Raw genomic sequence first — 104,207 nt, forward strand, 5'->3', positions numbered from 1 at the left:
TGGACGAAGCCACCTATAAGAACGTATGCGAGGAAGTTGAAATGCTTGACGGGGCCGGTGCGGATTACAGCCGGGCCGAGGTCCTTGCCGGCAAAATAACACCTGTTTTTTTCGGGAGCGCATCGAATAATTTCGGTGTGCAGCTCCTGCTTGACGGATTCATAGAGCAGTCTGCGCCACCCATGCCGCGCATGAGCCGGGGCTTGCCGGTCAAGCCCGAAAACAGCGCGTTCTCCGGTTTTGTTTTCAAGATTCACGCGAACATGGACCCGAACCACCGTGACCGGATAGTATTCATCCGGGTCGTATCGGGCCGTTTCACCCGTGATATGACGGTCACTCATGTGCCGAGCGGAAAGAAGCTGAGACTTTCAAATTCAAATAAGATATTCGGCCGCGACAGGGAAACCGTCGACGAGGCATATCCCGGCGATGTCATCGGGATTGCAGGGGCTAAAACCCTTTCCATAGGTGACACGCTAACCGAAGACCCCAACGTGCTCTTTAACGAGATTCCACGATTCCCTCCGGAGTGCTTCGCCTTTATCCACAATGAAATCCCGTCCAACTATAAGCGGTTCTATGACGGGTTGAATCAGCTGCTGGCCGAAGGGGTTGTGCATGCCTTCGAGCTGCCTGATGCCGCACAAAGGGTGCCTCTGCTGGCGGCTGTCGGACCCTTGCAGTTCGAAATCGTCAAGTACCGTCTGGAATCGGAATACGGTGCGCCTTCCCGCCTCGAAATTGCGGACTGGACTCTTGCCAGGTGGTTCAAGGATCCCGGAGTAAATACGGAAAAGCTGATGCTTCCCACAGGGGCGAAAATCGCAAGAGACAGGACCGGCCAGAACCTGATCCTTTTCCCGACCGAATGGAACCTGAGGTATTTTATCCAGAACAACAAAGACTGCGAGTTGAGCGAATATCCGGCAATGGCGCCTGAAGACTTATTGCAGCGCGTTGCCTGAAAGTAATTTGCCCGGATTATTTTAAAGGCTTTATGCCGAGAATTTTCCGGGCCTCTTCGGGTGTAGCCACTTCACGCCCGATTTCGCGTGCGAGACGCACCACCCTTTCGGCAAGCTGGGCATTGCTTTTTGCGAGCTCTCCTTTTTTATAATAGATATTGTCTTCAAGGCCGATCCTGACGTTTCCGCCCATAATCAATGACGCCACGTTCATTTCCATCTGAAAGCGCCCTATCCCCGAAACATTGAAAATAGAGCCTTCGGGCAGGAGGTCTATCATGGTCAGCAGGTTCTTTGTCGTTCCTGCATATCCGCCCATGCCGTCCACACCCATTACACAGTTGATGTAATAGGGCTTCTTGATGAGGTTTTTTCTGATGAGGTTTTCGACCTCACCGAACATGGACGGGTTGTAGACTTCCATTTCGGGCTTTATATCCAGTTCGATCATCTTTGCGGCGAATGCTTCAATTTCGCTCCTGAGGTTCGTGAACGGGCTTTCCTTTTTTTCCTTACCGACAAAGAACACGACGGTGCCCATATTGAGGGAAGCGGATTCGGGCCCGGCGTTAAGGCTTAGAACTCTTTCGTTTATCGGTATGCCCACGCCCCCTGTCGTATTCTGTATAATGACAGGGCATTTCGCCCTTATGCCCGCGTTGATCTCTTTGAAAATTTCAGCGTTTCCAATGCTTCGGCCTTGCTTATCCCTGGCATGCAGGTGAACGATTGAAACGCCTGCATTGTAACAGTCGTATGCGTCATTTATGATCTCGTCAGGCTGCTCCGGCAGGTTCGGGTTTGCCTCCTTGCCCTGCATCGCCCCTGTAAGCGCCGCTGTTATGATAAGTTTTTCCATTAGCTGCCTCCTGTCGTTTTTCCTGATCATTCAAGGCCTTTTATCTCCGATGTTTTTTCAGTATTTGTCAAGATGAAGTGATAAAAAAGGATATAGAGATGATGTTTTTTCACTGACCTTCAGGCGTTTCCTGACAGAATTGCATCAGCCGCCCTTATACCGTCCACTGCCGAGCTTACAATGCCTCCTGCATAGCCTGCACCTTCACCCACCGGATATAGACCTGGAATTGAAACAGACTGCATATCTTCGCCCCGCAGTATGCGAACAGGTGATGATGTTCTTGTCTCAACCCCTATAAACAGGGCCTCTTCGGTTATGTATCCTTTCATCTTTTTTTCGAAAATTCTCAATGCGAGCCTTATCTCTGAGACTATCCATCCCGGAAGATATGCATGGTCGGAAGGATTGAGGCCGGGCATGAAAGAGGATTCAGGGAGCGTGGAGTCTTTCCTGTCTGCCAGAAAAGAGGTGATACGCTGCGCAGGGGCATTGAAACCGCCACCGCCGGCCGAGAAGGCCCCCCTTTCAAGAAGACGCTGAAAATCGATGCCAGCAAGCGCATCACCCGGAATATCCTCAGGCATTATGGTTACCACTATGGCGGCATTAGAAAAACTGCCGCATCTTTTAGAGTAACTCATGCCGTTTATGCAGAGCATACCTCTTTCCGATGAAGAATTGATAACCTCTCCTCCCGGGCACATGCAGAAGGAATATGTTCCCCGGCCGGTTGATCTGTTGTTGAATGTGAGGACATATTCCGCTGCGGGAAGCACGCCTTTGTCCGCGAAAGTGCCGTACTGTATGCGGTTGATGAGGGCCGCCGGATGTTCAGCCCTGAGCCCAGCTGCAAAACCTTTTTTCTCCAGGATGACACCGGTATTCTTAAGCATTTCATATGTGTCGCGCGCGGAATGTCCGCAGGCAAGCACCACCGCGTCTGCCGTATATTCGTTGCCTGTTTGCGTAATAAGACCCGTTGCCCGGGATTCATGAAGAATAAGAGAGCATGCCTTTTCGAAAAATTTTATCTGCGAACCCGAACTGAGAATGCATTGCCTGATGTTTTTTATTATGTCTTTCAGCCTGTCCGTACCCAGGTGCGGCTTCTGTTCATAACGGATGCTTAAAGGGGCGCCCATTTCAATAAGCTTATCGAGCATCCAGTTGATTTCGGGCCTGCGTATCCGGGTCGTAAGTTTGCCGTCCGAATATGTCCCGGCTCCGCCTTCTCCAAAGAGGACATTGCTTTCCTCATTGAGAACCCCGCCTTTTTTCAGGAGCTCGATATCCGCCATGCGTTCTTCTACGGGTTTACCTCGCTCAATTACAGTGACCGCCGCGCCCCGTTCAATGAGTCTGAGCGCACAAAATAGCCCTGCAGGTCCTGCTCCTACAATAATTACGTTAAGAGGTTTCAATAAGTTTCCGGCTGGTAAATAAACAGGGACTTCCATGGCAGGGCTTGTTCCGGGCATCTTAAGCAAATTCCCGGCGGCATTATCCGGGACATCCGCTTCTATCCTGTACCGCCATACGATTGCGGCCTTGTCGCGGGCATCAAGCGATTTTCTGAGAACCTTGAACGGGGTGTTTACCGGCAGGCCGTAAAGGGCTGTGAGCTTTAAAGAAAGGTCTTCTTCTTTTTCAAATGGCGAAAGTTCGATGGAGTCAAAAACGAGTTTCATTCCTGATCCGGTATAAGCGCCTTTACATAAATGATTTTTCCGTCTCCTGGCGTGTAGTAATCCTTGAGGAAGGCCTCTTTTTTGTAGCCGCATCTCTTGTAGAACTTCTGAGTTGGCGCGTATTGGTCCCTTGCCGAGGTCTCGATATATATGCGTCTGCATCCCATTTTCGATGCGATTTGTTCAGTCTCATAGAGGAGGAATTCCCCGATGCCTTTTCTCTGAAAATCGGGATGCACTGCTATCCAGTAAAGGTCGAAGCTGCCAAAGGTGCAGGGTATCTCGCCGAAGCATGTATATCCTGCAACGCGGCCTGAAACATCTGCAAAAAGGAAGCTGTATCCGCTTTCCGCACCATATTTGAGTCTGTTAAGCGCAAGATCCACTCCGATCTCTATTTCTTCTCGATAAAAAAAGCCTGTAGCAGTGAGGATATCATGAATCGATACGATATCCTCTTTGCAGATAACCTGCCTGAAAACAGGCTTGGTCAGTAATCCAGACATTTAATGGCAGGCGGATGAAATTATCTGGCCGATTGTCTGGGCGTAACTCAGGCCTGTCTCCTGTGCTGCCGCAGCCAGTCCGCTCTCTGGCTGAAGGCATGGATTGGCGTTTATCTCAAGCACCCATGGCTTTCCAAAGATGTCCACCCTGAAATCAACCCTGGCATATCCTCTGAGGCTGAAGATCTTCCAGCATTTGAGAGACATCTTTTTGAGTGCCTCGACAAGCTCTTCCTCGCCTTCGAGATTGAAGCTCCTTTTTGTAAGATCATATTCAGGCGTGTCCTCGGCCCATTTAGCCTTATAGTCCATGATGTTGAGCATGCCTTCGGTGTATAAGAAATGCATCTCGGCAGGTGGCATAACCTTTATGCCCTCCGGTGTATCCATTATGGAGATATTGAATTCCCTTCCCTCTATGAACCTCTCGGCAAAGCAGGGTTTTTTAATCATTTCCGAACGCAGCCTGGTACGGTCCTCAAGGTCTTCCATGTTCACGGCGGTAATAACGGCCTCTGCGTCAAGACCCACGGAAGCGTCTTCAAAAACAGGTTTGATAATGTAGCGGTCCGGGAAAGGAAGCCGCATGAAAGGCCTTTCTCCAGGGGTTATCCATGGGGCCGTGCATACTCCCCTCGCCAGGAGCATCTTTTTTGTCAGCACCTTGTTTGTCGTTATCATGATTGATTCGGAAGAAGAACCGGTGAAAGGCACATCCCAGTACTCGAACATGGCGGGTGCCAGGTACGAAAGTCTGCATGAACCCAGGACGGATTCCACCAGATTGAAAATGCATAATGGATTGTCCTCTTTGATGATGCCCAGCATCTCGTCCGGCTTCATAAAAAATGGCCTTGTAACCGATTCCAGTCCCAGTTCGGAGATTGCCTTTGTAACCTCTTCCGCTGCCGAGAGAACTTCCTTTTCATCTTCCGGAGAATCATCCGTAACCGGGTTGTGGAAAATTGTAATTCTCTTTTTTTCGATCATACCGACATCCTCTTTTGAGCTGATTTCATTATTTCATCAATTATGGCTTCATAACTTATGGCATTGAGTCTTGCTATTATAGGGAGATCAGAATGTATGGGATTGAGCCCTGCAAGAGGGTTCACCTCCATAAAATTAAGTATCCCCTTGTCATCCATGCGCATATCTATCCTGCCTGCGTCCCGGCAGCCCAGGCTTTTCCAAACCGCCAGGGCCATCTCTGAACATGAGTCAAGAACTTCTTTCTCGGGGATGCAGTAGTCTATAATCTGCTCATAATTGCTTTTGTTGTAATAGGAATAAATCAACTCTTCTCTGGCGCCTTTCTTCAGAAGGACTTCCATTGCCCCGACACAGCGGGAATCTTCTCCGGTGCCTGTGATGCCAACTGTAAATTCCCTTCCGGGAAGGTATGTTTCGACAAGAAGAGGCTGCTTATAGGCGGCAAGCAGCCTGGGAACGGTGGCTTTCAAACCTTCGGGACTATCGATCTTGGAACTCCCGTCAATGCCCTTTCCAGTACCTTCACAAGCGGGTTTGATGAAAAGAGGGTAGGAAAGCTCGATGGCTTCGAGTCTCCGCTCGTCTTCGATGATTTCAAAATCCGCAGTCGCAATCCCGTGATTCCTGACGATTGATTTGGTGATACCTTTGTGCAGGCATAAAGAAAGCACCAGCGGATCGGAAAACGTATAAGGGATGCGGTATTCATCAAGCAGCGCCGGTACAAGGGACTCGCGGCCGGTTCCGTACATGCCTTCCGCGATATTGAATACCATGTCCCATGTTTTCCCTGAAGCAAGTTTCTTTATAAGCTGTTTTGAATTTCCAATGCGTTCGGTTTCATATCCCAGCGAGAGCAGGGATTTCTCAATGGCTTCTATGGTTTCTATACTGTCAAACTCGGCTGTTTCTTCTTTGGAAAAACCTTCTTTCAGGTAATCGTCTTTCAGGTCGTATGTCAGTCCGATCAGCATCAGCTGGATGGCCCTAGTTGTTGTCCGGGTATCTGATAAGGCGGCCTTCGTAGTTGCTTAACAGGAGGTCGCTGCCCACGTTTCCCAGACAGTGCTGAGGAAGAATGGCTATTTTCCCGCCGCCGCCCGGCGCATCGATGACATAATGCGGTACGGCGTATCCCGATGTGTGACCCCTCAGGCTTTCGATCATTTCAAGACCCTTTCCGACAGGAGTTCTGAAATGCGAAGAACCGAGTATGGGATCGCACTGATACAGATAATAAGGCCTCACCCGTATTTTAAGCAGGCCTGTAAAGAGCTTTTTGAGCGTCTCGGCATCGTCGTTGATGCCCTTGAGCAGTACGGTCTGGCTTCCCATGGGCACTCCGGCATCTGCAAGAAGTCCGCAGGCGGCGCTGGTTTCCGGGGTCAGTTCGTCCGGATGTGTGAAGTGTATGCTCATCCACAAAGGCTGATGTTTGCGCAGGATCCTTATAAGCCGGGATGTGATGCGGTATGGAAGCACGACAGGCACCTTCGTTCCGATGCGGATTATTTCAACATGAGGGATGGCCCTGATTCTGGAAATAAGATAATCAAGGTCGGCGCTGGGCAGGGTAAGCGGGTCTCCTCCCGAGAGCAGAACATCGCGCACCTGTTTTGTTGATTCGATATATTCTATTGCTTTTTCCCACTGCAGCCTGCTCACCCTGAATCTGTTGTTGCCGACCATGCGGGAGCGCGTGCAGTAGCGGCAGTATGTCGAACAGAAGCCGGTGGTCAGGAAAAGAACCCTGTCCGGATAGCGGTGAACGATCCCCGGAACCGGGCTCTGATGGTCTTCTCCAAGAGGGTCTTTTTCCTCTCCGATGCTTCTGATGAATTCATTGTCAACAGGTATTACTGAACGCCTGACAGGCTGTAGCGGGTTGAACTGGTCGATGAGGCTCATGTAATAAGGCGTGATCCTTACCGGCAGACATGTGTTGTCGGGTCTGTTAAGCGCCGCCTCTTCTTTGGGAGACAGTTTTATTAATCTCTGCAGATCGCTAGCTTTTAACAGACTGTTCTGAAGCTGCCATTTCCAGTTTGACCAGTCGGAAAGACTCACATGCGGATAAAATTCATGAAGGAATTCTCTAGTGGAATTGCTCGCGGGTATAAGGCCTGAAAAAGGCCTTTTAAAACCGGTAATCGATAAAACGGGCTCGGCCGCTGTCAGGGACGGAGGCTCTTCAGGTATTTCGGTTGCAAGGGGTGGGGGCTCTTCTGATGTTATCACCAGATCGGTTACCAAACTCGGTTTCGCCATTGTACATCCTCCTTACTCCGTTTTATCGGTGCCGCTTAAAAAAAACTTAATAAAAAAATACTGTAATATGCCCAAAAACTGCGTCAGCAGGCCGTTCCGAGTTGTATCTATACTTCGCATATAGAGAACAAAAAAATTATTTGTCAATGTTTTTATGAGAAAAAAATCATCTTATTTTTGTGCATAGATTGCGACTCTGGACGAAACCTGAAAATTGTGTGTAAATAGGCTATATTCAACAACCGGAGGAGATATGTTTTCAGATTACAAACCAGGCGAAATCGAGGAAAAATGGCAGGAGATATGGGAGAAAAAAGATCTGTTCAGCGTTCAACCTGACAGCAAAAAAACGAAATACTACCTGCTGGAAATGTTTCCTTATCCGTCCGGCCGCATACATATGGGGCATGTAAGAAACTACTCCATCGGAGATGTGGTTGCGCGCTTCAAACACATGACCGGATATAACGTTCTTCATCCCATGGGATGGGACGCATTCGGAATGCCTGCGGAGAATGCGGCCATAGCAAGCGGAGTTCATCCGAAGAAGTGGACTTATGAAAACATTGCAAACATGAAAAAGCAGCTTAAACGCATGGGATACAGCTATGACTGGAACCGTGAAGTGACTACCTGTGCGCCTGAATATTACAAATGGGAGCAGCTCTTTTTTGTTAAGATGTTCGAAAAAGGGCTTGTTTACAGAAAGCGGGGGTTTCTCAACTGGTGCGAAAAGTGCAATACCGTGCTCGCGAACGAACAGGTCGAAGACGGTGCATGCTGGAGATGCGCCACGCAGGTAATCCTTAAAGAGCATGATCAGTGGTTTTTCCGTATCACCAAATACGCGCAGGAACTGCTCGACAATATTGAAAAACTGAAAGAAGGCTGGCCCGAGCGCGTTCTCGTAATGCAGAAAAACTGGATAGGACGCAGCGTCGGTTCGATGATAAAATTCAAGATAGACGGCAGTGAAGAAGATATAGAAGTTTTCACTACAAGACCTGATACGCTTTTCGGTGCAACGTTCATGAGCATAGCACCCGAGCATCCTCTGGCAAAGAGCCTTTCAAAGGGAACTGCGCAGGAAAATGCGGTGAACGCCTTTATCGAGAAAACCCTCAAGGAAGACAAGATAACCCGCACCTCGGATTCATATGATAAGGAAGGCGTCTTTACAGGCGCATACTGCATCAATCCGGTTACCGGCTACAGGATGCCGGTTTATGTCGCCAACTTTGTTTTGTACGACTACGGTACGGGCGCTGTCATGGCGGTACCGTCTCATGACCAGCGCGACTTCGAATTTGCAAAAAAGTACGGACCGGAAATCATCGTCGTGATCCAGCCAGAAGGCGAAAAGCTGGATGCAGCAGAGATGACATGCGCCTATGAGGGGGAAGGAAGGCTCATAAATTCGGGCCGGTTCAACGGCATGAAAAACAAAGAGGCAATGGGCGCCATCAATTCATATCTCGAAGAACTTGGACGCGGCAATGCCACCATCAATTTCAAGCTCAGGGACTGGGGCATTTCCCGCCAGCGATACTGGGGTGCCCCGATACCGATCATCCATTGCGAAAAGTGCGGGATGGTGCCGGTCAACATCAGCGATCTTCCGGTAATTCTGCCTGAGAATGTCGATATAACAGGAGCCGGTGACTCGCCTATATCAAGGGTGCCTGAGTTTGTTAATGTATCGTGTCCCAAATGTGGCGGGCCTGCGAAAAGAGATACGGACACCCTGGACACGTTTGTCGAGTCAAGCTGGTACTTCATGCGCTATGCCGCAAAGGCATCCGGAGAGCAGCCCTTCGAGCCGGAAGAGCTTTCCTATTGGATGCCGGTCGACCAGTATATAGGAGGCATTGAGCATGCCATACTTCATCTGCTTTATTCACGCTTCTACACAATGGTGCTTAGAGACCTGGGATATACAAATTTGAGTGAACCGTTCGAAAAACTGCTTACGCAGGGAATGGTCATAAAGGACGGGGCAAAGATGTCCAAATCAAAGGGCAATGTAGTGGACCCCGAAGACATGATAAAAAAATACGGGGCTGATGCAACCAGGCTCTTCACCCTTTTTGCCGCGCCTCCGGAAAAGGATATGGACTGGAGCGACAAGGGCATCGAAGGCAGTTACCGCTTCCTTATGAGGCTGTGGAGGCTTGTGCAGGACGTCAAGGATATTCCGTCAGGTACGGGCACGATTCCGCATTCCATGGAAGAGATATGGCGCAAGACGCATCAGACCATCAGGAAAGTCACCGAGGATATAGACAAGCGATTCCGCTTCAATACGGCAATTGCAGCCATGATGGAGCTTATAAACGATATTTACAGGGTTCGTGAAACAGTGCCAGTGAATGAACAGTGGATTATCAGAAAGTCGACGGAATACCTGCTCATCCTGCTTTCACCTTTTGTCCCGCACATCGCCGATGAACTGTGGCAGGTCCTCGGTAACGATGGGGAACTGTACAACATGCCATGGCCGGAATATGATGAGGAATGGGCCAGGGAATCGGAACTCGTCATTGCCGTACAGATCAACGGAAAACTGAGGGGAACTGTAAACATACCGGCCGGTTCGGATCAGTCCGTCATTGAGGATGCCGCATATGCCGATCCGAAAATCGCCAAAAACATGGAAGGAATGCAGAAGGTAAAAGTAATTTATGTCAAGGATAAGATACTTAATATTATTGTTAAGCCTGGTTAGCATACTGGCAGCATGCGGATATTCCTTTGTCCTCAAAGGCGGGGGAAACCTGGGGCCTGTCAACCTTTATTCGTGCACCAACCAGACGCCCCTCAGAAGCGCCGGCATTATACTTGATGAACAAATGGAAAACGTCCTTGCCTCATACGGTCTTTATTCAACCGACAAGGACAAACCCAACCTCAAGTGTACAGTCCTCTCCGCCTCTACATCACAGATTACGGCAAACATGATCGGCACTTCCAATCTGTACAGGCTTACAGTGACGGTGAGGGCAGAGGTCTTTGACGACAAGGACAAGAAGATATGGCAGGGCGATTTTACCGATGATGGTGAATACAGCACCGGCGGCCAGGAAGAGGATGGACTCAATACGGCCTTCAACAAGATAGCCAACCGCATCGCACAGAACCTGTCCGCGGTAAAAATCTGATATGCCGGAACAGGGAAAGGTGTATCTCTTTACCGGGGAGGAGACCTTCCTCATGGAAGAAGCCATAAAAACCATGAGAAACTCTCTCGGTGAAGATGCCCTTATGAATTTCTATTCCTTCGCCCCGGATGACACAGGGGCCATAGACAAAGCCCTTGAACTTCTGAATACAATCCCCTTCTTTGATGACAGGCGCCTTGTAGTGATCAGAAACATTCACAAGTTTGATGCAAAGTCTTTTGAAAAAATTGCCAGATATGTGAACAATCCAAGCGACACCGCCACACTGGTGTTGACGATGGAAGGTCAGAAACCCTGGAAAGAAAAAGAAAAAAAACCATGGGAAGAAAAATACAAGGCGCTTTCCGAAAAGGCAAAAAAACAGGCATTCAATGAGATGAAAGAGGGCCAGATGATCTCCTGGATAACGGCAAGGGCAAAATCAATGGACAAGGAAATCGAGCCGGAAGCCGCCAATCTGTTGAGAGAGGCCCTGCTGTCCCAGTCGTGGCAGATAGCAACCGAACTGGAGAAGCTGTGTCTTTATGCGGGAAAAAGAACAAAGATCACCATGGAAGACGTCAAGACCCTTGTTTTAAAAACATATGACGATACGGTCTTCAAACTTTCAGACGCACTGTTTGACAGAAAGGCCGAGGTGCTTTTGAGAATCAGGGAAATCGAGGCCGCCGGGATCAATGAGCTTGAGGTGATCGCCTCATTGCAGAATCAGGCCATCGATCATTTTCAGGTGCTTTACGCCCCGTCCGCAAAGAGAAGGAACCTGCATTCGTTCGTCGAAGGTAAAATTGCAGCCCGCAGGAAACTATGGAAGGCCAGGGAGCTGAACGATCTTATTAACGCCTTTGCCGGTGTGGAGCGCGGGATCAAAACAGGCAGATGTCTGTCTGCTTTTTCCGAGATTACGGAAATAGCGGCGCGGTATATAAAGACAAACTGATAACAGATGATGATGTTAAGAATACTGTCTGGAAAAGTGGCGCTTAATACGGGGCCGACGAAAAACAGACAGGACGCTCCTTGAAAACGGGTTCTGTCCACTCAACAATGCGGTTGCGCTGAGAACGAGTCTATAATAAAAGATATTTGTTTATCTTTATTTAAAAAAGCAAAAAACAATTTCAGGAGGCATTATGCAATTTTCATTAAGCGATGAGCACAAGATGGTCCAGGATATGGCGAGGAAGTTCGTCGACAAAGAACTCAAGCCTATTGCCGCACAGCTCGACAAGGACCACAGGCATTCGGATGCCATTATTGCACAAATGGCCGAGATGGGCTTCATGGGTGTGGCGGCACCGTGCGAATACGGCGGGGCGGGCATGGATTATCTTGCTTATGCACTGATACTGATAGAAATATCCCGTGGATGCGCTAGCACGGGCGTCATCATGTCGGTCAACAATTCCCTTTACGGCTTTCCGGTTAAAACATTCGGCTCTGAAGAGCAGAAAGTAAAATTCCTCACCCCTGTTGCATCCGGGGCATCACACGGCTGCTACGGGCTTACCGAAGCAGGAGCCGGCTCGGATGCCGGATCTTTGAGGACGACAGCAGTACTTGACGGTGATTCATGGATAATAAACGGCGAGAAAAAATTCATAACAAACGGCAATATCGCAAAATATGCCGTTGTTGCCGCAATAACAGATAAGGATAAAGGTTCGAAAGGCATCAGCCAGTTCATTATCGATCTTGAAAACACACCGGGTTTTTCAGTTGGCAAGATTGAAGAAAAGATAGGCATAAGAGCCTCCGGCACTTCTGAACTGGTATTCGTCGATGCCAGGGTTCCGAAAGACGCCATAATGGGTGAGCGGGGACACGGCCTGAGACAGATGCTCATGACGCTAAACTCCGGCAGGATAGGCATCGCATCGCAGGCCTGCGGAATAGCAAAAGCCTGTCTGGAAGAGGCGGTGGAATATTCAAAGGAAAGGGTTCAGTTCGGTAAACCCATTTCCGAACTGCAGGCACTGCAGTTCAAGATGGCTGACATGGCGATGAGAATTGAAGCTTCCGAACTGCTGATAATGAAAGCGGCATGGCTCGAGAGCAACGACATGCCTTTCGAAAAGGAAGCCGCCATGGCGAAATGCTTCGCAGGCGACACGGCAATGGATGCTGCTATCGAAGGCGTGCAGATATTGGGCGGTTATGGCTATACGACAGAGTATCCGATGGAGCGCCACATGCGTGACGCCAAGATAACGCAGATATACGAGGGCACAAACGAGATCATGAGAGTGGTCATTGCAAGGAGCCTTCTCGGCAAACGCTGATAAACATTATCGTGCCAAGCTTTAACGATAAAGGCCTCAGGAAACAATCCTGCGGCCTTTTCTTTTTTCCGGAATATATTCGGTTCGGCTCCTGGCGCATATACTTAAGGGTATCCCGTCAGCTTTCCTTGACCTTGAAAGATTCGCCGTATTTCCTTTTGTAATATTCAAGTCTGTCTTCAATGTTCTGGCCTGATAATGCCGGTTCGCTTCTTACGGGTGCACTTTCCTTTTTTCGTTGTACAGGCTGTTTCCTGCTGGGTTCTTCCCGCGGGGATCCTTTTTTTGTACGGGGAGCAGATTTCTCTCTGGGTGCAGGTCTTCGGCTTTCGTTCTTAGCCGGTCTCCCGGGTTTTTTACCGGTTCTGCCATGCCCAGTCTTTGAGCCACGATACCTTGCTGACCGTGACGGCAGGATATAGTCCCTCACAATCAGATCGTCATCCGGCCAGATGACAGGAATCTTCATGCCTATAAGCTCTTCGATTGCTTCAAGGCTGTGGACGAAGCGGTCGCAGGCAATTGCTATGGCCTTACCTTCTTTTCCTACGCGGGCGGTCCGGCCTATCCTGTGAACATAATCCTCAGGGTCTTCAGGAAGGTCGTAATTGATGACCAGCGGCAGATCCGCAACATGCAGCCCCCGTGATGCGACGTTTGTCGCTACCAGAAATTTGAGATGTCCTTTTTTAAGGTTTTCAATGAGCCGTGACCTTTTTTTCTGCGGCAGATCGCCTATGATATATTCACTCGGGAAACCGTTTTCTTCAAGCCTTTCGGTTACCCTGACAGCCTCATCTTTTGTGTTGGTAAAAATTATTGCAGCCTTCGGATTTTCCTGTTTAAGGATTCCCAGGAGAAGACCGAATTTGTCTTCGGAGCTTACGTGATAGAGTTCCTGCGTTACCGAATCGACGGTCACTGTCTCGGGCGACATCTCGATCTCGATGGTTTCGTTCATGTGCTCCCACGATAGTTCCCTTGCGCGGTAGCCAAGGGTAGCGCTGAAAAGCATTGTCTGGCGTTTATTGGCAGGCGGCAGCTTTTTGAGAATTCTTCTTATGTCAGGCAGGAACCCCATATCGAAAAGCCTGTCCGCCTCGTCTATTACGCATATTGAATACTGCTTTAAGTCTATTTTCCTCTGGTTGATGAAATCGAGAAGCCTGCCCGGTGTTGCAACAATGATCCGGGCGCCTTCGCTGATGGCCTTTTCCTGAGGGTCATAGCTGCTTCCGCCATAGACGACGCAATTATTTATTCCCGTATGCCTTCCCAGGATGTCAGCCTCCCTGCCGATCTGTACTGCAAGTTCACGGGTTGGAGAGATGATCAATGCCTTTTTCTCTTTCAGCGAAGGATCGGTTAACAGCTTCTGATATATTGTGAGAAGAAAGGCGGCCGTCTTTCCGCTGCCGGTCTGTGACTGAACGCAAACATCCCTGCCCTGAAGAGAATCTTTAAGAGTGACCTCCTGAACCGGCAGACACTCTGTATATCCGGCATCAGAAATACCCTCGAGAAGTCTGGAATCAAGCTTGAAGTCTTCAAATTTCATAGTAAATCCGCCGAGTTCATTCTGCAATTCATGGTTTGCCTGTATAGTTTCATAAGCCCGCATATATCACTAAAGAAAAAATATTCCTATGCCGAATGAGATATAGTTAAAGCTGCTGCCGGATATTGAAGCAATCAGCCTGAAATTTCATCAACCTCTCATTGACTGTGTAATATTAATAATGATAATTTGTGACACTCAAATCCTTAACTTCAAGGAGCGCATATGCTTGAAATCAGGTTTCACGGAAGGGGCGGGCAAGGCGCTGTAACGTCGGCTGAACTGATTGCAATCGCCGCTGTCGGAAAAGGCAAATTCGCCCAGGCCTTCCCGAGTTTCGGTCCGGAACGCAGGGGAGCCCCGGTTGTTGCATTCAGCAGGGTCGACGACAAAAAGATACTCATCAGGGCCAAGATATACGAACCCGATGTAGTCGTAGTGCTGGACCCGGGACTTATTACACTGGTCAATCCGCTCGAGGGACTGAAGAAAAACGGCATCCTGATCGTGAACACGAGAAAATCACCGGATGAAATTCTCAATGTTTGCTCGGCGTCGTGCAGGGTGGCCACGGTCAATGCGGATCTGATAGCAAAGGAAGAGCTCGGCAGGGTGATCGTCAATACGACGATGCTCGGTGCGGTCATAAAGGCGACCGGATTCATGAAGATTGAAGATATTCGCGAACCCATACTGGACCGCTTCGGACCAAAGCTCGGGGAGAAAAACCTGAAGGCGCTTGAACGGGCGTACAACGAAGTCGTGATAAAGGAGTAGGCCATGGCAAAACCGATGGAAAAAATATCATGGCAGGAACTGGAAATCGGGGCGGCCGTATCCGAAGTGGGAAACGCCATGGAGTACAAGACCGGCTCCTGGCGGTCATTGAAGCCGGTCGTAAACGCTTCGCAGTGCATCAGATGCGGCGTGTGCTGGATATTCTGCCCGGATACGTCAATTGTAAGGGCGGCCGACGGACACTTCGAGGCCGATCTTGAATACTGCAAGGGATGCGGCATATGTGCGCATGAATGCCCGGTCGGCTGCATCACAATGGTGAGCGAGGAGGAAGTCTAGATGGCCAAGGAAAGAAAAGGAATAGAAGTATCGCTGGCCATATCGGAAGCGGTCTGTCAGGCGGATGTAGATGTCGTAAGCGCATATCCGATAACACCGCAGACGCATATAGTTGAACACCTTTCGGAACTGGTGGCCGACGGCCATCTGGATGCCGAGTTCGTGCCGGTTGAGAGCGAACATTCAGCGATGAGTGTATGCGTGGGGTCTTCCGCAGTCGGGGCGCGATCGTTCACATCCACCAGTTCCCAGGGCCTGGCGCTTATGGCCGAGATATTCTTCATCACATCCAGCCTGAGGCTGCCGGTCGTCATGGCCCTTGCCAACCGCTCACTGTCCGGACCGCTTTCAATCTGGAATGACCACACCGACACCATGATGGTGCGCGACGCAGGATGGATACATGTATTTGTCGACAACGGTCAGGAGGCTTATGATCATATCTTCTGGGCTTTCAGGGTTGCGGAGGACAAGGGTGTAAGACTGCCCGTGGCCGTCAATCTCGACGGTTTCATCATGACACACATGATCGAACCCATCGATTTCGAGGATACGGAACTTATTAAAAAATATCTTCCCCCGCACAGGATGGAAGGGGCGCTGCATCCAGACAATCCCTTGTCCATGGGGTGCTTCGCGATGCCCGAAATGTACACCGAGACCCAGGCGGCGCGTGATCACGCACTGCTGAATTCCTATCCCGTCTGCCTTAAGGCCTGGGACGAATGGGCTGCCCTTACAGGGAGGAAGTATCTTCCCATAGAGACATACAGGACCGAAGATGCTGAGTACTGCATAGTCACGATGGGCTCGTTCGGTGAAACCGCAATGAACGCCATAGACGAACTCCGCGCCGAGGGCGAAAAGGTAGGCGGCATAAGGATAAGATTGTGGAGGCCGTTCCCGTTCGACGATTTCTTCAGGGCCGCGGCCGGAAAGAAATATCTCATAGTCCTGGACAGGGCCATAAGTTTCGGCGGCCCCGGAGGTCCGGTGGCGCTTGAAGTCAGGAACGCGCTTTACAAGAAAACAAAGGCGCCCACGGTCGTGGATTATGTGGCCGGTCTTGCCGGCAGGGATGTGGCTGTTAATGACTTCAAGAAGATCATCCTGGAAGGCAAGGCAAAGGCCGAAAAAGGCAAAACCAAGGGCTATACGCTGTATGGCCTCAGGTCGTCATAAGGAGAAATATTATGGAAAAGTTCTCGGTATTCTCTTCGAGACTGGTTGAAAAGGCGGAATTCTTCACATCCGGCCACCGCGCCTGCCAGGGATGCGCCGAAGCGCTTGCGGTAAGGCATGTTTTGAAGGCGCTCGGCCGCGACACCATTGTTGCCATGTCGACCGGGTGCATGGAAATCATCTCGTCGCCCTTGCCAACAACGGCCTGGAAGGTTCCCTGGATACACGTCGCATTTGAAAACAGCTCGGCTGTCGCAAGCGGATGCGAATCCGGGATGAAGGCCATGATGAGAAAGGGCAAAATCCCGAAGAAGAAGATAAACTTCGTCGGCATGGGCGGTGACGGAGCGACGGCCGACATCGGAATGGGGCAGCTCTCGGGCGCTCTCGAACGCGGCCATGACATGATCTATGTCTGCTACGACAACGAGGCCTATATGAACACAGGTATCCAGCGCTCATCGGAGACGCCTTGGGGAGCAAGCACTACGACAAGCCCCGCGGGCAGGAAATCGATCGGACAGCACACACAGAAAAAGGATATGCCAAAGATAGCGGTCGCACACCATATACCGTATGTTGCGACTGCATGCTCCAGTTTTCCGTTCGATCTTATGGAAAAGGTGAAAAAGGCCTCCGAGATCGAAGGCCCGGCCTATGTGCACGTGATGAGCGTATGTCCTACGGGCTGGCGCATACCTACGGAAGAGGCCATCAAATACGGGCGCCTCATAGTTGATTCCTGCGTGTTCCCGCTTTTCGAGGTGGTGAACGGCAAATACTCCATGACATACAAACCGGAAAAAATCCTTCCTGTGGCCGAATACATCAAGGGGCAGGGACGTTTCAGGCACCTTACGCCGCAGATGATAGAAGAGATACAGGAGCACACCACAAGGGAATATGAAAAAATCCTTAAAATGTGTGAAGAGGGCTAGCCAATGATTGATATTAATAAAGTCGATGAGATCATAAACAGGTACGAGAAATCCGAAGAATCGCTTCTGGCAATTCTTCAGGACTTTCAGAGGGAATTCTTCTATGTCCCCGAAGAGGGAATGAAACGCCTCTGTGAGGTGATGGATGTGCCCGAGAGCAAGATCTATGCGATGGGGACATTCTACAAGGCGCTCTCGCTTTCACCCAGGGGCAGGCATACGATCAAGGTCTGCACGGGAACGGCATGCCACCTGAAAGGTGCGCCGCAGATTATCGAAACCCTGGAGAGGGAACTCAAGGTCAAACGCGAGAACACAACCGAAGACGGCAGGTTCACGCTCGAGTGCGTCAACTGTGTTGGGGCATGTGCGATGGCTCCGGTTACCGTGGTCGACGAAGACTACTACGGACAGACAAGGGCGTCCAAAGTCGGCGATGTCCTGAAGAAATATGAATAAGAGGGGATGCCAATGTCAGCGATAACCTCTGTTAACGAACTGGGAACATACAGGGCCAGGGTTGAGGCCGGATTGAATAAAGACCTGCCGTACGCCCTTGTATGCTGGGGAACGGGCTGTCTGGCAAACGGCTCCAGAGCTGTCGCCGAGGCCCTTGCCAGGGAAATAGCCGCTCAGGGGCTTCAGGTCGATGTGAACATAGGGCTGAAAACAACCGGCTGCCACGGATACTGCGAAAACGGCCCGCTGGTTGCCCTTATGCCCAAGGGGATCCTTTATCTCAAAGTCAAGGAAAAGGATGTCCCCGAGATAGTGGAGAAGAGCATCAAGGGTGATGAGACAATCGAGAGGCTCATCTATAAAGACAAGAATACCGGAGAGCTTGTCGCTCAGTACAGGGAGATACCTTTCTACAAGCACCAGCACCGCATTGCGCTTAGAAACATAGGCGATATCGATCCCACGAATATCGACGACTACATATTAAAGGGAGGCTATGACGGGCTGGCAAAGGCGCTTGCCATGGACGGCGACGCGATCATCTCCGAGATCGAAAAATCAGGGCTTCGCGGACGTGGCGGCGGAGGATTCCCTGCCGGTACGAAATGGCGCTCATGCAGGGCAATCGAAAGCGATGTCCGTTACGTCATCTGCAACGGCGACGAGGGCGACCCCGGCGCATTCATGGACCGCTCCGTCATGGAAGGCGACCCTCATTCCGTAATCGAAGGCATGATTATCGGGGCGATAGCAGTAGGCGCCCACCAGGGCTACATATACGTTCGCGATGAATATCCGCTGGCGGTCAAAAACCTCACGAAGGCGATAGCAGCCGCGCGAGAAAAAGGGTTTCTTGGCAAGAATATCCTGGGCTCGGGATATGCGTTTGACCTGAAAATCAGCCGTGGCGGCGGCGCGTTCGTATGCGGCGAAAGTTCGGCGCTTATGCGCTCGGTCGAGGGAAATGTCGGCGAACCCAGGGCCAAATACATACGTTCCGTGGAAAAGGGGCTCTATGACAAACCGACCGTTCTCAACAATGTCGAGACATGGGCGAATGTCCCTGAGATAATAGTCAAAGGCGCAGACTGGTATGCCGCAATGGGCACGAAAGGATCCAAGGGCACAAAGGTCTTCTCCCTTGTCGGAAAGGTCAACAACACGGGTCTTGTCGAAGTGCCGATGGGCGTTACCATACGAGAGCTTGTTCAGAACATAGGCGGCGGAGTGCTGGGCGGCAAGAAGTTCAAGGCGGTGCAGACAGGAGGTCCTTCCGGCGGCTGTATCCCGGAAAGGCTGTCCGACCTTCCCATAGACTTCGACAGCCTGACGGAAGCGGGCTCGATGATGGGATCGGGCGGCATCATAGTCATGGATGAAGAGACCTGCATGGTCGATGTGGCCAGATACTTCATCAACTTCCTGGTGGGCGAATCATGCGGAAAGTGCACGCCATGCCGGGACGGGTTAAGAAAGATGCTGGACATCCTCACCGCAATAACCGAGGGTAAAGGTAAAGCCGGCGATATCGAAATGCTCGAGGAGATATGCGATACACTCACATGGGCCGCTCTCTGCGGGCTTGGTTCATCCGCGGCAAACCCGGTGCTTTCGACGATAAAATATTTCCGTGAAGAATACGATGCGCATATAAATGAAAAGAAATGCCCGGCAGGTGTCTGCAAGGCATTGATAACCTACTCGATAACGGAAGCCTGTACGGGCTGCACCCTGTGCGCGAAGAAATGCCCGCAGGAATGTATTACAGGCGAAAGGAAAACACTGCATGTCATTGATACTGCAAAATGCATCAGATGCGGAATCTGCAAGGATGTCTGCAACTTTAACGCAGTGAAGGTGAGCTGACATGGAAAAGGTGAAAGTAATAATTGACGGAAGAGAGTTCGAGGCGCTGAAAGATACCCCGGTACTCCAGGTTGCACATGAAAACGGTGTTTACATCCCGCACCTCTGCCACAACGAGGAAATTTCGAACAGCGGCGGCTCATGCAGGGTCTGCCTTGTCGAAGCGCATCAGGGCGGAAGGATGCGCATGGTGACATCGTGCAACTATCCGGTGAGAAAAGGCCTCGAGATAAAAACCGATACCGAGTTTGTCCACAAGATCAGAAAGGGCGTTCTCGAACTGCTGCTTGCCCGTACTCCCGATGCCGAAGCAATCCAGAAACTTGCGGCAGCAGAGGGCATCACCGAGCCGCGCTTTAAAAAGGACGAGGGAGAAGACAACCGCTACAAGTGCATCGCATGCTCGCTCTGCACTCAGGTCTGCGAGGATGTAGTCGGCGTATCCGCCATCTCGATGCAGAACAGGGGAGGCGATAAAAAGCCCGGCACGCCTTTCAAAAAGCCGGCTACAACATGCATAGGCTGCGGTGCATGCGCGTACGCCTGCCCGACAGGCGCGATAAGCCTCAAGGAAAAGGACGGCGTGCGAAGAATCTGGCAACAGGACTTCCCGATGATCAGATGCAGCGTCTGCGACAGGCCATACATCCCTGAAAAACAGGTGGAGTGGATTGTAAAGACGACAGGCAAGGAGCGCTCATTCTTCGACAAGTGCCCCGACCACAGATAGAGCGATTGCGGCACGTGATAACTTTGCATACCCGCGTTACTCTTTGTTTCGTCGCTGCGGCGTACGCTAGAAAGTACGCCTCGCTTCTCAACAGCGTCGCGCCTTGGTCTGCCGTGTTCTGACACGCCGCTGAGAATAAATTTTGAATTCCCATAAATAACCCCCTTGGTCTCAAGAGGGTTATTTATTTTTGTGTTTATGGGAAGACTTATATCTTCCTGTTAATGATAGAAACCCTTTAGGAGCTTTTTATATTTGCTCCACACTAAAAGATTGTATCTGTGTTTTTCTGATTAAAATAGATTTACATAGTCAATAAAGTTTAATTGTAAAGGGCATGCCTTTCGTAACACTTTCATAAGTTGTATTGCTAGAAGACTCCTTTTTTTCAGAATTATCTGTTTTTATACTTGAGCAAGAAGATTTTGTTGAATTTTTTTCAATTACTTTTCTTTCTTTTTTTTCTGTTTTCATGACCTCTCCCCCAGATACTTATCGGTAAAATTTAAAATATGCTGAGCTTTTAACTCCTTGGAACCTTTTCAAATCGACTTTTCCTTTTTTTAATATGTCAGCTGATTCTTTCATAAGGTATGGCTCAGCAAAGCAAACCCGTTTGATACCAGCTGATACAATTTTATTTGCACATAGATTACACGGTTGTGTTGTTACATAAAGCACCAAATCTCCGATTACGCGCCTATTAGTATTTAATAATGTAAGTAAGGCATTTTCTTCTGCATGCAAAGCTCGACACATATCAAGGAGCTTTCCGGGAGTTTCTTTACTACCTGGCAGAAATTCCTTAAAGATATCTGTCTTACATTTTTTACAAATAATTGGACTAGTGATTTCACTATTACAATTGGTACAATATTTTAAATATTTTTTGTACTTTTTATTACACCTATAACACTCTACTTCGATATCAATTTTTTTTCCACATGATGGACAATAATTAAATTTTGTCGCATGTATTTCTTGTAAACTGTCTCGGTAACACTTCTCAATAGAAGGTTCATACCTACATGGATATGACCCTATAGGTACTTCATTGTAACCCGATGCAACTACTTGCGGCGGATGCATGGCCCTATCATCTTGATTGATTTTATCAAATTCTTCTAATGGTACACAAGTATCTATTATAATTGCACCAACTTTTCTTTTAATACAGCTCGATCTTTTTGTAAGAGTATATGCCATAGCCATACACAATTCATCAACTGAAGGTATTCTGTCTGGTGTCTCTTTACCTTCTCTTAAATTTTCTATTACTTTAATGTAGTCATCATAAATTTCATGTATAAATCGTGATTTTTTTCTAATATTAGCTTTTGGTATTGTTTCATTATTTATAATAATGACATCTGATAATTCATTGCATAATTTTACTTGCTGACCATATTCAAGTTCTTCTTCTTGATCTCGTTTGTCTGCTTGAAAAAACAAATCAGAACTCTCAAATCTGTTTTCATCAGTACATCTTTTTTCCCGTATTGATTGGTCAGCATGTACAGAAAAAAGAAAGAAATATGGAAATTCCCTTAATGTTTTTACTTCACCTTCATTTTTGATACCATCAATTACAATACCATTTATTGTTTCAATTTGAGCATCGCTTTCAATTTTTTCAAGCAACTTTTTTATCAAGCAAGAACTACCATGTTTTTTTCTTAGTTCGTCACCTTCTGTTTGTAATTCATTGACAGTGGGTGTTGTGTTCCCCTTGTTTTTTAAACTTTCTCTAATTACATCTGAAAGCTTATAATATTTATACTTGGAATATTCCTTATTGATTCCTTTAGAAATATAAGTTGAACCTCCACCAATTGGTCCTGTAAACCCAAGTATTATTGTTGAAGCATTTATGTGTTTTGTTGTGAATTCAGCTTTTTTATTCATTGTTTTATATTTCGGAATAGTTATCTTTAAAATTTAATATTTTCTACTTTTTATATAAAGTCAAATGATTTCAATCCTCAAAGTCAACTAAATCTTACAATGACGCAGGTCCTTAGAGTTTGATATTGTGTAAGAATGGAGAATAAAAATTAACGTATTAAATGGATTAATTTGATAAATCTGCTAATTATATCAAAAGCAGTAGTAAAATAAGGATCAGATCCCAACATTTTACTTAAAACTTTCCGCCAAGTTCATCGATATCTGCGAGGTCTTCTTATCTGGTGGGATCAACAAATAGCATTCTCACTAAAGCGGGAACAAATATCCTGAACTATTAAGTTATCACCCAAAATACTTTTCATAACTGTCATGATCGCCGATCCAGAACCATGTCACAGTGTCTTTATCCATGATGCCGATTGCCCTGTAACCCAGGGTGACACGAACAGACCAGATGTTTTCTTCGGCGTTAATACATTTGAAATGAAGGGATGGGTGAAAGTGATTTTCAGTGAACAATTCGTAGGTTTTTCTTGCGCGTTTTTTAATTTTTTCATCGAGAGGAACATATGCCTTCCAGAAAGAAGGCAATGCGTATGACTTCATAGCTTCCTTATATCCAGAGGCTTTGATTTCCCGGAAACGATTTCCTTCTTTGCTTTTTTTGCCGCAGCAATGAGGCTGTTTTGTGAAGCTTTAAAGCTGTTATCCCAGCGTTCTTCATCCTTGATTGTATTTATGTATTCCCTCATATGTTCTACAACAAGCTGCTGGTTTGCCTCAGGCAGTTTTTCCATCATCTTTATGATTGTAGCAATTGCAGGTGTTTGCATTAATTGTTCCTCCACTATATTGATGTAATTTTTACCATAAGGATTTGCCAAAAGTAAATATTTCCATTTCGAATTAAAAAATATCTGCCTCGTTCGAGTGAGATAAGGTTTGATTGCATTTTTGCATGGTGTTCGGTAATACTTTTTAAGAAGAATATTTATAATCGATTGAAAAAATTTAACATGTCGGAATTTTACGGGAAGGAATCTATAAGAAATAAGGGGGCATCAATGAGAACAAGAATATGTATTATCTTCATTTTCATGGCGGTTTTTCTTGCAGCGTCTGCAAGTGTCCAGGCACAGGCGGCGGAGACGCCTAAATACAGGATAGCCATAGCCGAAGTGCTTCAGGAGACGAACTCGTTCTCTCCCGTCGTTACGACCGAAGAAAACTTCACTGCTGAAGGCCCGATACTCAGGGGCGCCGATATCGTTCCCTACAGCAAAAAGGAAAAGAAAGAGCTCGGCGGTTTCATAGCCGCCGTGGAAAAGCTGGGAAAAGGCGAAATAGAGATAATACCGCTGCTCAAAGCACGCTCCGACTCCGGAGGCCCTGTTGATCGCGACCTTTACGAGGGTTTTAGAAAGGACATTACGGAAGGGCTCAAAAATGCAGGCAGAATCGACGGCGTATATCTGTCGCTGCACGGTGCAATGGGAGTTGTGGGGATGCGCGACCCTGAGGGTGATCTCATCGCGGCTGTCCGCTCGGTCGTAGGCAATGACGTGCCTGTTGGCGTGAGCCATGACCTGCACGCATGTGTGACAAAACAGCGCGCGGAGCTTGCTACCTTCATAGTGGGCTATCATACCAATCCGCACAGGGATTTCTACGAAACCGGATACAAGGCCGGAGAGATAATGATATGGACAGTCCGCGGGGAAGTGAAGCCCGTGATGACGATGCGGAAGATGAGGCTGTTAAAGGGCGGCGGCATGTGCATAGATTTTCTTTCGCCCATGAGGAAAATATTCTCGCGTATGGATGGTATGGAAAACGAAACCGGCGTGCTGTCGGTATCGAATTTCATGGTGCATATATGGCTTGACGATCCTGAACTCGGCTGGAGCACGGTAGTCGTGACAAACGGCAATAAGGCGCAGGCAGATAAACTTGCCGACGAACTGGCCGACCTTGACTGGTCTGTCAGGACAGTACAACCGCCGAAGGCGAATACGCCTGAAGAGGCGGTGAAAATCGCTAAATCTGCCTGGTTTGCCCGAAGGTTCGGGACGACGGTCTTCTGCGACTCCGCCGACGCAGTAGGCGCTGGCGGTCCTGGCGAGAACACATGGATATTGAAGGCCATCATGGAAAACGCCCCGGATCTCACATCATATATTCCCGTAAGGGATGCGATGGCTGCTTCCATAGCATACGAGGCGGACCTTCACGACAAGCTCACGTTGTCCGTTGGAGGAAAGCTTGACCGTGTTTATAATGCCCCTGTTACGTTTACAGGCGAACTCGTTTACAAGAACAAGGGCATGCTCGGAAAAACCGTGATCCTTAAAGACAGGGGAATGTATCTTATCCTGACCGAGCAGCCGGATGCTACATACCATCCTGAATATTTCACCGACCTGGGCTTAAACCTCTGGAAGGCGGACATCGTTGTTGTAAAGAACCTCTTTCCGTTCAGGTACTATTTTCTCATGTACAACCGCAAAACCGTTAATGTCATCAGCCCCGGTACCACGAGCATAGATGTCTTCTCGTTAAAATATAAGAACATCACGAGGCCTGTTTACCCCCTTGACGAGATACCGACCTGGAGGGATTGAACAGACTGCCGCATACGTTTTATCAGACAGGAAGAAACGCTTCACCCGGCTGGGCTCAAGCCCCCTTTTCCATCTCCGCCGCCCGTTCTTCAAGCAGCCGGTGAAGCGCATCGCGGTCGCCTATTATATATTTTGCAGCGGCAAGAAGAAGGATTCCGCATAGTACCCACCAGGATACTGCGAAATTCATCACGAAAAGATAACCGAAAGGAATCAGCAGGCCGCCGATGGCAGGCCCCAGCCCGTTGCCCAGGTTTCCCGTTATATTCAGAACCGAGAATACCGTTCCCCTGTGCTCAGGGCGGTTGACGTTCATGATCATGGCAGGGACGTTCGCAGTGGCCACTGCAATGAGAAAGCCGGTTACAAAACCTAACACCAGGTAGAGCTTGAAATTGGCCACCGGCAGGTTGACAAGAATTGCGGTCGGTATGATGCCGATAAGCACCACGATGCCGCACAGCATCGGCATGTATTTCGGCGACTTCTTATAAAGCCACTCGCCCATATAGGCAAAGAATATACCCCCCAGCGTGCTGCCGATCCCGATCACCAGGAAGACGGTCGTGGCCATTTCTTTGCTGACATGGCGGTAGACCTGGAAAAACGTGATGGCCCAGTAGGTGAGGATTCCCCAGGGTATGGTGCCTGGGATTCCCTGAAGAAAGATGTAGAGGTTTGTTTTAATCCTGAGGATGATCCTGAAATCCCTGAAATTAATCTTCTGTTTGTACACAAGGCCCTTCTGGATGAGGTCTTCCAGCGCATCCTCGGTTCTTCCCCTTGCAGGCTCCTTTGCGTACAGAGCGAAAAAGAGAGCAATCGGAATGTTAGGCGCCCCTATCAGTATGAATGATATCCTCCAGCCGTATTTGTTGGTAAGGAAGCCTGCCAGTACGACCCCCAGTACGGTGCCTACAGACCAGGCCGTGTTCATCCAGGCCGCTGCAGTCGAACGGTGCTGCTCGCTGAAATAATCCGCGAGCACGGAATACGACACCGGATAGACACCGCCGAGGCCTATACCGGAAAGGAGCCTGAGCGCGGCGAAAGCCCCGATTGACTGTGTGAAATAAGGAATACCGGTCATTATGCAGGGTATCTCTCCGATCATTATGACCAGCACCAGCATGGTCTTGCGGGAGCCTTTGTCTGAAATATAGCCGAACAATATGCTCACAAAGGCGCCCGTCAGCGTGAAAGCAGACCCGATCAGACCGAGTGTCGTCTCTCTCGCCCCATACTCCTTGGAAAGTTCGGGGAGTATGGCCGACATGATCATCTGGTCGGCGAACAAAAGTGTTGTCATGACGAAAAGAGTAGCAAGCGTTGTGATATCGCGCCCGCTCATTTTAACTCTGGACATCCAGACCTCCTCAAATATTATCAGTGAGTTATCTGTACTTTGACCCTATATCCATAGCAATTCGAGATGTTTCCCAGAGACGCTCCGGTTCTCCGCACACGGTGCTGATATCCTTCATGATTATCTCGACCGAGCAGCCTTTTGTTTTTTCGAAGACGTCTGTCAAATAGTTTCTGAACCGGTCCGGCTCCCATGAGATACCGGCGAACATTGCGGGATTGGGCTTGACTGAAAGCACATAGTCGTTGCCAATCTGCTCTGCTCCCTTTTCCAGATCGGCCCACGGGCCCATGGATATCTTGCGGAGGTTGGGTATCCTCCTCAACATTTTTATCCTGTCGTGCAGCGATTCACAGCAGCCGTAATATTGCAGTCCCATGCGCTCCATGAGCGGCAGTTCGTAGTTGAGAGCGAACTCCTCATGCATTGCAGGCGAAACCGAACCGAAAAGCTGGGCCGTGCAATGACCCCATACATTTTTGAGCTTTACATGGTCCGGATCGAAATCCTTTCCCGGAAGACTGTTGGTATATCCGTATCCCCCGGCTCCCGTAGGCAGGGTTTCGTCCCATGTCAGGACGCCCAGGTCTTCATATATGGTCAGGCGTTTTGAGCAGGCCTCGGAATATCTTTTGATCGCCATATGCACAAGCTCGGGCCTTTCTATGAGGTCGATCAAAAGTTCCTGCGCACCCCAGAGCTGGACAAGGTCATCCCAGAGGGCGAAAACTGGATTGTCCAGTCCGCATTTTCTGAGTTCGAGAATGTCTCCAACGTAGATACTGCGGGCCTCGTGCAGGGCATCGCTGATCTCTTTGTTGTATGTAATCTGAGGCTCCCCGATTTTTTCGATATCCTTTTCATCCTTTATCTGCGGTGTGTAATGGTGCGCGCTGACCCAGCCGCCTGCGCCGGTTGCATCGTGCACCCCCTGAGGGATGACCTCCTCCTGCACGTTGAGGCCGAATCCGAGATCGATGACGGCAAGCCATGAGAGCAGCCTCGGCTCGATCACCATATCGCATTGCATATGCTCCCACTGATAAAGGATGGAGCGCATCTGCAATTCTATGGACTGGGCGAACCTGTCCGTGGTTTTCAGGTCTAATTCGCCGGTTATGTTCATTTCGCTCCACGGGACCTCGTCGTGTTTGATGAGAATGGCGGTCTTTCTTTCGAGGTCGTTAACTCCCCGCCAGAGCTCCTTTTTTTCTTTCTGGACAGGGAGCGCAGCGATTTCGGCGATACGCTCAGCGAGCCCTTTCAGTATGGAAACGTCCTCGTCATAAATGGTTATTTCAATGCCGGGAGCGACAGGTATCTTCTTCATAATCGTTCTCCTCTTTTTTAAACTCACAGCTTAAGGGCGCGAAAGATAAAAGATGTTAAAATGTTATGGTTTCTCTAAGAAAAAGCCTTTGCACGCCCCTTATTATAAACCGATACCGTATTGAAAAACACATCAAAATTAGCCCGGGGTGTACCCGGAGGTATGTCGCATCCGGAAGAGATGATGAAGTTCCTGTAGCCGGACATGGCATCGAGCAGGCTGCTGGTTTTATCTATAACATCCTGAGTGCTTCCGCTCATAAAGACCGATACCGGGTCAAGGTTTCCCATAAAGAGCCTGTCGGGCGGTATTCTGGGTGCAATGAGGCTGAGATCGACCGCGTTTCCGAAATGCACAGCCCTGGCTCCTGTTGAAAGCATGGTTTCCACATGCTTTATGGTCTTTCCGCAGTTGTGAAGGATAACCGTGAAATATTCATCCTGAAGTTCTTCAACAAGCTTTCTTATGTATGCGGATGAAAACTCGGCACACTGGGCCGGAGAGATGAGGCTTCCGGCCGGCTCGGCCATGAGAATTCCTTTTGCGCCCGCCTTCTTGAATGCCCGGGCATATGAAATCAGAAACGCGGTGCATTTTTCCAGTACCGTATGAACCATAGAGGGATTCTGAAAAAGACTCAGAAAAATACTCGTCATGTCAATCAAACGGCCTGCAAGGGAAAACGGCCCTATCAGACAACCGAACACGGGCCTTGCAATTTCAGCCGCGCACAGTCCTGCCGTCTTTATATAAACAGAGGTCCTCCCGGAATGCGGGTCCGGGATTTTAAGGCTTTCCGCAGAGGCCATGTCAGCGACAATACTGTTGCTCACCGTGGGGATTTCATTTTCCCGCATGTTCACTTCACAACCGAACGCTTCGGCCTCGACCGAGAGGTCCATCATCGTGACAAAGGCGCAGGAGTCAAAGGCCTCCGCAATGGCCTTTATGCCTGAAGCCTGCTTCCCGCTGTCGGTTACCGCATCCTTTATGCTGAAGCCTTTAAGGCCAGCCCCCATATTGCTCATAAGGGGAAAGGCCATGGTGCGGCCGTTTTCAATTATCTCTTTCTGCCACTGAACCATGTTTGTTTTCATAAACTTTCCTTATGACAGGCGCCGTCTGTCTTTTGATCAGGCGGTTCTTAAAAGGCTTTTTCCAAGGTCAACAGCTGAAGCGGCATTATCCGCATAACCGTCCGCGTTGATTTTTGCAGCGAATTCGGAGGTGACGGGGGCTCCACCTACTATGACTTTGGAAAGTATTCCGTTTTTGCGGACCCCTTCGATGATAAGCTGCATGTAGTTCATGGTTGTGGTGAGAAGCGATGAAAGACCTATTATATCCGGCTTGTGCTCTATGGCTGCCGCGACGAATGTCTCTACTGCCACATCCGTGCCCAGGTCGATGACATTGAATCCAGAACCCTTGAACATTATGCCCACAAGGTTTTTGCCGATGTCATGCAGATCGCCTTTTACCGTGCCGAGCAGAATGGTGCCTTTTGCCTTTACGCTGGCCTTGAGCATTTCGGGCTCAAGTATTTCAAGGGCCTTGTTCAGGGCGCGTGCGGCGATGAGCATTTCGGGCACAAAAATCTCACCGTTTTTGTACTTTTCGCCCACGATCTCCATCGCCTTTATCAGGGCCTTGTCAAGGATTGTTTCAGGGGCTACGCCTTCCGCCAGCGCCTTTGCGGCGAGTTCTGCCGTGTCTTTTGATTTGCCTTTCTGCACCGATTCGCAGAGTGCTTCAAGAACCTGCATCACAAGGCCTCCTTACAGTTGTATTGATTACATATGATAGCACTCGCAGGTCTTTCTATCTTGGAGATTAGAAGCTTTCTTTTGTAATTTTGTGCCCGGCTAGAGTCAGAACTGTATTTGATAAATTGTTAAACCAATCCCTGATCTCTGTCTAAACAGCTATTTCCAGCAGGATCTTTTCATAATTGACCATTGTCTCAAGGTTCTTTCCAGTTTCGTTCAGTTCAAGCAAGCCGAGTCTTGCCAGGTACTGGATGTCATTGGTTACATTTTTAATATCTCTTCCAGATATCCGGGCAAGGCTTCTTATGGATACCGGTTTTTCTTTTCTTATCAAGTGAAGAAGTTCCATCCTCTTGGGAGTAAGGGCTTTCCTGAAAGCCTCTATGCTTGTGAAGTAAACCCCATCCTTTTTCTTTACCGGCAGGTTTTTTTGAATCTTGTTTGCTGTATCTACAAAATCGGCAAGTCCCTGATCAAGCGACTTGATGCCTATTTTTACGTTCATGATCTTCATTTTGATTCTCCCTTAACCTTTTTCATGTAATTCAGGATGTCTTTTTTAAAGTCGTTTACAAGTTGTATAGCACTTTCAAACCTGTAATCTTCAACCGCGCCTTCATAGTGCCGGTGATCACCCCGGCCTGTTTCATTGTCATACCCTATAATTCTTTTCCCGTTTACAATATAGACGAGAGAATATTTAAAGCCGGAAGGTCTGTTTTGAGAAACCGGAACTTTCCATATTTTCATTTCAATCAGGTTTTCCAGCTCATCGGAAAACTTTTACTTCAAGACAAGCTCCGCTTTCATGCTGGTATTATATACCATCATAGAGCCGATATCAAGAATTGGGTTAAATTAAAGAATCAGGTCTCTCTATTAGAATGACTTCAAGCGGTTTATCTGTAATCCTTCAGCCTGCCTGCAATAATGGAAAAGATGTACAGGACTTCATTGTCGGGCAGACCCTGGCCGAACGTGTATATATCCTTTCTCGTTTTGATTACGATTCCTTTCGAGCGGACAAAACTGCTCATGAATTCAACGAACTTGAACACCCTGCTGTCGGGAGAAAGCGTATTTGTATAATTCCCGCTTGTGTCCCAGGACCTTTTCGCCTGCTCGGTCATTATAGAGGCCTTGCGGTTCAGGGAGGTTGAATAATCCATGTCTATGATATCTGAAACAGGTATGTTCACGACCTTTTTCTTCCAGGCGTCGATATAGGTCAATTCGAGTTCGTCCGGCATTATCTTAAGAACCGCACTGTTTCTCATGGAGCGTATGACCGACTTGACAAAGGAAAGTACGGGAAAGAGGAGAAAGAAAATAAGGACAAAGGCCGTAAAAAAGAAAGTGACCGGTTCCGGCGTGTTCGTATGCTTAAAGAACGGGACAAACCTGGCAAAGAAATACCACGTCACGCCTGCTGCTATGATAAGGGGAATCAGGTTTGAAAGGCCGAAGCCGGCGGAGGGTATTTCGATCTGCAGGCCTCCCAGGTCTTCGCTGGTTCTGCATTTCATGTCCACAGGCGGATATGCGGTTTTAAGGGCATCGGAGTGTCTGGCAAGGCGGCTTTTCAGTGAGCCATCGATATCTTCCGGTTTCAGCACGGCCGTATTTTCAGTGCTGTTGTCTTCAAGCGTCATCTTCATGAATTCGGCCAGAAAAACGGCCTTTTCATATGAGACGCTGTATTGCGCCGAACTGGAGAGCTTCAGTTTGCCGCCCGATATTTTTCTGAGGTTAACCTCATAGGTGTCCGCTGTGTCCGAGTCTCCTGCGATAAAATCGAGCGAGATCCTGTCAAATTCTGCAAGACTGAAATCCTTTTTTTTGACGGGCTTGATTATGCCTTTAACTTCGGAGACGAAGCCTGATCCCGTATCTATGGTAATCCAGGTTCTGCCGAATACGAGAAAACCGCCGACGCACGTGAACACGGCGCCCATAAGTATCATTAAAGGCCAGGTCCATAAGGGAACCTCGGATGCATTGTTCACCCTTATTATCTGAAGCCCGACAAGGGTTACGAATATACCTGCCATGAGAAAAGGCATTCCGAAAACGGAGATGCATCCTCCCCCCTGGGTTATCCTGAGCTGTGTAGGCGAAATCAACTTGAATTGCCTGGACCTGACAGAAGAGGGTCTCTTTTCCATGACTTATTTTAACTGAAGCCGGTGGTTCGGGCAATCGGCTTTTAAAATAAGACCTTATTGTACATGAACCCGTGTAACATCAGGAAAATTATTTTATAAAGATCTTGAGCTGTGCTTCAAGTTCATCCCTTGGCCGGGCCCCTATTAAGCTTTTAACCATTTCGCCTTTATTGAATATCATGAGCGCGGGTATGCTCTGTATCGAATACCTTGACGGTATAAGACGGTTTTCATCCACGTTCATTTTTGCAAACTTGACCCGGCCTGCATATTTGACTGAGAGTTCGTCAATTACCGGCCCCATCATCCTGCAAGGGCCGCACCATGGGGCCCAGAAATCGACAAGAACGACACCGGGATGGTTGAGCACTTCCCAGTCGAATGTAGCATCCGTCACCTCAACCGGCTTTGCTTCTGCCCGAGTCCCTATGGATTTGTGGCATTTGCCGCATTTTGCCTCATTAGGGCTTTTGTTTTCAGGCACTCTGTTTCTGGCGCCGCAATGCGCGCAGGTGAAAATTTTATAGCCCATAGGCCCTCCTTCAGTATTTTCTAAAACCTTTATTATGATGTTATAGGGGCGGACATTCCGGTTTTAAAGTGCGGGACGCTTTGTTGAATCAGAAAAAATGTTATAATATGGAAATATCAACTGTTGATATGTCGATTATGATGATAAAGGACTTATCATGAACAAAACAGATGAACTGTTCAGTTCTTCTTTCGGAAAAATAAAAGTCATTCCCGGAGCCAACAGCGACAGGTTTCCTTTCAGCGTCACCATTTTTATCGACGATGACATCAAGGCGGTGATCGATACAGGAGCAGGCAAAAAAAGGCTTGAGGCGCTCAAAAGATCGTACAGGATAAATTCAGTCTATAACACGCATTACCATTATGATCATATCAACGGAAACTATCTTTTCAACGAAGCCGAAATTTATCTTAACGACAAGGAGGCGGTTTGTTTCAGGGACAGGAGAACGCTGGGCGCTTTCCTCGGCATTGAAGAGGTTTACGGCAGAGCCCGGGTTGAAGCCTGGATAGAAAGTATCAAAAACCCTGAAACTCCGCCGAGTCCGCATTCACCTCTCAATAATCACGAATGGTGGCTCTCTACTTCGAGAATAAGCGGAGAATATAAATGGGGTGATGTCATCAGCTTCGGAAAAACAACCATGCATGTCATAGCAGCACCCGGCCATTCGGCCGGATACAGCTGCATGTATTTTCCTGATGAAGGGGTGTTATATGCGGCCGATATAGACCTCAGTGATTTCGGACCCTGGTACGGAGGCTCCGACGGCGATATCGACATGTTCATCGACTCATGCCGCAAGCTTGTCCAGATAGATGCAGGCCATATAATTACAGGCCATGAAAAGGGGATTTTGACATCCAGAGAGTTCAAGACCGGACTTGTCGGATATCTGGGAAAGATAGGCAAAAGGGATGAGCGGATCATAACGGCGCTTAAAAAGAAACCCTCAACCATAGAAGAGATAGCCCGGCAGGGACATATCTATGGCAGACGGTTTCATGTCGATGAATTCATATTCATGTGGGAAATGATCATGGTGAAAAAACACATCGAAAGGCTTGTCAGAAACGAGGCCGCAGAATTTGAAGGCAAAGTCGTCTACGCGCTTTAACCGGATTAAGAATTTTAACAAGGGGTTGGGTATGAGTGTTCTGGAGAGGGTAGAGAAAAGCGGTGTGAGAGATTTTCTGGGCCGGGGCTGGCTTACCCATGACGGCATGTGGTTTTACAATACATACAACGAGCTGGGCATTGAAGCGGCAAACAAATTAAACCTCGCCGCAATTCGCTCTCTTGCTCCCATTGAACTTATGGGCGCCAGAAAACTTCTCGGCCTGGATAAAAAGGAAATCACATCCTTTGACGAACTGGCCGGATTTCTCAAGGACTGTCTGGAGCTGATCCTCCCCGCGTCTCTTTTCGGAAAAATGTCTATATATGTATCTGAAAGAAATATTTTCAGGTGGGAATGGAAACAGGGGGAGTGCTTTGCATATAAGGGCATGCTGCAGGCAGGCCTTGTCGATGAATACAGATGCGGCGTGATGTTCAGGATCGAGTGCTGGCTTAAGGCCCTCAACATAAAATATGAAATCAGCCCTGTCATAGATAAATGCATCATGCATGAAAAGGGTATGTGCAGAGGCGAAATCAAGGTAAGCATGGATTCCTAAGATGTGCCGGTTTGAACCGGCAATGTGCTGCCGGAATGGCCCTGATAGTTCACCTATGTAAATAAACGTTATATTTTTGGCTGTGGAGCCATGGCGGTCCTTCTGGCCATTCTGATACCTCCTGCCCTGGGGATGAGCCGCAGGCATGCGGATGACGGGCAGCCTCCTTTCAGCCTGGGGTTTCTGGGCGGCCCGCTCTTCAGGTATTTTATCATTGCAGCGTATCTGCTCATGGCCGTCGGTTCCGCTCTGCCTCTTAAATAACATCATGGTCACGGATACTTATATGAGGTGATCCGATGAAGGGAACAGGACATTTATACACGGGCGGCGATATCGTAACCATGGACCCCGCATGTCCAAATTCGGAAGCGCTCGCTGTAAAGGATGGCCTTATAGTTGCGGCCGGAACGGTTGAAGAATGCCGCAATGCCCTTATCTGCGATTATGAGAGCATCGACCTGTCCGGGTGCGCCCTCTTTCCCGGTTTTATAGACACGCATCTGCACCCGACTGTCATGGTATTCTACGAGATGAATGCCGACCTGGGCGGGACAGGTTCGCTTGAAGAGCTTATCAGGGTACTCCGGGAAGCCTCGAATAAAGGAGGGGCCGAGAGCTGGCTGGTGGGCCTTAATTTCGACGAGCAGAAGCTAACGCCGCCGAGGCTGCCTTCGCGGCATGACCTGGACGCGGCATGCCCTGACCGGCCGCTGATTGTGCTCAGGCATGACGCCCATCTGATTATCGCTAGCACGCGAGCTATCGTTGCAATGGGCATTACCGCAGCCACGCCGGATCCGCCGGCAGGCGTCATAGACAGGGAAGCAGACGGCCATCCCTCAGGCGTATTCAGGGAAGCCGCTGCGCATCAGGTGTTGAGCGCCATGCCCATGCCGGATATGGGCGTCTATGAGAAAAGCGGCAGGGATACATTCAAAAAACTCGCCTCCTGCGGCATAACATCCGCCGGCATCGTGCTGCAGACCAGTGCCGAGGGTCCGGCAGGTGCGGCCGGGGCGTATGACTTGCTCGCAATGCAGCTGCTCCTTTCCCATGTACCTGTAAATCTGTACGGCCTTCTTATAACAGACGATCCTGCACAGGTCGAAGCCGCCCGCCAGACCGTCCTTCATCAGGGGGGCAACCGGATTGGCGGGGTCAAGTTCTATGCAGACGGCGCCTTCGGATCATGCACGGCTTCAATGAAGGAACCCTATTCCGATCACCCGGAAACAAAAGGCCTGCTTATGCATCCGCCCGATGAGCTTTACCGGCGCATGCTGGCCGCCCATCTCGCAGGTCTTCAGGTCTGCGTACATGCGATAGGAGACGATGCCAACCGCTTATGCGCCGGTCTATTCAGCCGCCTTCTGGCAGAGCACCCGATGCCCGGCCGCCGGCACCGCATCGAACATGCATCAATCCTGGATGAAGAAACGATTGCACTTATCGCCCGTTTGAAACTGGTTGTTGCCACCCAGCCCCTGTTCATTCATTCCGAAAAGCACTGGCTTCATAAGCGCCTTGGCCCGGAGAGAGCTAAAAGGACCTATCCGTTCCGCTCGATGCTTGATGCGGGCATCCGTCTGGCCGGTGCTTCGGATGCGCCTATTGAATCCCCGGAGGTCCTGAAAGCGATAGAGTGTTGTGTAACGCGCGAAGGCTTCGAGCCCGGGCAGGGCATCACCGTCATGGAGGCCCTGCGTATGTTTACAATAGACGCAGCCTATGCGCAGTTCGAGGAAAACATAAAGGGCAGCCTCACTCCCGGCAAGCGTGCAGACATGGTCATCCTTTCACGCAACCCGCTTAAGGCTCCCGTCAGCGAAATCCATAACATCCGCGTTGAGAAAACCATCGTTGAAGGGAAGACAATTTACAGCCGCGTATGAAAGACACTGCTTAATTGAAGGAACAGGAAGGCCCGATGATATCCTCTGAAAATAAACGGCCGATTCTTTTTGAGAGATACCCCGGGCTTGGCCGGAATATCGTCTGGATGCCGCTTGATACATCTGTTACACGGGTGGAGCGCCTGCCCGGCCTTGGCAGTGACAACCTCTGGATTAAGCGGGACGATCTCCTGAGCCCTCATTACGGCGGCAACAAGGTACGCAAACTGGAGTTCATTCTGGGAGACGCCTTGCAGAAGGGTGCCCGGCGAATTGTTACCATCGGCGGCATTGGAACCAACCACGGTCTGGCCACGGCCATATTCTGCAGCAGGCTCGGGCTGGCATGTACCCTCATACTTTTTGAGCAGCATCTCACCCCTTTCGTGAGGCATAACCTGCGACTTTTTTATCATTACGGGGTCGAAATTATCTATCACCCCGGCATGTATTATACCGGGATTCATTATTACCTCCTGCAGAGGCTCAGGCATCCCCACGCCTATTTCCTTCCTGCAGGAGGGTCTTCCATTACCGGTACGCTGGGCTTCGTCAATGCGGCATTTGAACTCGTCAGGCAGGTAGAGGCCGGAGAGATGCCCAGGCCCGACTATATCTTCTGCGCCACGGCATCCAACGGAACCCTGGCAGGACTCGCTCTCGGGTTTGCCCTGGCTGGTTTCAAAACCTCGGTTGTCGGGGTGCGTGCGGGGATCGACCGCATAGGCCCGATTCAGTTCAACACCCCGGCTGCGGCGGCTGCGATGATGAAAGCCGTGTACGGGCTTATGAAACGAAATTGCCATGATATCCCGGAGCTTCGGATAGATCCTCCACTTATATTGAACGATTATGTGGGTACCGGATACGGCATACCCACTGAAAAGGGACTGGCAGCGGTTGAACGATTCCGTAAAGAGGCGGGCATAAAACTGGAACCCGTATATACGGGAAAGACCGGCGCTGCTGTTCTGGACTTTATCGGGGATGACTCTCATGCGCATGACACGGTCCTGTTCTGGAATACGTTCAACTCCGTGGATCTGTCACGGGAATCAGAGGCAGTGGATTATCATAATCTGCCTGAAGCCCTGCACCGATGTTTTGAGGGTAACGGCCGTTAATTTGAATCCGATGTCATTTTCTGCCTGAAAGCCTGTACTGCTGAGGCGTTTTCTGCATATGCCTGAGGAAAACCTTGTTGAGATAACTCTGGTCGTTGAAGCCTGTATTCTGTGCGATCTCTGCTATGCTCATCCCGGTGTTCACAAGAAGCTCGGCCGCCTTTTCAATTCTAAGTCTATTCAGCATCTGCGAGAAGCCGCATTTGAAATGCTTTTTGAACTGGCGTGAGAAGTGCGCCGATGACATGCAGGCCATGCGCGCCGCATCATCCCTGGTTACATTCCCGGACAAATGCTCTTTCATGTATTCGAACGCCGTCTGAAGCTGAAACGGTTTTGAATCGAGGCTGTGCTCCCGGATGGAGTCCATTATGATATCCAGAGTACCCGTCAGCCAGAATGAAAGGTCTTCCTCCGTCCTGATTTTGGAAAGTTCAACGAGCGAGGCGTAATTCTTTCCCAGCAGGTTGTCTGCAGCCCCGCCCAGTTCGACGGCTGTCCGGTACATGGTTATGACCAGCTCAAGGAACTGACCCTTTATATGTTCGAAGTTCCCCTGCCCCTTATATAAAATTGCAGTAAGCAGGTTGTTGATATGGCTTCGCGCTTCGGTTTTGTCACCATGCCTTATTGCGTTAAGGAGTGCGGGTTCGATCTGAGAATACATTTCCCTTATCCCGGAAATCCCGAGTGCTTTAAAGTAATGGATTGAATGCGCCCTGTACTCTTCTTTTTTGTTGAATGCCTGCCGGCTTTCCAGAAGGTCCAGATTGGTCAGGTTGAACCCGCCAGCAAGCCGCATCAGGTCGGCCGAGGCCTTTACAATATCAAGGGAGGCCTTGCCTGTATTGTCAGGAAAAACCGTGTCCTCAGGGACTTCGGCGATTATCCCGCCCAGGACTTCCCTGTTTAACATGACTGGAACCGCCCATATAAAATGCCTTCCCGCGCAAAGCTTGATGACTGGCTCGCCCCATCTTAGGGCCTCTGTTATGACCAGCTTGCGGGTTTCCCGGCATTCAGGAAGTCCGCAGAGTTCGCAACAGGAAATATTGTTGCCGCCTTCGCCGTTGGGATCTGTCAACTGAAGGCTGATGCCCCAGGACTTTTTATAAACCTTTTCGAGAGAGGTAAATTCCTTTTTCCCGTAAAACGGGACAAAACCGGAACCGGGAAAATTCAATATATCGGGATTAAGGGTTTGCGCAGGAACCCTGCGACAGCCTTTATCCTCTCTTCTTTTCATCGTTTAACAGTTTTTCAGCAAAAGCTTCGATCTTGTGAGCGGTTTCTTTCCTGTCAAGCATCTCATGAGCTGTATATTCGCCGATGACAAGATGCCCAAGATTGTTCATCTGAGAAAATTCCGCCATTCTGGCAAAGCTCTGAACCACAAGATCGGCCCCGTCGAACTCGTCGCCGCCTGCTGTAAGGACAAGCGCACATTTTTTGCCCTTCACAAGGGAAGCTATCGGCTCCTTATCATACTTGCCAAGGCAGAAAAGCCTGTCGATAAAAGGCTTTATCTGTGCCGCATATGACCAGAAGAATACCGGAGCGGCGAAAACAATAACGCTGCTGGCAAGAATCTTTTCATACATCTCCTGCATGTCGTCCTTGATTTTGCAGCCGGGCTTTCCGGCTGTTTTCTGGCAGGAAAAGCATTCGGCGCAGGGCTTAATCTTGTAATCGGGAAGAAATACAGTCTTTGGATTTGCCCCCTTTTTCTTAAGCGTTTCGCTCACTTTATCAATCAGACATGCCGTGTTTCCATGCTCGCGCGGGGAGCCGAGAAAAAACGTTATGCGTGGTTTCATCACGCCCTCCTTTTATAAGGGTGTTATTTGTTTCGGGCCGCAAAGAAATGCATCTCAAACATTCTACAAATTTTCAGGTTCTGTCAATCACGGAGACAATTTATTGTCCATGACGAAGCCCTGTGCTTTAAGATCACCTGTTATGAAAACGGCTTTAGTGCTACAATTTTGATCATGAAGGGCGGAAAAGCATTCTTTCTTTATAAACAGAATATTCCCCGCCATCTCACGATATTCCTATTTTCCACACTGCTTTTGAGCCTGTTCTTTTGGGCGGATAATCTTGAGGCAGGAGAGTCTTTCAATATAGAGGCTCAACGCTGGACTGAAGCCGAGAAGATTTTTCATTCCGACCCTCATTGGCTTGGCGGAGACGGGGCCGCATCGATCGACCTGGGTAACGGCCGGGTGCTCTGGCTTTTCGGCGACAGCCTTATCGATCTTGCCGGTACCGGTTCCCGCCGTTCATCCGATCTGGTGCGCAACAGCCTTGCCATCCAGAGAGGGTATGATCCTTCCATGGCCAAGATGAAGTTCTATTGGAAAATGAAGGAAGGAAAACCAAAGGCTTTTTTTGGACATAATGGAAATAAATGGTTCTGGCCGGCTTCCGGCATCATGCTCGGCAAACATTTAATTATCTTCCTCATGGAAATTAAAGAAGCCGGAAATGAACTCGGTTTTGAGGCCTGCGGATGGAAGGCCGTCTGGATCGATAATCCCCAGGAGGAACCGAACCGCTGGAAATTGACCTGGCTCATCAGCCCCCAGATGAAGGGCCTAGTTGTCGGTTCCGGAAATCCCCTCCTGGAAAAAGGCTTCCTGACGGTATGCGCTGCGGACAGCAGGGATCGTGCGGTCTATCTGGTACGCTGGCCGGAAAGCTCGGCCGCTACCGGAACGCTTGTAAATCTGCAGTACTGGGCCGGTGAGAAGGCAGGCTGGGTGCAAGGGGAAAAACACAAACCTGTGCGTATAATAACAGACGGCCAGATGGAGTTTTCCGTTCAATATCAGCCTAAGCTTAATAGGTATCTCCAGGTTCAGACATTGAGTGTAATGAATCCCTGCCTGGCTTTGTCGTCTGCCGAATCCATGACCGGGCCTTGGTCCCTGCAGACCTGCTTTTTTACCCCGGGCGAACAGGGCAGTCCGGAACTCCTTATCTATGCAGGCAAGTCACATCCCGAACTCAAAGGGGCGGACATGGTCTTCACATATGTTGTAAATACTACAAGGGAAGACATTCTCCTTGATGATATGTCCATCTATTTTCCCGTAATGCTCAAGGGGCGGATCATAGCCTCTCAGGCTGTCCCGTAGAAATTCCTTCAAGCCCGTTATAATAGGTTGCGGCACTGCCGGAATATTCGTGTCCGGACGATAATCCCTTTTTCTGTGAAGGAATGATATGTTATAAGATTATAAATTCTGATGGTTTGAAGCATAGGGGGTTATATGAAACCGTTCTATGATTTCCGCAAGTCACTGGTTGAAACCGAACTGATTGAAGCGCTTGGCCCGGAGCGGGTATCGACATCACCCATCGACCGTCTGTCTTACTCACGCGACATGATCGTGGAATGGAACTGCCCTCAGCCTGAAGGCGAATTTGAACCTCCCCAGGCGGATTTCATCGTCTGGCCGAAAACCGCGCAGGAGGTCTCCGAGATAATAAAGATCGCCAATGTCCACAAGGTGCCTGTAACCCCGGAATGCGGGGGCGCGCAGGGAAGCGGCAGCACGCTGCCGTTGTTCGGAGGCATTCTCATCGACACCAAATCGCTAGATAAGGTGATAGAAATAGATACCGAAAACCATACCGTGACCACGCAGACAGGGCTCATCTGCCAGGAGCTTGAATCGAGGCTCAACGCCGTGGGCTTCACACTTAACCACCTTCCCCAGTCTCAGCATGTAAGCGGGATAGGCGGGTTCCTTGCCGCCCGCAGCGCAGGCGTCGTCTCAACGAAGTACGGCAAGATATCAGAGATGGTGCTGGGTATGGAGGTCGTGCTGCCTACCGGCGAAATCATGCGCACCAAGGCCGTGCCCAACTCCGCCGCAGGGCCGAATTTCAATCATCTGTTCATGGGGTCCGAAGGAACGCTCGGGGTTATTACCGAGGCCACTTTCAAGATAAGACCCCTGCCGGAGACCAGAAAATTCCTGGGACTCCTGTTCGAAGACCTGCCTTCAGCCATGAACGGCGCGCGCCTCATCATGCGGCGCGGCCTCTGGCCTGCCGCCATGCGCATCTCGGATGAACTCGAAACGCAATACTTTCACCACCATGACTCGGGTTCGGAAATGATCCTGATGTTCGACGGATTTGAAGACCTCTGCAAACTGGAACATCGGGAGGTTATGAAGATCGCAAAAAAGCTCAAGGCCCAAGACCTAGGCGAAGGACCTGCAAAGAACTGGTGGGAGAACAAGAGGTTCTCGGTGGCATTCCCTTCCAGCACTCACCCTCTCTTCGGCATCCCTACTCCGGGATTTGTGAGAGTGTCCGGCTGCATAGATTCGGCCGGGACATTCGACTATCTGGTGAAGGTCCAGCGCGGACTCAAGGAAATTGTTGAAAGCATGCAGATGTTCCTTGCCGCGCATTTTTCCCATTTCTATACATCAGGCGGGATGATTTATCCGACCTTCGTCGGTCAGCTGATAAAGGGCAAACAGGCGGCCCGCACATATAACGAGGTCTGGCGCAGGGGCATAGAGCTGTCGCACAATCTGGGCGGCACCATAAACCACCACCACGGGATAGGGATCAACCTGGGGCGTTTCATGAAACTGGAACTGGGCGAAACGGGACTTGAGAATTTCCGCCGCATAAAAAGGGCCATGGACCCCAACAATATCATGAACCCCGGAAAACTCGGGCTTTAAATATGGTGATGAATTCACTTTAAAGGAGATGAACGCATGAGCGATCTGATAGAAAACTCCCGGCTTTGTTCCGTCTGCTTCAAGATGTGCCGTGATGCCTGTTCCGTTGCCGCCGCCACCCGGCACGAGGCCGATTCCCCGCACAACCGCGGGTTTTTCGCCTATCGTATCATGCAGGGAAAGGCCGACCTTAATGCCAATATTGTGGATTATTTCTACCGCTGCTCGATGTGCAAGGCCTGCAGGGAAGCCTGCGAGACCGGGATCGACACCGGCGAGATCATGCTGAGCGCAAGAACCGGGCTGGATGACTCCTTGCTGCCTGCATCCGTGCTGGCAAAAAAGGCGGATATAGTTTCAGGCAGAATCAATCCGGGGAATTCTGATGAGACAAGTTCGATCTTAAAGTCCTATACGGCAAGGCCGGACGCGCGAATTCTGGTATATTTCGGGCGCAGGCTTCGTGCGTACTGGGCTGATTCGGTACGGGGCACCGTTAATATTTTTGAAAAACTCGCCATCAATTTTTCCGCTCTGCCAGAAGATCCCGATACCGGGAAGCTGGCATACTTCTTTGGATTTTCACGTGAGGCGGCAGAACTTGCAAAGAAATTCAAGGAGACGATAGAAGCTCGCTCGCCTGAAAAACTTGTGGTCATGTCAGCCGATGACCTGAGGATGATCAAACTGGAATATCCGAAACTGGGCCTTGATATCAAAAACATCGAAATCATAAGCCTGCCGGAATTCCTGCTTGCAGTTCTGAAAGAAAAAAAGCCAGCATTTGCAGGCTTCAAAAAAAGAAAAATCACATACCACGACCCCTGCGGGCTGGGCCGCGAGCTTCGTGTATTCGAAGCGCCGCGCGATATCATACGCATGGTTCCGGGCATTAAGCTTGTCGAGATGGCCTTTTCCCGCGATCGGGCTCCGTGCTGCGGCTATGGCTCCGGGCTCGAGATTAGCCATCCTGAAATCATGCGCGAAATGGCATCCCGCCTGATTGACGTTGCTCGCGAGTCAAAGGCTGATGTCCTTGTGACCGGCTGTCCGACATGCCGCAGTGTCCTCTTGGAAAACATGAAAAACAGCGGGGAATCAGGACCGGAAGTGCTCGACATTCCCGGTTTCCTTGAAAGGTGTCTGCAATGAACAATGAATTGATATCATGGAGTGCGAAAGACCGTCCGGAATACTTGAAAAAGCTCAAAGAAACCTCCTTCGATGTTCTGATCGTTGGCGGCGGTATAACCGGCGCGGGCGTATTGCGTGAATGCGGGCTGCAGGGGGTCAGGGCGGCCCTTATTGAAAAGGACGACTTCGCATTCGGGACATCATCCAAAAGCACCCGACTGGCTCACGGCGGGGTCCGCTATATTATCAACGGCGAGTTCGGCCTCGTGAGGGAGGAAACGCACGAGCGTGACTGGATGCGCGGCGCATTTCCCAACCTGGTTCGGCCGGTGCCAATCATCTTCGCATGCTACAGCCTTAAGGAGGCTGTCATGGTCGGGATCGTACTCGCCATTTACGATGCCCTGTCCGGCTGGAAAAATTACCGCATCTCGCGCTTTTTGAACATAGACAAGATCAGGAAGCTCGAACAGGATATGACCTTCAAGGGTATACATTCAGGATACCTTCTCTACGAGTGCATAACCAACGACGCCAGGCTAACCGCCGAGGTCGTCAAGGAAGGGGTCATGCTTGGGGGCACGGCGCTCAACTATGTAAGGGCAAAAGAGGTTTTCATGGAAAACGGCCGCGCAGCAGGCGTAGAGGCTATTGACCGGGAGACCGGCGAGACCTTTGCCATAAGGGCGAAAAATGTCGTCAATGCCTCCGGGCCGTGGACCGACGAACTCCTTCCCGGAGATTACAATGAAGGGAGCCGCCTGATAAGGCCGGCCAAAGGCGTTCACATCGTCGTAAAGCGCGAAGCGATAGGCAACCGTGGAGGGCTATATGTCAAGAACCCGGTGGACAAGCGAGGCGTTTTCGTGCTGGCCCATGGCGATTTTACCTATCTGGGGACCACCGACACCGAATATACAGGCGACCTTGACAACTGCTACACAGAAAAGGAGGAGTACGAATATTTCAGGAATATTACCAACGCGAGCCTGCCTGCCGCCCGATTCGAACCCGGGGACCTTATAGGCACCTATGCCGGGAACCGTCCTCTGGTCCACCAGGAAGGGCTCTCCGAGGACAAGACCTCGCGCAGGGAATATATTGACGAGGTGAAACCCGGGTTTTTCGTGCTAACAGGCGGAAAGCTCACCATTTTCCGGACCATGGCGCTCAAGCTGCTTAATTACATGTCGGCGAAAGGCGCCTCCTCAATTGCCGAACCCGACAGAAGGCTTTCGAAGAAGAGGTTTTCCCTTTCGCTTACAAAGGACGAATGGAACAGCCTGATTCGCAAAACATTCGGTGATAAGGGCCCCGGGCTTGACGCCGGTACCGTGGAGCACATCTACCAGAACTACGGGAAGGGCGGTATCGTCATACTTGAAATGGTGCGTGATGACCCGTCGCTTGCAGAGCATGTTACATACGGCCAGCCCTACATCATGGCCGAGATCGCCTACTGCATGGAATACGAAATGATAACTCACGTGAAGGACTTTCTTCTGCGCCGCACGAACCTTTCCCTGCACCAGCGCGATAACCATGAGGAACTGGGCCGGAAGGTGGCCCGGTTCATGGCGGTACATCTTGGCTGGAGCGATTTGCGCATCGAAGACGAAGTCAGTGAATATGCAGCTCTGGCCCGTAAGAACAAATTTTTCTTATCCGAATAAAAGCTGACTGTTTTTAAAGGAGCGTCAGGATGAGTAACACGGATGATCTGATCCTGGCCATAGACAGCGGCACCCAGAACGTGAAGGCTGCCGTATTCGATCTGAACGGCAATCAGCTCGCGCTGTCGCGGATGGCGAACGAACCCGATTCGGCCCCTCGCCCCCTGTGGGTTGAGCATGACCCGGAAGATTACTGGAAAAAACTCTGCGAAACGGTACGTGAGGTGCTTGCCTCAATCGGCCCGGACATCGGGAAACTCAAGGCAGTGGGGCTTACCTCACAACGCGGTACGGTCATTCCCATGGACAGTCAAGGCAATATCCTCAGGCCTGCAATAATCTATCTGGATGGACGAGAGACCGTTGGACTTCCTCCTTTAGGCGGTTTCTGGGGCTTCTTCTTCAGGGTCATCGGCAAGAAGAGCGCAATCGACTACGTGCGCAGACATTCGCGCTTTCTGTGGATCAGGCAGAACGAACCCGATGTCTACCGCCGGACACACAAGTTCATGCAGGTCGCGAGCTTTCTTAACTACCGGCTCACGGGAGAGATCAATGAATCCATAGCCATGATGGTAGGGATGTTCCCGATAGACTACACGAAATTCAAATTCTATCCGTTCAAGGGGATTCACGAGGCATTCGGGGTGACTCCCTCCATGCTCCCCGAGTTGATGCGGCCTCAGAGCATAACCGGCCGCATAACCCGGGAGGCCGCTCGTGAGACCATGATTCCCGAAGGGCTGCCCGTCGTGGTCGGCGGCGGAGACCAGCAGTCCGCAATGATCGGAATGGGCGTCACCGATGAAAGACACGCCTCCCTCGTGCTCGGGACGACCATCGGCCTCAATATCCCTTCTAAGAAATATATCAATGACAAAAATCTCATTTTTCTGCCATGGCCATCCGCGATCCCTGACGAATACATTCTCGAGGTGGGAGTTGGCGGCGGCCTGCTTACCGTCTCATGGTTCGTTAAGGAACTGGCCGCGCACGAGGCAATACTCTCGAAAGATGAAAACAGACCTGCCGAAGAGATACTGGAGGAGACCATCCGAGACATCCCGCCGGGTTCGCTCGGCCTGATGGTTCAGCCTTACTGGAATGCGCCTTTCCATCGGCCCGAGGCCAGGGGTTCGATGCTGGGATTTTCAATGGCACACACCCGTGCGCATCTCTACCGGGCGATTCTCGAAGGCATGGCATATGAAATCAGAGCCGGGTATGAGGCCATCCATAAACAGACCGGGATTACGCTCTCCGAGATACGCGTCTCTGGCGGAGGCTCTCAGAGCGGCATGCTGCTTGCCATTTTGGCCGACGTTTTCGGCATACCGGCGGTACGCACACAAGTCGGTGAAGCAGGCGCCCTGGGGGCGGCCATATGCGCCGCGGCGGGTGCGGGTCTTCTGCCCGATTTCAGGGCCGGGATAGAAAAGATGGTGCATGTCAAGGACCGCTTCGAGCCTGATCCGGAAAACCACAAGATTTATGAAAAGATGTACAGCGCCTACCGGAAGATATATCCGAGAGTGGGGGACCTGTATAAAGAGACCGAAGGCATTGCATCGGACAAATAATACGTTATCTATTTCTAAGTGAGGTGATTATGGAAATCAGTGAGGAAAGAGACCGGCTAAGCATTTCCACAAAAATATTTTATTTGTTCGGCGATATCGGCATATCCATATGCCTGTCGGCCGTGGCGTTTTTCATACTGTTCTATTATGCCGATGTGGCCAAGGTCGACCCGGCACTTGTAGGCACCGCCCTTCTTCTTGGAAAGCTCTGGGATGCCGCCAGCAACCCTCTTTTCGGATGGATTTCAGACCGCACAAAATCCCGCCATGGCCGCCGCAAGGTCTATCTCTACTACTGCTCGATCCCTCTGGGTATATCATTTGCACTGCTCTGGGCCATGCCCGAAGGCTTGACCGGCGTCATGACCACTGTCTGGATTATTGTCACATTTCTCATCTACTATACCTTCGATAACATCGTAGGGGTATCCTACTATGCCATGACGCCGGAACTCACGCGTGACTATGACGAGCGCACGAGCCTGACAACCTTCCGCATGATAGGCGGCACCGTGGGATATATGGCTGGCGCCGCCCTGCCGCCCTTTATCGCGGGTCTGTTCGCAACAGGGAAGATCGGATGGAGGATGATGGGCATCATGTTCGCGGTCTTTGCCGTGATGTGCCTCTATATAACGGCCTTCGGGGTCAAGCAGCGCAAGGAGCTCGAAGGGCCTCCTTCCAAGCTGCCAGTGCTCCCTTCAATAATCACCTGCTTTAAAAACAAACCTTATGTATATCTGATCATCCAGGGGCTGTTTACAGGCATCAGTTTTGTTCTTGTCATGTCGTACATGGCTTTTTACCTCACATACCAGCTCAACATGAAAGACAAGATACCCATCATGATGGTCCTGCTCCTGGCCACGATAGGTGTTTTTCTCTTTTTCTGGAAATGGGTCACCGACAAATGGGCAAAGGGTCCGACCTATGCCCTGGGCCTGTTCATAGCATTCGGCGCCACCGCATTATCGTTCTTCCTGCCGCAGGGCGGCAGCCTCTGGATATACCCCATCGTCTTCGTTGCAGGTTTCGGGTTCTCGGCCCAGTGGGTCCTTCCCTGGTCAATTATTCCGGATGTGATAGAGTATGATGAACTGATAACCGGAGAGAGGCGCGAAGGAATTTATTACGGGGTGAAGGGCCTGACCGACAAGGTCGCCTGGGCCCTGGGGCTTTTCGTGGGCGGCTGGGTGTTGAAGCTTTTCGGTTTTGTGCCCGAAGCAGCACAGAGCGCGAAATCTCTGCTGGGGATAAAACTCTTTTTCGGCCCGATTCCTGCGCTCGTGACATTCATAAGCCTGCCGCTCCTGATCTGGTTCCCTATCAACCGGAAAACCCATGCCGAGACGCTGGCCAAACTGAAGCTCAAGAAGGGGGAAAGCAGATCAGAATAAATTGATAAGTGAACTGACGGTTTCCCCCGTCAAACCGGTAGACAGGGGAAGCGTTTTGTCAGTTTTTCTTGACCGTTACGGCTTCATCCCCTGTTTAGGTTTGCGGTTCGAATCCCAGATTCCGTAATGGGATTCCCCGTTGGCGTCTCCCTTGGGCGGCTCGTCGAAAGATTCGAAATAGAAGGCCAGGATACCTGCGCCTGATGCCCACTGAACAATGCCGTTGTGAAAAGCGCTCGCATTGTCGGGCGTGAAATTAGGATTGCCTGTTCCGCCTGACGGCCAACCCGTTTCTCCCAGTATCAGCTGTTTTCCGCCCACCTGGCTGGATCTTGCCATGCCGTTGTAATAACCCTCTAGGTTTGCCAGCGCATCACTGACTGACTGGCTGAAGTTGGGGTACATGTTGTCGCATATTACGTCGCAGACTGCCAGGACCGGCGCATTGCTGCTCATGAACACGTCATCGCCCGTCAGACATGTCGTTACCGGGACATTGGCGCCCTTGCCCTTCCTGAGGGCTTTGGCTTCATTGATATATGCTATCAGTGTGGCCTGAGGGACTCCGTGCTGCATGGCCTCGTTCCCTACAATGGCAAGATCGACAAAGCCGTTGTTTACGTTGTTCATGAGGTTCTGGATCTGGGTGTTCGCATCGTTTCCGTCCACATACGCCCCTGCCGCCACCATCAGGCCCCGTTTTTTTGCCAGCGCCGGAATGTTTTCGAGACCAAGGGTCGACCCGTAGGTCCGCACCCACTTGGTATGAGAGGCCACCGTATCGAGAAGACTGTTCAGACAGTCATTGCTGACCGGCTCACCAAATGCTCCCGGACACTGCGAGTTTGCGAGGTAGGGAGATAAGGAAAGGGCCTTGCCTCCGGCGACCCTTTTCAAAGTGGATGACGAATCCATCTCAAAGGCCACAACCGATGCCGGAGCGGACATCACGGCTGCATTGAATTCATCCTGTGAGATGTTCATGACCTGAACATTCTTGAGTTTCATCTTGTTTGCGTTCTGGGCATCCTTGAAAATGACAACGCCGTTTTTCTTTATCTCCGCATCCTTTGCGAAGTAGACATTTCCGTTGCTGGTATCGGTAATCTTGTAGTACTTTGTGCTGCCGCAGCCGGTCAATGCGCTTATAAAGAGCGCCAGCATTACACATACAGCCATGAGCTTTCTTGTATTCATACCACTTGAGGTCATCGCACTTCTCCTTTTGCCTGTTATTTGCAAAACTGAAGAGATTATGGCCGGACTTTGTAAGAATGCCATTCTTTTGCATCTTGAATTCAAGGTGTGAGGTTCGGCCCCTATTTCTTATCGGAAGGATGTCAGGCAGACATGACACCTGAGATTATCTGAATATAAAAAAAGCCTGCCCGCAGCAGCAAGCGGGATTCAAGAAATCCACTGGCTGCTGCAAACCGGCTTCTGCCGGTACGACAATCGAATCAGGTCAGAATGCCCCGTGTTTAACCTTATTTGCGAGCTTTTCGATTGTGTTGACGATTATGAGCGGAACGTCGCGCGTGTCTAGCATCGGCGACGGCATGCCGTACAGGAACGGCAGTACACCGGTGAGTTTGACTGCTCCGATAGGGCAGCCCTTGACTTTCTTTATTTTGCTGGCGTTCCTGATTGTGCCCTTAACCTCGGTGCAGTCGCCGATAAGCAGGCAAACCCCGCCGCCAGCATCCACATCACCTTCATAGATGCCGGTCACCATTGCTCCCGGTTTTGCATTCTTGAGTGAACCGGGCCTGCGGGCGTCTATTGTGCCCAGACTTCCCTTTATGGCAGCCAAGCATCCGCCATAGCAGATCTCGTTGGTATTAGGGCCTATGCCCTCGTAGAATTTGATGCGTGTATCCAGTATCTGCATGTCCTGGAACTGGCTCACGATGCCTTCCGTTCGCTTCCTTAGTTCTGGGATTGTTATGTCTCCCAGTATCTTTACCGAATCGGGCTCGATCGAGCCGTAGCCGCGTTCAGATGCTATGCGCAGATGATGGACCTGCTCCGGCTTATATCCCAGTATCTGAGCTGCAACAACGTCGGATGCGATCGGGTCGTTGCTTATCATTATCAGTCCAAGGTGGAACGGCTTGGCGCAGGATTCGAAGCCGTGGCCTATGGTTACGGCATCGGTGATGATAATATCCGGATAGGCCATCTCCAAAATATCCACGATCTTTTCATTCAGGCGGTCATCGTGATAGAGCATGCGCTCTTTGTGCAGCAGGCTGCCGATATTCAGCTTGAGTGCATTGGTGATCTCGCAGCAGATGTGGTACTTGAGCTTCGGCATCCATATCTTGAAGTCGGCTTCATGTATGAGCCTGGGGCACAGGATGGTCTTATGAAACTTGGCACGCGTCATGTTTACCTTGACATATTTGTCCTCGTTGAAGTCGATTACAGGGACATTGTACCGCTGCCCCATGTCATAGTATTCGGATTCCTTGAAGCTCATGCGCGTCGGCATGGCAAAGCCTCCCGACTCTCCTACGTTGAGGTCGGTGATGCCGGGGAACTCACGTACCCTGTTGACGACCTGGCCTACCAGGTCGGGGTTGGTGAAGGCATGCATCGAATATTTCTTGTTGGCGAACACGACATTGGGCTTGATCAGCACCTTGCCTTTAGGTTTGCGACCCAGCAGTTCGAATCCCTCTTTAACCACTTCCGCCATCTTGGCATTATCGTAGTTTTCTACACTGCGCAGTAAAACCCAGCGATCCTCAGACATATATGCCTCCTTTTATGCGGTCCCTTTCCCTGGCGCATGGCAGGAGAAAGAGATTTTTATTTGCCTGTTTTTTTCATTTTCCTTTGAGTCATCCGGATCACCATATCCGAAGTCATCCTGGTAAGCCAGCCGTTTGATATGCGGTGCAAAAGCCAGAGAAAGCGAGTAGGCGCACCCGGTATGAACAGGTACTTCTTCTTTTCGATGGCCTCGACGATCACCTTTGCCGCTTCATCCGGCATCATGAGCATGCTCATGTTCTTGACGGCCCTTCCTTCTTCCGGCAGGGTCTTGGCCTCGTCTATGTTCATTGGTGTGTCCACCTCCGGCGGGCATACGACCGTCAGCGGAATCCCCATCGGCTTGAATTCGTAGCGCAGACTGTCGCACAACCCGAGAAGGGCGGCTTTGGACGTGCCGTAGGCCGTGTACCCGAACATGCCGAAAAAAGCCGCCGCGGAAGAGAGCACCACGACATGGCAGCGCTTTTTCTTTATCTCGGGCAAAAGTGTCTGGATGACATTTCGCGGCCCGTAGAGGTTTATTTTCATGACCTCGTCGAACATGTCAAAGGTAATATTCTCGAACCTGTCCGCATATTTGTTTATTCCGGCGCTGCTGATGAGAATATCAGGTGCGCCGTATTCGTCCACGGCAGCCTTCATCTTCGCCTGAACATCGGTGAGATCGGCAACGTCCATGGATAATGTTCCTATGCGCTGGGTTGGCCTCAGCTTGAAGTTCTCTATCGTCTTTTTCGCCGATTGAAGCCTTTCCTCGTTGCGGGCTATCAGGAGCAAGTCGGCGCCCCTTGCGGCGAATATCTTGCCCATTTCGAGCCCTATGCCGCTGGAGCCGCCGGTCATAAATATCATCCTGCCGTCAAAGCTTTTCATATTCTGCTCCTCTTTATACCGTTATCGCTTTTGTATCGCCGGTTATGCGGCCCAGGTTTATGAGCCACTCAGGCATGCCGAGGTTAAGGCCGAAGGCCTTTGTCTCAATGAGTTCCAGTATCAGACCCGCTTTGTCGACTGTGTCCAGGTAGGCTACCCTGGTCTTGCCTCCGCCCGCATATTTGAGAGTTCCTTCCTGCAGCGGCGCAAAGCCCCTGTCCCGCATGATGCGCCGGGCTTTATCCAGGTTATCTACCACGACCCCGAAATGATGAAATCCGAACCCCGCTTCTCCCGGATGTGCGCGGTAGATATTATCGTCGCTGCCGTGCACCTGGATGAGTTCTATCTGCGTCTTGCCGGAATAACCGACAGCGATGTCGAGCATGATATCGACCGGACGGTCGCGGTAATAATAAGAACATTCGGTAATTATCGTGTGGTACCATTTTGGTATGTTGAAGAAGTCTCTGTAGAATTTAACACCCCCCAACAGGTCAGGCACCACCATTCCTATCTGCGTGACGGCTGGAAGATCAAGGCCGTCCGGACTTACCGGCGGTTTGTTAAATGGCTTCATCATGCAACCCCTCTTTTTGCATGTCTGCATCTTCTGTTCTGATAAAGTAACACTGTTGACTTTAAAAATCAAGCAAAGCATTCAAGGCGGCCTGAGGTCATGTATAAGACTTTACGACCTCATCGAGAATCCAGTCTATGGCCTTGTCTATATTGCGAACTTCGAGTGTTACCCTGCTTATGTAAAGCGAGACCATGCCGTGAAGGGTGCTCCATATCTGCAAAAGATGAAAGGGCGTTTCTCTGGCTGGAAACCGGCCTGTCTTTTCGGCAACGGCGTTTAAGATCGAGACCGCTATCTCAGGGATTTCGAGTGCTACTCTGTTCTGCCTTTCCGCTACAGGCTCCATTGCGGTGCCTCGGTAGTCACTGTATTTGGGGGTGTCCATGCTGAACATGATGTTGTAGTAGTGCTTGTTTTCTATCCCCCATTTAACGTAGGCATGCACGGCGGCACGGAACTTCTTAAGAGGATCTGCTGACGAGCGGTCCGCTTTTCGGAACTCTTCCGCAAGGTCGGAAAAGCCCTTTATAAGCACCATCAGGTAAAGCTCGTCCTTGTTGGAATAGTAGTTGTATATCGTCTTTGCCGTGAAACCCAGGCGTCTGGCCAGCTTGCGCATGCTGAGGTTCGTATATCCCTCCTCGTTGATTATGAAGAGGGCCTCCTTCAGTATGCGCTCTCGCGTTGCGGTAATAGCCTCGGGTGTGGCCGGAATCTTTGGCATGCATGCTCCAGGGACTGTTTCCTGAAAAAGGAATCATCCGTAATTTTAATCAGATGCTACGTTAAACGTAAAACCTTTGTCAATGCCGGGCTCTCTATCCTTGACATATCATCTCAACAATGACTTTCCTTTTAAAAGTGTGATGAACAAGGGAGGAATTTATGGAGATCAGTCCCGCATTTGTCGGAACCCGCCTGAAAGATTACAGGTGTGTCATTACATGGCGGCAGAGCATGAACTATGCAGCGGCCGTTAATGATATCAACCCGTGGTATTTCAACGATGAGAGCCCCTGCGGCGTCATAGCACCGCCCATGCAGGCCGTGGCGGTCACCTGGCCTGTTCTGGAGCATATCAAAGATTATCTTCCTGATGACGGATTCCCGATGGAAACGCTCCTTACACAGGTGCATTATTCTGAACACCTTCAGTTTCACAGGCCGATAAGGCCCTGCGATGAGCTTACGATAAAAGGCCGGATTGCGGCCATCGTTCCTCACAGGGCAGGGACGCATGCGGTAATCCGTCTGGATGCATTCGACTCCTCAGGGGCTCCGGTCTTCACGGAACATAACGGGGGCATGCTGAGGGGTGTGAAATGCGGCGGCACGGGGCGCGGGGAGGTTGACCTTCCTGTTGCACCTTTGCCGCTTTCCGCAGGGGATGAAATATGGAAGGCGGGCATACATATCGATCATCTCGCCCCCTTTCTTTATGACGGGTGCACCGGCATTTTTTTCCCTATCCATACGTCGGTGAAGTTCGCCCATACCGTGGGACTTCCGGGGATTATCCTTCAGGGTACGGCCACCTTGGCCTTTGCCGCGCGTGAGATAATAAACCGTGAAGCCGGGGCCGACCCGAGGCGCCTGAAGACGCTCTCATGCAGATTCAGCGGCATGGTTCTTCCCGGCGAGGACATCTCGGTCAATCTTCTGGAACGGAGGCTCGATTCCGGAGGCATGGATTTATTCTTCGATGTGGGGAACGCTTCAGGCGGCAAGGCCATCAAAAAAGGCTATGCCAGGATAGAAGATATTAATGACTAGAATACGTTTATCTCAAAGCCTTTGAAGATTTCTTTTATATGCCCTTTTTCGCCCGGGTCCATCCATGTCCTGCGCCCGTATTCGGGTTTCAACCCCAGTGCATCAAGCTTGGAAAGCCACAGCGGGTTGTAGGGCAGGAGCTCCACCTTGTTCAACGACAGACCCGATAGATAGTCGCGCAGAGCGGTCAGGTTTTCGTCTGTTGTCGTGATTCCAGGCACCAGGGGTATGCGCGGCAGCAGCTCAACTTTTTTTTCAGCGAGCAGTGCCTCGAAATTGGCCAGTATCGCTTTATTTCCTATGCCGCAGAAACGTGCATGTTCTGAAGCGTCGAAGAGCTTGAGGTCGAAATATACGATATCTAGGAATGGCAGGATAGATTCTTCGAATGAATGCCTGTCATACTGCCCGCATGTTTCCATGCAGACGTTTATGCCCTGCTCTTTCAAGAGGGGCAGAAGCCGTCTGAGATAGGCAGGGTGCATGCCCGGCTCGCCGCCCGAGAGTGTGACGCCGCCGCCCGTGTTGCGGTAGAAGACGGCGTCCTTGGCGAGGATATTCACAAGCTCCTCCTCTTTATATGTCCTGCCTGCGAAAGCAAGCGCCTCTTCGGGACAGGCCCGCACGCATGCGCCGCACATGGTGCACCGCGAGCGATCAAAAGGATAACCTCCCGCCGTGAAATTGAGCGCATTCTCCTTGCAGGCCTTTCTGCATTCTCCACAACCCTGGCATTTTTCCTGCTTGTAGATTATCTCCTGCGCTGGTGTTTTAGTTTCCGGGTTCTGGCACCACACGCAATTCAAGGGACAGCCCTTGAAGAATACGAGCGTACGGATACCCGGACCGTCGTCCAGCGAGTTTCTCTTGATGTCGGCTATCAGAGTATTCATGGCGCGCCCGTTAGCGGCAGGCGAATTCAGCCCTTTCTATGAGCTCTTCCTGCATATTTCGGTTCAGTTTGACGAAATATGCGTTATAGCCCGAGATGCGCACGATGAGCCAGCGGTATTCGTCCGGGTTCGCCATTGCGTCACGCATGGTGTCCGAGCTTATCATGTTGCATTGCCACTGCATGCCGCCCAGGTCGAAATAGCTCTGGACATAGCCTGAGAAGATATCGAGCGTCCTTCCATGCGAATCTCCGGGATGCGGAACGAGCTTCACGTTGAATGAGAGGTTATTGGGCATCTTGAAGTTGTCGAGTGCGGCTACTGTCCGGATGTTTTCGAGCAGGTTGTCTGAAGAGCCGGGTGCAGGCGTAAGTCCGGGCGTGAAAGCCTTTCCCTTCTTCCTGCCCGAAGGAAGCGCCCCCGAGAGCATGCCGAAACCCACGTGATAGCTGTTCGACCAGTATCCCGGCCAGTATACACCGCCTCTGTAATTCTTCTGCGCCGTGAAGTAGTCGTAGCAGAAATCCATGATGTCGTGGGCCATGGCGATCGGTTCTTCCTCGCCCGAACCGAACTTGGGGACACGACCGATCATCCTCTCGACGTCCTCGAATCCCGCGAAATCCGCGGCAAGTGCATCCAGCAGCGTTGAGAAGTCGATTTTTTTCTGTTTGTAAATGAGATTCTTAATGACCATGAGGCTGTCAATGACATCGGATATCGATACGAGCGCGACACCGGAGGTGTTATACTTTGCCCCGCCGAAGATTATATCGCATCCCTTTTCCATGGTGCCGTCCATCATTGCTGAAAGCAGCGGGGTGGGGTGCTGTTCCTGGTGTGCGCAGCCCATGTAGTTGTTTATCTCGACAGAGAGTTCCATTAGATATTTAAGCTGAGTCTTGTATGCGGCAAGGAAGTCTTCAAATTCGGGAAAAGCGTAGCGGGCGTCGCCCGTTTCAGGTCCTATTTTCTCTCCCATTACCGGATGCACGCCATTGTTTAGCGCCATTTCAAGAGGCGCTACGAGGTTCAGCATCATGCAGTTGGTATGTCCGTAGTGGCGGCCGGTGATGGTGGGTTCGACGCACCCGGTGGCCGACCAGTCACGCGCATCCGCAAGCGGGATGCCCTCGTTGACGAGAACTTCAATCATGGCCTTGTCGTTCTGAATGATCGGGCTTGCCGCCATATTGAGGTTAACCTCGCAAAGCCTTCTCAAGTATTCCTTTGAATTAACGCCGGGATAATACTTGGCGTTCATGTTGGGGTCCTGGAAGCAAAGCATTTCCGCCGCCTTCAGAATGATATAGGTCATATCGTTGACCGCGTTGTTTCCTTCGCTGTCGATGCCGCCCACTGTTACCGTGTCATCTGAAGATGTGCCGCCGAAGAGTTTGTTGCCTGTGCTTGGTACGAGCGGGTCATGATCGTTGAACCTCATGAAAAGACTGGCCACCAGCTCTATCGTCTTCTTGACTATGGCCCTGCGTTCGTCATCCGTGGCCGCTTTTGCTATGTCCTTCATGAAGAAGGGCTGCAGGAGCTGGTCAAGTCTGCCTATGGAGAGCGCGGAGTTGGCGTTTTCAATCTGCAGGCAGGTAAAGCATATCCAGATGGATATGATCGCCTCATAAACGCTTTCCGCAGGACCTGCAGGGACCTTGGCGCATATGCGCGCCATCTCGGTGAGTTCTGTAATGCGTTCAGCCTGGGCGGGATCTTCGGGGTTGAGTGTCGAAGCCAGCAACATTGCCTCGCGGCTTAGATGCTGCGCATAACAGAGAACACCGTCGATGGATACCTGTACCGCCTGGTAGAAGTTCTTCTTGTCATGGGTATGCGCCTTGGTTTCCTTTTCGTAGGCCTTATCACGGATCGAAATCAGGCCCTCGTTGATGGCGGTCTTGAAGTCAGGAACGGTATGCGAGATGGCATTGTTCTTCATCATGAAATAGAGCACGAAGCGTTCTTCAAGCTGCTGTGAAAGCGGGTTTCCGAAGCGTTTGCGTGTGTGCTCGCGTATGTTGCGCTCGGCCCAGAATGGAAAGACCTCCCGGTTGAGAATATCGGCCTCTTCCGGCGTCAGGTCGCAGGGGTTGAGATCGCGGGTGCTTATGCTCTTGAGTTCGGGCCAGATAAGGGTGCCAATGAACTCGGGATATATGGGTACGCCCACCTCCTTGGACGTGGTGGACCCAGGTATAAGATGACGTTCATGTATAATGGGACGTTTGTTCTCCATGCAGTAGCGCATGGCATGGGCCTGTCGCAGGTTGGCGTCGAAGACGGCTCCGCTTGAGGTGTGCTCGAAACCATATTCGCGGTGGTAGCGTGTGAGAAGCTGCGCCCTCTCGACACAAAGCGCCGGTTTCATGGCGAAGCGCCTGTTCTTAAGATATTTGAGCCTCGGGAAATCCTCCAGCGTGTATTCTTCCAGGTATGGATCGTCGAGTACCTGTACTGTGTCCACCTTGCGTCCAAGCTTCTCGTTTACCATCCTGCGGCGCTTTGCACCCTTGTCGATATCCACGACTTCCCGCATCGACGGAACAATATTCTTTTTTTTGCCGCCTCCCGCGATAAGCGTCGAGAGATAGGAAAATTTTGTTAGGTAGGACATGTTCCCTGTGGAGGACATTTCGTTCGTGAGCAGATAGTCTATGGATTCCTCAGGGTTCTTTGCAAACAGGCGGGCCAGTGTTTCCTTGTCGCGGTAGGCGATTATCGTATCAGGATTTTCTATAATACCTGTACCCGTACGCACTTTCCCGTTGTCAAAGATCATGTAAACATGGACTTTTTCATCACGCGTCTTGAACTGGAAGCGGGCGTTGAATATGCAGCCGGTTTCAGTGTTGTATATCTCACGCCTGAATCTGGGGACGGTGGAAAATATGGCCGCCAGGGCCTTTAGGGACATTTTGAATGCAAACACCGACGCATCGGTACGGAACTTGTTCATGATAACCCTCCTTGTTGTATGCTTTTTCTGCTTCGGGTCTCAGTCTCAACTTGACGGCAGAAATGGTGCGAGTGCGTCTTCAGTCAGGCGCTTCACGACCGGCAGGGGATCGCTCTCGTACTCGTGCATGCCGCGGCTGTTGTACAGCGAGACCACTCCGTGCAGGTTTGTCCACAGCTTCAGGATGAGATAGCCTGCATCACCGCGGGGGAATCCCTCGTTCGCCTTTGATATCTCCTTCAATACCTTGCCAGTTATGTCGGCCAGGCGGAAGGCGGTCTCTTTTTCGGCACGGGCCGTAGGCTCCATCGCGGTGTTGATGTAGTCGTTATATTTGGGAACGGCCCAGTTAAACATTATGTTGTAGTAGTTTGCGTTCTTTATCCCGAAATCCACGTATTCCCTGCACATGGCCCTGAGCTTCTCGACCGGGTCCGTCAGATTTTCTATGGCGGCCTCCATTTTTGCATTGAGGATATCGAACCCCCTTGTGAGCACCATGAGGTATATCTCCTCCTTGCAGGAGAAGTAGTTATAGAGTGTTTTTGCGGCGAAGCCGAATTTACCGGCAAGGCTGCGCATGGTCAGGTTGTCGTAGCCGCCTTCTGCTATTATCTCAAGCGCATAGTCGAGAATGCATCCGCGAATCTCGGCAACCTTTTCCGCTGGACGCGCTGATTTCGGCATGTAAAACCTCCCTGCTCAGGGATTACGTAACATCAACATAGTTACAGTAACTAAGTTACCATTATAAGTCAAGACATATTTGTCTTGTTAAGATTAATCACAAATTCATAATGCCTTATGGAAATAGTATTGACTGTATATGTTTTAGAAGTAAGCATGTTGATATGAAAACATATGAAAAGAAAACCGGGTTCTCAAAATCCCTGGAAATTAAGATACGCGAAATGTGTATCGATGACGTTGCGGACGTGTTTCATCTGGGTGAAGAGCTGTTCACATTCAGTACTTTCCCAAATATGTTCCGCACATGGGACGAGTTCGAAGTGATCGATTTTTTTTCATCCGAATCCGAATTCTGTCTCGTGGCAACCCGCAAAGGAAAAATTGTTGGGTTTCTTCTGTCAACAATAATTGAAAAAAGGTCACGCAAATACGGCTATCTGGTCTGGTTTGGAGTTGACGGGTCGGTGCGCAGAAAAGGCGTGGCGTCGAAACTCTTCGACAGAATGAAACGCATCATGAAAAAGAGCGGTGTGAACATGATTATAATCGACACGCAGGCGGACAATGTCGAGGCCCTTGAATTCTTCAGGAAAAAGGGATTCTCCTCACCGCAGGCCCATGTTTATCTTTCATTGAATATTGATTGAATAAAGCCGGGGTTTAACCGCGATTACCCGTTCATCCCCTTGAATATGAGACTGAAAAACTGATCTGCGATATGTTCGATACCGGGCAGCCGCTTTCTTTTGTGGTTAAGGACAAAGTAATAATAAACGACCCTCAAAAGCGCGCCGATTATCATGTTGGCTATGATTTCGGTATCCAGGTCTTTGTTGACGAAGCCGGCATCCACACCCTTCTGAAGGTCTTCGACGACATACCTGACCATCTTGCGTTCGAAGATGTCGACAAATGAGACGTGCAGTTCGTTCACGCTTGGGCCGATCTTCAGGTAGAGGTTGCAGAGGTCTTCATGCTCCTTGAAGAACTTGAGGCTGCGGGCAACAAGGGCCTTGTAGTATCCAAGAATATCTTTTTGCGCGAGTTCGGATAATGGAACCTGGGCCGCCTGCTCCCACTCATCGAGAAATTTTACAAGGATGGAAATGAAGAGTTCCTCCTTGTTCTTGAAATAAAGGTAGAAGGTTCCTTTGCCTATCCGGGCTTCTTTCAGGATGGTTTCAACATGGGTATTGTAATAGCCGTTTTTTGCGAACAGTTTTGTGGCGCATGTAATGATCTGGTTTTTTCGTAATTCAGCCTTCATCGACCTTGTTCCGCCATTTAAAGCCCCTTGTCCAATGTAAGCCATGATTTGCTTGACTTCGACTTTTATCAGCGTATAAATTAAATTATACAGACCTGACGCGTCAGGTCAATTAATTTATAATATCTATTTGATAATTTCAAAATGGGATGGAGGGTACATGTGAAAGAATCCACAAAAATCATGATGAAAAATCACGGATGGCGGTTTGACAGGTTTATCCATAACTATATCTATTTCGTATTCTACCGCCCTTATGTGATATTTGTCCTATGGCTGTTTCGTGTCCTTTCCTGGAGTCTGTCATGGTTCAAGCCATTCAACAGCATACTGTCCATGGCTTTTGCAAGGTATCATGCAAAGTTTTTGAGCATGAATGATGCCACAAAGATATTCACTCTCAACGAAGATGTTGTTGCCACTTCTGAAGAAAACAAGCGCATTGTTCCCTATGACTATGCCTACAAGATTGTCCTTAAAGATGCCGACTGCGTAGCAGTCATGGATTGCCCGTGCATCGTGGCAAAGAAAGGCCGGGATAATCTTGGCGACTGCGGCCCTATAAACCGGTGTTTTGCTGTAGGAAGGAATCTGGCCACCTTCTGGGTTGACCACTGTCAGAAGTACAATGCACACTTTATTTCCCAGGCGGAGGCCATCGGTCTCATAAAAGATTTTCGTAAACGAGGACATATTACGCAGGCCTTTTTCAAGGTGGCCACAGGCGGACGCACGGGCATTTTCTGCAACTGCTGTCCCGAGTGTTGCGTGAGTCTTGAGGCAACCAAACTGGCGAAAAAATTTAACTCCAGCCTTTCCATGGCCGCACAATCAGGATACTCGGTCGAGCATGACAGCAAAAAATGCAGGAATTGCGGAACATGCGCCAAAATATGTCATTTCAGCGCAATCGATTTCAGGGACGGTCATCGCGGGTTTTACAGCAGATGGAATTGCATGGGGTGCGGCCTATGCACTGAACATTGTCCGACCGGAGCACTGAAGCTCTATGTGGATAGCGACAAGCCGGTGCCGCTCGATATCGACCTGGTCAAGGAACAGTATGCCGATTAGGAAGCCATCCGGCATGGATGGCTGAACCGAATAAATAGTTGAAACCTTTAAAATGGAGGACATATCAATGCACAAAGAGTATGACGTTATCGTTGCAGGGTCAGGCCCGGGAGGCGCCACGGTTGCACGCGAGATGAGCAGGCGCAATAAAAAAGTCCTGCTGATAGAACGCGGAGGCAACTGGCAGGCGCTTGGAAACACCCTGTCAATCGCCATGATAATGCAATGGGTTCCATTGATCTTCAGCAAACAGGCCAGTGTTGTTATGGCCGCTTCCAACTATGGAGGGGCCTCTCTGATCTCCTGTGGGGCAGCAGTTGCACCTCCCAGAAAGGTATTTGATAAAGTGGGGATCGATCTTTCCGCCGAGGCCGCAGAAGCCAAAAACGAGATGTGGATCAACACGCTGCCAGATGTGCTTGTAGGCGGCACAAATATGCGCCTGCTCGAAGCGGCCAACGACCTGGGATTTAATTGGACAAAGACCGAACGCTTCGTGGACTCAAACCGCTGCGTGCCGGGCTGCGCCGATTGCATGCTCGGCTGTCCGCGCGGGGCGAAGTGGTCATCCCGCATCTTCGGGGATGATGCCCTCAGGCATGGGGCGGAGCTTCTTCTCAACACCCGCGTCGATAACATAATCAGGGAGAACGGCAAGGCAGTAGGCGTTGAAGCCAGCCACTTTGGCCGTAAAGTGAAATATTTCGGCAAAAAGATCATATTGTCCGGCGGTGTGTCCAATGTCGGCATCTTAAGGCGTGCGGGCATCAGCGAAGCAGGCAGGAGCTTTGCCGTGGACTGGCTGCAGTTCATCGGCGGTGTAATCCCTGGGATGAATACGGTTCATGATCAGCCTATGGCCGTGGGCACTATGGAGCATTACGAATCAGACGGAATAATAATACTGCCGGTCTTCCCCAACTGGTCAATGCTGGCTGCCATGCTTTCGCTCAAAGGCCCGCAGGCCCTGCCATGGATGCGTAATGCCTTCAGATGCAGCGGCATCATGGTAAAAATACAGGATGAACTGAAAGGTGAAATATTCCCTGACAACCTCCTCTATACATGCAGCAAGGAACCGTCCGAGCGGGACAAGAAAAGGCTCAGAAAAGGTGCGGACATAGTCCGCAAGGTTCTGGTTAAGGCCGGAGCTCCAGAAGATTCAATCATGGAACTGAAACCTTCCGGCGCCCACCCTTCGGCGGCATGCCGCATCGGCGAGGTAGTTGATACCAACCTCATGACCCGGATAGATAATCTCTATTGCTGCGATGCGAGCGTCGTTCCCGAATCGCTGGGCCTGCCTGTGGTCTGGACTGCAGTATCACTGGGTAAAAGGCTTGCAAAGCATCTTGATCAGCAGCTGAATATTTAATTTAACGACTACGGGGATGAATATGAATATATGTTCATCCCTCAACATTTAGCAGGGCATGAGGCCTGCTGAGACTATTTAAAATGAACAGCTTCGGGGTCGATTGGATCACCTCATCCGGCCATGTTGCACGGCTCGATAATGACTTGTGCAGAGACTGCAGGGTATGTGGATGTCTGACAGTTCAAGGCCGATATTCCTGTAAACGGCAAATCAAGTACGAACCGGGAAGCCTGTTTCGTCTCCGGTAAATTCACATTACAGTGACCCGGCGGGGCGCGCAGCCTTATTCTCGATGAACGAACATTGACACGGCACAATGAGCATATGAATGCCTGAACATGCACATAACAAAGCTTTCCTGAAGCCGCCGGCTCCTGCCGGTCATGGAACATCAACCTCGACAAGATTTGATTTCATCAGGTTGCCTGCAAGATCAAGCATCTTGAAATTGTAGAATACCTGTCCCGATGGTATGTTGGTCCTTGCGAACAGCGGATCGCCGGTAGAAAGCGAAAATTCATTCCCGGTTGTCATGGTTGCCTCCCCTGGCTTTGCCGGATCGTACAGTTCATAAATCGGAGTAATTATGTCAGTTGGCAGAAGGATGACCACCTGCTTGCTTGAAAGGTCATCCAGGCTGGAGCTCTCGCAGGCCATGTCCACTTCCCCGTAGTTAAGGAGTCAAGGACTTGAAATCTGATTTAGCTTCAATTGTTTATCGGCATTCCCAGAAACAAAATTTATTATTTGCATGTAGCGGTACGGTTAAAGATGACATTATCGAGATTCAGGGCGTTCGTCGTCAGCTGATTATCAAAGAAGTATTACTTTCTGACCTAAAGCCGGAATCGCGGGAGGCTGAGAGATAATATCTCTGAATGACCGGGAACCGGCACGTGCCGGTTCATTTGAAGGCGGCAGGGATCATTCTGCTGTGTTTTTCCCGGCTGAAATATGATAATCTTACCCTTCAGATGAATCTTACCTGAATTATGATTTTTTAATTCACCGGCGGATTCGTCCGGCTGCCGGATAGCGGGGGATAAAGTTATGGATAAAAGTAAGGGTTTTGCTGTCGTACTCCTGATCTTTTTTGCGGTTTCTCTCGTCTTCATTGCAGGCTGCAAAACGTTAAGGGCCCCTGTGCTGGATGAGCTTTCAATCAAAGGCGTCAGTTCCAGGACAATAACGCTCGATGCGCCTAAACTTATTGATGCCGGCAAACCAGAGGCGTCATTGAACGCATACATAGGTTTAACCGGAGAGATCAAATGCGACGGCACGGATGTGACATCCGCAATTGAGGGCCCTGTCGATGTGCGCAAGTCCGGATACCAGTTCAAGGGGCTTGTAACCGGAATGAGCTATGACATCATCGTAGTGGCCGCGAACATCTGCGGCAGTTCGGTGAAGACTGCGGCGGGCATAACTCCGGCTACGCCGCAAGTGGACCCGGCATCGTACCCGGGAATAGACGGCGACGAGATGGGGCTTTTCAGGTGGTACCTCAATGTGGCCGACGACCCCATCGATGATTTCAGCAAGATCGAGTCGTTCGATCCTGAACAGGGAGGCCTTTCTTCATACAGATACACCCTGGCTTTCATGACATACTTCATGACGATCGAGCAGTACCACAAGCTGCCGGCTTGTCCCGAGATTATCAGGCCAAGGATGGACAGGTTGATACAGAAAATGATCGAAAGGCCCGTCTGGTCATACTGGGCTGAAACAAGCAAGGGAGTTCCGCCTCTTGAGCCTCTGCTCAACAAACCCTACCCTGAGGCACACGATCCCGTGTCGGACAGGAACATCATGTACTCCGGTCACCTGGGGCAAATGATCGCCTCCTACGAGATGCTCTACCGGGATATGAAATGGTCTCGGCCAGGCTCCATCGTCTTTAAATTCAGCGATGACGAACAGTTCGTGTACGACAACAACTCGCTTCAGAAGGTCATGCACGATCAGATGAAGAACAACTGGCACAAAAGCATAGCCTGCGAGCCCAATGCCGTTTTTCCCGAATGCAACCAGCACCCGGTGATGTCTTTCATGCTGTACGACAGCGTGCATGGTACGAATTACGGCGAGGCCAGGAACGCATTCATGGATTTCTTCCTCCAGGCAAGGATGATAAGCCCCGTCACTCACGAGGCATGCCTCTTCTTCCTCATCAAGCAGAGGGCGACGGTCTCACAGGAATTTGCTAATTTCGGCAACATTATTTCGCTGGTGAGTGTTCCTGCGGCATGGCTTGGTCTTATAAATGTGAGGACATCAGTGGCCAACGGCTGGACCGGGACATTCATGCACGCATGGCAGCCGGAGTTCATTGAGAGACATTATCCTTTCCAGAAGGCCAGAAGAATAGTTGAACCCGACGCGAACACAGCTTATCTCAAGACCGAAATGGTGCTGGACCAGATTGCGACCCCTTTCTTCGCCATGCTTGCGGCCGAGGTGGGAGACCTTTCGACAAGAGACAAGCTTATCGCCTGGTGCAAGGACTACTACAAGCCATCCTGGGAAAATGGCATGCTTAAATATCCGGTCTGCGAACCTGTCAACATAATCGATCCGAGGAAAAACTTCACCCCCACAAGCCAGGCCCTGACAGGGGCGCTTATCGCCTATGCAATGGCGAACAAGAAGGATGGCCAGAGAGATGTCATACAGAAGCCTTTTACTGACAGGAACTTTACTTCACCCGAAATCACTAAAGTGGACTACCCGAATGTACTTGTAAAGCGCGCCATATACGACTTTGAAAAGGAGGCCCTCATCTTGACAACCGAAGGCGGTGCTATGACTCAAGGTTCAACAGTAATAAACATCGAAAGGCTCGACCCGCTTCGTATCTGGGATTTGATCATTGACGGACAGTATATCAGGAAGCTCTCCGGTGTATCGTCATTGCCCCTGGAGATAGGTCTTGACAGGAAGCATGACATAGTATTGGTGGCCGAATGAAACGATCCTCCTTTGAGGCATAAGAGATGTCTTGTCATAACCTGTCCTTGACATGACAAATAACGACATCCTCAGACGCATCCGGTATGCCTTTGACTTGAGCGATCAGACGATGTCTGCGATCTTCGGTCTTGCCGGTTATCAGGCAGACCGGGAGCAGATCACAGGCTGGCTAAAAACAACGGATGATCCCGCATATCAGGACCTCACCGACAAAGAGCTTGCGACATTCCTGAACGGTTTCATCAATTACAAACGCGGAAAAAAGGAAGGCCCGCAGCCCGAACCCGAGCGGCGGCTGAACAACAACATCGTTTTAAGAAAACTGAAGATCGCCTTGAACCTGCAATCGGAAGAAATAATCAAGATCATGAACCTGGCCGATATGTCCGTGAGCAAAAATGAACTGAGCGCGTTTTTCCGCAGTCAGGACCACAGGCAATACCGTGAGTGCAAAGACCAGATCCTGCGCAATTTTTTAAAAGGCATTCAGCTTAAATACCGCGCAGGAAATTGATCTGAGGCATGACACCTTTTGTCTATTTGATAACAAATTTCAGAAACAGGGGAGGAAATATCCATGAAAAAGCTAAGAATATACTGGCTTGTTACAGGTTTCCTTCTGATTTTTACAGTGGCATGGGCCCATGTGCCTTATCTTGAGAAAACCGACTTTACTGCCAGTGCGCCATTTAAATGTCCGATGGCATTACAGTCGACAGCTGTATACTCATGGCTGGAAAGCGACTCGGACGTCGATTTCTACACCATTACAGCCTATACCTCCGTACCGTTATTTGCCGAAGTGATAGTGCCTGTATTTGACGTGTATGCTGATTTCCGGCCCAGCATTGCCCTTATAGGGCAGGGCCTGCCTGACCCGTGTGAACTTCTGCCCGTACCTCTCGCCCCTGGTGAAGGCGCCATAGTGCTGCACGATGCCGGCCTGGAACCCAGGCCGCAGTTCTATGAGCCGTTCGGAAACAAATCCTATTATCAGGGTCCCAGGTTTGAGATGAACATAAAGGCCGGCAAATACAAGCTGATATACTGGGACCCGGAGGGAATGACGGGCGACTATACAGCAACGATAGGCAAATACGAAATATGGCTGCCCAAAGATATCATAAGGGCTTTCATTGTTACACCTATGATCCGTGCCGGTGAAGAGCTTCATTTGCCATGAGAGAGCGGAAGAATCTTGCCGCTTGACTGTCTTGCAGGCGGTCAGTTATCGACAGCAGGCATCCTCCCTGCGTTCTTTATTGGAAGATCAGATCGTGAGACAGAGATGTTGATTGTTCGATAACCTCTCATTTCAGGCCTTGAAATGGGTCAAATCCGTTAATTTATCAAGGTTCAAAGCCAGGCACATTTTCTTTTAAAGCATGGCAGGCGGAATGATTCTGCCTGCCATAAGATATTCTGGCTATTCCATATACGGATCGACGAAGGAGATTTCAGCCGACTGGTCGGCAAGGTTCTCTTTGGTGAACGGCTTCTGGATGTACTTGTCGGCATAGGCGGCCAGGAACCAGTTCATGCCGAACCACGGGTCGGCGGGCTGATCCTTTTTCATATCAAGGATGCTGCGATAATAGCCGAGAGCTTTTTCGCGCTCACCCATCAGATCGCAGGCCATGCCCGCGATGAGACGGCTGTGGCCAAGTTCGCGGAACGATTGTTTCTTGTTGAGCACCTTTTCGATATCGGCAAAGGCGTCTTCGGGTTTGCCGTCATGCAGGCTGTAAAGGGCAAGGAGCTGCCCGTAAATGATCTCGCCAGGGTCCTTTTTCCATGCATTGTTCAGATGGTCTATGATCTGGCCTTTATTGTCGGGGTCGGTTTCCTTCAGAGCCAGCGCCAGCATGAATTCGTCGAGCCCGGCCCGGACAGCCGGGTTCCTGAATCGATAGCCAGGAAGGACCGCTGGCGTAACCATACTCTTTTTACCTGCCAGTTCATCCTTCAAAGAAAACCCGAGGAAGGGGTTGTTGCACACGGGTGCTGGACCGTCCGCCACCCAGAACTCGAGCGTTTCGGGTGAGAATACGGCGCTGGTCTCGTTGTCGGCAACGCCTACTATATGCCCGGCCGCCCTCTCAAGGCCAGTGGTGTACTGGATGTGATCTCCCATGAATGCAGCCGCCAGATTGGGGTCGACGTTTCCATAGTTTTTGTCGATAAGCTGCATTAGGCGGCGGTATCGCGCCGGGCAATGCTCTATGATGTTGTACTTGATGGATATATCGATCTTGCGCTTTTCGTCGGTGACGGCCATGTTGGTCATGACTATCCTGTCCTTTTCCATGCGCCTGATCGATGCCTTGCCTGTGCTTAATTCAACTGCAAAGGCGTCCTTTTCCTTCCCGGAGGCGACAACATATCCGGCTGAAACCGCGCGTGGATTGTCAGTGAAAATCTTTTCGGCATCTTTAAGCGTGCCCGCCTTGCGGATGATCTCATCAGAAAAGGCCGGTATCGACCATCCGTCAGCCGAGACGTCGTCATAGACCATATAGTGCGGGCAGACGACTATGCCCTCGGTGTTCATGGCCGGGTTCCAGAGGATGAGACCCGCGGTACCTATCTTTACATGGGCGAAACCATCGCTAGGTTTAACGAACAGCAGCGTGGGGTATTTCGGCCATAGCGCGGTCCCGCCGTAGTCGGTGTTGCGGCCTACTATTGTTTTTCCGCCAGCTGCCGCTTTTCCCGCTGCAGCAAATGAACTGCAGGCCCCCAGCTTGATGCCGAGTTTTTCGAAGGCCTCGACGTTTTTCTTGGCAAACGCGGGTGTCAGAACCATGGATGGGCCGGTGTGATGGTTCGCCTTGAATATGATGTCGAAAGGAACGCCGGACCCATCCGAGATTCCCTTGAGTTCGGAAAGTATATTTTCGGGCTGGTGCTTGAGAAGGGGGTCATATACCATGAAGTCGAGATACTTCCTGAGAAGCCATATTTTAAGCGAAAACGGCTCTTTCCTGCCGCCGCTTATAACGTCTGCGTAGAACCGGACCGAACCATTATTGATTTCGTCTTTGAGGAGCACACCGTGCTGGTAGCCTACTTCGAATGGGGAACCCTCAAGATGCAGAACATTAAGCCCGTTCTTTTTTTCCATGACAGCAGGACCGAAAACCCTCTTGCCGTCTTCTGTCTGAAGCTGGGTGTTCTTGAGCTGATCCATGGTTTTCGCATCCGGACGGTAGCGGTTTCCGTCTCCGACGCCCAACGATGAAAGGAAAATTATTCCAGCGATAACCAGAACGAAAAGCGAAACTAGAACGATTGCGATTGCCCGTTTCATAATCATAACCTCCTATTCTCAGGCTTATTCTTCAGGTCTTTTGTTTACATAAACCTTCAGAATGCAGTCGGCAGGCTACCGCCTGCTCTTGTATGCAGGTCTCAGGGATGATTTTTCTCTGGCGGGAAATACAGCGAAACCATATTCAGTATATCCATAAAACCCGCCGAAGCAAGGGTTTCGTTAGGTATGGTTGGCTCAAAAACAAGCACTTTTACTGATTTGATTTAAAAAGTTGAGCCTGAAACTACAAAAAGATTTCCGCTTGTAACGGATACTCTTCTGGTAGGTGATGTACTTGTATCCTTTGGTCCTCACTGCCGCGATGCTTGGGATCGTTATCGGGAAGACCGGGAAATGCTCATAGAGGAATGCATCCCTTCCGGCAGCGATGGGAGACTTGAAATAGGTAACTATGCTCTTGCCCTGTATTTTTGAAGGGATGGGCTCACCTATTTATAGAGCGACATGCCGAGGCGTTTGAAGCATTCGTCGTTCACGCTGGGGAATTCGATCTGCAAGGCCCCGGTGTCGAACAGGTAGCCATTCTTTTTTTAAAGGGGAAACAGTATCCGCCAACCCAGGCGCCCTGATCCAGGACGAGTGTCCTTCGCCCCTTGCTTGCGAGAATGGCACCCGCACTTATGCCGCCGAGGCCTGCACCGACAACGGCTACATTATAGTCAGGAATATCAGGCCGTTAAACCATGTAGCGTCCCGGCAGGTAGGGCACCTGCTTCAAAATGAATCTGAGCTGCAGCTTTCTGTGTTCCGGAAGCTTGCTCCAGACAAAAACACCGGCTCCGATGGCCAGCATGTATTTTATATACCTCATCTCATTCTCCTTTCATGTGTTAAAACCGCTCGCACTTGATGAGTTTGTTGTAGGCGATATAGCCCGAGCCTACGGTCATGGGCACTCCGCCGCCCGGATGTGTGCCCGAGCCGCAAAGGTAAAGACCGTCGATACATTTGGATTTTGCCGATGGCCTGAATATGGCCTGATGGGTGGCGTCCTGGTCGAAGCAGTAAAGAGCTCCTTCCGGAAGCCTTAAATTACGCTCGTAGTCCATGGGCGACGACGCCACGGCATGGACGATGTGGTCCTTGAGGCCAGGTAAAAGCTTATCAGATATATAATCGATGTATTCGTCGATGAAGGTCTGCTTGAAGCTGTCCCAGTTGGTGCCCTTGAGGCGGTAGAACGATTCGGGAATGACATTGATGACATGGTGGCCCTTGGGTGCTAGCGAGTCGTCCGAATGCGACGGCCAGCAGAAGAGGCCGTAATTCTTGTTCGCCGGCAGCATCTCGCCAGTCTCGACGTGCTTGGTCCAGAAGTCGTTGACCTCCTGCATACTGACCGCGGTAAAGCTGTGATGGGCTTCAAGAGGAGGTTTGCAGTCGAGACCCACATATATCATACAAAGGCTCTTGCCGAGTTTGAGGCTCTTGACCCCGTTTTTCGTGAGCCAGGGCAGGTGCTCTTCTCCTATCATCTTGAGATAGAGCATTTTCGGGTTCACATTGGAAACAACGGCTTTCGAGGTTATCTCTGAACCGTCCTCTAGCACCACGCCGCATGCCCGGTTATTACGGACGACGACCTTCTTGACAGGTGTGTTGAGCCTGATCTCGAGCCCGTCCTTCTGACCGCACCTGAGAAGGGCCTCGGGTATGCGTATCATGCCGCCCTTCGGGTACCAGATGCCCCGGTGTTCGCTGTACGGGATCATGGCGAAAGGAGCGGGAACCAGCGCAGGGGCCATGCCCAGGTAGAGCGATTGGTAGGCCATGGTTTTGACCACCTTGTCGTTCTTGAAATATTTCTGGATCAGGTCCTGATAAGTTGCCATGAAAGGCAACAGGTATTTGAGAAGCTTAGGGTTCTTCTTTATGAGCCTGCCCATGTCGGCGAAGGTGTCTGCGGGTTCCGTGAACATGACGTCAAGGAAGACGTCCATCATTTCGCTGCAGTAGTCGCAGAAATCGAACCAGCGCCTGCCGTCCTCGGCCGAGATGGAAGATATGACCTTTCCCGTCGCCTCGATGGACTGCTCGATGGTTATGCGCTCGCCGTCGCGGTAGAGTATCGAGAACATCGGGTCGCACGGCACAAGATCGACCTCCTTGCTGAAGGCTGTCCCCAGCGTCTTGAAGACAAGCTCTATGGGCTGCGTGATCTCCACTATGGAAGCGCCCACGTCATGCCTGTATCCGTTCCTCTCGAATGTGGAGCAGCAGCCGCCGATGTTGCCGCTCTGTTCCAGCACGAGGACCTTGAGTCCGTGATGAGAAAGAAGGGCGCTAGACGAAAGACCCCCGAGTCCGGCACCTATTACTATGACATCATAATCCGGCATATTTTCACCTCCAACATATTTAATGCGTCCCGGCGGCGAAGCACCGGGTCGCTTTGCTTATATTCAGAGACCCTGCGGCGCCACGATTTCGAGATCGCTGACCGGGTACGCCGAGCACGGATGGAAATACCCGTATGCGGCATCTGCTATACGGCGGCCGTCGTTTTCCGGGTTCACGAAAACGTCTCCCCTGATGAGCCGTGTACGGCACCAGCCGCATTCACCAGACCTGCACTGTGAAGGTGGCGCGAACTTTGCGCGTTCGAGAGCCACGAGCACGGTCTCTGAGGCAAGCGCCGGGATATCCTTTTTTGAACCTTTGGAACGCACCGTGATCGAAAAGGTTTTTGTTGCAAGATCTTTCGGGTAGCCTGGGATGACCGTCACATCTGCGGTTTCTCCCATGACTTCGCGGCGTATGCGTCTGGCGGGCAGGCCGAAAACCTTGAGTTCATTATCTAGCATCCTGTACATGAGTTGAGGCCCGCATATGAAGACGGTTTTATCCTTCAGGTCGCCTGCGATATTCTTTATGCACTCAGCAGTGAGGAAACCCGTCGGCCCTTCCCAGCAGGAATCCGGCTCACTGCAAACGACATGCACGGCGATCTTCTCAGGCGCTTTTTGCGCCAGCTCACCCAGCTCTGCCGCGAAAATTATGTCATTGGGTGACTTCGTGCCGTAGATCAGCGTTAGTTTGAGGTTTTTGCCGTTTTCGACGATGTCCTTTATCATTGAGCGGAAAGGCGTTATGCCGCTGCCTCCTGCAAGGGCCAGTATCTCGGTGGTATCGCGCAGACGCTCATGGTAGAAGAATCCGCAGGGAGAGGACGCCGTCAGCCTGGTCCCCTCATTCCAGTTGGAGAAGGCGTATTCGCTGAGGAACCCGCCGTCCTTTTTTCTGAGAGTGATTTCATAAAAGCCTGCGAGCGCATCGTTCGGCGACGATGATATTGTATAAGGCCTGGTTATGGCAGAGCCTTCCACCCGGGTTTTTATGCTCAGATACTGACCCGCCCTGAAGAATGGCAGCACCTTTTTCAACCCGTCGGCCGATACCAGCCTGAATGTCTTTGTAGAAGGTGTCTCTATAGTGACCTTTGAGATGACGAGGTCGAGTGTAAGCGGGTGAAGCGTCTGGGCCAGCGTATTCACAGGGTCAACCGTGATGGGAGTCGACGCTCCTTCCTGTATATGTCTCTTGCGAACGTTGACGAGGTTCTTGAACCGTATCATGTCCAGAAGTCCGAATTTTACGCTGAATTTCATACCTCAACCCCCATTTCCTTCAATGTCAGAAGAGCGGTGGTCTGGCCGGAGAGGAGCGAACTGCTGTAGCCCAGCGCCCTGAAAGAGAAGCCGCCCGCGAAATAAAGCCCGTCGATGTACTTTTCATCCTGGATCGAGAGCATGCGCGGGATCACCGAATCCCAGGGTTCCATCTCGTAGCCGTATATGATTCCGTTGTACGTGCCGGTGTAGCGAGCGTATGTTTCGGGCGTGGATATCTCGATCTCCTCGATGTGCTTGCGGATAGAGAGCTTTGTCCCCCGCTCGAACTGTGTGATGAGCCCGTCGGCCATCTTCGTCTTCGTCTCGAAATAATCCTGGGGCTTTACGTTCTCCCAGGCCTCTGGACGCATGAGGCATGTCATGGAAAGAATGGTTGTGCCCGGCGGCGAACATTCAGGAAGAGCCAGGTTGAGGCATGTTGTCGCCTGTATGACCGGGGTCTCCGGCTTGTAGAATGATTCATAAAGCTTTTCCGTGTCGGCATGAGGACCGACGACGTATCCGTATGTGGTAAGTCCGATCTCTTCGGGCGGGGCGTCGAGTCCCATATAAACGACGAAAACACCCACGCCGTGCCTGCGGGCATTGACGTATTTGTAGGCTATCTCCGGTACCTCGTTTTTAGGCCATATAAGCTTGTTGTAGGCGAGCGTGGGAGATGCGTTGCATATTATGTGATGTGCGGTAATGGTTTCACCGTCAGCGGTTTCGACGCCTGAGACCTTGCCGTTTTTTACCATAATCTTTTCGACCTTGGTGTTGAACAGGAACTCCGCGCCAAGTTCTTCGGCCCTTGACTGGAGCGCGATCATGAATTCATGAGAGCGGTTTTTCGGTAGATAGCCTCCCATGGTCATGTACTTATATAGAAACGCCGCCCATATGGTGAAATTGAGCCTGCTCATCGGGGGCCCGAAGTTGAGCCAGTACGGATAGAGAAGATTCTTGGCGCGCCTGGAGAAATTGAACTTGTCCGTAACCTCCTTCGCCGTATAAGCGCCTGTCTTGAGGAAGTTGGCGTATTTTGTCCTCAGGAGTTTCTTGTCCGGATTGCCTTTGGATTCGGCGAGGTAGTTGAGGGCATCCAGGACCTCCTTGCAGAGCTCGAAATAGCGGGTCATTTCCTTCCTGCTTCCAGGGGCCTCACGTTCGACGGCTTCTATGTATTCATAAACTCCGGGAGGCAGTATGACGTCGATGCCCTCCTCTTCGAGAATGAATCGATAGGCGTCAGGCACGGGGTGCAGCTCCAGCTTGAGCCCTATGTCGTCGAGAAATTTGCGGACGTTTCCTGGGTTATCTTTCGATCCGTAGTCGCACAGTATGTGCAGAGAGGTCTCGAACTCGAATCTGCCTCTTACGAAGCTGCTTCCGAATCCGCCCGGAAGATTGTGCTGTTCCAGGCAGAGTACTTTGGCGCCGTGTTTGGCAAGCTTGGCTGATGCGCCAAGGCCTCCGTTTCCGGCACCGATAACGATGACATCATAATCAGGCATTTTATCCTCCGTCGGGCTGCCGATATTTCTCAGCAGCCGGTTTTGTCTGCAGAAGAGTCGGTATGAGCAAATCCTTTCCTGCCCTGGAAGTTTTTCACGCCTTCACCGAAGCCCAGGGCCATGAGCATCTTGTCCCAGATGAAATTGGGGATCACGCCGCGCATCATCCATGAGGCGTATGCGATCTTGGGTATGCACACGACCGTGATCTCCTTTAGGAGAGCATCGTTTACTATTGCCTCGGCGATCACGTCGTGATCCTTTATCGGAGGGAACAGGAGCTTTCCAAGTGCGTTGGTGGAATAGCCTTCAAACATGCCCTTGGCAATGTTTATGGGATGCACCGATGAAAACTTCACTCCATTTTTGCCTGCGGCAATCGCCTCGACCCTCAGGCATTCGGTGAGCATATGGACGGCGGCCTTGGAAGCGCAGTACGCGGTCAGACCCGGTGAATTTACAAAGCCTGCGCTCGAAGAGATGTTAACAATATGGCCTGAGTTACGATCTATCATCTCGGGAAGAATTGCGTGTATGGTATAGAATATGGCGTTCACATTCACATCGAACTGTCTTATTGCCTCCTCGACCGGACGTTCCCAGAAGTTTCCCCAGCGGACATAGCCGGCATTATTGACGAGTATGTCTATCCTGCCCATGTCTTTTCTGGCCTGAAGGGTAAGTTCTTCCACGAGGTTTTTATCAGAAACATCGCATTTATATGTAAAGACTGTTCCGCCCATGGACTCGAGTTCGCTTTTCGCCTCGGCCATGCATTTTTCGTTCATGTCCCAGATGGTCACAGAAACCCCCTGCCTGACAAGCCTCTTGCATGTACTCAAACCGATGCCGAGCGCTCCGCCCGTTACAACCGCTTTCTTACCTCCAAGCTCTTTCATATAGATCCCCTTGATAGAAATATTTTTTATATATAAGCCGGATGCATGCCCTGAACGGAAAACAGTTTCAAAGGGCAACGCTTTAATATCAAAAGAGCCTTATAAAAAATTGCAAGGCCGCCTTATATATTTTTTTGGTATTTGCAAAATTAAAATACCTGAATAATTGCACAAAGCATCATCAAAAGGTTTCATTTGGATACAAATGGAATAAAAATAAGGTGATTTTCAGTTACCGGTGGTTATTTCATCAATCTTGCCAGACAATCCCTTTTTTCTGTAGCCACCCGGAGATTCGCCTGTGGCCTTGTGAAATGCGTTATAAAAAGATGAAATGGAATTAAATCCAGCCTTCAGCGCGATGTAGGAAATCTTGTCCTCAGGCTGTTCGATCAGAAGACGTTTGGCCTCGTTTATGCGGAACTCGTTTACATATTCATAAAAGGTTTTGTTCATTTTTGTGTTGAGGATTTCCGAAAGCTGCTGCGGTGAAATCGAAAGTTTTTCGGAAAGACTTGGAAGGGATAGGCCTTCATCTGCAAATATATGATCTTCTTCCATCAGGCGCTGCATGTCCCTGAATATACGGTCGAGATCCAGTCCTTGAATTCGCGACAGGGCATATCTGGTCTTTTCTGTCTCAATTTTAATGAGCCGTATGTATTCAGGGTATCTCATCATGCTGAGAAGGAAGATTATCGGGACCAGGGAAGCCATCCCCATGCTGGCAGGCTGCATTCTTCCATAGAAAAACTGTTCGGCTGAGGCCGTGCCTATGGCGACAATCGAATACGCCACCTGGAAGAAAACGACCTTGGTCGAAAAATTTGTTACGTTACCGAAAAAGAGCAGTCGGTAACGGAAGATAATGTAACCGAGATATACGAGCGGAAGGCAAAGCGATATGAAGAGCAGGATGGAGAATAGTCCGGCTGCCGGGTTCCCTGCTGTACCCTCTAAAACGTCGAGGACGGGTACGTTAAGGTTCACGTCCTTAAACGAGACGCTCAGCAATGTGAAAAACACAACGACGCCAGGGAGCAGATGAAGAAGGCTTTTTTTGTCAAACCTGAACTGTGGATCTATTATTATGCAGAAGTAGAAGTAGAAAAGCGGTGCCCTGATGAATGTCAATGAAATATGCAGATCAGGAAGATAAGAAAATTCCCATATCGACCCTGCAATGACTATCCATAGGCCGAGACTGAAATAAAATACGGCTGAGAAATACTGGTCGGCGGTCTTGTTTCGAATCAGTAATTGACCCACGGCGAGAATAAAGAATAACCATGCGCTGAAAAGATATACTGTCGACTGGTTGAACACGCAGCCCCTTTCCTTTTCTAGCCCTAATTATTTTCTCGGTCTTTTTATCAGCCCCTGTATTTCGCTCATGAACTCGTTGACGTCCTTGAAGTCACGGTATACCGATGCGAACCTGACATAAGCAACAGGATCAAGGCTGTGAAGCTTGTCCATTATGCGCTCTCCGACAAAGGAACTAGGTACTTCCTTTTCGCCCCTGGCCTGAATTTCCTGGACGATGGAATCCTTTATCGCATCGATCTCGTCTGTAGGGACTGGCCTTTTTTCGCAGGCCTTCCTCAGGCCGGAGAGGATTTTTTCAGGGTTGAGAGTTTCCCTTGAGCCGTCTTTTTTTACAATAACCGGGATGAACTCCTCGATCTGCTCATATGTAGTGAACCTGTGACCGCAATGTGTGCATTCCCTGCGTCTGCGGATGGCCGAACCATCCCGGCTCGGCCTTGATTCGATCACCTTGTCTTCCACCCCGGCACAACTGGGGCACCGCATTTAGAGCTCCTGATAGATTGGGAATTTCGAGGTCAACTCCCCGACCTCTTTTCTTACTTCTTCGATTACGTCCGGGTTGCCCTTGGAGTTCAAAATTCGTGCTATCATACCGGCAATATTTCTGACATCGGCTTCTTTCATGCCTCTCGTCGTTACAGCGGGCGTCCCTATGCGGATGCCTGATGTGACGAACGGACTCCTGGTCTCGTTCGGAACGGTGTTCTTGTTCACGGTTATCCAGGCGTCGTCAAGCCACGTCTGGCCGTCTTTACCTGTTATGTCCGTTTCGGAAAGGTCCATAAGCATGAGGTGATTGTCTGTCCCGCCTGAGACGAGTTTGAATCCGAGTTTTATGAATTCGTCCGCCATGGCCGCTGCGTTCTTTACGACCTGCTCCTGATATGTCTTGAATTCGGGCTGCATGGCCTCTTTAAGTGCGACGGCCTTTGCTGCGATAACGTGCATCAGCGGTCCGCCCTGCATACCCGGGAATACGCTCGAATTGAGCTTTTTGCCCATCTCATCCCTGCACAGGATCATGCCGCCCCTGGGGCCGCGAAGTGTCTTGTGTGTTGTCGTCGTTACAAAATCGGCATAGGGCACTGGACTGGGATGCAGTCCTGTCGCCACAAGACCAGCGATATGCGCCATATCGACCATGAAGTACGCACCCGCTTCGTCTGCTATCTCCCGGAACAGCTTATAGTCGATTATCCTTGGATAGGCGCTGGCGCCTGCTATTATAAGTTTGGGCCTGTGTTTTTTTGCGAGGTCCCTTACCTCGTCATAATCTATGCGGTGGTCGTCTTTCCTGACCCCATAAGGTACGACTTTGTACAGCTTTCCGGAAAAGTTGACGGGTGAACCCATTGAAAGATGGCCGCCCTGGGCAAGGTTCATGCCGAGATATGTATCTCCCGGTTCGAGGATGGTGAAATATACGGCCATGTTGGCCTGGCTGCCTGAATGAGGCTGGACGTTAGCGAATTCAGCCCCGAAAAGCTTTTTAGCCCTTTCTATGGCAAGATCCTCGGCTACATCTACATATTCACATCCGCCGTAGTATCGCTTTGCCGGATATCCTTCGGCATATTTATTTGTCATTACGCAGCCCTGCGCCTCGAGTACCGCATCGCTGACTATATTTTCCGAAGCTATCAGTTCGAGCTTGTTACGCTGTCTCGTAAGCTCTTCTTCAATCGCATAAAATACTTCCGGGTCGGTCTGCATAAGATTTCTCATGATCTGGCTCCCTAATATTTATTTATTTCAGCAGCCCTGAACTCGATTTTTTCAAGCCTGCCGTGGTGGCGTCCTCCAGCAAAGGGTGTTTCAAGCCATATTTTTATCATTTCTTCCGCAACCCCTGGTCCGATTACCCTGGCGCCCATGACCAGACAGTTTGAATCATTGTGTTCGCGAGCCATGCGTACGGTATAGGCATCGTGGCAAAGGGTGGCGCGTATGCCGAAAACCCGGTTTGCCGCTATCGACATGCCTATTCCCGTTCCGCATACGAGTATGATCCGCTCGCATGCCCCGTCTTTTAATGCCTGGATGGCCTTTGCCGCATAATCGGGATAATCGACCGATTCGGTCGAGTCGGTTCCGAGGTCGATTATTTCACACTTTGCCTCTCTCAAGGCTTTTTTTACAGTCTCCTTAAGCGTTATGCCGCCGTGGTCGCAAGCGATGGCTATCCTCATGATATTTCTCCTATTCGCCTTTTCCTATGACAAGGCATGCATTCTGTCCGCCAAAGCCGAATGAGTTGTTCATGCAGTATTTTGCATCAGTGGGAACGGCCACACCAGGTATATAATCGAGGTCGCATTCCGGATCGGGTGTATCAAGATTGATCGTCGGGGGTAGCGTGGAATTATTGAGCGCCATGATGCTTATGGCGGTTTCCAGTGCGGCCGCTCCTCCGATAAGATGGCCGGTCATGGATTTTGTCGAACTGATCTTTAATTTATATGCATGCGTGCCGAAAACCTTTTTTATGGCAACGGTTTCCGCCTTGTCGTTTAATTGAGTGGATGTGCCGTGGGCGTTAATATATCCGATCTGTTCAGGCTGAAGCCCGGATTCCTTCAGGGCCTGCCGCATTGCATAAGCAACGGCAGGGCTGTTGGGGTCAGGGGCAACGATATGATATGCATCAAGGGTCATCCCGATTCCGAGAAGATAACCGAGAATTTTTGCCCCCCTTTCTCTTGCAGAGCTTTCTTTTTCCAGGACAAAAACCGCGCCTCCTTCGCTCATCACAAAACCGTCCCTGTTTTTGTCAAATGGACGTGATGCGCCTTGCGGGTCGCTGTTTCTTGTGGAAAGTGACCTCATCGCACCGAATCCCGCAACTATGAACCTTGTCACACAGGACTCAACACCGCCCGCTATCATGCAGTCGGCGTCTCCAGCCTGGATAAGCCTTGCGGCAAGGCCTAGAGCGTGCGCGCCAGTTGCACAGGCAGAGGCTACGGACATACCCGGGCCTTTTGCCCCTGTGAGGATGGAGAGATAACCAGTTGCCATGTTGGGGATATACATCGGCACCGACAAAGGAGACATTCTTTTTGGTCCCCTTTCCCTGAATACGGTATTCTGTTCCTCATATGTGAAAACCCCGCCGGCACCTGTACCTATGATTACACCAGTCCTGAATTCAGGATATGTGTCTTTTGCAATGCCTGCCTGATTTACCGCATCGAGGCCTGCCGTAACGCCCATCTGGGCATAACGGTCAAGTCTGCCGGAATCTTTGTTGCCAAGGTATTTTGAGGGATTAAAGCTCAGCGCCAGACCCCCGAAATCTGTCTGGAGCCCTTCCAGGAAGTCAATTTTCGCTATACCCGACCTGCCTGATGAAACATTGTTCCAGAGCTCTTCTGCTGTACATCCGAGGGGTGAAACAATCCCCATCCCCGTAAAAACAATCCGGTCCATTTAAAGAGATTTTTACTTTTGTGCCAGTTTGTCCTGGACGTATTTTATGGCATCCTTGACAAATTTTATGCTTTCAGCTGCATCGTCAGGTATTTCAATTCCGAATTCATCCTCCACGGCCATTATCAGCTCGACAAGATCCAATGAATCCGCACCAAGATCATCAGCAAAAGACATTTCGGGTGTAATCTCTGAAGCATTCCGGTCAAGCTGCTCTGCAATCAGTTCTATGACACGTTTTTGTACATCTGCCATTTATTACCTCCCCTGAGGATTTTTGAGGTTTTTACCTAAAGTTGCAAACAGTTAAATTATGCAAACCAGTTGTATCATATAACAGGTTTGGTGAGAAGAGTTTAGAGTATGTTATTGCTTTACAGTTAATGTTTCGCATCTGATCGCGGGGACGATTTTCTTTATCAAAGAAGCAAGCACGGACCTGGGTCCGATTTCAATAAAAGTATCAATCCCTTTGGATACTGCGTATTCAACCGATTGGGCCCATCTTACCGGGTTTGTCAGCTGCTGTTTCAAAAGGTTTCTTATCTGTGCAGGATCTGTTTCGGTGCCTGCTGTTGCATTGAAAATAATATCGCAGTGAGGTTTTCTGATGTTTATTTTGTCAAGATATTCCGAGAGTTTCTCACTTGCATCATTCATCAGAGGACAGTGTGATGCCACGCTTACACTCAAAGGGACCACCCTTGCCTTCTTTTCCTTCAATAGCGGCAACGCCTTTTCAATTGCGTCTTTTGTTCCTGAGATGACAATCTGGCCTGCCCCGTTTATATTAGCAATGTAAACATCACCAATAGTGGAAATGGTTTCTGAAAGGTCAGTTTCGGTGATTCCCATGACAGCAGCCATTGAACCCGGCGGCGAGTCCTGCATGAATTCACCCCGTTTCCTTACCAGGGCAAGCGCATCCGCAAAATCAAGCGCCTCTGAAGCAACAAGGGCGGAATATTCGCCCAGGCTGTGTCCCATTACCATTGCGGGTGAATCGAATCCGGAATCCTTCCACAGCGCAATACTGACTGAGAGTACGGCAGGCTGCGCATTCGTGGTAAGATTGAGTTCTTCCTCCGGACCCTCGGACATAAGTTTTCCGAGTTCATCGGGAATATCGGCAAGATTAAGACCCCCGGCCATTCCTTTAAACTGCGTTCCCTGACCGGGAAAGACTATGCAATACGGCATTATTTCTTGTCTTTTTCTTCTTTGGGTTTTACGATTTCCTTGCCTTTATAATAGCCGCAGCTCGGGCATACCCTATGGGGCGGTTTGGGCTCATTGCAATTAGGGCAGAACGAAATTGCCGGCAGAATCGCATGGTCATTCGCCCTCTTTTTGTCTCTTCTTGTTGTAGAATGTCTCCTCTTTGGTACAGGCATCTTACTCCCTCCTGAGTTTTGTCTTTAATATTGCTAGTTTTTCCAGTCTCGGGTCAGGCTTTTTTTCACAGGAACACACACCTTCATTGAGGTTGACGCCGCATACGGGGCAGAGCCCCTTGCATCCGTTCCTGCACTCATATCTTATCGGCATCGACAGCACCATCTCTGAAAGAATAAAAGCCCCCAGGCAGATATCCTTTCTGTAATAACCGATTTCCTGGCTCTGCCTCAATGCTTCAAGATCTCCCTGCATGTCAGCATGTGCCGGCAAATAGTCTGTGACAAGGGTTATATCTATCGGATATTTCATGCACCCAAGACAGATTGAGCACAGGGTCTCTATTTCCGATTTAATATTGATATCAGCATGGATCATGTCGCCCTCTCTTGTTAGAACATAATGGATATCCAGAGGTTTGAGGGCTTTTATGTCGTCACTAAGCAGAATCTCCCCGAGGATTTCAGGTTTGAATGATAGCGTGTTTTCAAACCCTGAGTCCGCGATGCTGTCGACAGGTATCTTTATGTCATCTATTTTCTGTATGCTAGCCATAAGTGTAGCACATGCTACTATTTCATTGACTTTTCTTTGTCAAGCAAATCCCCTTGCCGTTTCAATCCTGAATACCGGTAAAAAATCCCGGCAGAAAAAAATATATATTATTTTTTAACAATATAAAAAAGTTCTCCGATAAGGATTAAATGGAAAGCACTAAAATTATGTCAGTAACGGGGTAATAATGGCGGAAATGTTGAAGAACAGCGATCCTTTTCAACCGAAGGTGTTTAACTTAAAGATCATGGGAAATAACGAAGAAGTCTTTCTTGAAAGCATTTTAAATCATCTTAGAGATGTTATTCTTGTGATAAAAAAAGATATGAGCATTGCATGGGCAAGCCCGTCAATATTCAGCGAATGGGGCTATGAAAGCGGCAAGCTTATCGGCACGGATATAAATATGATATTGAGTCCCTATGCCGCCAGAACCTTCATGAAGGCGTTTGATGAAGCGGTATCGGTCAATGTCCCTCCTCCATCTATCGAGATGCCCCTCGAACTGTCGGTTACGGCCAGAGAAGGATCGACCCTGTGGGTTGAAGCAAGATGCAGTTTAATCAGTGATTTTAACGGTGGAGGCAGTGCCATAGTCTGCTGCTGTCGTGATACATCGCTGAGAAAACTGATAGACGACACAATGCAGGAAAACATAAGCCTGCTTCAGATACTTATAGATTCAATACCCGATGCCATTTTCATAATCGACAAGAACGGATACATTGAAGGGGTGAACAGGTCGTTTGAGGATGCCATCGGTCAGCCCGGGGCGACACTGACCGGCAAAACGCTGAAGGATATGGGCAACTCATCACCCAATGAGCTGATCAGCTGGCTAAACACCATTCTGGCAAACCTTGAAGGCAGTGCAAAGGTATCCCTTGATCAGGTAATGTATGCCGATGGTGAGATCAGGGATATAGTGTTTAACATGATACCGTATCTAAGCTCGTCAGGGGAAAGCCTCGGGACAATAGGCATAATATATGATGTTACGGAAAGAAAACGTCTGGAAACTTCACTAAGGAAAGAAACCAATGAGCTTAAAATTGCCCGGGAGGAACTTTCAAAGAAAAATGCAGAACTTGAGGCTGCGTATTCCGAGCTGAAAGAAACTCAAGCCCAGATTCTGCAGCAGGAGAAGATGGCATCCATCGGACAGCTTGCTGCCGGAGTGGCTCATGAAATCAACAACCCGATGGGTTTCATTTCGAGCAACTTGAGCTCCCTCTCAAAATATGTGGACAAACTTTCTGATTTCATGACGACACAGGCTAAACTTGCCGATACCTGCCCGGATGGTGAAATGAAGTGCGAGCTTGAGGAGAAAAGGAAGAAACTGAAGATAGACTTCATACAGGGTGATATAAAAGACCTTATCGTGGAATCCATAGAAGGGGCCGAAAGGGTCAAGAAAATAGTTCAGGACCTGAAAACATTTTCAAGGAACGATCAGCTTGAATACAAGGAATCGGATATAAACGAATGCATGGAAAGCACGATCAACATCGTCTGGAATGAACTCAAATATAAGGCGACAGTTATAAAGGAATACGGTGACATTCCCTTCGTCAAGTGCTTCCCGCAGCAGATAAACCAGGTATTCATGAACATTCTGGTCAATGCAGTTCATGCAATAGAAACAGCAGGGGAAATCCGGGTGAAAACATGGGATGAAAACGGATGGGTTTATGCCATGATATCCGACAACGGGCACGGGATTCCGCCGGAAAATTTGAAAAAAATATTCGAGCCTTTTTTCACTACGAAAGAGGTCGGAAAGGGGACAGGTCTTGGTTTGAGCATTACGTATGACATAGTCAGAAAACATGGTGGTGATATATCTGTAAAGAGCGAACAGGGCAAGGGGACGACATTTACTGTCCGCCTGCCGATAGCCGGGGTGAATTTGGATGAATAGCAAGATCAGAGTTCTTTTTGTCGATGATGAGCCGCCGATACTCAATACGTTAAAGCGACTGTTCATGGATTGCGGATTTGATATCCTGACTGCGGAGTCGGGTGAAGAGGGGCTGGAGAAATTGGAAAAAGACCCGCCCGTACATATAATAGTATCCGATTACAGAATGCCGGGTATGAACGGTGTGGAATTTCTGAAAATAGTCAGCACCAGATGGCCGGAAACCATAAGGCTTGTCCTTTCAGGTTATGCTGATACGGCAAATGTCGTCGCTGCAATCAATGACGGTCAGATATTCAAGTTCATTCCGAAACCCTGGAATGATGAAGACTTTAAAAACATTGTCATTGACGCGGCGGAAAAATATCATGTCCAGGAACACAACATGGTAACTCTAAGCGCGTGGAAGCTTATAGAATCCCTGCCTATTATAATGCTCAGGTTTGACATCAAGGGGAATATTGTATGGATGAATGTTAAAGCCGCCGAAGTTTTTGGAGAAGAGACACATCGTAAAAATATTTCAGAGGTGCTGCCGGAGACGGAAACAGTCGTATCCAGCGCGTACGAATCAGGGGAAGCAACTAAAATTTTACTGGTGAGAGGCAGGCGCTATCAGGCCGACGCCGCATTGCTTGTTAAAGACGGTAACAAGGAGGGCTGTGTCCTGGTTCTGGATGACAGAGACTGAAAATGTCTGAAAAAGTACTTATCATAGATGATGATCTGGCGAGCCTTCATACCATTGAAAGGATACTCTCCGATCTTGGAATCGATGTAATACTGTCTACAGATCCGCTTGAGGCGCTTTCCATCATCAAAGAACATGAAATATCGGTCGTGGTGTCGGATTATATAATGCCAGAAATCAACGGCCTGGAGCTGTTCTCTAAGCTGAAAAACATTGCCCCGGACATCAAGCGCATTCTGATTACAGGCCATGGGGATTTAAATACCGCCATATCAGCTATAAACGAATGCGATATTTTCAGATTCATACCCAAACCATGGAAAGACAAGCTTTTGATTGAATCGGTCAGTGATGCCATCAATGAATACAGGATTGTCAAATCGATGCGGCGCTCGGATGAAAGCATGCTCCTGTCTCTTGCCCAGACTGTTGAACTTAAGGATCCGTATACAAGGGGGCACTGCGACAGGGTTGCCGATGTCGCGATCTCGATTGCGGAAAGACTTGAACTGTCTGACGATACAAAGAAACATATCAGGCACGGAAGCTGGCTTCACGACTGCGGAAAGATAGGGGTTCCAGAGTCGATACTGAATAAAGACGGGCCGCTTACAGCAGAAGAAATGGATATTGTTAAAAAGCATCCGGTATGGGGGGCGCATGTAGCCACCCTTGCTCAGTGCCCGGAAACAGTCATCAACATAATAAATTATCATCATGAACGCTATGACGGACTGGGTTATCCTGAAGGCAAGCGCGGGACAGATATCCCTGTGGAAGCCCGGATTGTTGCCACTGCAGATATTTTTGATGCCCTGTCGTCCGACAGGCCCTACAGAAAGGCGTTTCCAGTTGAAAAGGCGCTATCCATGCTTGAAGGGATGAGGAATAAGGAACTTGACCCGGTCCTTCTGGACATTTTTTTCTCAACAATAAATCAAAAGAGGTGAAAAATGGATGGATGCGAAGAGAGAATACCATCCAGGGTTCTTATCGTAGATGACGAGGAAAACATAATAAGGTCCCTTACCAGGCTCATCATAAACAATGATATTGATGTCCTGAGCGCGTCCTCGGCTGAAGAAGCCATAAAGCTTCTTGAAGAAAACGAAGACATTTCTCTGATTATTTCGGATCAGAGGATGCCGCATACTACAGGCACGGATTTTCTCGAGCAGGCCCGCAGGATCAGGCCTCTTGCTACAAGGATACTGTTGACCGGGTATTCGGATATAAAGGCTGCAGTAGATGCGATCAATAAGGGCGGGGCCTACCGTTATCTGACCAAGCCCTGGCGGGATGAGGAAATTCTTCAGGCCGTGCAGGAGGCTGCATACAAGTATGAACTGATCCAGAAGAATAGGAAACTCTCTGCTCTCGTAAAAGCGAAAAACGAGGAGCTGAAGGAATGGAACACGAAACTTGAAGCAAGGGTAAAAGAACAGACGCTTGCGCTTCAGAATCAGAATGAGTCGCTTAAAGGTCTTAATCTGAGACTTGCCGGGAATTTCAGAAGGACGATAGCCGCGCTTTCGGCCCTGATTGAATTAAGGGACAGGAACGTGAAGAACCATTCGGGAAATGTTGCTCAGCTTGCAGAGAAGGTGGCGTCCACAATGGGATTTTCCGAGGAGGAAACGGAAAAGATAGCCGTTGCGGCGTTGCTACATGACATAGGCAAAATCGGCATGCAGGACTATCTTTTAAGTAAAAACATCTCGGAACTCTCTGAAGATGAATTTGGCGAATACAGCCTGCATCCTGTCAGGGGTCAGGCAGCAATAGATTCCATCGACGACATGCAGGAAATCGGGATCCTGATAAGGCATCACCATGAGAACTTTGACGGAAGCGGCTTTCCGGACCAAATAAAAGGAAACGAAATACCTGTCGGTTCAAGGATAATCGCCATTGCGGACTTCATTGACCGGAACCTGGAAAAATATATGAGCGATGTTGCAGTTGATATGACATTGCGCGATCTCAGCGATAAACTGGGGACGCATTTCGATCCCAGGTTATATTCGCATTTTTCACGGCTTGCCGCACAAGTATGCTCACGCTCGTCAGTCAATACAGACAAATCGGAGCGCGAGCTGTCACCGAATGAGCTTAAAGAGGGCATGGTTGTCTCCCGTGATGTAAAAAGCGGAACCGGCATACTGCTTCTGAGTAAAAATATTACGCTGAATGCCATGAATATCAAGGCGATCAAACGATACTATACAATCGACCCACCTCAGCGCGGGGTATTCATATGGTCAAGGTAAACTGTCATGATTGAATATGACGAACTGGACAGGAGAATGGTGTTAAAGCTTGTGTATTACGGCCCGGCCCTGTCGGGCAAGACCACAAACCTGCTCAAGCTGCATGATCTTCTTTCATCCGAGGGCCGAGGCGACCTCATGGTGCTGGATACAAAGGACGACCGCACAATATTTTTTGACCTGCTGCCGTTTTTCCTTGTTGCGCCAAGCGGCCTGAAGATCAAGCTGAAGGTCTATACCGTACCCGGACAGGTCAAGCATGATGCGACAAGGAAAGCTGTTCTGCAGAGATGTGACGGGGTGGCTTTCATTGCGGACTCGCAAATCGCCGAAGAATCGAATAACTCGACAAGCTTTGGAAATCTTGAAACAAACCTGTCAATAGTGGGGCTTGATATCGATACCATCCCGCTGGTTGTTCAGTTCAACAAAAGGGACCTGCCGGGAATAATTTCCGAACAGGACATAAGGCGCGTCTGGGAACCGACCGGAATTCCCATATTCATGGCATCTGCCCTGAATGGTCCGGGAGTTGTCGAAACATACAAAGCGCTCCTTGATAAGACATATGATTACGTTGATTCCAGGTATAATCTGGGCAGCGTGCACGGCCTGAGCAAAGAAGATTTTATAAGCAGGCTTGCCAGAGTGGAGGCATCCTGACATGGCGTTAAATGACAGCAGAGAACAGCTTTCTTTTGTAGTGGGCGAAGAAAGGCACATTAAGGATATTATCAAAAAAAATGAAGTGCTGCCTATGCTGGAAGGTGCAGTTAAGGCAGGAGCCAGTCAGGTCCTTGTAAGGGATGACAGGGGAGATATCCTGTGGTCTTTCGGAGATTCGGGAGGAACGCTCATAGAAAACCTCAATATAATCCTTGAGGGGGAGCCCGTTGCAAAGCTTGAGATCCATGCAATTAACGGCACGGATATCAAGGGGATAGCAAAGCTGCTGCACCATTCCATCAATACGCTTATCAAAAACAACCTGAAGCGGATGCTTACTTCAGAGATACATACCACAATTATAAACCACTCCTATGACGAGCTTCTGCATATAAACAAAGAACTTTCAGCATCGGAACAGAAGTACAGGGAACTGGCTGAAAGCCTTGAAATTAAAGTAAGGGAACGGACTGAAGAACTAAAACAGGCGCACACGATAATGCTTCAGCAGGAAAAGATGGCATCCATAGGTTCTCTTGCCGCGGGTATTGCACATGAGATAAACAATCCTATGGGATTCATATCAAGCAACCTTAGAACCCTGTCCAAATATTTTTCCAAGGCAAAGGAAATGCTCAGCCACTATAGAAGTGCGGTTTCTTCAATCCCTGAACTTGATGAGGCGACCCGGGAAAAGTGGAAGCAGCTCAAACTCGATTTCGTGTTTGAGGATTCCATGAGCCTTATCGACGAAAGCTTGAGCGGCGTCGAAAGGATAACCGTCATAGTGAAAAATCTCAGGGCTGTATCGCATATTGATGATACAGAAATCGGTATAATGAATATCAATTCTGAGATTGACAGTATTATATGTCTTCTTGCTCATGAAACGCCTTTCGGCACGAAATTCATAAGGAACTATTCGGCAATTCCGGGCTTACAATGCAGACTCGGCCTGTTATCCCAGGCTTTTCTGAATATATTGCTCAATGCGCTGCAGAGCAGGCATGATGGTCTTATTGTAACAATTGACACGACTTCGGACGAGGAATCGGTTTATATAACTATTGCCGATAACGGTCCGGGAATAGCAGAAGATATCAAAGACCGGATATTCGAACCTTTCTTCACCACTAAAGATGTCGGCAAGGGGCAGGGGCTGGGATTGACTACTGCATACGACGCCATCACATCTCATAACGGATCAATTGAGGTGGAAAATAAAAACGGAGCAGTTTTCAAAATAAAACTGCCTATAAGGAAATAACATGGCCAAGTATTCAAAGCTTTTTAAACAGGAAATTTCCGATCAGCTGGATAATCAGGAAGAGCTTCAATCAGACATTGAAGTATTTGACAGGTTCACCCTGCTCTTTGTCGATGATGAAGAGAATGTCCTAAAGGCCCTGAAAAGGGTCTTCCTTGAGGAAAACTATAACCTCCTTGTTGCTTCTAATGCAGAGCAGGCCCTTGACCTGATAGAGAGGGAAAGCATTCAGCTTGTTATTTCGGACTTCAAGATGCCCGGAATGAACGGTGTTGATCTCCTGAGAGAGATAAAAAAGAGAAAGCCGGGAATACTCAGAATAATGCTGACAGGACATGCCGATGTACAGGCTGTGATGGGGGCCGTTAACGAAGGAGCCGTTTACAAATTTATAACAAAGCCCTGGAATGATGAGGATCTGCGCCTGTCGGTAAGCCTTGCGCTGCAGCAGTATGTGCTTTTAAAGGAGAACAGGGTTTTAAAGGAAATCACAAAAAAACAGCAGATGAAAATAAAGAACTTCTCCGCCCTGTATGACAAGGAGAGGAAAGCGCTTGGCAATATTCTGATCAAACTGGGCATTTTGAAACCGGAAGAACTTGTAAAGGCTCAGAAGGACAAACAGGAAGACGAGTTTATAACCGAAACGATCGTGAGGCTGGGCTTTGCATCCGACTCAAAGATAATCAAGGCCCTTCAGGCGCATCTGAATATAGAATTCATAGACATCAATGAAACTCATATAAATCCCGGCATAGTACGTTCCCTGCCGAAGGATTTCTGTGAGCGCAACAGGCTTCTGCCGATCAGTCTTGAAGGCAGCAACCTGACTGTTGCAATGGCAGACCCGTCCGATATTTTCCTGAGGGACAACATAGAATACCTTACAGGCTTGAAGGTTTTCCCGCTGATTTCAGGAAGTGCTGATATATTAAAGGCAATCAGGCAGTCTTATGGCGAGAAGGAGAATGGCCAGTATGATGATGTCGATCTGGTAAGCGGCATCGAGCCGATGGATGAAATCGATATTGTCATTGACGACGAAGACGAAAACCTCAATGTTCAGGAACTCCTTAATTCTTCAGAAGTTCCGCCGATCATACGTGTTGTTAACGCAATCATATCGGAAGCTATCAGATACAAGGCAAGCGATATACATATAGAACCCAAGACAAAGTTCACGCTTATCCGCTACAGAATAGACGGCATACTGCATGCAAAGATCAAACTCCCAATCGACTATCATGCATCCACCATTTCCAGGATAAAGATACTGTCAAAAATGGATATTTCGGAACGCAGAAAACCACAGGACGGCAGGTTCACGGTAAAATCAGGAACAAGGCTGGTTGATTTGCGTGTTTCAACCCTGCCGACGATAAACGGTGAAAAGGCGACGCTCAGGATCCTCGACAAGAGTGCTTCCATCAAACAGCTTTATGAACTTGGAATTGAAAAGGAGGATCTTGACAGGATATATCACCTAATGAAGAAACCGCAGGGGATAATCATCGCGACCGGTCCCACGGGAAGCGGCAAGACAACCCTGCTCTATTCAATTCTCAACACAATGATGCAGAGCACGAAAAACTTCGAGACAATCGAAGACCCTGTCGAATATTTTCTTGAAGATGCAAACCAGGTTTATATCAAAGACAAGCTGGGCCTTTCTTTCGCCAATGTCCTTCGTTCAACCATGAGGCAGGACCCGGATGTAATTCTGGTCGGCGAGATTCGTGACCTCGAAACCGCGGATGTCGTTTTCAAGGCCGGAATGACCGGTCATATGGTTCTGTCAACACTGCATACAAACAATTCAATTGCTTCCATTACAAGGCTTATCGACCTGGGCGTGAAGCCTTATCTGATATCGTCCACTCTTGAAGGGATAATTGCCCAGAGGCTTGTAAGAAAGATATGCCGGTACTGCAAGGAAGAGGTTGAACCCGATGAAAACATGATGCGTCTGCTTAACATTTCGAAAAAGCAGATAGGCGATAAGGTATACAAAGGAAAGGGTTGTCCTCAATGCGGTAATGACGGCTACTCCGGACGTGTTGGCCTCTTCGAGATATTCAGCATGAATGACGATTTCAGATACATTATAAGCAGCAACTACAGGGAATCGGATATCTGGAGTCTTGCAATATCGGCAGGCATGTGCACGCTCATGGATGCTGGGATAGCAAAGGTCAAATCCGGGGATACAACACTGGAAGAACTGATACGTGTTCTCGGTCCTCAGACAAAGCATGAATACAAATGCCCTTCATGCAGTGCAATGATAGATATGAAATTCCTCTTCTGCCCGTATTGCGGCAACTTCAAACACAATGTCTGCAAGCTGTGCAAGATGCCGCTGGAAGAGGAGTGGATAAAGTGCCCGTTCTGTGGAGGACACAGGGAATAGAGACCCCTTATTTGGGATTGTTATTATTATAAGGATTCATTAGAATGTAATCAGCATGGGAGAAAGCTGTGCGTTTTGCATGGCCTGCAAGCTTTTTTTCAGCAAAGATTAAATTTAGATCCGGACAAGGGATTTTCAGATGACCGATGACAATAATGATTTAACCGGCAGGAGAAATAAAAAAGGTACAGACCTCCGTTCGATAAAAACGCCCAAACCCTTCCTGCAGCTGATTGAAGGAGCAAGGGAATTGGCTCTGCCAAGAAATGCCGCCGAAAAGGCCCAGGATCTTATTTACGAGGCATGGGATGCAGATACCTATGCCAAGCGGGTGGCGCTCGCAGAAAAGGCCCTCGAAATTTATCCCGACTGTGCCGATGCCTATGTCATGCTGGCGGAGGAAACGGCAGACCACCTTTTTGAGGCAATAGAATTATATAGGAAAGGTGTTGAAGCAGGTATGCGAACAATTGGCAAGAGGCATTTCGATGATATTAAAGGTCACTTCTGGGGCCATATTGAAACCAGGCCATATATGAGGGCAAAAGCAGGACTTGCAGGCTGTCTCTGGGAAGGAGGTCATTTTGAGGAGGCCTTGAATCACTACAGGGAAATGCTTGAGCTTAACCCTTCGGACAATCAGGGCATTCGCTACATAATAGCAGGTTGTCTTCTGTATCTCGGACTTGAGGATGAGCTTGAGAAATTGCTAGACAAATATGATGAGGTTTCCTGTGAGTGGCTTTATACAAAGGCGCTTTTCGCATTTATGAAACACGGAGATGCCATTGATTCGCTGGGATTCTTGAGAAATGCGATCAAGGCAAATATGTTTGTCCCGATTTACCTGCTCAACAGGAAAGAAATGCCGGAAATTCTACCTGACATGTACAGCTTCGGCAGCGAGGACGAGGCTGTAGTATATGTGGAAAGAAACGGCAGCATATGGAGAAAAATAAAGGGCTCGCTCGTCTGGCTGGCGAGCCATTCAAAATAGCAGAACATGAAAGGCTGAGAACAATGGCGACTTACATAATGCGGATGGACTGCCAGGACAAAAAGGGCATTATCCATGCAATGACTGGAGTTCTGCTGAAGCATGGATTCAACATCACACAGAACGGGGAATTTGTTGACAGGGAGCGCATGCACTTTTTCATGCGCACGGAGTTTTCCGGTGACCTTCCTGAGAAACTTTTAACTGATATGAAGGAAGCCCTGCCTGATGATGCCAACATCGAAATAACCGAGGCCAGAAAAAAAGAGATTGTGGTTCTTGCAACAAAAGAACCTCACTGCCTTGGAGACCTTCTCATAAGACACGCTTTCGGCGAGATGAATGCAAGGATTAAGGCGGTCATAAGCAATCAGGAAAGGCTCAAGCAGCTTGTTGAAGGTTTTGGTCTGCCGTATTTTTATGTTCCGCATGCAGGTATTACAAGGGAAGAGCATGAGGGCCGGATATCTTCAATCATAGATGAATTTGCGCCCGATAACATAGTCCTTGCAAAGTATATGAGAGTTTTCAGTCCTGATTTTGTTTCAAGATATAAAAACAGGATAATTAATATCCACCACTCATTTTTGCCAGCATTCATCGGTTCGAATCCCTATACGCAGGCTTATGACAGAGGGGTCAAGATAATCGGAGCAACCGCCCACTTCATTACAGATGATCTTGATGAAGGCCCGATAATAACGCAGGATGTCATACATATCGACCATACTTACGGACCGGAAGAGATGCGTCAGGCCGGAAGAGATGTTGAAAAGGTGGTACTTGCTAGGGCATTGAAGCTGGTTTTCGAAAACAGGGTTTTTATTAACGGCAATAAAACGATTATATTCGACTAAGGATAAAGGGCCAGAGGTAGGGATAAAGCCATATTCCGGTATTGGCTGCCACGTGAAAGATATAACCAGCCCAGATGCTTCCGCGCCATTCATATATGATCCCGAACATTATGCCGCCGGCAAGCTGAACCACAGACAGACTCCCGTGCATTGATGCGAAGAAGAGAGAAGAGACGGCAATCGCTGCAAATGCAGGCATGTACTGTCTGGCCAGTGACTGGATAAGGCCCCTGAAAAAAAGCTCTTCAACAAAAGGGCCGATTAAGCAGCCCACAATAAAGAACAGGAAGACATTGTTTACCTCTTGTTTCTTGAGAAGCATCCTCAGGATTCCTCCATGTACGGCGAGCCTTGATGCAAGGTCTGCAGAAAGGACCACGATACCGAAGGCTGCAATACAGCCAATCCCGATGATGGTTTCTTTTGTGACGGACTTTGTTTTTATGCCTGAACAACCGGAAGCCGTTCCAATAATTAATGCCGCCTGAATCAACCGGGCTGTCAAAGTGTAAAGCAGAGGGTCGATGCCGAGGTGTTTGTAGAAAAGCCTCATGGCGATCTCGATTATCGAAACTCCCAGGATTGCAATGATTCTCCTGTCCATTTAATGTTTATATATCAATTCAGGTGCTTATTGCCACATGGAGATGAGATAATCTTTACTGTTTGCGGCATCCAGACGGGAACATGATTTTTTCAACCGTAACTCTCGGCATGTCGGAACAACCAGGTCGCAGAAAAATCGCCCCCGAAAACCAAAAGGTAATCAATTACTCTCGTTATGCTTTAAATAATATACTTAGGCTAAAGTATTACCCAGTTCATCCGATAGATATTATAGAATCAAGGGAGGATATTATGATTGGAATGCTTAGAGCATCGGTGTTACTTGCAGCTTTAATATTAATTTCATCCACTTCTTTTGCTGAAGGCAACAACCCCTTGGGAATACAAATGATAGACTATTCATATGTATGTAATGTTGCAGCGGATTTGCAGCCATCACCGGGAAAAAGCTTTGAGTTGAATATAAGTGAACCGATTATTAAAAATAAACAGGTTGAAAGTATAAAAATGAAATCGGAACTTAATCAAAGAAACAAGGTATTATACAGTCATACGGAAAACCCTAGTGACTATATGCACGCTGTTCAGCAGGGATATGTTCCCTGGTGAGCAGTTTAAACACCCGGCTGCCAGGGCACAGTCTCATCAATAATCATATGTATTCATTCTGACCTTGGAAAATCGGAAGCATACTTTTCAATCCATTCTTCAGCAGCCGTTTCCGCGCTTATGGTGCGTCCTTCCTTGCGCTGAACTTCTTTTCTGTAATGTTCAATCTGGCAGATCTGCTCAATAATCCGGATGCGGTATTGAGTATCGCTATCGAAAAAATTCACCCCTACGTCAAAACCATCGTCTACTTTTTTGCACCATGCAACAACCCCTTTGGCCTTGAAAGCAGGTTTGATAACGGGAATACTGAGTATAAGCTGCAATCCGTTTGCAAGAGGCACCGACGATTTGAAACACAATCCACCTACGGAGATATTCTTCAGATTATTGATGCCGATAGTGTTGGAATCCTGGATACGGTATTTAATGGGAATATCTGACGGATGACGTATAAATTCTCTCATATATACCCCCTCCCTCATTACTCTTGGCTGTCTCATGAGATAATAATGAGTCGTTATGGCCGTGCAAGGCGAATTGGGTTCCGGAAAATATTTTTTTGCTGGATTCTGGAAGTATGTCGCTTATAATTATTTTTTATAAAGCTTTAATTTGTATGAGGAGGATACCTGATGCGTACAGTAAATACTGTTTTTCTGTGTGTGATAATCTCATTATTGACTGGTTGCCCCAAGGATGACGGCTATATTGCCTCCTGGCCTCAGAATCCCGTAGAATTAAGAGATTATGATGACTCCGTCACGCCCGGTTCTTTACGTCTGAAGGCTCAGGAATATGACGCCTGGCACCTGAAATGGCATCAGCCTTATTATGGAGGCTCTGTGCATATCCTCTTTAAGGATGATGCCAGGACTGAAGTTGAAGCCATTGACGGTTACGGAGACAGCACTATCTGGACAGGGACATATCTCGGCAGTCAGGCCTTCAGATATTATGTAACAGGCGATGTTCAGGCGAAATCCAATGTTTTGCGTATCGTAAATACCCTTTCTGGGCATCTGCACGTGACCGGGAAAACAGGTTACATTTCAAGGTACTGGGCACCGCAGGATTCTCTGGGATATCATGGCGATGATTGGTGCAGCAGGTCGAGCAGGTGTCATAAGGTCGATTCAGGCCCCTACACCGGGGATTTCTGGTGGGGGGAAACCAGCAGGGACCAGTACACAGGGTGGTTCTTCGGAATGGCCCTTGCCTATGATCTGGTCGATGATGAACAAATGCGCTCAATCATCCGCGAGGATGTTGGTACGGTCGTGACAACTCTTATTAAAAACGGCTGGAATATCATTGCCGAAGACGGCAAAAAGAGCCCTGTTGCCCCGGAGGTATTGCCCAGCATGAGGCTCAGTTTCTGCACGATCGGATACCATATCACAGGCGACGAGACGATGAGGAAGGAACTCAGCAAGATGCTCCTGAACTCCAACCGTGTTAACATCAAGGTGTCTGATATAAATTTCATGAACCGTTACACCCAATACTACGGGAATAACCTTGCCCATACGAACTGGTACAATCTCCTGAGGCTCGGAAGGGTCTATTTCAGCGAGGATGACTACAACTGGCTTCTGAGCGAGTTTAACAACTCTGTTCATACCTATACAAGACTTTCTCATAACCCGTGGTTTACCGGAATCTATATGGGACAGGGGGGATGGAAAAATAATCCCGATGTCGACTACTTCAACCAGCTTGTTCATGACCTTCTTGATTTTCACGATGTGCCGAATTATGAATACTACCTGCCAGCAAGAGATCCTTCAACGTACACCCTTGATCCAACCTCTGTAATGCTTGCCAAGATTTACGACGAACAGCCCTGGCTTGAAGAGATAATGGGAAATGTCGAGGCGCAGGCAAAAGAGGCATTTCCAGTCAAACAGCAATGTTCCGCCGGGTTCCAGTTTCAGAAAAATCCTTTCGAGATTAATGAATGCGGCACATATAATCCGAGGATGGTCCATTCTGGCGTAGATTACCTTGTGGCTTACTGGCTTGCGTGTTACCACAAGTTTTTGACAGCAGACATGTAGGAGGATGAGATATGCAAAATAATCTGCCCTGTTTTACAACCTGTTTTGATAACCGCGAACAAAACAGATCAGATCATTTCGGTATAAGCGTAAGCACATCTGTGTATTGAGATTTTATATTTTCATCACTGAACGGCATCGGGTATATTTTCCCGGTGATGAAATATTCAGCAGTCATGTCTTTGTAATGCGGGCTTGAAGGATTACCTGACTGACCCGGTACGGTAACGATGTAAGCAGAAGGATCGGAATCTCCGAAATTTACTATCATACGCATGACCGGGGTTTCAATAACTTCGAAAGAATCGTCTGTCCAGGAAAAGCCTGCCACATTGATAGTGGCCCAGTCACCGCCCGCAGGATAGGTGCCGGGATTGAAATAATCATCGAAAGCCCCGAATGGCAGCGAATTGGTTATATCGTGTTTGAATTCATAGTGAATCAGCTTTCCCCATTGCCAGTCTCTGGGGTCGGGTCCCATGTTCTTCTCGCAAAGGAGTACCGCATCGGCTAGTGATATGGCAAGTATATCCGCCTTGGTTTCCTTTTTCCCGGTCCTTATGTCATCCCAGAAAGGTGATTCCTTTCTTGAGAGGATATGGTCCTCCGGCGCGGAATAACCCATATTGTTTGATGATTCAAAAGATTTCCAGCCCGTGTCTCCATACGGCTTTGTCTCATTAAGGAATGTATTGGCGTTTTTGAGCTTTCCGGTAAGATTTCCGAAAGCTTTCCATTGAGCGTCTTCGGATGGCCCGAAGTCATCCATAAAGGTATTTATTGTTGCAGTATGGTAAAAGGCACCCATGACTGCGGCAAATATTGATGTCGGACTCATTACGCAGTTAAAGACCTTCGGGTCCAGAAGTTCGAGTGCTTTTCTGGCCTTTTCCTGATTCTTTGGCGAAAGGCGGTCAATTGCATTCCTGATTTCAGAAGCGGAATCACCTTCAAACAGCATTTTCTGAACCTTTGAGGCCATGATGGAATATCTGTCAACCTGCATGCTTATCATATCGCCGGTTGTCACGTTATTCATCGGGGCCAGCATCGTTTCTATTCTTTCAAATCTCTCTGGTTTTGCCCATGAATTCGATATCATTACAGGATAGTCCTGAGGGACAGTCATATTGTTTGCTGTTGCAAGAAAGCCTTTCGATGGGTTCATATCATGGGGCATCTTTTCAACAGGTACAACGCCTGTCCAGTCATACTCTCCATCCCAGCCCGAAGACGGGAACAACCCCCGGCCATTCTTTCTTAGCGGACATAAGCCGGAGACCTGCCAGGCTATATTATCGCTGTCGGCATATATGAAATTCAGGTACATGGCTTTGATATTCAATATGGCTTTATTCGCATCATAAATATTCTTTGCCTGGGCAAGCTTGTAAAATCCCGCATATGTATCTGATATTCCCTGAAACATCCATGAAAGAGCCAGACCATAATTCTTTGCATCGGGCATGATCACAGGAGAAAAAGGCAGTGTGCTTATATTGGTATTCAGAAGCGGGCCATGACACGTTGCTGAAATAACCTTCATTTCCGGTTTCTCAGATTTGATGCGAAATACTTCATTTCTCGTTTCTGCCGGCAGCCACTCTCCTTTATACAAGTACATGAGTTTGTTTTTGTCGGTTTTGAGTTTTTCTATGAACAGGTCCTCGGTATCGGCACATACCATGGTTACACCCCATGCCACATGCCCGTTATAACCCAGGACAACAACAGGAAGCCCTGGAATGAGGACGCCTCCTGCTTCATATCCCGGGCATTTGAGATGCATGATCATCCAGTTTGAAGGCGTTGTCGGAATCAGGTGCGTATCGTTGCATATTATTGATTTTCCGCCGAGTGTTTTTGAGCCCATAAGCGCCCAGTTGTTTGATGCCGGCAGAGATTTGGGTATTATGTTATCCAGGTAATTGGTTGAACTGTGCTTATCATTCATATCACCTGTCAAATCGTGGAAAGGAACGGAATCAAGCTTTTTGATTTCGTCTTCCGGAAGAGGGGTTCCAGGATATACGGGGAAGAGCCATGCTGTTTTTTCATATCCGAGCTGAGAGGCGATAGCCATGTAATCGAGCTCTTCATAGAGATTGTATGACAGGCCGTAACCTATTGCGCTGAAACAATACAGGCTGTCGGACGGTGTCCACGGATGAGGCGCGAAACCTGTTATGGCAAACTCTGCTGGAAGGTATTTTTTTGTTTTAAGATAGGTGTTTACGCCTTTTGAAAAGCTCTCAAGGGAAAGCAGGTATCTTTTATCCAGGGCAAGCAGGGTGTCGTCCACATATTTTTTTATTCCGAGAGTCCTGAAATAAATATCGGTTTGAAGCATGTCCTTTCCGGCTATTTCTGAAAGTCTGCCCTGCATGGCCATGCTTCTCAGATACATCTGCCACAGCCTGTCTGAGGCCATTGCGTAACCGGCTCCAAAAAAAAGGTCTTCCTCATTGTTCGCTTCGATATAAGGAATACCGAGGCTGTCCCTCCTTATAATGACTTTTTCCTTGATTCCTTCTATTTCAACAGTGCCTGAGGGTTTATCGACCGAGGCATTGAATCTTTTTTTCACCATTACGCAAGCGCTCATAATAATGCAGACGATGCAAAGCAATATTATCATTCTTTTCATATAATACCCCTGCGTGAACCGTAAAATATAAGGATTTTATGACAACACTGTCAGCATAAACCCATTACATGAACGAGATTCCTTTTAACATGGTCACAGGAAAGACATTTCTGAAGAAAGGATTGTAATCCTTGACATCTCGGGGGAGGTTAAGCCTCATCGAATTGGACCAGATAACCTGATTGCTCTTAAAATCAACAAGCAAGGCCAGAGAGTCAATATCATCCTTTCTCATGTCAATGATTTGAATTGAATCTGGAGAAGGGTTGGAAAAACCTACTCCGGTTTCATTTCCAATGATTTTGTTGTTCTTATCTCTCAGATATACCTGAGCCTGTCCTATAATAACGAGAAGGGCATCCGAACCCGTTCTGTCTCTAATCATAGAAAGGGATTTGATTATATTCTCATCCGGTTTGAATGAGCTGTTCCGGTTTTCACTCTTATTCGGCATATCGGCTGCCAGGGCAATTACTTTTGTAAGGGCCTCGTTATATTCTTTATCGTTATCCGATAAAGAAGGTGATACAAAGGGGGGGGTTCTGTTTTCAATAACGGTGCCTATTTTTACATCGACCCCGGTTTGATCGGTGATATATGATCCCACATAGGGTTCAGGGCATAAAACCGGAACTTTTTTATTCTTTTTGAGGTAGCTTTTAAACCCTGCAATGGCCTCCTTCTCTGCACTTATGGATTCGTTGAGAAGCAGTGCATGCATATGTTCGGCAACACATATATCTGCGAGAATGCCCACTTTTTTTATGGAAGTGAATGTCTTTGAAAAGTCATCTGATACGTCCACTCCATAATCCAGGGAAATAGTCTTTGTGTCTGCTTCAGGTCTGGTTTTGAGTGTTGTGCAGGATCCAAGCAGCATAATGATAAATGCACAAATTATAATTTGGACAAGCTTTTTATTCATGTTTTTTTCTCCCTTGATACTTAATTTGGTGGCACCTGACAGGATCCTGAATGTTTAACATCCTCAACCAATTTCGGTAAAGGCCCACATTTCATTTTGTCCTGTATAGAGACATATTATATCCAAAAAGTGAATATTTTCCATCGATAATGAATAAAGGGATTTCAGACACTTAATAGATTTAATTTGTTTGATATTAAAGTGTAAAATTCAATAGAAATTCCTCAAGATTTCCAATAAAAAAATTTGACAGAAATTTATATAAAATATTAAAGATTCCATAAGATACTTGACGATAATAAAACTTAAAAATTGTCATGCTCTTTAGGGAGGGTGTTGATGGAAGAAAAAAGAAAATATCCCAGGCGAAAACTAGGCTGTGCCGCGTTGTTCAAGGGGGGCACCCAGGCGCTTGAGAATGTCCGTATACGTGATATAAGCAGAGGCGGTATATTCGTTGAATCCCAGAATCCTACCTGCCATGGTGAAACTGTCATTATCAATATAGATGAATACAATATCGGCAGGGACCTCGGCATAAAAGGCATCGTGGTTAGAAACATTCCTGAATACGGTATGGGCATACAGATTTTATCTACTACAAACGATGATTATTTGAGGGAGTGGCTTTCCAGATAATCCGGCATTCTTGATTAAAAGGATTATTTAATCTCAGCCTTCAATTTTCTGTACATCTCATATGTAAGATTTTCCCACCTGCAGGGAAGGAGCGAGTTATTGTGAAAGAGCGGTTCCGATTCTATGGGGAAAGGGCTTACCTTGACTGCTTCCGGCCACAAAGGCGTTCCTGGAATCGGGGAATATTCTGCTATCAAGGGTCGTGCCCCGGTTGTCTTTACAAAATTAACCGTATCGATAACCTGCCTGATATCCTGCTTCGGCATGCCGCAAAGTACATATACCCCGATGTCGTTATCGGCATACCCGGCTTTATGGAGATTCTTTACTGCCAGGGCAAACTCCTGATTCGTAACCTTTGAACCCGTTGCAGTCTGTAAAGCCGAGTCTGAAGTCTCAAGTCCAAGCCTTATTGTCCTGAAGCCGGATTTTTTCATCAGCGTTGCAACTTCTTCACTTATTGAATTTGCATGAAGACCGTTCGGACAATGGAATTGAACCTTGATATCCCTTTTTATAATTTCTTCCATGAGGGGAATCGCTGTGAGTTCAGGCTCGTACAGGAGTGCATCATCATAAAATGCAAAATCCCTGATTCCCTTTGAGTTCCAGAACCCGATTTCATCGGCTACCATTACTGGGTTGCGCCTTCTGAATCCTTTATTTAAGATTTTTGATGCACAGTAAGTACATCGATATTGGCATCCCCTTGACGTCAGTATGCATACATATGGTGAGGATGTAAGGTCAAAAGCAGGATAGGGAAATGCGTCAAGGTCTGCGGTATCAAACAGGCGGGGCTTCTCGATATTCCATATCGAGCACAGGGTTTCAACAGCGCCTGCTTCACCTTCACCCTGAATTATCATATCGGCGCCTGAAAATCTCGATGCATGCTCGCCGAGAAGTGTCGCGTATATGCCGCCGAGAATAACAGGAATTTCTGCATATCTCTTTTTTATCCGCCTGATTGCATCGATTACACCTGGATACCAGTATGTCATGAGAGAAGTTACAAGAATCGCATCAGGTTCGGGAATGCCTTTAAGCCTTAAATCAAATTCATCAGGGTCAATCCCGTACCTGGAATAATTTCTCGGGAAGAAGGCTAGCGCCTGCGGTTTTTCGACGACCTTCCTCCTGAACTTTCCATGTCCTCCCGGTTTTCTGGGCAAAGGGTCTGCCTGAAGGCAGTCTATAAAGGTGATCTCACAGCCATAAGCCCTGAGCAGTGAGCCGATATAAAGAAGCCCAAGGGGCCTGGCCCACATGTCATAGGCGGCAAAGTCATAAATCCATGGATTGACAAGGAGGATATTCTTCCCCTTGAAAATCTCATTATCAATCTTTTTCTTTGTCACCTATTCCTTCAGCGTCTCAAATGCCGACATTACTGAATCGATTTCCAGGGCCTTTTTTGCCTTGGTCCACTTGAGTTCTTTAGCTGCGATGGAAGCGATATTGTCTATGACATCGGCACCGGGATTTCCAAGAGTGCATATGCCGGTTCTTCTGAAGAGGATGTCGGAAAGCCTTAACGCCATTTCATTTTTCAGTGAATAAACAGCCTCGGCAGTAATATCAGGGAGGCTGTCACAGACCTTTTCCAGTTTCTTCGGGGATGTCGCTATTACATCGAGATATCTGGTACCGTAGTTTCTGCAGAGATTCTCTATTATTTCATCCGGAAGTCCGGCAGGCCTTTTTATCTTTGCCCTTTCTACAAATGTAGAATATCTGGCTATGTCCCCTCCATAAAGCGGCGTGGTATGGGTCATACAGGGCAATGGCTCTTTTCCGAGCTTGCTGACTGTGAGGTCGACAAGCTGTGCGGCAAGGTTTCTCGATGTGGTATACTTTCCCCCAATGACTGTAATGAAGCCCTTTATCCGGTCATCCACCTCATGATCGTATATCTCATACTTGCGTGAGGCATCATATACTTCTACTTCTATGCTTGTTTCTTTTTCAACTATTGGCCTCAGTCCTCCATAATGGAAAAGCACGTCGGAGCGCTTTAAGTTTGCAGAAGGGTATCCTTCGTTAACCTCGCTTATGAGACCCTGGATATCGTTTTCAGTTACCTTGAAGTCATCGGGATTTCCCTTGAAGAGTTCATCCGTAGTACCGATGAGGCTGTGGCCTCTCCAGGGGATTATAAAGAAATGCCTGCCGCCCGGGGTCTGAAGGGTTATGGCCTTATCTTTGCCTATGGCACGAGTGATTATATGAATGCCCTTTGACCTGACAAGTCCATGATGAGTCTTTCCCTTGAGTTTGCCCAGCATAAGGTCAGCCCAGGGGCCTGTCGCATTGATTGTGACCCTGGAACGAATTGAATATTCCTCGCCTGACAGCACGTCACGTACTCTGACTCCGGTTATGGTGTCGCCTTCGTTGATAAGTTCAGTCACTTCAGTGTAATTTGCAGCTTCCGCACCGTATTCGACACCCGAGAGTATGAATTCAAGTGTCAGCCTTTCAGGCGAATACATCTGGCAGTCATGGTATATGACGCCTCCCTTGAGCCCTTCCTTTACAAGGCCGGGTGCCAGTTCAAGAATTTCTTCGGCATTTAATCTCTCATGCGCGGGGATTTTTCTGTCGTCGTCGTTAATCCATTTCCTGTCATATGCGAGCGAATCATAAAACACCATGGCCGATATTACTGCCGGAAGACCGCGCATTCCCCATCCGTAGGCTGGGAAAATAAAAGGCATCGGATATACGAGGTGCGGGGCTATCATTTCCAGTATGCGCCTTTCCTGCAGCGATTCCCTGACAAGGCCAAGCTCCATTGTCTTTAAATATCTGAGTCCTCCGTGTATGAGTTTGGATGTCGCAGCCGAGGTGGCTGCGCCAAAATCCGATTTGTCGATGAGTGCTGTTTTCAGGCCTCTTAAAGCCGCATCCCAAAGAACGCATGCGCCTGTTATGCCGCCTCCTATAACAAGAAGGTCATAGGTTTTTTCCGACAGGGCCTTAAGGTCTCTTTTCATTTTTTCCTCCGTATTTATAATCAGTACAGGATTCTTATCGTAAAAAATTGAAACAATCTGTAGCAATAAATTATGATTTTGTTGTCCGGTATTATCAAGTCTGCTATCAGCCACAAAAGGAGGCAGTTATGGATCTGGGGCTAAAAGGAAAATCTGCGGTAATAGCCGGTGCAAGCAGAGGACTGGGCTTCTCTATAGCAAAAGCTCTGGGCCTTGAAGGTGCCAGACTTGCAATATGTTCAAGGGACAGCGTCAATATCAATAAGGCATGTGATGAGCTGAAGTCACTTTCAATTGAAGCGATCGCCTATACCGCGGATGTCAGCAATCCGTCCGGGACAAAGGAATTTATTGAGAAAGCAGCGCAAGATCTGGGCGGAATAGACATCCTTGTTACAAATGCAGGAGGTCCGCCTGCCATGTCTTTTGAGGCAATAGACGACAACACATGGGAAGAGGGATTCCGGCTGAATCTTTTAAGTACAATCGTAATGATCCGCGCCGCAATCCCGTTCATGAAGGAAAAGAAATCGGGACGGATAATCAACCTCACTTCAATTGCCGTCAAACAGCCTATTGAGGGGCTTATCATTTCAAACACGGTGCGTGCAGGCGTTATTGGACTTGCAAAGACTCTCTCGAGAGAGCTTGCCCCGTTTAATATAACCATCAACAACATTCTGCCCGGCTATTTCATGACCGAGCGCGTCGAAAAGCTTGCAAAAAGCCTTGCCGGACTTAAAAACGTCAGACCTGAAGAAATTCTTGAGTTCTGGAAAAATGAAATACCGCTCAAACGTATCGGAGACCCGGACGAAATAGGCCATCTGGCTGCATTCTTGGCGTCTGAAAAGGCGGCCTATATAACAGGGACCTCGATCCCGATTGACGGCGGGTTCTATAAGGGGCTGATGTAATAAATTATTTTATTGATTTTTGACAAGCTTATTGAACGCCTTGTTTAAGTCTTTATCAAAACTGAATAGTTTGGCGTTCATGCCGGATGCTTTTGCAGCAGCGATGCAATCTGCTATGTCCAATGTGTTAAGAGAATAAAGTTTTAAGGCTAAAATAAGATCATTTTTATCGGCATTCGATATGCCCCTGTAATTAAGCAATTCTATAAGATGCTCTGATATTTCGGCACGCGGAATCTTATAGAGCTTGCCCAGCACATAAGCACATTCGGCAATGACACACTCAAGTATGACGGCATTTACCCTGCCCTCATATACTTTATCAAAAAAAACGTCTGCTTCAATATAATGCTCAGGGGCATCTTTAATCAGATAACGAAGAATTACATTAGTATCAGGAATTACGGTTTCTTTCATGCACTACCTCTTCCCACACCTTCTCCCTTGCTTTCTTTATCGGGATATACTCGTTCGAATATTTACTTAAAGCCCCACCAACTTTTCTTACGGGCCGTAGAATAAGAACTTGACCATCGGATTCAATCTCAACCGATTTTGATTTTAATATAGTTCTAAATTTAGCCGGTATGGTTATCTGTCCTTTTGATGTTATCGTTGCGGTAATTGCCATAATATATTTCCTCCTATATCCTTAGGTAATGAAAATAGAATTAGATGTCAAATAATAATTTGCAAGGCATTATATATATGCATTACCGATCTCTTAAAGTTCCTGCGCAACGTAGATATTTATCGTTTTTTGACAGTCGAGGCATTTGTGCAGGAATCTTAGACTTTTCAATAGCCTGGTGCGCAAGTGTTGTCTTGCATGTCTGGTGCGGCCCTGAGAGTATTTGAATAAAACGCCGATGTTCATGAAGACGTGTCTCTTGTAGGTCATACAACCCCAGCATGTTTTTTTGCTCAATACGTTGAGTAAAAATACTCAAGATTGTGAGCAGATTTCAAAAAGGGACTTTTGTCTTTAAAAAA

Annotated in this window: 99 protein-coding genes (1 of these 99 running past the window's edge); 44 read left to right on the plus strand and 55 right to left on the minus strand. The window is 49.0% G+C overall.

From position 1 onward, the window contains the following. Positions 1-968, plus strand: partial view of a peptide chain release factor 3 gene (locus VIS94_09630; protein ID HEY9161333.1) — the 3' portion only. It extends 649 nt beyond the left edge of the window; 968 of the gene's 1,617 nt are visible here — the last part of the coding sequence; its start codon lies beyond the left edge, outside the window; the stop codon is at positions 966-968. Between the two features lie 16 nt (positions 969-984). On the opposite strand, the gene VIS94_09635 is transcribed toward VIS94_09630, so the two are convergent. The 6 genes from VIS94_09635 to VIS94_09660 all read right to left on the minus strand — a co-directional run bounded on the left by VIS94_09635 (position 985) and on the right by VIS94_09660 (position 7,285). After that, positions 985-1,827: a 3-keto-5-aminohexanoate cleavage protein gene (locus VIS94_09635; GenBank protein HEY9161334.1), complete on the minus strand. Its 843-nt coding sequence runs from the start codon at positions 1,825-1,827 to the stop codon at positions 985-987. A 119-nt stretch (positions 1,828-1,946) separates the two neighbouring features. Beyond that, complete coding sequence (locus tag VIS94_09640; protein ID HEY9161335.1) at positions 1,947-3,518, minus strand: FAD-dependent oxidoreductase; 1,572 nt, start codon at positions 3,516-3,518, stop codon at positions 1,947-1,949. Then, positions 3,515-4,024: a GNAT family N-acetyltransferase gene (locus VIS94_09645; protein ID HEY9161336.1), complete on the minus strand. Its 510-nt coding sequence runs from the start codon at positions 4,022-4,024 to the stop codon at positions 3,515-3,517. Before VIS94_09645 ends, VIS94_09640 begins: the two co-directional genes overlap by 4 nt. Further along, on the minus strand, positions 4,025-5,014 hold the full coding sequence (locus VIS94_09650; protein HEY9161337.1) for a D-alanine--D-alanine ligase: 990 nt from the start codon (positions 5,012-5,014) through the stop codon (positions 4,025-4,027). Continuing rightward, on the minus strand, positions 5,011-5,991 hold the full coding sequence (locus VIS94_09655) for a D-alanine--D-alanine ligase (protein HEY9161338.1): 981 nt from the start codon (positions 5,989-5,991) through the stop codon (positions 5,011-5,013). Before VIS94_09655 ends, VIS94_09650 begins: the two co-directional genes overlap by 4 nt. Before the next feature lie 13 nt (positions 5,992-6,004). Beyond that, a complete protein-coding gene (locus VIS94_09660; GenBank protein HEY9161339.1) occupies positions 6,005-7,285 on the minus strand; it encodes a KamA family radical SAM protein in 1,281 nt (426 codons plus the stop codon). A 253-nt stretch (positions 7,286-7,538) separates the two neighbouring features. Here VIS94_09660 and leuS point away from each other — a divergent pair, with 253 nt between their 5' ends. The 4 genes from leuS (at position 7,539) to VIS94_09680 (ending at position 12,746) form a co-directional block, all read left to right on the plus strand. Next, on the plus strand, positions 7,539-10,010 hold the full coding sequence (gene leuS / locus VIS94_09665) for a leucine--tRNA ligase (GenBank protein HEY9161340.1): 2,472 nt from the start codon (positions 7,539-7,541) through the stop codon (positions 10,008-10,010). Beyond that, positions 9,967-10,443, plus strand: coding sequence for an LPS assembly lipoprotein LptE (gene lptE / locus VIS94_09670; protein HEY9161341.1), 477 nt, complete (start codon positions 9,967-9,969; stop codon positions 10,441-10,443). The genes leuS and lptE overlap by 44 nt, the downstream gene beginning before the upstream one ends. Before the next feature lies 1 nt (position 10,444). Further along, positions 10,445-11,404, plus strand: a complete 960-nt coding sequence (gene holA / locus VIS94_09675) for a DNA polymerase III subunit delta (protein ID HEY9161342.1) — start codon at positions 10,445-10,447, stop codon at positions 11,402-11,404. A 193-nt stretch (positions 11,405-11,597) separates the two neighbouring features. After that, the gene (locus VIS94_09680; GenBank protein HEY9161343.1) at positions 11,598-12,746 is read left to right on the plus strand and encodes an acyl-CoA dehydrogenase family protein; all 1,149 of its coding nucleotides are present in this window, start codon (positions 11,598-11,600) and stop codon (positions 12,744-12,746) included. 118 nt (positions 12,747-12,864) lie between these two features. Here the strand turns inward: VIS94_09680 and VIS94_09685 are convergent, their stop codons facing one another. Continuing rightward, positions 12,865-14,304, minus strand: coding sequence for a DEAD/DEAH box helicase (locus tag VIS94_09685; GenBank protein ID HEY9161344.1), 1,440 nt, complete (start codon positions 14,302-14,304; stop codon positions 12,865-12,867). A gap of 225 nt (positions 14,305-14,529) precedes the next feature. Here VIS94_09685 and VIS94_09690 point away from each other — a divergent pair, with 225 nt between their 5' ends. The 7 genes from VIS94_09690 to VIS94_09720 are packed head-to-tail and all read left to right on the plus strand — an operon-like array spanning position 14,530 to position 20,556. Then, on the plus strand, positions 14,530-15,081 hold the full coding sequence (locus tag VIS94_09690; protein HEY9161345.1) for a pyruvate ferredoxin oxidoreductase subunit gamma: 552 nt from the start codon (positions 14,530-14,532) through the stop codon (positions 15,079-15,081). 3 nt (positions 15,082-15,084) lie between these two features. Further along, complete coding sequence (locus tag VIS94_09695) at positions 15,085-15,381, plus strand: 4Fe-4S dicluster-binding protein (protein HEY9161346.1); 297 nt, start codon at positions 15,085-15,087, stop codon at positions 15,379-15,381. Then, positions 15,382-16,563: a transketolase C-terminal domain-containing protein gene (locus tag VIS94_09700; protein HEY9161347.1), complete on the plus strand. Its 1,182-nt coding sequence runs from the start codon at positions 15,382-15,384 to the stop codon at positions 16,561-16,563. Positions 16,564-16,574: 11 nt separating this feature from the next. Further along, complete coding sequence (gene porB / locus VIS94_09705) at positions 16,575-17,501, plus strand: pyruvate synthase subunit PorB (protein ID HEY9161348.1); 927 nt, start codon at positions 16,575-16,577, stop codon at positions 17,499-17,501. A 3-nt stretch (positions 17,502-17,504) separates the two neighbouring features. After that, positions 17,505-17,960 carry an NAD(P)H-dependent oxidoreductase subunit E gene (locus tag VIS94_09710; GenBank protein ID HEY9161349.1) on the plus strand — a complete coding sequence of 152 codons (456 nt, stop codon included), beginning with the start codon at positions 17,505-17,507 and terminating at the stop codon, positions 17,958-17,960. A gap of 12 nt (positions 17,961-17,972) precedes the next feature. After that, complete coding sequence (locus VIS94_09715; protein ID HEY9161350.1) at positions 17,973-19,826, plus strand: NADH-quinone oxidoreductase subunit NuoF; 1,854 nt, start codon at positions 17,973-17,975, stop codon at positions 19,824-19,826. A gap of 1 nt (position 19,827) precedes the next feature. After that, the gene (locus tag VIS94_09720; protein ID HEY9161351.1) at positions 19,828-20,556 is read left to right on the plus strand and encodes a 2Fe-2S iron-sulfur cluster-binding protein; all 729 of its coding nucleotides are present in this window, start codon (positions 19,828-19,830) and stop codon (positions 20,554-20,556) included. A 312-nt stretch (positions 20,557-20,868) separates the two neighbouring features. On the opposite strand, the gene VIS94_09725 is transcribed toward VIS94_09720, so the two are convergent. The 4 genes from VIS94_09725 to VIS94_09740 form a co-directional block, all read right to left on the minus strand. Continuing rightward, a complete protein-coding gene (locus VIS94_09725) occupies positions 20,869-21,030 on the minus strand; it encodes a hypothetical protein (protein HEY9161352.1) in 162 nt (53 codons plus the stop codon). An 18-nt stretch (positions 21,031-21,048) separates the two neighbouring features. Continuing rightward, the gene (locus tag VIS94_09730; GenBank protein ID HEY9161353.1) at positions 21,049-22,461 is read right to left on the minus strand and encodes a deaminase; all 1,413 of its coding nucleotides are present in this window, start codon (positions 22,459-22,461) and stop codon (positions 21,049-21,051) included. A gap of 345 nt (positions 22,462-22,806) precedes the next feature. After that, complete coding sequence (locus VIS94_09735; GenBank protein HEY9161354.1) at positions 22,807-23,070, minus strand: hypothetical protein; 264 nt, start codon at positions 23,068-23,070, stop codon at positions 22,807-22,809. Further along, positions 23,067-23,297: a hypothetical protein gene (locus VIS94_09740; protein ID HEY9161355.1), complete on the minus strand. Its 231-nt coding sequence runs from the start codon at positions 23,295-23,297 to the stop codon at positions 23,067-23,069. Before VIS94_09740 ends, VIS94_09735 begins: the two co-directional genes overlap by 4 nt. Before the next feature lie 231 nt (positions 23,298-23,528). Between VIS94_09740 and VIS94_09745 the strand changes: the two genes are divergently transcribed. After that, positions 23,529-25,085, plus strand: coding sequence for a M81 family metallopeptidase (locus tag VIS94_09745; GenBank protein ID HEY9161356.1), 1,557 nt, complete (start codon positions 23,529-23,531; stop codon positions 25,083-25,085). 55 nt (positions 25,086-25,140) lie between these two features. Here VIS94_09745 and VIS94_09750 read toward each other — a convergent pair whose 3' ends face one another. From VIS94_09750 to trxC, 8 genes are all read right to left on the minus strand, one after another. After that, positions 25,141-26,451, minus strand: coding sequence for an MFS transporter (locus tag VIS94_09750; GenBank protein HEY9161357.1), 1,311 nt, complete (start codon positions 26,449-26,451; stop codon positions 25,141-25,143). A 28-nt stretch (positions 26,452-26,479) separates the two neighbouring features. Next, entirely contained in the window at positions 26,480-27,781 is a 1,302-nt protein-coding gene (locus VIS94_09755) for a hypothetical protein (GenBank protein ID HEY9161358.1), read from the minus strand. A 74-nt stretch (positions 27,782-27,855) separates the two neighbouring features. Beyond that, on the minus strand, positions 27,856-28,878 hold the full coding sequence (locus VIS94_09760) for a uroporphyrinogen decarboxylase family protein (protein HEY9161359.1): 1,023 nt from the start codon (positions 28,876-28,878) through the stop codon (positions 27,856-27,858). A 36-nt stretch (positions 28,879-28,914) separates the two neighbouring features. Continuing rightward, a complete protein-coding gene (locus VIS94_09765; protein HEY9161360.1) occupies positions 28,915-29,547 on the minus strand; it encodes a corrinoid protein in 633 nt (210 codons plus the stop codon). A 151-nt stretch (positions 29,548-29,698) separates the two neighbouring features. Beyond that, complete coding sequence (locus VIS94_09770; GenBank protein ID HEY9161361.1) at positions 29,699-30,064, minus strand: hypothetical protein; 366 nt, start codon at positions 30,062-30,064, stop codon at positions 29,699-29,701. Then, a complete protein-coding gene (locus VIS94_09775; protein HEY9161362.1) occupies positions 30,061-30,300 on the minus strand; it encodes a DUF6516 family protein in 240 nt (79 codons plus the stop codon). Before VIS94_09775 ends, VIS94_09770 begins: the two co-directional genes overlap by 4 nt. A 149-nt stretch (positions 30,301-30,449) precedes the next feature. Beyond that, entirely contained in the window at positions 30,450-31,715 is a 1,266-nt protein-coding gene (locus VIS94_09780; protein HEY9161363.1) for a hypothetical protein, read from the minus strand. 88 nt (positions 31,716-31,803) lie between these two features. Beyond that, entirely contained in the window at positions 31,804-32,247 is a 444-nt protein-coding gene (gene trxC, locus VIS94_09785; GenBank protein ID HEY9161364.1) for a thioredoxin TrxC, read from the minus strand. A 157-nt stretch (positions 32,248-32,404) separates the two neighbouring features. On the opposite strand from trxC, the gene VIS94_09790 reads away from it, so the two are divergent. The 5 genes from VIS94_09790 to VIS94_09810 all read left to right on the plus strand — a co-directional run bounded on the left by VIS94_09790 (position 32,405) and on the right by VIS94_09810 (position 36,948). Next, entirely contained in the window at positions 32,405-33,367 is a 963-nt protein-coding gene (locus VIS94_09790; protein ID HEY9161365.1) for an MBL fold metallo-hydrolase, read from the plus strand. A 31-nt stretch (positions 33,368-33,398) separates the two neighbouring features. After that, on the plus strand, positions 33,399-33,929 hold the full coding sequence (locus VIS94_09795; GenBank protein HEY9161366.1) for a hypothetical protein: 531 nt from the start codon (positions 33,399-33,401) through the stop codon (positions 33,927-33,929). Positions 33,930-34,019: 90 nt separating this feature from the next. Then, positions 34,020-34,193, plus strand: coding sequence for a hypothetical protein (locus VIS94_09800; GenBank protein ID HEY9161367.1), 174 nt, complete (start codon positions 34,020-34,022; stop codon positions 34,191-34,193). A 35-nt stretch (positions 34,194-34,228) separates the two neighbouring features. After that, positions 34,229-35,824 (plus strand): amidohydrolase, encoded by a 1,596-nt coding sequence (locus tag VIS94_09805; protein HEY9161368.1) that lies wholly within the window; start codon positions 34,229-34,231, stop codon positions 35,822-35,824. 35 nt (positions 35,825-35,859) lie between these two features. Beyond that, positions 35,860-36,948 (plus strand): pyridoxal-phosphate dependent enzyme, encoded by a 1,089-nt coding sequence (locus VIS94_09810; protein HEY9161369.1) that lies wholly within the window; start codon positions 35,860-35,862, stop codon positions 36,946-36,948. A 13-nt stretch (positions 36,949-36,961) separates the two neighbouring features. Here the strand turns inward: VIS94_09810 and VIS94_09815 are convergent, their stop codons facing one another. Both VIS94_09815 and VIS94_09820 read right to left on the minus strand, forming a co-directional pair. After that, entirely contained in the window at positions 36,962-38,194 is a 1,233-nt protein-coding gene (locus tag VIS94_09815; protein HEY9161370.1) for a helix-turn-helix domain-containing protein, read from the minus strand. Further along, positions 38,175-38,765, minus strand: a complete 591-nt coding sequence (locus VIS94_09820; GenBank protein HEY9161371.1) for an NAD(P)H-dependent oxidoreductase — start codon at positions 38,763-38,765, stop codon at positions 38,175-38,177. The genes VIS94_09815 and VIS94_09820 overlap by 20 nt, the downstream gene beginning before the upstream one ends. Positions 38,766-38,939: 174 nt before the next feature. Here VIS94_09820 and VIS94_09825 point away from each other — a divergent pair, with 174 nt between their 5' ends. The 6 genes from VIS94_09825 to VIS94_09850 all read left to right on the plus strand — a co-directional run bounded on the left by VIS94_09825 (position 38,940) and on the right by VIS94_09850 (position 47,444). Then, entirely contained in the window at positions 38,940-40,088 is a 1,149-nt protein-coding gene (locus VIS94_09825; protein HEY9161372.1) for a DUF4185 domain-containing protein, read from the plus strand. A 135-nt stretch (positions 40,089-40,223) separates the two neighbouring features. Then, positions 40,224-41,660: an FAD-binding oxidoreductase gene (locus tag VIS94_09830; GenBank protein HEY9161373.1), complete on the plus strand. Its 1,437-nt coding sequence runs from the start codon at positions 40,224-40,226 to the stop codon at positions 41,658-41,660. Between the two features lie 36 nt (positions 41,661-41,696). After that, on the plus strand, positions 41,697-42,812 hold the full coding sequence (locus VIS94_09835) for a (Fe-S)-binding protein (GenBank protein ID HEY9161374.1): 1,116 nt from the start codon (positions 41,697-41,699) through the stop codon (positions 42,810-42,812). Then, on the plus strand, positions 42,809-44,467 hold the full coding sequence (locus VIS94_09840; protein HEY9161375.1) for a glycerol-3-phosphate dehydrogenase/oxidase: 1,659 nt from the start codon (positions 42,809-42,811) through the stop codon (positions 44,465-44,467). The genes VIS94_09835 and VIS94_09840 overlap by 4 nt, the downstream gene beginning before the upstream one ends. Positions 44,468-44,496: 29 nt before the next feature. Then, positions 44,497-46,047: an FGGY-family carbohydrate kinase gene (locus tag VIS94_09845; GenBank protein ID HEY9161376.1), complete on the plus strand. Its 1,551-nt coding sequence runs from the start codon at positions 44,497-44,499 to the stop codon at positions 46,045-46,047. Between the two features lie 29 nt (positions 46,048-46,076). Further along, entirely contained in the window at positions 46,077-47,444 is a 1,368-nt protein-coding gene (locus VIS94_09850; protein HEY9161377.1) for an MFS transporter, read from the plus strand. Between the two features lie 75 nt (positions 47,445-47,519). Here the strand turns inward: VIS94_09850 and VIS94_09855 are convergent, their stop codons facing one another. From VIS94_09855 to VIS94_09875, 5 genes are all read right to left on the minus strand, one after another. Continuing rightward, the gene (locus VIS94_09855) at positions 47,520-48,656 is read right to left on the minus strand and encodes a glycosyl hydrolase family 17 protein (protein ID HEY9161378.1); all 1,137 of its coding nucleotides are present in this window, start codon (positions 48,654-48,656) and stop codon (positions 47,520-47,522) included. 253 nt (positions 48,657-48,909) lie between these two features. Beyond that, entirely contained in the window at positions 48,910-50,202 is a 1,293-nt protein-coding gene (locus VIS94_09860) for a DUF362 domain-containing protein (GenBank protein HEY9161379.1), read from the minus strand. A gap of 56 nt (positions 50,203-50,258) precedes the next feature. After that, positions 50,259-51,098, minus strand: a complete 840-nt coding sequence (locus tag VIS94_09865; GenBank protein HEY9161380.1) for an SDR family NAD(P)-dependent oxidoreductase — start codon at positions 51,096-51,098, stop codon at positions 50,259-50,261. 13 nt (positions 51,099-51,111) lie between these two features. After that, on the minus strand, positions 51,112-51,681 hold the full coding sequence (locus VIS94_09870) for a VOC family protein (protein HEY9161381.1): 570 nt from the start codon (positions 51,679-51,681) through the stop codon (positions 51,112-51,114). A 94-nt stretch (positions 51,682-51,775) separates the two neighbouring features. Beyond that, complete coding sequence (locus VIS94_09875; GenBank protein HEY9161382.1) at positions 51,776-52,405, minus strand: TetR/AcrR family transcriptional regulator; 630 nt, start codon at positions 52,403-52,405, stop codon at positions 51,776-51,778. Between the two features lie 161 nt (positions 52,406-52,566). On the opposite strand from VIS94_09875, the gene VIS94_09880 reads away from it, so the two are divergent. After that, on the plus strand, positions 52,567-53,454 hold the full coding sequence (locus VIS94_09880) for a MaoC/PaaZ C-terminal domain-containing protein (GenBank protein HEY9161383.1): 888 nt from the start codon (positions 52,567-52,569) through the stop codon (positions 53,452-53,454). Here VIS94_09880 and VIS94_09885 read toward each other — a convergent pair. Genes VIS94_09885 through VIS94_09895 form a run of 3 tightly spaced genes read right to left on the minus strand, consistent with a single transcriptional unit; the run spans position 53,451 to position 57,999 of the window. Continuing rightward, the gene (locus VIS94_09885; GenBank protein HEY9161384.1) at positions 53,451-54,347 is read right to left on the minus strand and encodes a glycyl-radical enzyme activating protein; all 897 of its coding nucleotides are present in this window, start codon (positions 54,345-54,347) and stop codon (positions 53,451-53,453) included. The genes VIS94_09880 and VIS94_09885 overlap by 4 nt on opposite strands. Before the next feature lie 10 nt (positions 54,348-54,357). Further along, positions 54,358-57,312 (minus strand): pyruvate formate lyase family protein, encoded by a 2,955-nt coding sequence (locus VIS94_09890; protein HEY9161385.1) that lies wholly within the window; start codon positions 57,310-57,312, stop codon positions 54,358-54,360. A gap of 45 nt (positions 57,313-57,357) precedes the next feature. Beyond that, positions 57,358-57,999, minus strand: a complete 642-nt coding sequence (locus VIS94_09895; protein ID HEY9161386.1) for a TetR/AcrR family transcriptional regulator — start codon at positions 57,997-57,999, stop codon at positions 57,358-57,360. Positions 58,000-58,163: 164 nt separating this feature from the next. Between VIS94_09895 and VIS94_09900 the strand changes: the two genes are divergently transcribed. Beyond that, positions 58,164-58,649: a GNAT family N-acetyltransferase gene (locus VIS94_09900; GenBank protein HEY9161387.1), complete on the plus strand. Its 486-nt coding sequence runs from the start codon at positions 58,164-58,166 to the stop codon at positions 58,647-58,649. A 23-nt stretch (positions 58,650-58,672) separates the two neighbouring features. Here VIS94_09900 and VIS94_09905 read toward each other — a convergent pair whose 3' ends face one another. Next, complete coding sequence (locus VIS94_09905) at positions 58,673-59,269, minus strand: TetR/AcrR family transcriptional regulator (GenBank protein HEY9161388.1); 597 nt, start codon at positions 59,267-59,269, stop codon at positions 58,673-58,675. 162 nt (positions 59,270-59,431) lie between these two features. Here VIS94_09905 and VIS94_09910 point away from each other — a divergent pair, with 162 nt between their 5' ends. Continuing rightward, positions 59,432-60,343 (plus strand): 4Fe-4S dicluster domain-containing protein, encoded by a 912-nt coding sequence (locus VIS94_09910; GenBank protein ID HEY9161389.1) that lies wholly within the window; start codon positions 59,432-59,434, stop codon positions 60,341-60,343. A gap of 67 nt (positions 60,344-60,410) precedes the next feature. Next, on the plus strand, positions 60,411-61,718 hold the full coding sequence (locus VIS94_09915) for a GMC family oxidoreductase N-terminal domain-containing protein (protein ID HEY9161390.1): 1,308 nt from the start codon (positions 60,411-60,413) through the stop codon (positions 61,716-61,718). A gap of 384 nt (positions 61,719-62,102) precedes the next feature. Here the strand turns inward: VIS94_09915 and VIS94_09920 are convergent, their stop codons facing one another. Then, the gene (locus VIS94_09920) at positions 62,103-62,378 is read right to left on the minus strand and encodes a hypothetical protein (GenBank protein HEY9161391.1); all 276 of its coding nucleotides are present in this window, start codon (positions 62,376-62,378) and stop codon (positions 62,103-62,105) included. Between the two features lie 393 nt (positions 62,379-62,771). Between VIS94_09920 and VIS94_09925 the strand changes: the two genes are divergently transcribed. The 3 genes from VIS94_09925 (at position 62,772) to VIS94_09935 (ending at position 65,880) form a co-directional block, all read left to right on the plus strand. Then, positions 62,772-64,694 carry a hypothetical protein gene (locus VIS94_09925; GenBank protein HEY9161392.1) on the plus strand — a complete coding sequence of 641 codons (1,923 nt, stop codon included), beginning with the start codon at positions 62,772-62,774 and terminating at the stop codon, positions 64,692-64,694. Positions 64,695-64,746: 52 nt separating this feature from the next. After that, positions 64,747-65,211, plus strand: coding sequence for a DUF1456 family protein (locus VIS94_09930; protein HEY9161393.1), 465 nt, complete (start codon positions 64,747-64,749; stop codon positions 65,209-65,211). Between the two features lie 63 nt (positions 65,212-65,274). Further along, on the plus strand, positions 65,275-65,880 hold the full coding sequence (locus VIS94_09935; GenBank protein HEY9161394.1) for a hypothetical protein: 606 nt from the start codon (positions 65,275-65,277) through the stop codon (positions 65,878-65,880). Positions 65,881-66,123: 243 nt separating this feature from the next. Here the strand turns inward: VIS94_09935 and VIS94_09940 are convergent, their stop codons facing one another. From VIS94_09940 to VIS94_10015, 16 genes are all read right to left on the minus strand, one after another. Continuing rightward, positions 66,124-68,007, minus strand: coding sequence for a C45 family autoproteolytic acyltransferase/hydrolase (locus tag VIS94_09940; protein ID HEY9161395.1), 1,884 nt, complete (start codon positions 68,005-68,007; stop codon positions 66,124-66,126). Positions 68,008-68,503: 496 nt separating this feature from the next. Next, on the minus strand, positions 68,504-68,698 hold the full coding sequence (locus tag VIS94_09945) for an NAD(P)-binding protein (protein ID HEY9161396.1): 195 nt from the start codon (positions 68,696-68,698) through the stop codon (positions 68,504-68,506). 9 nt (positions 68,699-68,707) lie between these two features. Continuing rightward, positions 68,708-68,842 carry a hypothetical protein gene (locus VIS94_09950; protein ID HEY9161397.1) on the minus strand — a complete coding sequence of 45 codons (135 nt, stop codon included), beginning with the start codon at positions 68,840-68,842 and terminating at the stop codon, positions 68,708-68,710. Positions 68,843-68,861: 19 nt separating this feature from the next. Beyond that, the gene (locus tag VIS94_09955) at positions 68,862-70,370 is read right to left on the minus strand and encodes an NAD(P)/FAD-dependent oxidoreductase (protein ID HEY9161398.1); all 1,509 of its coding nucleotides are present in this window, start codon (positions 70,368-70,370) and stop codon (positions 68,862-68,864) included. A gap of 63 nt (positions 70,371-70,433) precedes the next feature. Further along, entirely contained in the window at positions 70,434-71,639 is a 1,206-nt protein-coding gene (locus tag VIS94_09960; protein ID HEY9161399.1) for an iron-sulfur cluster-binding domain-containing protein, read from the minus strand. Beyond that, a complete protein-coding gene (locus VIS94_09965) occupies positions 71,636-73,159 on the minus strand; it encodes an NAD(P)/FAD-dependent oxidoreductase (GenBank protein HEY9161400.1) in 1,524 nt (507 codons plus the stop codon). The genes VIS94_09960 and VIS94_09965 overlap by 4 nt, the downstream gene beginning before the upstream one ends. A 29-nt stretch (positions 73,160-73,188) precedes the next feature. Then, a complete protein-coding gene (locus tag VIS94_09970; GenBank protein HEY9161401.1) occupies positions 73,189-74,058 on the minus strand; it encodes an SDR family NAD(P)-dependent oxidoreductase in 870 nt (289 codons plus the stop codon). A 228-nt stretch (positions 74,059-74,286) separates the two neighbouring features. Continuing rightward, positions 74,287-75,384 carry a helix-turn-helix domain-containing protein gene (locus VIS94_09975; GenBank protein HEY9161402.1) on the minus strand — a complete coding sequence of 366 codons (1,098 nt, stop codon included), beginning with the start codon at positions 75,382-75,384 and terminating at the stop codon, positions 74,287-74,289. Between the two features lie 27 nt (positions 75,385-75,411). Further along, on the minus strand, positions 75,412-75,873 hold the full coding sequence (nrdR, locus tag VIS94_09980; protein ID HEY9161403.1) for a transcriptional regulator NrdR: 462 nt from the start codon (positions 75,871-75,873) through the stop codon (positions 75,412-75,414). Next, entirely contained in the window at positions 75,874-77,115 is a 1,242-nt protein-coding gene (glyA, locus tag VIS94_09985) for a serine hydroxymethyltransferase (protein ID HEY9161404.1), read from the minus strand. An 11-nt stretch (positions 77,116-77,126) separates the two neighbouring features. Further along, positions 77,127-77,579 carry a ribose 5-phosphate isomerase B gene (gene rpiB / locus VIS94_09990; protein ID HEY9161405.1) on the minus strand — a complete coding sequence of 151 codons (453 nt, stop codon included), beginning with the start codon at positions 77,577-77,579 and terminating at the stop codon, positions 77,127-77,129. Between the two features lie 10 nt (positions 77,580-77,589). Beyond that, a complete protein-coding gene (gene fabF, locus VIS94_09995) occupies positions 77,590-78,819 on the minus strand; it encodes a beta-ketoacyl-ACP synthase II (GenBank protein HEY9161406.1) in 1,230 nt (409 codons plus the stop codon). Positions 78,820-78,831: 12 nt separating this feature from the next. Next, the gene (locus tag VIS94_10000; protein ID HEY9161407.1) at positions 78,832-79,074 is read right to left on the minus strand and encodes an acyl carrier protein; all 243 of its coding nucleotides are present in this window, start codon (positions 79,072-79,074) and stop codon (positions 78,832-78,834) included. A 111-nt stretch (positions 79,075-79,185) separates the two neighbouring features. After that, entirely contained in the window at positions 79,186-80,019 is an 834-nt protein-coding gene (gene fabD / locus VIS94_10005) for an ACP S-malonyltransferase (GenBank protein ID HEY9161408.1), read from the minus strand. Further along, complete coding sequence (gene rpmF, locus VIS94_10010) at positions 80,019-80,213, minus strand: 50S ribosomal protein L32 (protein HEY9161409.1); 195 nt, start codon at positions 80,211-80,213, stop codon at positions 80,019-80,021. Before rpmF ends, fabD begins: the two co-directional genes overlap by 1 nt. A 1-nt stretch (position 80,214) precedes the next feature. Further along, positions 80,215-80,769: a DUF177 domain-containing protein gene (locus VIS94_10015; GenBank protein HEY9161410.1), complete on the minus strand. Its 555-nt coding sequence runs from the start codon at positions 80,767-80,769 to the stop codon at positions 80,215-80,217. Between the two features lie 187 nt (positions 80,770-80,956). Between VIS94_10015 and VIS94_10020 the strand changes: the two genes are divergently transcribed. From VIS94_10020 to purU, 9 genes are all read left to right on the plus strand, one after another. Next, positions 80,957-82,693 carry an ATP-binding protein gene (locus tag VIS94_10020; GenBank protein HEY9161411.1) on the plus strand — a complete coding sequence of 579 codons (1,737 nt, stop codon included), beginning with the start codon at positions 80,957-80,959 and terminating at the stop codon, positions 82,691-82,693. Beyond that, the gene (locus VIS94_10025) at positions 82,686-83,384 is read left to right on the plus strand and encodes a response regulator (GenBank protein HEY9161412.1); all 699 of its coding nucleotides are present in this window, start codon (positions 82,686-82,688) and stop codon (positions 83,382-83,384) included. Before VIS94_10020 ends, VIS94_10025 begins: the two co-directional genes overlap by 8 nt. 2 nt (positions 83,385-83,386) lie before the next feature. Further along, positions 83,387-84,334 (plus strand): HD domain-containing phosphohydrolase, encoded by a 948-nt coding sequence (locus VIS94_10030; protein ID HEY9161413.1) that lies wholly within the window; start codon positions 83,387-83,389, stop codon positions 84,332-84,334. A 3-nt stretch (positions 84,335-84,337) separates the two neighbouring features. Next, entirely contained in the window at positions 84,338-85,654 is a 1,317-nt protein-coding gene (locus VIS94_10035) for an HD domain-containing phosphohydrolase (protein HEY9161414.1), read from the plus strand. A 6-nt stretch (positions 85,655-85,660) separates the two neighbouring features. Further along, positions 85,661-86,317 carry a GTPase domain-containing protein gene (locus VIS94_10040; protein ID HEY9161415.1) on the plus strand — a complete coding sequence of 219 codons (657 nt, stop codon included), beginning with the start codon at positions 85,661-85,663 and terminating at the stop codon, positions 86,315-86,317. A gap of 1 nt (position 86,318) precedes the next feature. After that, a complete protein-coding gene (locus tag VIS94_10045; protein HEY9161416.1) occupies positions 86,319-87,587 on the plus strand; it encodes an ATP-binding protein in 1,269 nt (422 codons plus the stop codon). A gap of 1 nt (position 87,588) precedes the next feature. Further along, positions 87,589-89,997 carry an ATPase, T2SS/T4P/T4SS family gene (locus VIS94_10050; GenBank protein HEY9161417.1) on the plus strand — a complete coding sequence of 803 codons (2,409 nt, stop codon included), beginning with the start codon at positions 87,589-87,591 and terminating at the stop codon, positions 89,995-89,997. Between the two features lie 139 nt (positions 89,998-90,136). After that, entirely contained in the window at positions 90,137-90,994 is an 858-nt protein-coding gene (locus VIS94_10055; GenBank protein ID HEY9161418.1) for a hypothetical protein, read from the plus strand. Next, positions 90,943-91,851 (plus strand): formyltetrahydrofolate deformylase, encoded by a 909-nt coding sequence (purU, locus tag VIS94_10060; protein HEY9161419.1) that lies wholly within the window; start codon positions 90,943-90,945, stop codon positions 91,849-91,851. The genes VIS94_10055 and purU overlap by 52 nt, the downstream gene beginning before the upstream one ends. On the opposite strand, the gene VIS94_10065 is transcribed toward purU, so the two are convergent. Continuing rightward, the gene (locus VIS94_10065; GenBank protein ID HEY9161420.1) at positions 91,838-92,455 is read right to left on the minus strand and encodes a CPBP family intramembrane glutamic endopeptidase; all 618 of its coding nucleotides are present in this window, start codon (positions 92,453-92,455) and stop codon (positions 91,838-91,840) included. The genes purU and VIS94_10065 overlap by 14 nt on opposite strands. Positions 92,456-92,709: 254 nt before the next feature. Between VIS94_10065 and VIS94_10070 the strand changes: the two genes are divergently transcribed. Continuing rightward, positions 92,710-93,027: a hypothetical protein gene (locus VIS94_10070; GenBank protein ID HEY9161421.1), complete on the plus strand. Its 318-nt coding sequence runs from the start codon at positions 92,710-92,712 to the stop codon at positions 93,025-93,027. Between the two features lie 53 nt (positions 93,028-93,080). Here VIS94_10070 and VIS94_10075 read toward each other — a convergent pair whose 3' ends face one another. Next, positions 93,081-93,494 (minus strand): PilZ domain-containing protein, encoded by a 414-nt coding sequence (locus VIS94_10075; protein HEY9161422.1) that lies wholly within the window; start codon positions 93,492-93,494, stop codon positions 93,081-93,083. 168 nt (positions 93,495-93,662) lie between these two features. Here VIS94_10075 and VIS94_10080 point away from each other — a divergent pair, with 168 nt between their 5' ends. Continuing rightward, positions 93,663-95,087, plus strand: a complete 1,425-nt coding sequence (locus tag VIS94_10080) for a hypothetical protein (GenBank protein ID HEY9161423.1) — start codon at positions 93,663-93,665, stop codon at positions 95,085-95,087. A gap of 73 nt (positions 95,088-95,160) precedes the next feature. Here the strand turns inward: VIS94_10080 and VIS94_10085 are convergent, their stop codons facing one another. After that, positions 95,161-97,734, minus strand: coding sequence for a penicillin acylase family protein (locus VIS94_10085; protein ID HEY9161424.1), 2,574 nt, complete (start codon positions 97,732-97,734; stop codon positions 95,161-95,163). A gap of 64 nt (positions 97,735-97,798) precedes the next feature. Beyond that, the gene (locus VIS94_10090; GenBank protein ID HEY9161425.1) at positions 97,799-98,659 is read right to left on the minus strand and encodes a hypothetical protein; all 861 of its coding nucleotides are present in this window, start codon (positions 98,657-98,659) and stop codon (positions 97,799-97,801) included. Between the two features lie 339 nt (positions 98,660-98,998). Here VIS94_10090 and VIS94_10095 point away from each other — a divergent pair, with 339 nt between their 5' ends. Then, positions 98,999-99,298 (plus strand): PilZ domain-containing protein, encoded by a 300-nt coding sequence (locus VIS94_10095; GenBank protein ID HEY9161426.1) that lies wholly within the window; start codon positions 98,999-99,001, stop codon positions 99,296-99,298. Positions 99,299-99,321: 23 nt separating this feature from the next. Here the strand turns inward: VIS94_10095 and VIS94_10100 are convergent, their stop codons facing one another. Next, complete coding sequence (locus VIS94_10100; GenBank protein HEY9161427.1) at positions 99,322-100,659, minus strand: radical SAM protein; 1,338 nt, start codon at positions 100,657-100,659, stop codon at positions 99,322-99,324. Next, positions 100,660-102,297: a glycerol-3-phosphate dehydrogenase/oxidase gene (locus VIS94_10105; protein ID HEY9161428.1), complete on the minus strand. Its 1,638-nt coding sequence runs from the start codon at positions 102,295-102,297 to the stop codon at positions 100,660-100,662. 128 nt (positions 102,298-102,425) lie between these two features. Between VIS94_10105 and VIS94_10110 the strand changes: the two genes are divergently transcribed. Further along, the gene (locus VIS94_10110) at positions 102,426-103,214 is read left to right on the plus strand and encodes an SDR family oxidoreductase (GenBank protein ID HEY9161429.1); all 789 of its coding nucleotides are present in this window, start codon (positions 102,426-102,428) and stop codon (positions 103,212-103,214) included. Positions 103,215-103,223: 9 nt separating this feature from the next. Here VIS94_10110 and VIS94_10115 read toward each other — a convergent pair whose 3' ends face one another. Further along, complete coding sequence (locus VIS94_10115) at positions 103,224-103,631, minus strand: PIN domain-containing protein (protein HEY9161430.1); 408 nt, start codon at positions 103,629-103,631, stop codon at positions 103,224-103,226. After that, on the minus strand, positions 103,609-103,845 hold the full coding sequence (locus tag VIS94_10120; GenBank protein ID HEY9161431.1) for an AbrB/MazE/SpoVT family DNA-binding domain-containing protein: 237 nt from the start codon (positions 103,843-103,845) through the stop codon (positions 103,609-103,611). The genes VIS94_10115 and VIS94_10120 overlap by 23 nt, the downstream gene beginning before the upstream one ends. Positions 103,846-104,207: the final 362 nt, after the last annotated feature.

The sequence above is a fragment of the Desulfomonilia bacterium genome, from assembly GCA_036567785.1.
Lineage (GTDB): Bacteria > Desulfobacterota > Desulfomonilia > UBA1062 > UBA1062 > DATCTV01.

Bases quoted from the DNA above. Each gene is read 5' to 3' on its own strand.
- holA (HEY9161342.1), top strand. From the start codon at position 10,445: ATGCCGGAACAGGGAAAGGTGTATCTCTTTACCGGGGAGGAGACCTTC.
- VIS94_09850 (HEY9161377.1), top strand. From the start codon at position 46,077: ATGGAAATCAGTGAGGAAAGAGACCGGCTAAGCATTTCCACAAAAATA.
- VIS94_09920 (HEY9161391.1), bottom strand. From the start codon at position 62,378: ATGGCCTGCGAGAGCTCCAGCCTGGATGACCTTTCAAGCAAGCAGGTG.
- VIS94_09770 (HEY9161361.1), bottom strand. From the start codon at position 30,064: ATGAAGATCATGAACGTAAAAATAGGCATCAAGTCGCTTGATCAGGGA.
- VIS94_09935 (HEY9161394.1), top strand. From the start codon at position 65,275: ATGAAAAAGCTAAGAATATACTGGCTTGTTACAGGTTTCCTTCTGATT.
- VIS94_10030 (HEY9161413.1), top strand. From the start codon at position 83,387: ATGTCTGAAAAAGTACTTATCATAGATGATGATCTGGCGAGCCTTCAT.
- VIS94_09890 (HEY9161385.1), bottom strand. From the start codon at position 57,312: ATGAACAAGTTCCGTACCGATGCGTCGGTGTTTGCATTCAAAATGTCC.
- VIS94_09800 (HEY9161367.1), top strand. From the start codon at position 34,020: ATGGCGGTCCTTCTGGCCATTCTGATACCTCCTGCCCTGGGGATGAGC.
- VIS94_09660 (HEY9161339.1), bottom strand. From the start codon at position 7,285: ATGGCGAAACCGAGTTTGGTAACCGATCTGGTGATAACATCAGAAGAG.
- VIS94_09725 (HEY9161352.1), bottom strand. From the start codon at position 21,030: ATGAAAACAGAAAAAAAAGAAAGAAAAGTAATTGAAAAAAATTCAACA.
- VIS94_10080 (HEY9161423.1), top strand. From the start codon at position 93,663: ATGCGTACAGTAAATACTGTTTTTCTGTGTGTGATAATCTCATTATTG.
- leuS (HEY9161340.1), top strand. From the start codon at position 7,539: ATGTTTTCAGATTACAAACCAGGCGAAATCGAGGAAAAATGGCAGGAG.
- VIS94_10015 (HEY9161410.1), bottom strand. From the start codon at position 80,769: ATGGCTAGCATACAGAAAATAGATGACATAAAGATACCTGTCGACAGC.
- VIS94_09635 (HEY9161334.1), bottom strand. From the start codon at position 1,827: ATGGAAAAACTTATCATAACAGCGGCGCTTACAGGGGCGATGCAGGGC.
- VIS94_09855 (HEY9161378.1), bottom strand. From the start codon at position 48,656: ATGACCTCAAGTGGTATGAATACAAGAAAGCTCATGGCTGTATGTGTA.
- VIS94_10085 (HEY9161424.1), bottom strand. From the start codon at position 97,734: ATGAAAAGAATGATAATATTGCTTTGCATCGTCTGCATTATTATGAGC.
- VIS94_09940 (HEY9161395.1), bottom strand. From the start codon at position 68,007: ATGAAACGGGCAATCGCAATCGTTCTAGTTTCGCTTTTCGTTCTGGTT.
- VIS94_10120 (HEY9161431.1), bottom strand. From the start codon at position 103,845: ATGGCAATTACCGCAACGATAACATCAAAAGGACAGATAACCATACCG.
- VIS94_10050 (HEY9161417.1), top strand. From the start codon at position 87,589: ATGGCCAAGTATTCAAAGCTTTTTAAACAGGAAATTTCCGATCAGCTG.
- VIS94_09950 (HEY9161397.1), bottom strand. From the start codon at position 68,842: ATGAGGTATATAAAATACATGCTGGCCATCGGAGCCGGTGTTTTTGTC.
- VIS94_09690 (HEY9161345.1), top strand. From the start codon at position 14,530: ATGCTTGAAATCAGGTTTCACGGAAGGGGCGGGCAAGGCGCTGTAACG.
- purU (HEY9161419.1), top strand. From the start codon at position 90,943: ATGGAGAAAAATAAAGGGCTCGCTCGTCTGGCTGGCGAGCCATTCAAA.
- VIS94_09870 (HEY9161381.1), bottom strand. From the start codon at position 51,681: ATGATGAAGCCATTTAACAAACCGCCGGTAAGTCCGGACGGCCTTGAT.
- VIS94_10090 (HEY9161425.1), bottom strand. From the start codon at position 98,659: ATGAATAAAAAGCTTGTCCAAATTATAATTTGTGCATTTATCATTATG.
- VIS94_09965 (HEY9161400.1), bottom strand. From the start codon at position 73,159: ATGCCTGATTATGATGTCATCGTTATCGGTGCCGGAAACGGAGGCCTT.
- VIS94_10065 (HEY9161420.1), bottom strand. From the start codon at position 92,455: ATGGACAGGAGAATCATTGCAATCCTGGGAGTTTCGATAATCGAGATC.
- VIS94_09715 (HEY9161350.1), top strand. From the start codon at position 17,973: ATGTCAGCGATAACCTCTGTTAACGAACTGGGAACATACAGGGCCAGG.
- VIS94_10105 (HEY9161428.1), bottom strand. From the start codon at position 102,297: ATGAAAAGAGACCTTAAGGCCCTGTCGGAAAAAACCTATGACCTTCTT.
- VIS94_09830 (HEY9161373.1), top strand. From the start codon at position 40,224: ATGAAACCGTTCTATGATTTCCGCAAGTCACTGGTTGAAACCGAACTG.
- VIS94_09650 (HEY9161337.1), bottom strand. From the start codon at position 5,014: ATGATCGAAAAAAAGAGAATTACAATTTTCCACAACCCGGTTACGGAT.
- VIS94_10115 (HEY9161430.1), bottom strand. From the start codon at position 103,631: ATGAAAGAAACCGTAATTCCTGATACTAATGTAATTCTTCGTTATCTG.
- VIS94_09720 (HEY9161351.1), top strand. From the start codon at position 19,828: ATGGAAAAGGTGAAAGTAATAATTGACGGAAGAGAGTTCGAGGCGCTG.
- VIS94_09640 (HEY9161335.1), bottom strand. From the start codon at position 3,518: ATGAAACTCGTTTTTGACTCCATCGAACTTTCGCCATTTGAAAAAGAA.
- VIS94_09750 (HEY9161357.1), bottom strand. From the start codon at position 26,451: ATGTCCAGAGTTAAAATGAGCGGGCGCGATATCACAACGCTTGCTACT.
- VIS94_09905 (HEY9161388.1), bottom strand. From the start codon at position 59,269: ATGAAGGCTGAATTACGAAAAAACCAGATCATTACATGCGCCACAAAA.
- VIS94_09835 (HEY9161374.1), top strand. From the start codon at position 41,697: ATGAGCGATCTGATAGAAAACTCCCGGCTTTGTTCCGTCTGCTTCAAG.
- VIS94_09825 (HEY9161372.1), top strand. From the start codon at position 38,940: ATGAAGGGCGGAAAAGCATTCTTTCTTTATAAACAGAATATTCCCCGC.
- rpiB (HEY9161405.1), bottom strand. From the start codon at position 77,579: ATGAGGATAGCCATCGCTTGCGACCACGGCGGCATAACGCTTAAGGAG.
- VIS94_09955 (HEY9161398.1), bottom strand. From the start codon at position 70,370: ATGCCGGATTATGATGTCATAGTAATAGGTGCCGGACTCGGGGGTCTT.
- VIS94_10035 (HEY9161414.1), top strand. From the start codon at position 84,338: ATGGATGGATGCGAAGAGAGAATACCATCCAGGGTTCTTATCGTAGAT.
- VIS94_09765 (HEY9161360.1), bottom strand. From the start codon at position 29,547: ATGCAGGTTCTTGAAGCACTCTGCGAATCGGTGCAGAAAGGCAAATCA.
- VIS94_09875 (HEY9161382.1), bottom strand. From the start codon at position 52,405: ATGCCAAAGATTCCGGCCACACCCGAGGCTATTACCGCAACGCGAGAG.
- VIS94_09915 (HEY9161390.1), top strand. From the start codon at position 60,411: ATGCACAAAGAGTATGACGTTATCGTTGCAGGGTCAGGCCCGGGAGGC.
- VIS94_09900 (HEY9161387.1), top strand. From the start codon at position 58,164: ATGAAAACATATGAAAAGAAAACCGGGTTCTCAAAATCCCTGGAAATT.
- VIS94_10025 (HEY9161412.1), top strand. From the start codon at position 82,686: ATGAATAGCAAGATCAGAGTTCTTTTTGTCGATGATGAGCCGCCGATA.
- VIS94_09960 (HEY9161399.1), bottom strand. From the start codon at position 71,639: ATGAAATTCAGCGTAAAATTCGGACTTCTGGACATGATACGGTTCAAG.
- porB (HEY9161348.1), top strand. From the start codon at position 16,575: ATGGAAAAGTTCTCGGTATTCTCTTCGAGACTGGTTGAAAAGGCGGAA.
- VIS94_09755 (HEY9161358.1), bottom strand. From the start codon at position 27,781: ATGAAGAAGATACCTGTCGCTCCCGGCATTGAAATAACCATTTATGAC.
- VIS94_09740 (HEY9161355.1), bottom strand. From the start codon at position 23,297: ATGCAAACACCTGCAATTGCTACAATCATAAAGATGATGGAAAAACTG.
- VIS94_10075 (HEY9161422.1), bottom strand. From the start codon at position 93,494: ATGAGAGAATTTATACGTCATCCGTCAGATATTCCCATTAAATACCGT.
- VIS94_10055 (HEY9161418.1), top strand. From the start codon at position 90,137: ATGACCGATGACAATAATGATTTAACCGGCAGGAGAAATAAAAAAGGT.
- VIS94_09695 (HEY9161346.1), top strand. From the start codon at position 15,085: ATGGCAAAACCGATGGAAAAAATATCATGGCAGGAACTGGAAATCGGG.
- VIS94_10020 (HEY9161411.1), top strand. From the start codon at position 80,957: ATGGCGGAAATGTTGAAGAACAGCGATCCTTTTCAACCGAAGGTGTTT.
- VIS94_10070 (HEY9161421.1), top strand. From the start codon at position 92,710: ATGATTGGAATGCTTAGAGCATCGGTGTTACTTGCAGCTTTAATATTA.
- VIS94_10095 (HEY9161426.1), top strand. From the start codon at position 98,999: ATGGAAGAAAAAAGAAAATATCCCAGGCGAAAACTAGGCTGTGCCGCG.
- VIS94_09780 (HEY9161363.1), bottom strand. From the start codon at position 31,715: ATGGAAAAGAGACCCTCTTCTGTCAGGTCCAGGCAATTCAAGTTGATT.
- fabD (HEY9161408.1), bottom strand. From the start codon at position 80,019: ATGCCGTATTGCATAGTCTTTCCCGGTCAGGGAACGCAGTTTAAAGGA.
- VIS94_09735 (HEY9161354.1), bottom strand. From the start codon at position 23,070: ATGAAGTCATACGCATTGCCTTCTTTCTGGAAGGCATATGTTCCTCTC.
- VIS94_09655 (HEY9161338.1), bottom strand. From the start codon at position 5,991: ATGCTGATCGGACTGACATACGACCTGAAAGACGATTACCTGAAAGAA.
- VIS94_09865 (HEY9161380.1), bottom strand. From the start codon at position 51,098: ATGAAAAGCTTTGACGGCAGGATGATATTTATGACCGGCGGCTCCAGC.
- VIS94_09805 (HEY9161368.1), top strand. From the start codon at position 34,229: ATGAAGGGAACAGGACATTTATACACGGGCGGCGATATCGTAACCATG.
- VIS94_09815 (HEY9161370.1), bottom strand. From the start codon at position 38,194: ATGAAAAGAAGAGAGGATAAAGGCTGTCGCAGGGTTCCTGCGCAAACC.
- VIS94_09775 (HEY9161362.1), bottom strand. From the start codon at position 30,300: ATGAAAATATGGAAAGTTCCGGTTTCTCAAAACAGACCTTCCGGCTTT.
- VIS94_09860 (HEY9161379.1), bottom strand. From the start codon at position 50,202: ATGTCTGAGGATCGCTGGGTTTTACTGCGCAGTGTAGAAAACTACGAT.
- lptE (HEY9161341.1), top strand. From the start codon at position 9,967: ATGTCAAGGATAAGATACTTAATATTATTGTTAAGCCTGGTTAGCATA.
- VIS94_09885 (HEY9161384.1), bottom strand. From the start codon at position 54,347: ATGAATACTCTGATAGCCGACATCAAGAGAAACTCGCTGGACGACGGT.
- VIS94_10000 (HEY9161407.1), bottom strand. From the start codon at position 79,074: ATGGCAGATGTACAAAAACGTGTCATAGAACTGATTGCAGAGCAGCTT.
- VIS94_10045 (HEY9161416.1), top strand. From the start codon at position 86,319: ATGGCGTTAAATGACAGCAGAGAACAGCTTTCTTTTGTAGTGGGCGAA.
- VIS94_10040 (HEY9161415.1), top strand. From the start codon at position 85,661: ATGATTGAATATGACGAACTGGACAGGAGAATGGTGTTAAAGCTTGTG.
- VIS94_09730 (HEY9161353.1), bottom strand. From the start codon at position 22,461: ATGAATAAAAAAGCTGAATTCACAACAAAACACATAAATGCTTCAACA.
- VIS94_09895 (HEY9161386.1), bottom strand. From the start codon at position 57,999: ATGCCGAAATCAGCGCGTCCAGCGGAAAAGGTTGCCGAGATTCGCGGA.
- VIS94_09840 (HEY9161375.1), top strand. From the start codon at position 42,809: ATGAACAATGAATTGATATCATGGAGTGCGAAAGACCGTCCGGAATAC.
- VIS94_09645 (HEY9161336.1), bottom strand. From the start codon at position 4,024: ATGTCTGGATTACTGACCAAGCCTGTTTTCAGGCAGGTTATCTGCAAA.
- VIS94_09845 (HEY9161376.1), top strand. From the start codon at position 44,497: ATGAGTAACACGGATGATCTGATCCTGGCCATAGACAGCGGCACCCAG.
- VIS94_09795 (HEY9161366.1), top strand. From the start codon at position 33,399: ATGAGTGTTCTGGAGAGGGTAGAGAAAAGCGGTGTGAGAGATTTTCTG.
- VIS94_09685 (HEY9161344.1), bottom strand. From the start codon at position 14,304: ATGAAATTTGAAGACTTCAAGCTTGATTCCAGACTTCTCGAGGGTATT.
- VIS94_09880 (HEY9161383.1), top strand. From the start codon at position 52,567: ATGGAGATCAGTCCCGCATTTGTCGGAACCCGCCTGAAAGATTACAGG.
- glyA (HEY9161404.1), bottom strand. From the start codon at position 77,115: ATGAGAAATCTTATGCAGACCGACCCGGAAGTATTTTATGCGATTGAA.
- VIS94_09760 (HEY9161359.1), bottom strand. From the start codon at position 28,878: ATGAAAACAAACATGGTTCAGTGGCAGAAAGAGATAATTGAAAACGGC.
- VIS94_09790 (HEY9161365.1), top strand. From the start codon at position 32,405: ATGAACAAAACAGATGAACTGTTCAGTTCTTCTTTCGGAAAAATAAAA.
- VIS94_09745 (HEY9161356.1), top strand. From the start codon at position 23,529: ATGAGAACAAGAATATGTATTATCTTCATTTTCATGGCGGTTTTTCTT.
- VIS94_09710 (HEY9161349.1), top strand. From the start codon at position 17,505: ATGATTGATATTAATAAAGTCGATGAGATCATAAACAGGTACGAGAAA.
- VIS94_09820 (HEY9161371.1), bottom strand. From the start codon at position 38,765: ATGAAACCACGCATAACGTTTTTTCTCGGCTCCCCGCGCGAGCATGGA.
- VIS94_09970 (HEY9161401.1), bottom strand. From the start codon at position 74,058: ATGAAAGAGCTTGGAGGTAAGAAAGCGGTTGTAACGGGCGGAGCGCTC.
- VIS94_09810 (HEY9161369.1), top strand. From the start codon at position 35,860: ATGATATCCTCTGAAAATAAACGGCCGATTCTTTTTGAGAGATACCCC.
- rpmF (HEY9161409.1), bottom strand. From the start codon at position 80,213: ATGCCTGTACCAAAGAGGAGACATTCTACAACAAGAAGAGACAAAAAG.
- VIS94_09680 (HEY9161343.1), top strand. From the start codon at position 11,598: ATGCAATTTTCATTAAGCGATGAGCACAAGATGGTCCAGGATATGGCG.
- VIS94_09700 (HEY9161347.1), top strand. From the start codon at position 15,382: ATGGCCAAGGAAAGAAAAGGAATAGAAGTATCGCTGGCCATATCGGAA.
- trxC (HEY9161364.1), bottom strand. From the start codon at position 32,247: ATGGGCTATAAAATTTTCACCTGCGCGCATTGCGGCGCCAGAAACAGA.
- VIS94_09930 (HEY9161393.1), top strand. From the start codon at position 64,747: ATGACAAATAACGACATCCTCAGACGCATCCGGTATGCCTTTGACTTG.
- VIS94_10110 (HEY9161429.1), top strand. From the start codon at position 102,426: ATGGATCTGGGGCTAAAAGGAAAATCTGCGGTAATAGCCGGTGCAAGC.
- fabF (HEY9161406.1), bottom strand. From the start codon at position 78,819: ATGGACCGGATTGTTTTTACGGGGATGGGGATTGTTTCACCCCTCGGA.
- nrdR (HEY9161403.1), bottom strand. From the start codon at position 75,873: ATGCGGTGCCCCAGTTGTGCCGGGGTGGAAGACAAGGTGATCGAATCA.
- VIS94_09925 (HEY9161392.1), top strand. From the start codon at position 62,772: ATGGATAAAAGTAAGGGTTTTGCTGTCGTACTCCTGATCTTTTTTGCG.